The organism is Parasphingomonas zepuensis (genome assembly GCF_036663735.1).
Taxonomy (GTDB): domain Bacteria; phylum Pseudomonadota; class Alphaproteobacteria; order Sphingomonadales; family Sphingomonadaceae; genus Sphingomonas.
In genome coordinates, this window is sequence record NZ_JAXOJO010000002.1 from 1 (window position 1) to 111381 (window position 111381).

At 66.3% G+C, this 111381-nt stretch carries 114 protein-coding genes, 2 tRNA genes and 1 pseudogene (1 of these 117 only partly in view); 64 read left to right on the forward strand and 53 right to left on the reverse strand.

Annotated elements, in window-relative coordinates; genetic code table 11:
* Positions 1-138: 138 nt before the first annotated feature.
* Together U1769_RS06460 and U1769_RS06465 are read right to left on the reverse strand one after the other, a co-directional pair.
* Positions 139-2088 (reverse strand): OPT family oligopeptide transporter, encoded by a 1950-nt coding sequence (locus U1769_RS06460; RefSeq protein WP_332713743.1) that lies wholly within the window; start codon positions 2086-2088, stop codon positions 139-141.
* Positions 2089-2158: 70 nt separating this feature from the next.
* Positions 2159-2575: a hypothetical protein gene (locus U1769_RS06465; protein WP_332713747.1), complete on the reverse strand. Its 417-nt coding sequence runs from the start codon at positions 2573-2575 to the stop codon at positions 2159-2161.
* 116 nt (positions 2576-2691) lie between these two features.
* On the opposite strand from U1769_RS06465, the gene U1769_RS06470 reads away from it, so the two are divergent.
* Positions 2692-3138, forward strand: a complete 447-nt coding sequence (locus tag U1769_RS06470; RefSeq protein WP_332713750.1) for a MarR family winged helix-turn-helix transcriptional regulator — start codon at positions 2692-2694, stop codon at positions 3136-3138.
* Positions 3135-4406 (forward strand): MFS transporter, encoded by a 1272-nt coding sequence (locus U1769_RS06475; protein ID WP_332713753.1) that lies wholly within the window; start codon positions 3135-3137, stop codon positions 4404-4406. Before U1769_RS06470 ends, U1769_RS06475 begins: the two co-directional genes overlap by 4 nt.
* 49 nt (positions 4407-4455) lie before the next feature.
* Here the strand turns inward: U1769_RS06475 and U1769_RS06480 are convergent, their stop codons facing one another.
* Positions 4456-5664: a M20 metallopeptidase family protein gene (locus U1769_RS06480; protein ID WP_443030331.1), complete on the reverse strand. Its 1209-nt coding sequence runs from the start codon at positions 5662-5664 to the stop codon at positions 4456-4458.
* A gap of 64 nt (positions 5665-5728) precedes the next feature.
* Positions 5729-6745 carry a phytase gene (locus tag U1769_RS06485; protein WP_332713759.1) on the reverse strand — a complete coding sequence of 339 codons (1017 nt, stop codon included), beginning with the start codon at positions 6743-6745 and terminating at the stop codon, positions 5729-5731.
* Between the two features lie 117 nt (positions 6746-6862).
* Between U1769_RS06485 and U1769_RS06490 the strand changes: the two genes are divergently transcribed.
* Positions 6863-9106 carry a TonB-dependent receptor plug domain-containing protein gene (locus tag U1769_RS06490; RefSeq protein WP_332713762.1) on the forward strand — a complete coding sequence of 748 codons (2244 nt, stop codon included), beginning with the start codon at positions 6863-6865 and terminating at the stop codon, positions 9104-9106.
* 62 nt (positions 9107-9168) lie between these two features.
* Here U1769_RS06490 and U1769_RS06495 read toward each other — a convergent pair whose 3' ends face one another.
* From U1769_RS06495 to hflK, 4 genes are all read right to left on the reverse strand, one after another.
* A complete protein-coding gene (locus tag U1769_RS06495) occupies positions 9169-10833 on the reverse strand; it encodes a helicase HerA-like domain-containing protein (protein ID WP_332713764.1) in 1665 nt (554 codons plus the stop codon).
* 99 nt (positions 10834-10932) lie between these two features.
* The gene (locus U1769_RS06500; RefSeq protein WP_332713767.1) at positions 10933-12471 is read right to left on the reverse strand and encodes a Do family serine endopeptidase; all 1539 of its coding nucleotides are present in this window, start codon (positions 12469-12471) and stop codon (positions 10933-10935) included.
* Positions 12472-12580: 109 nt separating this feature from the next.
* Positions 12581-13444, reverse strand: coding sequence for a protease modulator HflC (hflC, locus tag U1769_RS06505; RefSeq protein ID WP_332713769.1), 864 nt, complete (start codon positions 13442-13444; stop codon positions 12581-12583).
* Entirely contained in the window at positions 13441-14568 is a 1128-nt protein-coding gene (hflK, locus tag U1769_RS06510) for a protease modulator HflK (RefSeq protein ID WP_332713772.1), read from the reverse strand. The genes hflC and hflK overlap by 4 nt, the downstream gene beginning before the upstream one ends.
* Before the next feature lie 70 nt (positions 14569-14638).
* Between hflK and U1769_RS06515 the strand changes: the two genes are divergently transcribed.
* From U1769_RS06515 to U1769_RS06535, 5 genes are all read left to right on the forward strand, one after another.
* On the forward strand, positions 14639-15601 hold the full coding sequence (locus U1769_RS06515) for an Mrp/NBP35 family ATP-binding protein (RefSeq protein ID WP_332713775.1): 963 nt from the start codon (positions 14639-14641) through the stop codon (positions 15599-15601).
* Between the two features lies 1 nt (position 15602).
* A complete protein-coding gene (locus U1769_RS06520; RefSeq protein WP_332713777.1) occupies positions 15603-16040 on the forward strand; it encodes a CoA-binding protein in 438 nt (145 codons plus the stop codon).
* Positions 16041-16096: 56 nt separating this feature from the next.
* Positions 16097-16558, forward strand: a complete 462-nt coding sequence (locus U1769_RS06525; RefSeq protein ID WP_332713780.1) for a hypothetical protein — start codon at positions 16097-16099, stop codon at positions 16556-16558.
* Complete coding sequence (locus U1769_RS06530; RefSeq protein ID WP_332713783.1) at positions 16555-16896, forward strand: hypothetical protein; 342 nt, start codon at positions 16555-16557, stop codon at positions 16894-16896. Before U1769_RS06525 ends, U1769_RS06530 begins: the two co-directional genes overlap by 4 nt.
* Positions 16897-17048: 152 nt before the next feature.
* Positions 17049-17438 carry a hypothetical protein gene (locus U1769_RS06535; RefSeq protein ID WP_332713786.1) on the forward strand — a complete coding sequence of 130 codons (390 nt, stop codon included), beginning with the start codon at positions 17049-17051 and terminating at the stop codon, positions 17436-17438.
* A 72-nt stretch (positions 17439-17510) separates the two neighbouring features.
* Here the strand turns inward: U1769_RS06535 and U1769_RS06540 are convergent, their stop codons facing one another.
* Positions 17511-18800: a homoserine dehydrogenase gene (locus tag U1769_RS06540; protein WP_332713789.1), complete on the reverse strand. Its 1290-nt coding sequence runs from the start codon at positions 18798-18800 to the stop codon at positions 17511-17513.
* A gap of 82 nt (positions 18801-18882) precedes the next feature.
* Positions 18883-19836, reverse strand: coding sequence for an isopenicillin N synthase family dioxygenase (locus tag U1769_RS06545; protein ID WP_332713791.1), 954 nt, complete (start codon positions 19834-19836; stop codon positions 18883-18885).
* 327 nt (positions 19837-20163) lie between these two features.
* Here U1769_RS06545 and U1769_RS06550 point away from each other — a divergent pair, with 327 nt between their 5' ends.
* Positions 20164-20433: a DUF8617 domain-containing protein gene (locus tag U1769_RS06550; RefSeq protein WP_332713794.1), complete on the forward strand. Its 270-nt coding sequence runs from the start codon at positions 20164-20166 to the stop codon at positions 20431-20433.
* Between the two features lie 75 nt (positions 20434-20508).
* Here U1769_RS06550 and U1769_RS06555 read toward each other — a convergent pair whose 3' ends face one another.
* Both U1769_RS06555 and U1769_RS06560 read right to left on the reverse strand, forming a co-directional pair.
* Positions 20509-20847 (reverse strand): hypothetical protein, encoded by a 339-nt coding sequence (locus U1769_RS06555; RefSeq protein WP_332713796.1) that lies wholly within the window; start codon positions 20845-20847, stop codon positions 20509-20511.
* A 62-nt stretch (positions 20848-20909) separates the two neighbouring features.
* Entirely contained in the window at positions 20910-21266 is a 357-nt protein-coding gene (locus U1769_RS06560; protein ID WP_332713798.1) for a hypothetical protein, read from the reverse strand.
* 131 nt (positions 21267-21397) lie between these two features.
* On the opposite strand from U1769_RS06560, the gene U1769_RS25675 reads away from it, so the two are divergent.
* Positions 21398-21718, forward strand: a complete 321-nt coding sequence (locus tag U1769_RS25675; RefSeq protein ID WP_503643686.1) for a DUF6881 domain-containing protein — start codon at positions 21398-21400, stop codon at positions 21716-21718.
* Positions 21719-22301: 583 nt separating this feature from the next.
* Complete coding sequence (locus U1769_RS06570) at positions 22302-22538, forward strand: hypothetical protein (protein WP_332713800.1); 237 nt, start codon at positions 22302-22304, stop codon at positions 22536-22538.
* A gap of 4 nt (positions 22539-22542) precedes the next feature.
* Here the strand turns inward: U1769_RS06570 and U1769_RS06575 are convergent, their stop codons facing one another.
* Positions 22543-23052: a hypothetical protein gene (locus tag U1769_RS06575; RefSeq protein ID WP_332713802.1), complete on the reverse strand. Its 510-nt coding sequence runs from the start codon at positions 23050-23052 to the stop codon at positions 22543-22545.
* A 117-nt stretch (positions 23053-23169) separates the two neighbouring features.
* Between U1769_RS06575 and U1769_RS06580 the strand changes: the two genes are divergently transcribed.
* From U1769_RS06580 to U1769_RS06605, 6 genes are all read left to right on the forward strand, one after another.
* Complete coding sequence (locus U1769_RS06580) at positions 23170-24396, forward strand: multidrug effflux MFS transporter (protein WP_332713804.1); 1227 nt, start codon at positions 23170-23172, stop codon at positions 24394-24396.
* Between the two features lie 87 nt (positions 24397-24483).
* On the forward strand, positions 24484-24819 hold the full coding sequence (locus U1769_RS06585; protein ID WP_443030220.1) for a DNA primase: 336 nt from the start codon (positions 24484-24486) through the stop codon (positions 24817-24819).
* 58 nt (positions 24820-24877) lie between these two features.
* Positions 24878-25474: a YdeI/OmpD-associated family protein gene (locus U1769_RS06590; RefSeq protein ID WP_332713805.1), complete on the forward strand. Its 597-nt coding sequence runs from the start codon at positions 24878-24880 to the stop codon at positions 25472-25474.
* 89 nt (positions 25475-25563) lie between these two features.
* Positions 25564-26007, forward strand: a complete 444-nt coding sequence (locus U1769_RS06595) for an ExbD/TolR family protein (RefSeq protein ID WP_332713808.1) — start codon at positions 25564-25566, stop codon at positions 26005-26007.
* A 73-nt stretch (positions 26008-26080) separates the two neighbouring features.
* The gene (locus tag U1769_RS06600) at positions 26081-27001 is read left to right on the forward strand and encodes an MliC family protein (RefSeq protein WP_332713811.1); all 921 of its coding nucleotides are present in this window, start codon (positions 26081-26083) and stop codon (positions 26999-27001) included.
* Positions 27002-27034: 33 nt separating this feature from the next.
* On the forward strand, positions 27035-27370 hold the full coding sequence (locus U1769_RS06605; protein ID WP_332713814.1) for a DMT family protein: 336 nt from the start codon (positions 27035-27037) through the stop codon (positions 27368-27370).
* Positions 27371-27378: 8 nt separating this feature from the next.
* Here the strand turns inward: U1769_RS06605 and U1769_RS06610 are convergent, their stop codons facing one another.
* Positions 27379-27642, reverse strand: coding sequence for a hypothetical protein (locus U1769_RS06610; RefSeq protein ID WP_332713816.1), 264 nt, complete (start codon positions 27640-27642; stop codon positions 27379-27381).
* On the opposite strand from U1769_RS06610, the gene U1769_RS06615 reads away from it, so the two are divergent.
* Complete coding sequence (locus U1769_RS06615; RefSeq protein WP_332713819.1) at positions 27635-28342, forward strand: Crp/Fnr family transcriptional regulator; 708 nt, start codon at positions 27635-27637, stop codon at positions 28340-28342. The genes U1769_RS06610 and U1769_RS06615 overlap by 8 nt on opposite strands.
* A gap of 7 nt (positions 28343-28349) precedes the next feature.
* Here the strand turns inward: U1769_RS06615 and U1769_RS06620 are convergent, their stop codons facing one another.
* Entirely contained in the window at positions 28350-29027 is a 678-nt protein-coding gene (locus tag U1769_RS06620; RefSeq protein WP_332713822.1) for an RBBP9/YdeN family alpha/beta hydrolase, read from the reverse strand.
* Positions 29028-29277: 250 nt separating this feature from the next.
* Between U1769_RS06620 and U1769_RS06625 the strand changes: the two genes are divergently transcribed.
* The 5 genes from U1769_RS06625 (at position 29278) to U1769_RS06645 (ending at position 33768) form a co-directional block, all read left to right on the forward strand.
* A complete protein-coding gene (locus U1769_RS06625) occupies positions 29278-30027 on the forward strand; it encodes a TlyA family RNA methyltransferase (RefSeq protein ID WP_332713826.1) in 750 nt (249 codons plus the stop codon).
* Positions 30028-30173: 146 nt separating this feature from the next.
* On the forward strand, positions 30174-30461 hold the full coding sequence (locus U1769_RS06630) for an accessory factor UbiK family protein (RefSeq protein WP_332713828.1): 288 nt from the start codon (positions 30174-30176) through the stop codon (positions 30459-30461).
* A gap of 111 nt (positions 30462-30572) precedes the next feature.
* Entirely contained in the window at positions 30573-31073 is a 501-nt protein-coding gene (locus U1769_RS06635; protein WP_332715747.1) for a type III secretion system chaperone family protein, read from the forward strand.
* Positions 31070-31870 (forward strand): pyrroline-5-carboxylate reductase, encoded by an 801-nt coding sequence (gene proC, locus U1769_RS06640; RefSeq protein ID WP_332713831.1) that lies wholly within the window; start codon positions 31070-31072, stop codon positions 31868-31870. Before U1769_RS06635 ends, proC begins: the two co-directional genes overlap by 4 nt.
* 164 nt (positions 31871-32034) lie before the next feature.
* Positions 32035-33768, forward strand: coding sequence for a di-heme-cytochrome C peroxidase (locus U1769_RS06645; protein WP_332713833.1), 1734 nt, complete (start codon positions 32035-32037; stop codon positions 33766-33768).
* A gap of 7 nt (positions 33769-33775) precedes the next feature.
* On the opposite strand, the gene U1769_RS06650 is transcribed toward U1769_RS06645, so the two are convergent.
* Positions 33776-34264: a MarR family winged helix-turn-helix transcriptional regulator gene (locus U1769_RS06650; protein ID WP_332713836.1), complete on the reverse strand. Its 489-nt coding sequence runs from the start codon at positions 34262-34264 to the stop codon at positions 33776-33778.
* Between the two features lie 72 nt (positions 34265-34336).
* Here U1769_RS06650 and U1769_RS06655 point away from each other — a divergent pair, with 72 nt between their 5' ends.
* Together U1769_RS06655 and U1769_RS06660 are read left to right on the forward strand one after the other, a co-directional pair.
* Complete coding sequence (locus U1769_RS06655; RefSeq protein WP_332713839.1) at positions 34337-35461, forward strand: branched-chain amino acid aminotransferase; 1125 nt, start codon at positions 34337-34339, stop codon at positions 35459-35461.
* Between the two features lie 91 nt (positions 35462-35552).
* Positions 35553-35627 (forward strand) — tRNA-Gln (locus tag U1769_RS06660).
* A 27-nt stretch (positions 35628-35654) separates the two neighbouring features.
* Here the strand turns inward: U1769_RS06660 and U1769_RS06665 are convergent.
* Genes U1769_RS06665 through U1769_RS06675 form a run of 3 tightly spaced genes read right to left on the reverse strand, consistent with a single transcriptional unit; the run spans position 35655 to position 39681 of the window.
* Positions 35655-37013, reverse strand: a complete 1359-nt coding sequence (locus U1769_RS06665; protein WP_332713842.1) for a PepSY-associated TM helix domain-containing protein — start codon at positions 37011-37013, stop codon at positions 35655-35657.
* The gene (locus tag U1769_RS06670; RefSeq protein ID WP_332713845.1) at positions 37010-39208 is read right to left on the reverse strand and encodes a TonB-dependent receptor; all 2199 of its coding nucleotides are present in this window, start codon (positions 39206-39208) and stop codon (positions 37010-37012) included. Before U1769_RS06670 ends, U1769_RS06665 begins: the two co-directional genes overlap by 4 nt.
* A 59-nt stretch (positions 39209-39267) precedes the next feature.
* Complete coding sequence (locus tag U1769_RS06675) at positions 39268-39681, reverse strand: hypothetical protein (RefSeq protein ID WP_332713847.1); 414 nt, start codon at positions 39679-39681, stop codon at positions 39268-39270.
* A gap of 99 nt (positions 39682-39780) precedes the next feature.
* Between U1769_RS06675 and U1769_RS06680 the strand changes: the two genes are divergently transcribed.
* The 8 genes from U1769_RS06680 to U1769_RS06715 all read left to right on the forward strand — a co-directional run bounded on the left by U1769_RS06680 (position 39781) and on the right by U1769_RS06715 (position 50283).
* Positions 39781-40401, forward strand: coding sequence for a CerR family C-terminal domain-containing protein (locus U1769_RS06680; protein ID WP_332713850.1), 621 nt, complete (start codon positions 39781-39783; stop codon positions 40399-40401).
* Positions 40398-41405, forward strand: a complete 1008-nt coding sequence (locus U1769_RS06685; protein WP_332713853.1) for an HlyD family secretion protein — start codon at positions 40398-40400, stop codon at positions 41403-41405. The genes U1769_RS06680 and U1769_RS06685 overlap by 4 nt, the downstream gene beginning before the upstream one ends.
* A 2-nt stretch (positions 41406-41407) precedes the next feature.
* Positions 41408-43138: an ATP-binding cassette domain-containing protein gene (locus U1769_RS06690; protein ID WP_332713855.1), complete on the forward strand. Its 1731-nt coding sequence runs from the start codon at positions 41408-41410 to the stop codon at positions 43136-43138.
* A complete protein-coding gene (locus U1769_RS06695; RefSeq protein WP_332713858.1) occupies positions 43135-44322 on the forward strand; it encodes an ABC transporter permease in 1188 nt (395 codons plus the stop codon). The genes U1769_RS06690 and U1769_RS06695 overlap by 4 nt, the downstream gene beginning before the upstream one ends.
* Positions 44322-45455 carry an ABC transporter permease gene (locus U1769_RS06700; protein ID WP_332713861.1) on the forward strand — a complete coding sequence of 378 codons (1134 nt, stop codon included), beginning with the start codon at positions 44322-44324 and terminating at the stop codon, positions 45453-45455. The genes U1769_RS06695 and U1769_RS06700 overlap by 1 nt, the downstream gene beginning before the upstream one ends.
* A gap of 5 nt (positions 45456-45460) precedes the next feature.
* Positions 45461-46861 carry an efflux transporter outer membrane subunit gene (locus tag U1769_RS06705; protein WP_332713864.1) on the forward strand — a complete coding sequence of 467 codons (1401 nt, stop codon included), beginning with the start codon at positions 45461-45463 and terminating at the stop codon, positions 46859-46861.
* Between the two features lie 227 nt (positions 46862-47088).
* On the forward strand, positions 47089-49545 hold the full coding sequence (locus U1769_RS06710) for a DUF4062 domain-containing protein (protein ID WP_332713867.1): 2457 nt from the start codon (positions 47089-47091) through the stop codon (positions 49543-49545).
* Positions 49546-49698: 153 nt separating this feature from the next.
* A complete protein-coding gene (locus tag U1769_RS06715; protein ID WP_332713870.1) occupies positions 49699-50283 on the forward strand; it encodes a poly-gamma-glutamate hydrolase family protein in 585 nt (194 codons plus the stop codon).
* Positions 50284-50397: 114 nt separating this feature from the next.
* Here U1769_RS06715 and U1769_RS06720 read toward each other — a convergent pair whose 3' ends face one another.
* Positions 50398-51096 carry a hypothetical protein gene (locus U1769_RS06720; protein ID WP_332713872.1) on the reverse strand — a complete coding sequence of 233 codons (699 nt, stop codon included), beginning with the start codon at positions 51094-51096 and terminating at the stop codon, positions 50398-50400.
* Positions 51097-51488: 392 nt separating this feature from the next.
* Between U1769_RS06720 and U1769_RS06725 the strand changes: the two genes are divergently transcribed.
* Positions 51489-51827, forward strand: coding sequence for a hypothetical protein (locus U1769_RS06725; RefSeq protein ID WP_332713875.1), 339 nt, complete (start codon positions 51489-51491; stop codon positions 51825-51827).
* A 120-nt stretch (positions 51828-51947) separates the two neighbouring features.
* Here U1769_RS06725 and U1769_RS06730 read toward each other — a convergent pair whose 3' ends face one another.
* Positions 51948-52670 carry a hypothetical protein gene (locus U1769_RS06730; RefSeq protein ID WP_332713878.1) on the reverse strand — a complete coding sequence of 241 codons (723 nt, stop codon included), beginning with the start codon at positions 52668-52670 and terminating at the stop codon, positions 51948-51950.
* A 420-nt stretch (positions 52671-53090) separates the two neighbouring features.
* On the opposite strand from U1769_RS06730, the gene U1769_RS06735 reads away from it, so the two are divergent.
* Complete coding sequence (locus U1769_RS06735) at positions 53091-53657, forward strand: twin-arginine translocation signal domain-containing protein (RefSeq protein WP_332713881.1); 567 nt, start codon at positions 53091-53093, stop codon at positions 53655-53657.
* A 127-nt stretch (positions 53658-53784) separates the two neighbouring features.
* Entirely contained in the window at positions 53785-54369 is a 585-nt protein-coding gene (locus U1769_RS06740; protein ID WP_332713884.1) for a hypothetical protein, read from the forward strand.
* A 127-nt stretch (positions 54370-54496) separates the two neighbouring features.
* Here U1769_RS06740 and U1769_RS06745 read toward each other — a convergent pair.
* From U1769_RS06745 to U1769_RS06755, 3 genes and pseudogenes are all read right to left on the reverse strand, one after another.
* A pseudogene (locus U1769_RS06745) lies at positions 54497-54838 on the reverse strand (YciI family protein); the annotation flags it as partial.
* A gap of 103 nt (positions 54839-54941) precedes the next feature.
* Positions 54942-55373: a DUF5990 family protein gene (locus U1769_RS06750; protein ID WP_332713889.1), complete on the reverse strand. Its 432-nt coding sequence runs from the start codon at positions 55371-55373 to the stop codon at positions 54942-54944.
* 69 nt (positions 55374-55442) lie between these two features.
* Positions 55443-56177 (reverse strand): SDR family NAD(P)-dependent oxidoreductase, encoded by a 735-nt coding sequence (locus tag U1769_RS06755; protein ID WP_332713892.1) that lies wholly within the window; start codon positions 56175-56177, stop codon positions 55443-55445.
* A gap of 85 nt (positions 56178-56262) precedes the next feature.
* On the opposite strand from U1769_RS06755, the gene U1769_RS06760 reads away from it, so the two are divergent.
* The gene (locus tag U1769_RS06760) at positions 56263-56634 is read left to right on the forward strand and encodes a winged helix-turn-helix transcriptional regulator (RefSeq protein WP_332713895.1); all 372 of its coding nucleotides are present in this window, start codon (positions 56263-56265) and stop codon (positions 56632-56634) included.
* Between the two features lie 6 nt (positions 56635-56640).
* Here U1769_RS06760 and U1769_RS06765 read toward each other — a convergent pair whose 3' ends face one another.
* Together U1769_RS06765 and U1769_RS06770 are read right to left on the reverse strand one after the other, a co-directional pair.
* The gene (locus U1769_RS06765) at positions 56641-58401 is read right to left on the reverse strand and encodes an MOSC domain-containing protein (protein WP_332713898.1); all 1761 of its coding nucleotides are present in this window, start codon (positions 58399-58401) and stop codon (positions 56641-56643) included.
* Between the two features lie 136 nt (positions 58402-58537).
* The gene (locus U1769_RS06770; RefSeq protein WP_332713901.1) at positions 58538-59179 is read right to left on the reverse strand and encodes a TetR/AcrR family transcriptional regulator; all 642 of its coding nucleotides are present in this window, start codon (positions 59177-59179) and stop codon (positions 58538-58540) included.
* A gap of 52 nt (positions 59180-59231) precedes the next feature.
* Here U1769_RS06770 and U1769_RS06775 point away from each other — a divergent pair, with 52 nt between their 5' ends.
* The gene (locus U1769_RS06775; RefSeq protein WP_332713904.1) at positions 59232-60068 is read left to right on the forward strand and encodes an oxidoreductase; all 837 of its coding nucleotides are present in this window, start codon (positions 59232-59234) and stop codon (positions 60066-60068) included.
* A gap of 315 nt (positions 60069-60383) precedes the next feature.
* Here U1769_RS06775 and U1769_RS06780 read toward each other — a convergent pair whose 3' ends face one another.
* Complete coding sequence (locus U1769_RS06780; RefSeq protein WP_332713907.1) at positions 60384-60521, reverse strand: hypothetical protein; 138 nt, start codon at positions 60519-60521, stop codon at positions 60384-60386.
* A 76-nt stretch (positions 60522-60597) separates the two neighbouring features.
* Between U1769_RS06780 and U1769_RS06785 the strand changes: the two genes are divergently transcribed.
* The gene (locus U1769_RS06785; RefSeq protein WP_332713910.1) at positions 60598-61074 is read left to right on the forward strand and encodes a hypothetical protein; all 477 of its coding nucleotides are present in this window, start codon (positions 60598-60600) and stop codon (positions 61072-61074) included.
* Positions 61075-61166: 92 nt separating this feature from the next.
* Here the strand turns inward: U1769_RS06785 and U1769_RS06790 are convergent, their stop codons facing one another.
* Entirely contained in the window at positions 61167-62126 is a 960-nt protein-coding gene (locus U1769_RS06790; RefSeq protein ID WP_332713912.1) for a proline iminopeptidase-family hydrolase, read from the reverse strand.
* Between the two features lie 106 nt (positions 62127-62232).
* Positions 62233-63009, reverse strand: coding sequence for an alpha/beta fold hydrolase (locus U1769_RS06795; protein ID WP_332713915.1), 777 nt, complete (start codon positions 63007-63009; stop codon positions 62233-62235).
* A gap of 152 nt (positions 63010-63161) precedes the next feature.
* Here U1769_RS06795 and U1769_RS06800 point away from each other — a divergent pair, with 152 nt between their 5' ends.
* Positions 63162-63428: a hypothetical protein gene (locus U1769_RS06800; protein WP_332713918.1), complete on the forward strand. Its 267-nt coding sequence runs from the start codon at positions 63162-63164 to the stop codon at positions 63426-63428.
* 18 nt (positions 63429-63446) lie between these two features.
* On the opposite strand, the gene U1769_RS06805 is transcribed toward U1769_RS06800, so the two are convergent.
* Positions 63447-65036 carry a DHA2 family efflux MFS transporter permease subunit gene (locus tag U1769_RS06805; protein WP_332713921.1) on the reverse strand — a complete coding sequence of 530 codons (1590 nt, stop codon included), beginning with the start codon at positions 65034-65036 and terminating at the stop codon, positions 63447-63449.
* Between the two features lie 43 nt (positions 65037-65079).
* On the opposite strand from U1769_RS06805, the gene U1769_RS06810 reads away from it, so the two are divergent.
* From U1769_RS06810 to U1769_RS06825, 4 genes are all read left to right on the forward strand, one after another.
* A complete protein-coding gene (locus tag U1769_RS06810; protein WP_332713924.1) occupies positions 65080-65703 on the forward strand; it encodes a TetR/AcrR family transcriptional regulator in 624 nt (207 codons plus the stop codon).
* Positions 65700-66146 carry a PaaI family thioesterase gene (locus U1769_RS06815; protein WP_332713927.1) on the forward strand — a complete coding sequence of 149 codons (447 nt, stop codon included), beginning with the start codon at positions 65700-65702 and terminating at the stop codon, positions 66144-66146. The genes U1769_RS06810 and U1769_RS06815 overlap by 4 nt, the downstream gene beginning before the upstream one ends.
* 2 nt (positions 66147-66148) lie before the next feature.
* On the forward strand, positions 66149-67255 hold the full coding sequence (locus U1769_RS06820; RefSeq protein ID WP_332713929.1) for an HlyD family secretion protein: 1107 nt from the start codon (positions 66149-66151) through the stop codon (positions 67253-67255).
* 162 nt (positions 67256-67417) lie between these two features.
* Positions 67418-68317, forward strand: a complete 900-nt coding sequence (locus U1769_RS06825) for a GSU2403 family nucleotidyltransferase fold protein (protein ID WP_332713932.1) — start codon at positions 67418-67420, stop codon at positions 68315-68317.
* Positions 68318-68320: 3 nt separating this feature from the next.
* Here the strand turns inward: U1769_RS06825 and U1769_RS06830 are convergent, their stop codons facing one another.
* On the reverse strand, positions 68321-69469 hold the full coding sequence (locus U1769_RS06830) for an isovaleryl-CoA dehydrogenase (RefSeq protein WP_332713935.1): 1149 nt from the start codon (positions 69467-69469) through the stop codon (positions 68321-68323).
* A gap of 113 nt (positions 69470-69582) precedes the next feature.
* Between U1769_RS06830 and U1769_RS06835 the strand changes: the two genes are divergently transcribed.
* Positions 69583-71019, forward strand: coding sequence for an amino acid permease (locus U1769_RS06835; protein WP_332713938.1), 1437 nt, complete (start codon positions 69583-69585; stop codon positions 71017-71019).
* Between the two features lie 36 nt (positions 71020-71055).
* Here U1769_RS06835 and U1769_RS06840 read toward each other — a convergent pair whose 3' ends face one another.
* The 4 genes from U1769_RS06840 to pal all read right to left on the reverse strand — a co-directional run bounded on the left by U1769_RS06840 (position 71056) and on the right by pal (position 75249).
* Positions 71056-71439 carry a hypothetical protein gene (locus tag U1769_RS06840; protein ID WP_332713941.1) on the reverse strand — a complete coding sequence of 128 codons (384 nt, stop codon included), beginning with the start codon at positions 71437-71439 and terminating at the stop codon, positions 71056-71058.
* Between the two features lie 10 nt (positions 71440-71449).
* A complete protein-coding gene (gene acnA, locus U1769_RS06845; protein WP_332713944.1) occupies positions 71450-74134 on the reverse strand; it encodes an aconitate hydratase AcnA in 2685 nt (894 codons plus the stop codon).
* 262 nt (positions 74135-74396) lie between these two features.
* A complete protein-coding gene (locus U1769_RS06850) occupies positions 74397-74753 on the reverse strand; it encodes an MliC family protein (protein ID WP_332713947.1) in 357 nt (118 codons plus the stop codon).
* Positions 74743-75249, reverse strand: a complete 507-nt coding sequence (gene pal / locus U1769_RS06855) for a peptidoglycan-associated lipoprotein Pal (RefSeq protein ID WP_332713950.1) — start codon at positions 75247-75249, stop codon at positions 74743-74745. Before pal ends, U1769_RS06850 begins: the two co-directional genes overlap by 11 nt.
* A gap of 298 nt (positions 75250-75547) precedes the next feature.
* On the opposite strand from pal, the gene U1769_RS06860 reads away from it, so the two are divergent.
* The 6 genes from U1769_RS06860 to U1769_RS06885 all read left to right on the forward strand — a co-directional run bounded on the left by U1769_RS06860 (position 75548) and on the right by U1769_RS06885 (position 80322).
* The gene (locus U1769_RS06860) at positions 75548-77056 is read left to right on the forward strand and encodes a sensor histidine kinase (RefSeq protein ID WP_332713953.1); all 1509 of its coding nucleotides are present in this window, start codon (positions 75548-75550) and stop codon (positions 77054-77056) included.
* A complete protein-coding gene (locus U1769_RS06865; RefSeq protein WP_332713956.1) occupies positions 77053-77733 on the forward strand; it encodes a response regulator transcription factor in 681 nt (226 codons plus the stop codon). The genes U1769_RS06860 and U1769_RS06865 overlap by 4 nt, the downstream gene beginning before the upstream one ends.
* A gap of 9 nt (positions 77734-77742) precedes the next feature.
* The gene (locus tag U1769_RS06870) at positions 77743-78441 is read left to right on the forward strand and encodes a pirin family protein (protein WP_332713959.1); all 699 of its coding nucleotides are present in this window, start codon (positions 77743-77745) and stop codon (positions 78439-78441) included.
* A gap of 237 nt (positions 78442-78678) precedes the next feature.
* Positions 78679-79392 (forward strand): sterol desaturase family protein, encoded by a 714-nt coding sequence (locus U1769_RS06875; protein ID WP_332713962.1) that lies wholly within the window; start codon positions 78679-78681, stop codon positions 79390-79392.
* A 118-nt stretch (positions 79393-79510) separates the two neighbouring features.
* A complete protein-coding gene (locus U1769_RS06880; protein WP_332713965.1) occupies positions 79511-79906 on the forward strand; it encodes a hypothetical protein in 396 nt (131 codons plus the stop codon).
* Positions 79907-79995: 89 nt separating this feature from the next.
* Entirely contained in the window at positions 79996-80322 is a 327-nt protein-coding gene (locus tag U1769_RS06885; protein WP_332713967.1) for a YnfA family protein, read from the forward strand.
* A 14-nt stretch (positions 80323-80336) separates the two neighbouring features.
* On the opposite strand, the gene U1769_RS06890 is transcribed toward U1769_RS06885, so the two are convergent.
* The 5 genes from U1769_RS06890 to U1769_RS06910 form a co-directional block, all read right to left on the reverse strand.
* A complete protein-coding gene (locus tag U1769_RS06890; RefSeq protein ID WP_332713970.1) occupies positions 80337-83498 on the reverse strand; it encodes an efflux RND transporter permease subunit in 3162 nt (1053 codons plus the stop codon).
* Between the two features lie 2 nt (positions 83499-83500).
* On the reverse strand, positions 83501-84643 hold the full coding sequence (locus U1769_RS06895; RefSeq protein WP_332713973.1) for an efflux RND transporter periplasmic adaptor subunit: 1143 nt from the start codon (positions 84641-84643) through the stop codon (positions 83501-83503).
* Positions 84640-85875 (reverse strand): TolC family protein, encoded by a 1236-nt coding sequence (locus U1769_RS06900; protein ID WP_332713976.1) that lies wholly within the window; start codon positions 85873-85875, stop codon positions 84640-84642. The genes U1769_RS06895 and U1769_RS06900 overlap by 4 nt, the downstream gene beginning before the upstream one ends.
* A gap of 69 nt (positions 85876-85944) precedes the next feature.
* Positions 85945-86277: a hypothetical protein gene (locus U1769_RS06905; protein ID WP_332713979.1), complete on the reverse strand. Its 333-nt coding sequence runs from the start codon at positions 86275-86277 to the stop codon at positions 85945-85947.
* Between the two features lie 14 nt (positions 86278-86291).
* Positions 86292-86942 carry a cation efflux transmembrane domain-containing protein gene (locus U1769_RS06910; RefSeq protein WP_443030332.1) on the reverse strand — a complete coding sequence of 217 codons (651 nt, stop codon included), beginning with the start codon at positions 86940-86942 and terminating at the stop codon, positions 86292-86294.
* Positions 86943-87011: 69 nt separating this feature from the next.
* On the opposite strand from U1769_RS06910, the gene U1769_RS06915 reads away from it, so the two are divergent.
* The gene (locus tag U1769_RS06915) at positions 87012-87410 is read left to right on the forward strand and encodes a MerR family transcriptional regulator (RefSeq protein WP_332713985.1); all 399 of its coding nucleotides are present in this window, start codon (positions 87012-87014) and stop codon (positions 87408-87410) included.
* A gap of 164 nt (positions 87411-87574) precedes the next feature.
* Here the strand turns inward: U1769_RS06915 and U1769_RS06920 are convergent, their stop codons facing one another.
* The 6 genes from U1769_RS06920 to U1769_RS06945 form a co-directional block, all read right to left on the reverse strand.
* Positions 87575-87775 carry a hypothetical protein gene (locus U1769_RS06920; protein WP_332713988.1) on the reverse strand — a complete coding sequence of 67 codons (201 nt, stop codon included), beginning with the start codon at positions 87773-87775 and terminating at the stop codon, positions 87575-87577.
* A 117-nt stretch (positions 87776-87892) separates the two neighbouring features.
* Positions 87893-88210 (reverse strand): hypothetical protein, encoded by a 318-nt coding sequence (locus U1769_RS06925; RefSeq protein WP_332713991.1) that lies wholly within the window; start codon positions 88208-88210, stop codon positions 87893-87895.
* Positions 88210-89676 (reverse strand): L,D-transpeptidase family protein, encoded by a 1467-nt coding sequence (locus tag U1769_RS06930; RefSeq protein WP_332713994.1) that lies wholly within the window; start codon positions 89674-89676, stop codon positions 88210-88212. Before U1769_RS06930 ends, U1769_RS06925 begins: the two co-directional genes overlap by 1 nt.
* A 140-nt stretch (positions 89677-89816) precedes the next feature.
* On the reverse strand, positions 89817-90578 hold the full coding sequence (locus U1769_RS06935) for an energy transducer TonB (RefSeq protein ID WP_332713997.1): 762 nt from the start codon (positions 90576-90578) through the stop codon (positions 89817-89819).
* 78 nt (positions 90579-90656) lie between these two features.
* Positions 90657-90923 carry a DUF1294 domain-containing protein gene (locus U1769_RS06940; RefSeq protein ID WP_332714000.1) on the reverse strand — a complete coding sequence of 89 codons (267 nt, stop codon included), beginning with the start codon at positions 90921-90923 and terminating at the stop codon, positions 90657-90659.
* Between the two features lie 72 nt (positions 90924-90995).
* Positions 90996-91403, reverse strand: coding sequence for a hypothetical protein (locus U1769_RS06945; protein WP_332714003.1), 408 nt, complete (start codon positions 91401-91403; stop codon positions 90996-90998).
* A 133-nt stretch (positions 91404-91536) separates the two neighbouring features.
* Here U1769_RS06945 and U1769_RS06950 point away from each other — a divergent pair, with 133 nt between their 5' ends.
* From U1769_RS06950 to U1769_RS06965, 4 genes are all read left to right on the forward strand, one after another.
* Positions 91537-92124, forward strand: coding sequence for a hypothetical protein (locus U1769_RS06950; RefSeq protein ID WP_332714006.1), 588 nt, complete (start codon positions 91537-91539; stop codon positions 92122-92124).
* Positions 92121-92609, forward strand: coding sequence for a hypothetical protein (locus U1769_RS06955; protein WP_332714009.1), 489 nt, complete (start codon positions 92121-92123; stop codon positions 92607-92609). Before U1769_RS06950 ends, U1769_RS06955 begins: the two co-directional genes overlap by 4 nt.
* Positions 92610-92729: 120 nt before the next feature.
* Entirely contained in the window at positions 92730-95327 is a 2598-nt protein-coding gene (locus tag U1769_RS06960) for a TonB-dependent receptor (protein WP_332714012.1), read from the forward strand.
* Between the two features lie 101 nt (positions 95328-95428).
* Positions 95429-95965 carry a superoxide dismutase family protein gene (locus U1769_RS06965; RefSeq protein WP_332714015.1) on the forward strand — a complete coding sequence of 179 codons (537 nt, stop codon included), beginning with the start codon at positions 95429-95431 and terminating at the stop codon, positions 95963-95965.
* A gap of 138 nt (positions 95966-96103) precedes the next feature.
* On the opposite strand, the gene U1769_RS06970 is transcribed toward U1769_RS06965, so the two are convergent.
* Together U1769_RS06970 and thpR are read right to left on the reverse strand one after the other, a co-directional pair.
* On the reverse strand, positions 96104-97663 hold the full coding sequence (locus tag U1769_RS06970) for an MFS transporter (protein ID WP_332714018.1): 1560 nt from the start codon (positions 97661-97663) through the stop codon (positions 96104-96106).
* Positions 97664-97730: 67 nt separating this feature from the next.
* Positions 97731-98273 (reverse strand): RNA 2',3'-cyclic phosphodiesterase, encoded by a 543-nt coding sequence (thpR, locus tag U1769_RS06975; RefSeq protein ID WP_332714021.1) that lies wholly within the window; start codon positions 98271-98273, stop codon positions 97731-97733.
* A gap of 169 nt (positions 98274-98442) precedes the next feature.
* On the opposite strand from thpR, the gene U1769_RS06980 reads away from it, so the two are divergent.
* From U1769_RS06980 to U1769_RS06995, 4 genes are all read left to right on the forward strand, one after another.
* Entirely contained in the window at positions 98443-99183 is a 741-nt protein-coding gene (locus U1769_RS06980; protein WP_332714024.1) for a Bax inhibitor-1/YccA family protein, read from the forward strand.
* Between the two features lie 115 nt (positions 99184-99298).
* Positions 99299-100081 carry a transglutaminase-like domain-containing protein gene (locus U1769_RS06985; RefSeq protein ID WP_332714027.1) on the forward strand — a complete coding sequence of 261 codons (783 nt, stop codon included), beginning with the start codon at positions 99299-99301 and terminating at the stop codon, positions 100079-100081.
* 86 nt (positions 100082-100167) lie between these two features.
* The gene (locus U1769_RS06990) at positions 100168-100473 is read left to right on the forward strand and encodes a hypothetical protein (RefSeq protein WP_332714029.1); all 306 of its coding nucleotides are present in this window, start codon (positions 100168-100170) and stop codon (positions 100471-100473) included.
* A gap of 284 nt (positions 100474-100757) precedes the next feature.
* The gene (locus U1769_RS06995) at positions 100758-101297 is read left to right on the forward strand and encodes a hypothetical protein (protein ID WP_443030236.1); all 540 of its coding nucleotides are present in this window, start codon (positions 100758-100760) and stop codon (positions 101295-101297) included.
* Between the two features lie 38 nt (positions 101298-101335).
* On the opposite strand, the gene U1769_RS07000 is transcribed toward U1769_RS06995, so the two are convergent.
* Together U1769_RS07000 and U1769_RS07005 are read right to left on the reverse strand one after the other, a co-directional pair.
* On the reverse strand, positions 101336-102058 hold the full coding sequence (locus U1769_RS07000) for an extensin-like domain-containing protein (protein WP_332714035.1): 723 nt from the start codon (positions 102056-102058) through the stop codon (positions 101336-101338).
* Between the two features lie 8 nt (positions 102059-102066).
* Entirely contained in the window at positions 102067-102822 is a 756-nt protein-coding gene (locus tag U1769_RS07005) for an NUDIX hydrolase (RefSeq protein ID WP_332714037.1), read from the reverse strand.
* Positions 102823-102943: 121 nt separating this feature from the next.
* Here U1769_RS07005 and U1769_RS07010 point away from each other — a divergent pair, with 121 nt between their 5' ends.
* Positions 102944-105187 (forward strand): transferrin receptor-like dimerization domain-containing protein, encoded by a 2244-nt coding sequence (locus U1769_RS07010; RefSeq protein WP_332714040.1) that lies wholly within the window; start codon positions 102944-102946, stop codon positions 105185-105187.
* A gap of 9 nt (positions 105188-105196) precedes the next feature.
* Here U1769_RS07010 and U1769_RS07015 read toward each other — a convergent pair whose 3' ends face one another.
* Together U1769_RS07015 and U1769_RS07020 are read right to left on the reverse strand one after the other, a co-directional pair.
* Positions 105197-106519, reverse strand: coding sequence for an ATP-binding protein (locus tag U1769_RS07015; protein ID WP_332714043.1), 1323 nt, complete (start codon positions 106517-106519; stop codon positions 105197-105199).
* Positions 106520-106574: 55 nt separating this feature from the next.
* A tRNA-Ala gene (locus U1769_RS07020) sits at positions 106575-106650 on the reverse strand.
* Between the two features lie 250 nt (positions 106651-106900).
* Between U1769_RS07020 and U1769_RS07025 the strand changes: the two genes are divergently transcribed.
* The 3 genes from U1769_RS07025 to U1769_RS07035 all read left to right on the forward strand — a co-directional run bounded on the left by U1769_RS07025 (position 106901) and on the right by U1769_RS07035 (position 110881).
* Positions 106901-107884, forward strand: a complete 984-nt coding sequence (locus U1769_RS07025) for a DUF2171 domain-containing protein (RefSeq protein WP_332714045.1) — start codon at positions 106901-106903, stop codon at positions 107882-107884.
* 140 nt (positions 107885-108024) lie between these two features.
* Positions 108025-109860, forward strand: a complete 1836-nt coding sequence (locus tag U1769_RS07030) for a DUF885 domain-containing protein (protein ID WP_332714047.1) — start codon at positions 108025-108027, stop codon at positions 109858-109860.
* 31 nt (positions 109861-109891) lie between these two features.
* Positions 109892-110881 carry an NADP-dependent oxidoreductase gene (locus U1769_RS07035; protein ID WP_332714049.1) on the forward strand — a complete coding sequence of 330 codons (990 nt, stop codon included), beginning with the start codon at positions 109892-109894 and terminating at the stop codon, positions 110879-110881.
* A gap of 60 nt (positions 110882-110941) precedes the next feature.
* On the opposite strand, the gene ypfJ is transcribed toward U1769_RS07035, so the two are convergent.
* On the reverse strand, positions 110942-111381 hold the 3' end of the coding sequence (ypfJ, locus tag U1769_RS07040; RefSeq protein ID WP_332714052.1) for a KPN_02809 family neutral zinc metallopeptidase. The gene runs 478 nt beyond the window's last position; only the last 440 of its 918 coding nucleotides appear in the window; its start codon lies beyond the right edge, outside the window; its stop codon occupies positions 110942-110944.

Consider the following 111381-nt stretch of genomic DNA (forward strand, 5'->3'; position numbering starts at 1 on the left):
CCTCAACCTGCTACAGCACGACCCTCGAAAGCTCTCCATCCGCGCCAAAATCAAACGCGCAGGGTGGAGCGACGACTACCTCTCAACACTCATCGCCCAAATGCGATAGCCCTGCCCTGAAGGGGAGGGGCGAACAGATCACCGCGCCATCGATTTGGTCCGGTTGTAGAGCAGCCAGATCAGCCCCGCGAACACCACCGGTGCGGCGAACAGCGCGATCGTCCCGAAGCCGGCACCCACGATCGCCAGCGGCGCATCGCTGCCCGTAGCACCGACGATCCCGGCAAAAGCCACCCCGAACAGGCTCTCGCCCACGATCAGGCCGGTTGCAGCCAGCGTTCCCATCCGCTCGGCGAATGCGGGGTTGCTGGTCCGCTTCGCCCAGCGATCGTAGAAATGGCCGATCAGCGCGCCGACCGGGATCAGCAGGGTCAGCGCCATGGGGAGGTAGATGCCCATGCCGACAGCGAGCGGCGGCAGCCGCATCTTGCCCGCCCGGCCAAGCATTTCGTCGAGGAAGATTACTGCCACACCGATCCCTGCCCCGGTGCCGATCAGCCGCCAGTCCAGATCGCCGCCGAGCACACCCTTGGCGAGCGACGAGATCAAAGCCGCCTGCGGTGCCGCGAGCGCGGTCTCCTTGGCGTTTGGCGCGCCCTGGAAGGTGAAGGCGGTGTTGAGCAGGTCGAGCACCGGCGGGATCACCAGCGATCCGAAGATCACGCCGAGCACCAGCGCAAACTGCTGCTTCCACGGTGTCGCCCCGACGAGTTGCCCGGTCTTCAGATCCTGGAGGTTGTCGTTGGATATGGTCGCGACCGAGAAGACGATCGCCGTGGTGAACAGCGCATAGGCGATCAGCGCATTGGTCTGGGCGATGTCGGTGCTGTGGCCGTAGATCGCGACGAGCAGCAAGGATGCGCCGAGCACGGCAAGGATGCCGACGCCGGAGACCGGGCTGTTCGACGCGCCGATCAGGCCGGCCATATAGCCGCACACCGCCGCGATCACGACGCCGATGATCAGGATATAGAGGATCGTCCCGGCGATCACCGCGAAGCCATGATCGTGGATCGGTCCGCCGGCCGAGAAGCTCCACAGCAGATAGGCCATGGGCGGCAAGGTCGCGAGGATCGAGGCGCCGACGATGCCGATCGGCAGGTCGCGCTCGGTCAGTTCGAGGATCGAACCGCCCTGGCGCGCGCGCGATGCGGCCAGCGCCGATCGGATACCGCCGATGATCGGCCCGAGGATCTTGAGCAGCGTCCAGATCGCCGCGACGCCGATCGTGCCCGCACCGATGAAGCGCACGTCGTTGCGGAACACGGTGCTGACGACGGTGTCGAGCTCGCCCGGCACGCCGCTGGTCAGATAGGGCATCAGCCCGCCCCAGGCGATGATCATGCCGAAGAACATCGCCGCGCCAACCGACAGGCCGACGAGATGCCCCACGCCGATCAGCGCCATCGAAAAGCTGGTCGACAGCCCGGTCGCGCTCGAGCCGATGCGGAAGTTCTTCACCGCCTCGCCGACGACGAGCTTCATCGCGGCGAGCAGGGCGAAGCCGGCGGCGGCCAACGAGCCGAGGATGATGACCCGCAGGCCCTTGGCGTTCTCGACATCGCCGTCTTCAGCGGCGCCGACCTTGAGCACTTCGGCCGCGGCGACGCCCTCGGGATAGGGCAGGTCCGATCCGGTGACGAGCGCGCGGCGCAGCGGCACCGAGAACATCACGCCGAGGATGCCGCCGACCGCGCAGACCGCGGCGGTCGTCCAGTAAGGGAAGCCGGTCCACCAGCCGACCAGGATCAGGCCGGGCAGCACGAAGATGATCGCCGCCAGCGTGCCGGCCGCGCTCGCGATCGTCTGGACGATGTTGTTCTCCAGGATGTTGGCATCCTTGAAGAAGCGCAGGATCGCCATGGAGATCACCGCGGCCGGAATCGAGGTGGCGAAGGTCAGCCCGACCTTCAGCCCCAGATAGACATTGGCGGCGGTGAACAGGACGGTGATGAGCCCGCCCAGGATGATGCCGCGGATGGTCAGCTCGGCGAGCGGACGGGCGGCCGGGGTCGTGGATGCTTGCATGGGGTTATGTGGCATAAGTGGGCAGGTGCGGGACAGTGGTTTCTGTAGAGACGGGTTTGCGGGGTCTTAGTTAGGACCGCCCGTACCGCCTCTCGAACAACCACCCGCCAAGCCACACCGCCGGAAATGCCGTCACCGCGAGCGCGATCGGATACCATCTCGGCCCGAGGTTCAGGCCCCAGCTCGCCATCACCCCCGCAATTCCACCGAAAGTCCCGATCACCGCGAGGATGATCACATGCCGCATCCGCGCGCGCGGCGCGAGCCAGGCAGTGACGAAGCCGCCCGCCACGGTGAAGAGGCAGCGATAGGCAAGGGCGAGAAGATTGTGCCACGGGCTCCACATCGCGCCGCGTGGGATGATTCCGGTGGCGTGCATGATCTCGTCAGTGCCGGTATGCGTCATGACGATGAGGATGAAGCCGGTGAGCACCGCGGCAATGCTGCGGAAATAGAGCCACAGCATATTGGCTGGTCGATCGGTCATTCGCCACTCCCCCGGGTAGTCGATCGACGATGCCACAGCTCGGGGGAGCTGGACAGTCGTCCGCCGGCGCTTTTCCGTCGTTGACCCCATCTATATGATGCATATACATCACGATTGTGACTACAGCCGCTCCGTCCGATTCTCCCTGCGCCTGCACCTCCCTGCGCAAGGCTGCCCGCGCAGTGTCGCGCATCTATGACGAGGCGCTGAGCGACACCGGCATGACCATCGCCCAATTCTCCGTGCTGCGCCACGTCGCGCGCGGCGGGGAGGTGCCGCTCAGCCGGCTGGCCGAGGCGCTGGTGATGGACCGCACCTCGCTGTACCGCGCGCTTGCGCCGCTCGAACGCCAGGGCTGGATCGCGATCGCCGGCGCGCCGCAGGGCAGGGCGCGGATCGCGTCGCTGACCGACGCCGGGCGCACCGCGATGGAAGCGGCGACCGCGCCGTGGATCGCCGCGCAGGAACGACTGATCGGCGCGCTCGGCGCTGGCGATTGGGCGAAGCTTGAAACTCTGTTGCGCGGCGTCGTCGACGTCGCCGGTGATTGCAAGGAAGCATGATGCGTCCAGTCCGCCTGTCCGGCCGGTCCTTCCCCTATATCGTCGTAGCGGTGACCTTCATCGCGTTGCTGGTGTCGGCCGGCCTGCGCTCGGCGCCCGGCGTGATGATGGTGCCGCTCGAACTGCATTTCGGCTGGGACCGCGCGACCATCTCCTTCTCGGCGGCGGTCGGCATCTTCCTCTACGGGCTGGTCGGGCCGTTCGCGGCGGCGCTGATGATGTCGTTCGGCATCAAGCGGACCATGCTCGCCGGCCTCGCCATCATGTCCGCCGCGACCTTCGCCAGCCTGTGGATGACCGAGCCGTGGCATTATGTGCTGAGCTGGGGCGTGCTGTCGGGCGTGGGCAGCGGCGCGGTGGCGTCGGTGCTCGGTGCGGCAGTGGTCAATCGCTGGTTCGCGACTCGGCAGGGGCTGGTGATGGGCATGCTCAGCGCGAGCACCGCGACCGGTGCGCTGATATTCCTGCCGGTGCTGGCCTGGTTGTCGAGCCTGGGTGACTGGCGGCCGGTGGCGATCGCCGTCAGCGTCGCCAGTGCCGCGCTGATCCCGCTCGTGCTGTTTTTCGTGCCCGAGCGACCCGGCGATGTCGGCATCCGCCGCTTCGGCGAGACCGAGGAGAGCGCGCCGCCCCCGCCGCTGAAGCAGGCCGCGACGCCGATGCTCGCCTTCGAGGCGCTGTTCCGCGCCGGGCGCACGCGGGTCTTCTGGCTGTTGTTCGGGACTTTCTTCGTCTGCGGCCTGACGACCAACGGGCTGGTCGGCACGCATATGATCGCATTCTGCGGCGATCACGGCATCGCGCCAGTTGCCGCGGCTGGCCTGTTGTCGATGATGGGCCTGTTCGATCTGGTCGGCACGACCGCATCCGGCTGGCTGACCGACCGCTACGATCCGCGCAAGCTGCTCTGCGTCTATTACGGGTTGCGCGGCCTGTCCTTGCTGGAGTTGCCCTTCATCGATTTCGGCGCGGTGAGCCTGACGATCTTTGCGATCTTCTCCGGGCTGGACTGGATCGCCACGGTGCCGCCGACGGTGAAGCTGGCCAACCTGTCCTTTGGCGAGCGCGATGCACCGATCGTGTTCGGCTGGATCATGGTCGGCCACCAGATCGGTGCGGCGACCGCGGCGTTCGGCGCCGGCGTCATCCGCGAGCAGACCGGGACCTATCTGCCGGCCTTTCTCATCGCCGGCGGGTTCGCTGTGGCGGCGTCGATCCTGATCGTCGGGACCGGGCTGGCCGGGCGGCGCAGGGCGATGCCGGCCTGATCCACTGCCGTAGATTCACCGTGGAGAATCGGGCGCCAAGTTTGATGCCTCAGTCGAGCCCATGGTCGAGGAATTGCTCGGCGACCGCGCAGTGAAGCGCCACGCCGCGCGCCATGACTGCTTCCTCGATCGTCATGCGGGTATTGTGCAGCGGCGGGTTGGTCGCCGCATCGCTGCCCTCGGGCGCCACGCCGATGAACGCCATCGCGCCGGGAATCTCGCGCAGCACATAGGAGAAATCCTCGCCGCCCATGATCGGCGCGGCCATGCTGTGCCAGGATTCCGCGCCGCCGAGCCGCTCGGCCGCGCCGCGCAGCAGCGCCAGCGCGCGGGGATCGTTCATCGTCACTGGATAGCCGTCGTCGATCACCACCTCGGCCGTGCAGCCATGGGCGAGGGCGATATGCTCGGCGATCCGCGTCAGGCCCTCGCGCGCCTTGTTCCGCGTCGCGTTGGAAAGCGTGCGCAGCGTGCCCTTCAGCTTCACCTCGTCTGGCACGATATTATAGGCCGAGCCGGCGTTGATCTGGGTGATCGACAGTACCGCGGGATCCGTCACCGGGATCTGCCGGGCGACGAGGGCGCTGAGCGCGGTCACGATCTCGCATGCCACCGGGATCGGATCGATCCCGTCATGCGGCATCGCCGCGTGGCCGCCCTTGCCGCGGATCGTGAAATTGAGCGCGTCGGTCGAGGCGAGCAGCGCGCCGGGGCGGCTCAGCACGACGCCGGCGGGCGCGTTGGGCAGGATGTGCAGCGCGAACGCCGCTTCGGGCCGGGGATCGTCGAGCAGGCCGTCCTCGATCATGAAGCGGGCGCCGTGATGGCCTTCCTCGCCGGGCTGGAACATGAAGACGACCGTACCGGACAGGCTCTCCCGCCGGGCGCAGAGCGCGCGGGCAGCGCCGACCAGCATGGCGCTGTGCGCGTCATGCCCGCAGGCGTGCATCGCGCCCGGCACCTGCGACGCGAAGGGCAAGCCGGTTTCCTCCTGCATCGGCAGCGCATCCATGTCGCCGCGCAGCAACACGGTGCGGCCATTATCGTTGCCGCCGCGCAGGATCGCGACGAAGCCGGAGGTCGAGCTGCTGTCGCGATATTCCAATGGTAGCCCGGCCAGCGCCGCCTTGATCTTCGCGGTCGTGCGCGAACAATGCAGCCCGATCTCGGGATCGGCATGGATCGCCCGGCGCAGCTCTACGATCTCCGCCAGTTCGGCCTCGCCAGCCGCGCCCCAATCCTGTCGCGAATCAAGCATGGCGTCCATCGAGCGAGTCCTTCACAGCGTTGCCGGACGGCCAGCCTAGGCCCCTCGGCGCGGCTTACAACCCCAGCGCGCGCCGGATCTCGCGCCAGCCGACCAGCTTGAAATTCTGCGCGCGCGGCGCGTTCATCCCGTCCTGCGCAACCATCAGCCCATCGGGAAAGGCCGGTCCGAAGTCGCCGGTCGCGATCTCGATGCCGTCTGTTTCCTCGGTCGCGCCGAAGGCGCCGGGCGCGATCCGGAAGCGGCCGACATAGGATTCGTCGGCAAGGCGGTACACAGCATAGGCATTGTCGCCCTGGCTCGAGACGACGAGATAGCCATTGTCGCCGTCCTGCGCGATCGCCACGCCTTCGGCATCGGCCACGATCTGCTTGCCGTCGGCGGCTGCGATCTTGACCGGGGCGACGGCGCCGTCGGCGCGCGCGTCGAAGCGCCACAGTCCGACATCCTCTTCGGCCACATAGAGCCGCGCGCTGCGGGGATCGACCACGCAGCCTTCCGATTGAGTCGCGAGCTTCATCGTGCGGACGATCCGGGCTTGCGGCGCGGCGCCGGTCAGATCGAGCGCGAGCTGGCGGATAGTCCCGTCCTTGGCGACCATGAAGGCGTAGAGTGCCTCGGGCGCGCGGTAGAGGCAGATGCCATAGGCTTCGCCCGCGCCGGCCGCCACTTTTCCAAGCGCCGTCAGCTTTGCCGATGTCGGATCCAGCGTGAACAACGCGACCTGCGCATTGAGAGGATCGTTGCGGTCGCTCGCTGCGACGACGATCCGGCCGTCGCTTTCGGCCAGGGCGACATTGTTGACCCGGCCGGCATCGTTGAAGTCGCGGACCTTGCCGTCGAGGCCATAGACGTAAAGCCCCGCCTTCTTGTCGGTGCCGACGATCAGACTGGCCCCCGGGTTGGCCGCGTTGCGCCAGATCGCCGGATCGTCAGCTGCATCGGCGTTGGCGGTCGCGACCGCTTCGGTCTCTCCCGATGCGTGGACGTTGGCTGCTGGCAGGGCGTTGGCGATGCGCTTGGAAAGCGGAATTTCGGTCGTCGCGCAACCGGATAGAAACAAAAATGTCATTGAAATGCAACCGAGATTTCGCTGCGACGACATGTTCCACTCCTAACGGCATTGCCCGAGGCGCCCGTTCGCACGCGCCGATATCCGGGTCAAATTCCGTCACCAAAGGGGGCTATCATGGGTCGCAAGGGAATGTTTCTGGGAGGCTGCGCGCTGGCCGCGATGCTCCTGCCGATCGACGGCGCCATTGCACAGGAAGTGCCTGGCGAGGAGCAGAAGCAGGAAGCGGCCGAAACCGAGGGCGATGCCGCGCGCTCGAGCGACATCATCGTCACCGGCCAGATCGCGTTCCGCAACCGCACCGAGGACGTGAATCCGGTGCTGTCCTACGATCTGGAATATTTCCAGCGCTTCGAACCGGTCTCGGTCGGCGAAATGCTCAAGCGCGTGCCGGGCGTGACGTTCACGTCGGACGTGCTCGAATATGACGCCGTCCAGTTCCGCGGCCTGCCCGCCGGCTATACCCAGGTGCTGATCAACGGCCGCCGTGCCCCCGGCGGCGAAGCCGATCGCAGCTTCTTCGTCGATCGCATCCCGGCCGAGCTGGTGGAAAAGATCGAGATCGTCCGCTCGCCCCGCGCCGACCAGCCGAGCGAGGGCGTCGCCGGCACGCTGAACATCGTGACCAAGGAAGCCGCGACGTTCAACGGCGGTTTCGCCAAGGTCGGCGCGCTGGTCAACAAGGACGGCAAGGTCCGCCCGTCGCTGGCGGCGGCCTATGCCGGCACGCTCGGCGATCGCACCTCCTACTGGGCTGCGCTCAATTATCAGGAACGCCGCAACGCCAAGAAGAAGGTGTCGCTGCGCTTCGACGATTTCACCACCGGCCCGCTCGACAAGACCAACCCGGAATTCAGCGACACCGAGCTGCAGGACGACACGCGCGACGGCAGCGATCTGTCGGGCAGCGCCGAGATCAAGACCGCGATCGGCGATGACGGCTTTGTGCGCCTTCAGGGATTTTTCGTCGATACCAACCGCAAGGAGGACGAGGTTTCGCTGACCTATGAGGATGCCGATCTCGATTTCGACGGCGCCGAGACGCAGCACGAAAAGATCAAGCAGCGCACGTACGCACTCACCTCGGACGCACGCATTCCACTCGGTTTCGCGGACCTCGGTCTTGCCGCAGGCTGGTCGGGATATCGCGAGAACACCACGACCACGACGTATGAAGGCAGTGAGGAGGATCTGAGCGATCTCGAACTCGATGAGATCGAAAGCATCCATATTAAGGACGACGAATATACCGGTACGGTAAATCTCGGTTTCGGAGCGGACACCGCGCGCTTCAAGCTGGGCGTCGACCTGTTCCACAAGCTGCGCAACGGGCTGAACGACGGTGACTTCCTCAGCGGCGAGTTCAAGGTCAAGGAGAACCGCTACGATCCTTATGCGCGGTTTACCTTCGAACCGAGCTCGACGGTGTCGATCGATGCCGGGCTGCGCTACGAGATTACGCGTCGCACGGTTTCCGGCGATGCGTTGCCGACCGTCAGCTACAATGCCGAGACGCTTAATCCGTCGCTCCATCTTCGCTACGCGCCGACCAGCGCCGACCAGTTCCGCGCCTCCATCGCGCGGACGGTACGGCGGCCGAGCTATGATTCGGTGTCGCCGATTGAGCGGGAGGAATCTCCGGGCGACGACGACACGACCCGGGGCAATCCCGGCCTTCGTAACGAGAAGGCCTGGGGCGTCGATCTCGGCTATGAGCGGCGGCTGGGCAGCAAGGGTATCATCGGCGTCAATTTCTTCTACCGCGACGTCAAGGACGTGATCGAGCTCGTCGCGCTGGGGGAGAATCCGGATAATCCCGACGGCCAGCTGTTCACGCCACGCAACATCGGCGACGGCAAGACATGGGGTGCGGAAGTCGACTTCTCCGCGCCGCTCGACGTGATCGGCATGCCGGACACGGGTTTGTTCGCCAACTACACCTATCTCGACAGTTCGATCCGCGATCCCTTCACGGGCGAGAAGCGGCGGTTCAACAACCAGCCGCACCATGTCTACAATGTCGGCTTCATCCAGACGCTGAAGGCACTCGACGCAAGCTTCGGCGCGACGGTGTCGGGCCGCAGCAAGGCGCTGGAATCGAATTTCGACGAAACGGTCGAACTGACCTACGATCCCGATCTGGAAGCATTTTTCGAAAAGCGGATCGGCAAGCATTTCGTCGTGCGCTTCTCGGTGCAGGACATATTGCGCCGTTCCAAGAAGGAAGCGTTCCTGAAATATGACGGCGATTCCTATGCCGAGATCCTCGCCAATCGCCGTGCCGGCGATGTCGATGAATTCGAGCTGGAGCGCGAGAATGCCGGGCCGCTTTACCAGGTGACCTTGCGCGCGGCGTTCTGAGGCGTGCCATTCTTCCTTCCCCGGCCTGCGCCGGGGAAGGAAGAATATCGATGCGTGGTTTCTCAGCGCCCCTTGAACAACCCGCCCAGGATCCCCCGCACCAGTCCGCCGACGATGCCGGCGCCGGCCCCGCGCGAGGAACCGAACACTGCCTTCGATACCTCAGTCGCGACCGACCGGCCGACCGCCGAGGAGGCCGAGCGGGTGGCCGAAGTGATCGCGCGGTTCCACGGCGAGTTCGCAGCGGCGCGTTCGGCCTCTTTCTGCTGCTGGGCCACGAGCCTGGCCTGGCGATCCGCCTCGCGCTGATCCGCGATGCGCTGGCGCTCCGCATCCTTGGTGGCCCGGGCATCTTCCTTGGCCTGCAGCGCCGCGACCTTGTCGGCCTCGGTCTTCGCTGCTGCCTCGGCGGCGGCGGCGCTTGCCTCGTGCGACTTGGCGGCGAGCAGTTCCTCGGCGGATTCGCGATCGATCAGCGTGTCGTATTTCGCGCCGACCGGATCGGTCTGGATCATCACGCCGCGCTCGACCGGCGTGACCGGCCCCACGCGCGAGCGCGGCGGCTTGATCAGCGTGCGCTCGACCGGCGCGGGCGCGCCATCGGGCAGGAGCAGCGAGACGAGCGCCTCGCCGACTTTCAACTCGGTGATCGCCTTTTCGACATCGACGCCCGGGTTGGCGCGAAAAGTGGTCGCCGCCGATTTCACCGCGGCCTGATCGCGCGGGGTGAAGGCGCGCAGCGCATGCTGCACGCGGTTGCCGAGCTGCCCCGCGACGGTGTCGGGGATGTCGATCGGATTCTGGGTGATGAAATAGACGCCGACGCCCTTTGAGCGGATCAGCCGCACGACCTGCTCGATCTTCTCGAGCAGCGCCTTGGGCGCGTCGGCGAACAACAGATGCGCTTCGTCGAAGAAGAAGGCGAGCACCGGCTTGTCGGGATCGCCGACCTCCGGGAGATGCTCGAACAGCTCGCTCATCAGCCACAGCAGGAACGTGGCGTAGAGCTTCGGGCTGGCCATCAGCTTGTCGGCGGCGAGGATGTTGACGATGCCACGGCCGCGATCGTCCAGCCCGATGAAATCGCTCATCGTCAGCGCCGGCTCGCCGAAGAATTTCTCGCCGCCCTGGCTGCGCAGCTGGAGCAGCGACCGCTGGATCGCGCCGATGCTCTGCTTCGAGACATTGCCGAGCGTGGTGGTGAGTTCGTCGGCCCGCTCGCCGCAGCTGACCAGCATCGCCTGGAGATCGTCGAGATCGAGCAGCAGCATGCCGTCCTTGTCGGCGACATGGAAGGCGATGGTCAGCACGCCCTCCTGGACTTCGTTCAGGTCCATCAGCCGGGCGAGCAGGAGCGGCCCCATTTCCGATATGGTGGTGCGGATCGGATGGCCCTGTTCGCCGTACAGATCCCAGAATTGCACGGGGTTGTCGGCATAGGACCAGTCGTCATAGCCGATCTCCTTCGCGCGGGCGGCGAAGATCTCGTGCATCTTGGAGGTCGGCGATCCGGCCATGGCGAGGCCGGAGAGATCGCCCTTCACGTCAGCGACGAAGCACGGGACGCCCGCGGCGGAGAAGCCGTCGATGATACCCTGGATGGTGACGGTCTTGCCGGTGCCGGTCGCGCCGGCGATCAGCCCGTGGCGGTTGGCGCGCTTGAGCTCGAGCTGCTGGCGCTGCCCGTTCGCATTGCTGCCGATGAAGATGCTGGTGCCGTCCGCCATAAGTCCTCCGGAGTTGGGAGGGGGGTATCGCGCTTTTCAGGGCGGGACGGAAGCCGGGTAAAATCCCTCCCCGCGCGGTGCGCGGGGAGGGAAAGGCAGTTACTTGATTTTCACCGCGAGGAAGCGACCGGGGTTCCGGCCCCGCTGCACCAGCAGTGCAACCTGGGGTCGGCCGGCCGCCTTGGCTTGGCTGATCACCGCCGACAGATCGGCCGTGGTGCGCGTCGGAACGCGGTTGGCGGAGAGGATCACGTCGCCGCGCTGCAGGCCCTTGGTTGCCGAATCGCTCGACGGATCGACCGCGACGATCACCAGGCCCTGCACGGTTGCATCGAGGCCGAGGCTGCGACCGATCGCCGGGGTCAGCGCCTGCACCGACAGGCCGATCGCGCTGGCGCTGGCGGCCTGGCCCGTCTGCGGGCCGCTCTCGGGCAAGCCGTCATCCTCGCCGCCGTTGATGCTGGCGAGCGCTTCCTCGGAGGGACGCGTGCCGACGAGCGCGGTGAGCGTCTGGCGCTTGCCGTCGCGGACGACCTCGATCGGCACGCGCGTGCCGGGCGGGGTGTTGGCCACGAGATAGCTGAGCGTCTGGTCCGGCGTCACGTCCTTGCCGCCGACGCGGACGACGACGTCGCCCTGCTTCAGCCCGGCCTTGTCGGCGCCCTCGCCCGGCTCGATCCGGGCGAGGATCTCGCCCTGATTGGCCGGCAGCCCCAGCGCGGCTGCCATGTCGTCGGTGAGCGGCTGGATACCGACGCCGAGATAGCCGCGCTTGACGGCGGTGCCCTTCATCAGCGTGTCGATGATCGGCTTGGCTTCCTCCGCCGGGATGGCAAAGCCGATGCCGACATTGCCGCCGGTCGGCGACAGGATCTGCGAGTTGATGCCGATCACATTGCCGCTGAGATCGAACATCGGGCCGCCGCTATTGCCCTGGTTGATCGACGCATCGGTCTGGATGAAGCGGTCATAGGCGCCGCCCTGGCCGGTCACGCGGTGCAGCGCCGATACGATGCCGGCGGTGACGGTCGAGCCCAGGCCGAACGGGTTGCCGATCGCGACGACCCAGTCGCCGACCCGCGCACGAGCCGAATCGCCGAACTTCACGAAGGGCAGGCCGGTGGCTTCGATCTTGAGCAGTGCCAGGTCGGACGCGGGATCGCGGCCGATCAGCTTGGCGGTATATTCCTTGCGGTCGGGCAGCGTGACCTTGATCGATTCGACCGTGGCGCCCTTGGCGCCGGCCGCGATCACATGGTTGTTGGTCACGACATAGCCGTCGGGCGAGATGATGAAGCCCGATCCGAGCGACTGGGCCTCGCGCGTGACCGGCTGGCCGGTGCCGCCCTGCTCGCCGCCATTGAACTGGCCGAACAGATCGCCGAAGGGCGTGCCCGAAAACGGGTTGGTCGGCTGCTGAACGGTGACCCGCTGCGTGGTGGAGATGTTGACGACCGCCGGCTGCAGCCGGGCGACCATATCGGCGAAGCTCATCGGGGCGCCGGCCTTCGGCGCGGCGGCGGCGATCGTGCCTGGTTCGTTCTGGGCAACCTGACCGGCGAGTGGCGCATCCAGCGTCATGGCGGCGGCGGCACCGCTCAGAAGCAGGGCACCAGTGATGGCGTAAGCGTAACGCACTTGGGTCATTTCCTCTCGTCTGCCGATCGCGACAACCATTCCTGTTGCGGATGGTTGCTGAACGGCGATTGAATATGGGCGCCCTGAACCTGGGGATTGAACCTCAGGATCAGCGACGGCCCTGGAATTCCTTCAGATAGGCATTGTTCGGCGAAAGAATAAGCGATGTCGATCCCGTCGGCGTCGATCCGTCCGTGCCGAACGTGCGGCGGTAGGACTGCATCGCACGGTAGAAATCATAGAAGTCCGGATCCTGGTTGAACGCGGTTGCGTAGATGTTCGACGCACGGGCCTCAGCCTCGGCGCGGATGATCTGCGCCTGCTTCAGCCCCTCGGCGCGGATGGTCAGCGCCTGCTGGTCGCGCGAGGTGGCCATCTGGTTGAGGGCGGAGTCGAGCGGCGTGCCGGTGGGCAGGTCGGCGTGCTTGATGCGGACGTCGACGATCTCGACGCCATATTGCGAGGCCAGCCGCTGCAGTCGGGCCTGGATATTGTCCATCACCTCGTCGCGCTCGGGCGTGAGCAGGGTAGCGAAGGGCTGGTTGCCCAGCTCGTTGCGGATCGAGGTGCCGAGCAGCGGGCGCAACGCGTCGGTGACGCCCTGTTCCGACCGGGCGGTCACCACCATGCGCAACGGATCGACCACGCGGAAGCGTGCATAGGCGTCAACTTCGAGCGGAAGCTGGTCGGACGACAGGACCTGCTGGTTGTCGTAATCGACGTCGAGCACGCGCTTGTCGACCCACACGATGCGGTCGATGAACGGTACGCGGGCAATCAGGCCGGCGCCGGTGCTGCCGAAGACCTCTCCGCGCCTATAGGCGTTGACCGGCTTGCCGACGGGCTGCTCGAACCGCAGGATCACTGCCTGTTTGGTCTCGGGCACGATCGCCAGGGTGCTCGCCAGCAGGATGACGGCGAGCAGGGCCAGAATGCCGATCGCGATCGGGTTGCGGAAAAAGGTGGCGTTCATCGCGGCGCTGCTCCGTTTACGGTGACGTCCGCATCGGGAAGCTTCCTGGCGCTCTGCGATAGCGGCAGATACGGCATCACGCCCGGCGCCTCGACGATCGTCTTGTCGGTCTTGGCCAGGACACCCTCCATCGTCTCGTAATACATGCGCCGACGAGTCACCTCGGGCGCAAGCTTGTATTGGCTGTATTGCTGGTCGAACTGCGCTGCCTCGCCCTCCGCTTGGGCGATGAGCTGCCGCGCATAGCCCTGCGCAGCGGTTCGCGCCGCGACCGCGTTCTGCTGCGCCGCCGTCACCTTCTTGAACGCCTCGCTGACGGCCTGAGGCGCGACTGCCTTGTTCACCGCGACGCCTTGGATGCGGATGCCGGATTTATATTCGTCGAGGATGCGCTGCATCCGCTCCTGCACCTGCGCTTCGATCCTCGGACGACCCGAGCCGATGGCCTGGTCCAGCGTCATGTTCGCGACGACTTCGCGCATCGAGCTTTCCGCGGTGGCGCGTACGGTGCCCGGCGGATCCTTGATCTGGAATACGTAGTCGTCGGGGCTGGCGATGTTCCAGCGCACCGAGAAAGACAGGTTCATGATGTTCCGGTCGCCGGTCAGCATCAGGTTCTCGGCCTCGCCGCCGCCCTCCGGGAAATTCTCGGTCCGGAAATTCTGCACGTCGACCTTGGTCACGTCGGCGAACGGCGCGGGCAGCGTGAAGCGATAGCCGGGATCGAGCGTGCCGGCATAACGGCCGAAATAGGTGACGACGCCGCGCTGCTGCGGGGCGATCGCATGGAAGCTGGTAAAGCCGATCCACGCCAGCAGGATCAGCCCGACGCCGATGAACCACAGCGAACGGGCGCTTGGCGTGCCGGGGATGCGCGGGCGGCCGCCGCCACCCGAACCGCCACCATTGCCGCGCGCACGGCGCAGGAATTCGTCGAGTGCGCTCGGGCCAGCGCTCCGCGGGCGTCCGGCCGGAGGCACCGACCAGGGATTGCGCGGGCCATCATTGTTGCCGCCCGATCCGCTTCCGGAGCCGCCTTTATCCCCTCCGCCGCCCCAGGGGCCTTTCGGATTGTCGGATTGCAGAATGATGGAACGCTGAAGCCAGCGGGGAAGGATCGTCATGAGTCCTTTATAGGAGGGCGGCCGCGGAAAAACAGTGGCAAGCGTCCTCAACCGCCCTATCTGCCCCGATATGACAGACATTGCCCTGCTCGACGCTGCCCTGGAACCCATTGCCGGAAAGCGCGCCACGGCGCGGATCGAAGGCGACCGTGCCAGTATCATCCTCGACGTGACCGGGCTGGATGAGGCGACGCGCGACGCGATGGAACGCGATGCGCGGGCCGCGGCGGCGGGCGTGCCCGGGATCGCGACGGTGCGCATCGCGCAGACCAGCCAGCGCACGCGTCGCGTGCTGATCGCGGTGGCGAGCGGCAAGGGCGGGGTAGGCAAATCGACCGTCTCCGCCAATCTCGCGATCGGCCTGCAGGGGCTCGGGCGCCGCGTCGGGCTGGTCGATGCCGACATTTACGGGCCGTCGCAGCCCAAGCTGATGGGGGTCGAAGGAACGCGGCCGACGGCGAAGGACAAGCTGCTCGAACCAGTGGCGACGCGTTTCGGCGTGCCGTTGCTGTCGATGGGCCAACTCGTCGCGGCCGATCAGGCGATCGCATGGCGCGGGCCGATGGCGGCGAACGCGCTCGGCCAGCTGATCGACGCCGACTGGGCCGCGCAGGATACGCTGGTGATCGATCTGCCGCCGGGCACCGGCGACGTACAGCTGTCGATGATCCAGAAGCACAAGCCGGCCGGCGCGGTGATCGTGTCGACTCCGCAGGACCTGGCGCTGATCGACGCGCGCCGGGCGATCGACCTGTTCGTCAAGGCCGGCGTCCCGATCATCGGCCTGATCGAGAATATGGCGGGCTATGCCTGCCCGCATTGCGGCGAGGTCTCCGATCCGTTCGGCCGCGGCGGCGCGGAGGCGGCGGCGCAGGAATTGGGCATCGCGTTTCTGGGAAGAATCCCGCTCGACATCGCGATTCGCACCGCGTCGGATGGCGGCACGCCCCCGGCGAGTGGGAACGGTGGCGAGGCGCTCGCGTTCAACGGGATTGCGCAACGCGTATTCCATTGGATCGAACAGGGAGCATAGGATGCCACTCACCGGCGATGCGGACATCAAGGCGCTGCTCGAACAGACCCGCACGATCGCGCTGGTCGGCGCGTCCGATCGGCCCGATCGGCCTTCTTATCGCGTGATGCAGACTCTGCAGTCGCATGGCTATCGCGTGATCCCGGTCAATCCGCAGATCACCGGCGAGCATGTGCACGGCGAATTCGTGTTTCGCGATCTCTCCCAGCTCGGCGATCCGATCGACATGGTCGATATCTTCCGCAATTCCGCCGCGGCCGGCGAAGCGGTCGATCAGGCGATCGCGGCAGGCGCGAAATCGGTCTGGATGCAGCTCGGCGTGGTGAACGAGGAAGCAGCCGCCCGGGCCGAAGCGGCCGGGCTGAAAGTGGTGATGAATCGCTGTCCGGCGATCGAGATTCCCCGGCTCGGCGTAGTGCCCAACGGACGCCCCGCCTAGCTTGCGCCCGGCGGGGCGGTCCGTCATGATGCCGGCTCCACCCAGGGAGCATCATCATGCTGGCCGTCCTCGCCATGATTGCGTTGCAGGCGGCCCCCGCTGCCGCCCATGAACCGTTGAAGTGGTCGATTCTCCTGCCGGTACCCAACGAACCGTGCCGCCCGGGTCGCACCGCGAACGGGGAGGGCGAGGCTGACGGCAGCAAGGATATCGTGGTCTGCGGCGAGCCGCTGCCGAGCCAGCGCATGCCCCTCCCCAACGAAGCCATTCCCGACGGACCCAGGCCTTCCAACCCCTTTCGCAGCGGCTCGCAGGCGCTTGCGATCGAAGGAACCCCGTGCGCGGCGCGGCAGGGCGGCTGCATCGTCGGATTCGGTCCGCCGATCGTACCGTTGGTGATGGGCGCAGTCGATCTCGCCAAGGACCTCGTTCGCAAGCGCCCCGACCGGTCGAACCGCATTCCCATTCCGCTCGACGATCCCGCGCCGCCATCGACCCCGGCCGCGTCGCCGCAATGACGCTCGCCCTGCTGCTTCTGCTCCAGGCCACTCCGGACGACGCGATGGCGCGGTATCGCGAGAAGACCGCCGTCGTCCCGCGCTGTGCGGCAACGGGCGAGCCGGACGAAGTGACGGTCTGCGGTCGCCGCGCCGCCGACCGGTATCGCGTCCCCCTCATCGAGCGCGACGCCGATGATCCGAAGGATGAAGGCGTACCGATGGAGCGCGAACGCATGCTGGCCCGCACATCCAATTGTCAGGAAAAATCGGTCTTCCTGGTCGGATGCGGCAAGGTCGGCGTGTCCGTAGGCACCGCCGGCGTCAGCTTCGCCGGCGAACGCCCGCTCGCGCCTTAGAGCATCGTGCGAAAAAGTGGGAACCGGTTTTTCGCAAAAACGATGCGACAACAATATCTAGAGCAGGCGAAGTGCGTATTTAACGCAGCCTGCTCTAGCGGGAAACCTATTCATCTCCGGGCGTTATGATCCCCCGGGAAGACCGATCAGGGATGATGACGATGCTGGTGATGACGATGTTGCTGATGATGGCGCCGCCGGTCGCCGATCGGGTCCGGGTCAAGCATCCGGCCCGCGTGGTGCGCACCGTCAAGCTATCCCGCAAGGCGCGCAGGGCGCGCCGTCCGATTTCGCTGTCCGTGATTAAACCGCAATCCACCCTATGTGGCGGCGAGTCCATATGCGTGACCGGCACGCCGCAGTCGCGCTACCGCTTGCCGCTGCCCCAGGTTCAGGAACCCACCGACAAGGACATGGCGCTGGCCGAGGACGGCACGCGTTGCGCGCTGATCGGCCAGACGATCTGCCAGGGCAAGGGCCACACGATCGTGCGGATCGGTGAGCCGGCGCCCGGCGTACCGGCTGAGGCAGTGCTCCGCTAAGCGGCTGTTGGAAACGCGCCTGGTGCCGCCTATGAAATTCGCTCTTCCGCGAATTTCCAACCATAAGCGCCCTCAGGCCAGGATGTGCATCCACATCGGCTGGCCTGCCAGGCTCTGCGATCCGCGCAGCTTCTCCAGCGCCTGAGCTACTGCGCGTTCAGGCCCCTCATGAGTCACGATCGCGACGAGTACGCTGCCGTCGGCCATCGCGCCGCGCTGCATCAGGCTTTCGATCGAGACGCCCGCGTCGCGCATCGCCGCGGCGATTTCGGCCAGCACGCCGACCTTGTCCGCGACGGTGAAGCGCACATAGGCGCGGCCGCGCCGCTCGCCGGTGTCGGCCGGGGTATGTACCGCGAGCGATTCGGCGGGCATCGCATAGGCCGGGCCGAACTCGCCGCGGGCAATGTCGATCAGATCGGCAACCACCGCCGAGGCAGTCGGGCCGTCGCCGGCGCCGGCACCCTGGAACAACAGCCGGCCCACGAAATTACCCTCGGCAACCACGGCGTTGGTAGCCCCGGTTACGTGCGACAGCGGATGGCTGATCGGCACCAGATGCGGATGGACGCGCTGGAATAGCCCGCCAGGGCCGTCCTCGGCGATGCCGATCAGCCGGACGCGGTAGCCGAGCGCTGCCGCCTCCGCGATGTCGGCGCCGAGCAGATGGCGGATGCCGCTGGTCGCGACATCGGCAAAGGCCGGCCGCGTTCCGAACGCCAGGCTGGCAAGGATCGAGAGCTTGTGCGCCGCATCGACGCCGTCGATGTCGAAGCTCGGATCGGCCTCGGCAAAGCCAAGCGCCTGTGCTTCGGCAAGCACCTCCGCGAAGTCCCGGCCTTCCGCTTCCATCTTGGACAGGATAAAATTGCAGGTGCCGTTGAGGATGCCATAGACCCGCGCGATCTCGTTCGCCGCGGCGCCTTCGCGCAGGCCCTTCACCACCGGAATGCCGCCGGCGACGGCAGCTTCGAACTTCAGCGCGACCTTGGCGGCCTCGGCGGCGCGCGCCAGCTCGAGCCCGTGATGGGCGAGCATCGCCTTGTTCGCGGTGACCAGGCTCTTGCCTCCGGCGAGCGTCGCGCGGGCGAGGGTGAGCGCCGGGCCGTCCGAGCCGCCGACCAGTTCGACCACGACGTCGGCGCCCTCGTGATGGGCGAGTGCCGTCGTGTCGTCGATCCATTCGAACCGGCCGATATCGACGCCGCGGTCCTTGGCGCGGTCGCGGGCGGAGACGGCAACGATCTCGATCGGGCGGCCCGCCCGGCGCGCGATCAGCGCGCCGTTGGCGTCGATCAGCCGGATCACGCCGCCGCCGACGGTGCCGAGGCCGGCGAGCGCGACGCGCAGGGGTTTGGTCATTCGTCTTTCCACCTTCGTTATCCGGAAGGATTCCGGCCTAGCGGAGGGGCCGATGCCGGGACAAGCCCGGCAGGGCGACAAATTATTTCTTGATCAGGCCGATCTCGACCAGCCGCTCGTGAAGATAGTCGTGCGCGGTGATCGGCGTGGGATAGCGGTTGGGATTGTCCGGCGTGATGCAGCTGGGCAGCGTCTCGATCAGGAAATCCGGTGCCGGATGGAGGAAGAACGGCATCGAATAGCGCGCATGGCCACGCCGCTCGGGCGGCGGATTGACCACGCGGTGCGTGGTGGAGGGCAGGACATGGTTGGTCAGGCGCTGCAGCATGTCGCCGACATTCACCACCATCGCGTCCTGCGGCGGCTTGATCGCGAGCCAGTGGCCGTCGCGATCGAGCAGCTCGAGCCCGGCTTCCTCGGCACCGAGCAGCAGGGTGATCAGGTTGATATCCTCATGCGCGCCCGCCCGGACGCCCTCGGCGTCGATCGGGATCGGCGGATAATGGAGCAGGCGCAGGATCGAATTGCCGTCCTCGACCGCGCTATCGAACCAGTTGGGCGCCAGCTTCAGATGCCGCGCGATCGCCGACAGCAGCCGGTCGCCGGCGCGGTCGAATGCTTCGAACAGTTCGAGGAAAATCGGCTTGAACGCTTCGGGCCGGGTAGGCCAGATATTCGCGGGCATGCCGGCGGAGAAGCGGTGGCCGGCCGGCAGCTCGCGGCCGATATGCCAGAATTCCTTCAGGTCGACCAGCTTGGCGTCCTTGGCGATCTCGGTCTTGAACGGCGTGTAGCCGCGCTGCCCGGCGCCCTCCGGCGTGAAATAGCGGCGTTTCTCTTCCTCGGGCAGGTCGAACAGCGCCTTGGTCTCTGCCCAGGCACGGTCGATCAGGTCCTGCGAGATGCCGTGATCGGCGATGACCGCGAAGCCGAAGCGCTCGAACGATCCGCCGAGCGCGGCGGCAAAGGCGTCGGGATCGGCGGCTTCGTCCTTCAGGGAAAGCGCGGGAACCTGGGCGGAGGGGGTGTCGAGCATGGCGAACTGTCCGTGATGGCTAATCGCGCATGATAGCGCCATCGCCCCGGCACGAACAGGGCGCGCTACAAGACGCTCCGTCTCACCCCGACGATGGCTGATGGCGTGACTGACAAATTTGGGAGATTGCGGGTGTCGCGAACCTGATGATCAAAGTCTGACACTTGGTACCCCGTCGTGACCGATCGCCAAATGACCGGGTGTGGTGGCCTCGTGCCTGGCCGTTTCCGGGCCCGCGAAACCGGTAGCTGCCGTTCGTCGCGGCTGACCGGGGCAGCAGCTTCCGACCCAATTGCTGCTGTTCGGTTCGCTCGGTAGAGTTGCAGCATGGGAACAATTCATTGCCCCGGTGGTCACACCTTCTCAGACGGGGAAATCCCGTGCCCTTACGAATATCAGCTTCTTTCCGAGGCGCACTTCGAGGCGGCCCTGGACGAAGTTGAGAAGCTTGATTGGGAAGCGGAATACGCCGGGGACAAGGCTGATTGGGCGATACGTAGTCGCAGCATAATCGCCTACCGCTGCCCCCATTGTGAGCGGTTGCTCCTTTTCGAAGATGGCATAGATAAGCCTGCGGCGAGCTATCGTCGCGAATGACCGCTAATCACCCAATGGCAGCCTGTCGCCACCACCATAACGCCCACCGAAAGCGGACGGACCGTTTCCGCCCCATTAGCTGTCGTTCGCTTCAGGTCTTCTAATCGCTTCAACCACGGCCTTGCTGACCAGAACGCGGCTCCCGATAGGCACATCACCCGTCTGGAGGTCGGGGAACGTCGGAACAATGCGCCAGCGGTTTTCCAACGGCGCTGTTGGATCGGGGATATTGAAGTGAGCCGTGTAGAGGTTGAGGCGAGACACCAGCGAGCTACCGTCAGGCCGCTGTATCGTGGCCATCTCACTCCCACCGCGCCACTCCGAAGCTATTGACGTGAAATCAGGAACGACCACGAGCCCTTGGCCGGAAATCTGGAAGCTGTCGCTTACAACGAGCAGTTCTGCCCGATCCATCTATCACTCCCGTTGCTCACACCGCTTATTCCGCTAACGACCGACTTGCGGTCGTTTGGGGCTTAGCTCGACATTGCCGACAGCAATGCTTCTGCCGAGGCGAACTCACCGATCGGCAAGTCAAAGTTGTAGCCCATGTCGGTTATGCGAATGGGCAACGGAAGCCCCGCCTGAAGCGACAGAGCAAGCTTTGCCGGTAGATAGCCAACCGGCCCGTCTATCGTGACCGTCTCCATGTCGGCGCCAACGCGAACGATGCGTTCCTCCGATCCTTGTGCGATCACATATTGTTGAACGGCTCCTATGCCCGCGCCCAGCCGGGTAATGGCGTAGCCCGATAGAGAACCGATAATCTGATCGACGGCCCCGATGTCGAATGCCTGATCTGGACGGATAAAAATGAGTAGCTTGTTTGACATCCAATCAACCTACCGCCTTCAAAGCTGGCTGTCAGCTAACCACCAGGTCGAGCCGTTCCCGGCCTGTCGATTGACACGACCCACCTGATAGCCGACCTTGCGCGCTGGACGCCGCCGGCTATTGTTCTGTGATGCCGTCCAAAGAATTGCCCACCTATTTTCGGCTGCCTTGGCCAGAACCCGATCTCCCGACTGGTGAACCCGACTGCTTTTATTATGAAATCAACCACGCTGAAGATGCCGTTAGTCGATCCGTCGAGACCTTCCCTGACGGTCGCATTGCGCGAAACAGCATCGAAATTGAGACGCGCAACGGGGGCGAGTGTCCTTCGCTAATTGATATGTCCCTACGTGACGGGTTTGATGGAACGCACCCAGAGGAAATCTCAAGGGAACGGTTCGAAGAGCTCTGGCGGCAAGGGGTAGATACGCCATTCTGGAATGTCCGCTAGCCACCAGGCCAAGCCCTTCCGCGTTGATCGCGAACTGCCTCGGGCGAACGGCAACAGGTGGTGGAGGCTGTGTGAAAACGCCATTTGAGCGGCGGCGCATTGAGCTGCGGCACTGGCATTCTTACTGCTGCATCGCGGCGATCAGACCGGTTGCTCCCATCAGGGCGATTGCGCGTTTGATGTATAGGCGAGGACGTGGAGGCTCATCTCGGTAGGGACGTTTCGCAGCGTGCGCGTCTTGAAGTGACTTCGGCCCATCCAGTCCTTGATGGTCCCGAAGACGTGTTCGAATGGAGGAATGGAGTTCCCTTTGCGCAAGGCGGAGGAATTGGTGACTTCCGTAGGAAAGAACTTAGAAGAATTCGCTTAGATTTATCGCCGCAGAGAGTACAGTCCCGGCGGCGATTGAAGGGGCGTAGCTCACGAGGCCGAGCGCTTGGCCCAGTTGGGCATTCCGAAGAACCATGTAGTCTGGAAATCAAAGGTGGTTCAAGTATGTTGGATTCGAGCTATCAGCTTCTAGTAGAGCATGCGGAGGCGAAGCCGACCAAGCGCGGCCCCCACAACAAGGCTACCGCATAAGATGACCGCGAAGTCCGTTCTCCAAATTCCAGGTGCCGACGATGAACAGGAACTGGAAATCGAACTGCTGCCCAATGGAACCTACCAGTTCACGGAATGGACCAAACAAGCAGGTGATGAATTCACCGGGCCATATACGGCGATGACCCACCTGTCCGGCCTTTACGAGACGCTGGAGGCCGCAGAGGCGGATGCTCGCCAAATGCTGCCTTGGCTCCGGGATCAAATTCCAAACTGACCCACTATCCGTTGATGGTGATCACGCCCTTCGCCTTGTCGGCGCCGTCAGCGGTCAGGTCGAGCTTGAATGGCTTCTTCTCGTCGGTCGTGCCGGTCAGGCCGGTGCCGCTCGGCACCACCGTGAAACCGGCGGCATTGAGCTTCTGCTGGAACCAGTCGCGCACTGTGCCCGGCGCGGCCGGGCTGGCGAAGGTGACGCGGACCGAACCTTCGTCGTCGGCCTTTCCGGCATCATGCGCCTCGATATTCATTCCCGAGACGGTCGAGCCCGGATAGAGATGCACGCCGTTCATCTCGAAATCGTCGGCATCGAGATGAATCTTCGGCAGGTTCAGCTTGCCCGAAAATCCGGGCACATTGATCGCCACCGCGCCGGTATTGCCGTCCATGCTCGCCACGACATTGCCGTCGGAATCGGTGCTGTTGATCGAGATCGACGTGCCGGTCTTGGAATCGTCGCAGGCGCTGAGGGTGGCGGCAAGCACGACCGCGGCGGCCAGGGTGCGAAGCATGAGGTAACTCCCGGGTGAATTATATATGTAATACACTAGGGTCGGGGACGCGACGCGTCAAGCATTTCCGCGCAAACGGGGGGTGACCTTCCGGGGCGCATCTGCGACAGGCGCCGCATGACTGTCGCCTTATCGTCCGAATCCGTCAATCGAGCGCCCATCGGCTTTCGCGAGTTCGTCGTGATGGTCGCCTCGCTGATGGCGCTCGGTGCCATCGGCGTCGATACGATGCTGCCGGCGCTGCCCGAAATCGGTGCGCGGCTCGGCGTCGGAACCGAGAATGAGCGGCAATATGTCATCGCGATCTATCTGATCGGGCTCGGCGCCGGGCAATTGCTGCACGGGCCCCTTGCCGACCGGTTCGGACGGCGACCGGTGATGATGTGGGCCCTTGCCGCCTATGGCATCGGCAACGGAGTCGCGGCCCTGTCGGGCAGCTTCGAGCTGCTGCTGATCGCGCGGCTGCTCGGCGGCGTCGCGGTGGCGGCGACGCGGGTGGTGACGATCGCGATCGTGCGCGACTGCTATTCTGGCCGGCCGATGGCGCGGGTGATGAGCCTTGCGATCATCGTCTTCATGATCGCGCCGGTGCTGGCGCCGACCCTCGGGCAGTTCATCCTGTACTTCGGTTCGTGGCGGCTGATCTTCAGTGTCATCGGCGCGCTGACGGCGATCGTGCTGATCTGGTTCGCGCTGCGCATGCCGGAAACGCTGGCGGGCGAGCGCGTGCCCTTTTCCGTCGGCCGCCTGATCGAAGGATACCGCACGACGCTCACCGATCGCTGGTCGCTCGGCTACACGCTCGCCTCGACCGCGCTTCAGGGCGCGCTGTTCGGCTACATCACATCGGTGCAGCAGATCGTGACGACGGTGTTCCACGCCGGCGAGCATCTGAATCTGGTCTTCGCCGGTACGGCGGGCATGATGGCGGTGGCCAATCTGTTCAATTCCCGCTTCGTGATGCGGCTCGGCTCGCGCTTCCTGTCGCACAGCGCGCTCGTCGTGCTGATCATTGTATCGACGATCAATGTGGGAATCTGGCTGTTCGGCGCTGAGAACCTGTTCCTCTTCATCGTCCTGCAGGCGCTGACCATGGGCTGTTTCGGCCTCGCCAACGCCAATTTCGGCGCGATGGCGATGCAGGACATGGGCGAGATCGCCGGCACGGCCTCGAGCGTGCAGGGCTTTATCGGCGTTACGCTGGGCGCGGTGATTGGAATGGCGATCGGCCAGTCCTTCGCCGGCACGACCGTTCCGCTCCACATCGGCAGCCTGGTGTGCGGCGTGGTTGCGCTCGCGATCGTCTTCATAACCGAACGCGGACGCCTCTTCCGGCCGCATTGAGTGCGCTTCGTCGCGAAGCGGCGGAACCCTTGGCGCGTGTCGCCGTTCGAAGGACGAACCTGCAGTGGCGCGGGTGGGAGACGCATGATGAGCATGGGCGGTCATAGAGTTTCTGGAGAAGGTACTGGCGACGACGGTTTCGACGAGGAAGGCTATGACGAGAGCCAGCGTGCGGAGATCCTCGAAGTAACGCGCGACGGCCCTACCGACGGCACGATCCTGACTGATCTGATCCCCGATGTCGGCGACGAGGACGACGACGATGACCTCGAAATGGACAGCGACGAGGTCGGATCCGAAAACGCCGATGCCGACGAAGATGAGGACGATCTGGCGGAGGACGATCTCCAGGACGATTTCGACGATGACGACGTCGACGACGAGGATCTGGGCGATGCCGACAGCGAGGCGCTGAAGCCCTGATCCGCGCGGATTGACCGGTCCGCGTCGCGCCGAATAGGATCGCGGGCGGAGGTGAGCCATGCCAACCGATCCCCGCATCGACGCCTATATCGAACGGCAGGCCGACTTCGCGAAGCCGATCCTGCGCCACCTGCGCGCGCGGGTGCACGCGGCCTGTCCGGAAGTGGCCGAGACCATCAAATGGAGCAGGCCCTTCTTCGATTATCGGGGGCATCCGCTTGCGGTGATGTCCGGCTTCAAGGCACATGCGAGTTTCGGTTTCTGGCGGCGCGACGCGATCGCCACCGGGCAGGAAGGCGAGGCGATGGGGCAGTTCGGCCGGTTGACGTCGATCGACGACCTGCCCGGCGATGCTGAACTCGATGATCTGATCCGCGCTGCGGCGGCGCTGGTCGATGCAGGCGAGGGTGCCGTCCAGCGCAAGGCGCGGCCGCCCAAGCCGGAGCCCGAGGTGCCGGCCGAACTGGCCCAGGCGCTGGCGACCGAGGCCGCTGCCGCTGCAAGTTTTGCCGCCTTCCCGCCAGGGTGCCGCCGCGAATATTGCGAATGGATCAGCGAGGCCAAGCGGCCGGAGACGCGGGCCAGGCGCGTTACGGAGGCCGTCGCCATGCTGCGCCAGGGCAAGCGGCGGAACTGGAAGTACGAGAATAGCTGATCCTCCGCCGTGCGACTTCCTGTAAAATCGGCGCTTGTCCGTCATCCTGTTAATGTTATGGTGTAACGTCACCACAACAGGAGGACATGATGAGCGCACGCAGCCTTACTTTCCGGCCTTCCCGGATCAGCGAACCTGAACCCTTCGCCTCGATGAACATCACGCCGCTGATCGACGTGCTGCTCGTCCTGATCGTCACGCTGATCATGACCATCCCGATCATGACCCACAAGATTCCGATCGAGCTGCCGGGGCCTCCGCTGTCCGGGAACTTCACGCCGGTGATCCACCGGATCGATCTCGATGCCGGCGGCAACCTGTTCTGGGATGGAGCGCGGATCAGCGAAGCGGCCCTCCCGGCCCGCCTCGCGGCCGTCCGCGACAATCCCAAGGCCCAGCTCCAGTTCGGCTCCGATGGCGCCACCCGCTATGAGCGGTTCGATCAGACGCTGGCGGTGATCAAGCGGGCGGGCATCACCCGGCTCGGCTTTGTCGGGAATGAGCGTTTCCGGAATTTCGACGTGAACCAATAGCGGTAAAGGGAGGAACGTGCCGCGCGACCCGGCGTTGGGACGTCCCACCCTTTAAACCGACAGGTCATGATTCATGCGCTATCTCATTGCGCTTCCCTTGCTCGTCGCCGCGGGCTGCGCGCCCGACAATAGCGCGACCACCAATTCGGTCGATATCAACGCCGCAGCAGTTCAGGCGCAGGGCAGCGTCGATGCCTATGCCAATGGCCAGGCGGAGGCGACGCCGTCGCCGGTAGAGTCCACGCCCGCCGCGGCTGCCACGCCTGAGCCGTTGACGCCGCCCGAGCCCGGCACCCCCGGCGGCTTGCCCGACGATCGCACGCCGATCTCCGAAGCGCCCTTTACGCCGGACAGCGCGCAGGGCGCCGCGAATGTCGTCCAGACCTATTATGCGCTGCTCGGCCAGGGCAAATATCGCCAGGCCTGGGCACTATGGGATAATGGCGGCAGGGCATCCGGGATGGGCGCAGACGCGTTCGCGGCAAGCTTTGCCCGCTATTCCGAGTATCACGCCAATGTCGGTGCGCCGGGCGAGATCGATGCGGGTGCGGGGCAACGCCACGTCACCGTGCCGGTGCAGGTCTATGGCAGGCTGAAACAGGGTGCGACGCCGGTCTATATGCTGGGCAGCGTGACGCTCCACCGCGTCGGCGATATCGATGGCGCCAGCCCGGCCCAGAAAAGCTGGCATATCAGCAGCGCCGACATCAAACCGCGTCCCGGCGCGGCGCCGACGCCGGTCGCCGATCGGCCGACCACGCCGGTCTCCGCGAATTATCGCTGCATCGATGGAAGTCGGATCAACGTCCGTTTCGATCAGCGCGCCGACACCGCGACTCTGCAGTCAGCGGGCAAGGTCGTGGCGGTGCTGAAGGGCCAGCGCCCGGCCTCCGGAATCTGGTATGCCGCTGGCGGCTATGAACTTCGCGGCAAGGGCCGGGACGCCACCTTCACCAAGCCCGGCCTTCCCCCGCTGGCATGCCGGTCAAACTAGGCTAGGCAGGGGATCTCATAACGGATCCCCGCCATGCCGACGATTCTCCTGCTGCTCGCCTCGAACTGCTTCATGACGATCGCGTGGTACTGGCATCTCAAGGGCGGGATGACCAAGCCGCTGGTCTGGGTCATCCTGATCAGCTGGGGGATCGCGCTGTTCGAATATTGCCTGGCGGTGCCGGCCAACCGGCTCGGCTACGCGTCCGGCTGGAGCGGCGGGCAGCTCAAGATCGCGCAGGAAGTGATCACGCTGCTCGTGTTCGGCGTGTTCATGGTGACCGTGCTGGGCGAGCCGATCGGGTGGCGCCACGCCGGCGCCTTTCTCTGCCTCATCGGTGCGGCGGCGTTCATGTTCGCCGGACGGTGACCATGGCGCTATTTCCGGTGCTTTGCCTCGATTGACTGGCGGTGCGCGATGGCCGCCGCTTCGGCGATTGCCGCGGCCGATTTCGAGGCGGCATCCGGCGTGAAGGAAACCGCCAGGCCGGCGGGTCCGTCAAGCATGACTTCGCCTTCTTCAGCCGTGACCGTGGTCGGGACGTCATGTGCTTTTCTGGGCATCTTGAAAAAGGCCTTTCCCGGATCGACAAAAACGCGAGCACAACCCGAAGGGTTCCGATAAGGTGCGGAAATGTACACACGAAATTTCCTGAAAACCCACCCGACTCCAAAGCTTAGCGACGCCGAAGCCGCGTCGCTGGAAGCGGCGGTCGGGCGCACCGCCGAGTTCAGGGCAAAACAGATCATCGTCCGCCAGCTCGTCCCGCTGACTCAGTGCACGCTGCTGTTGGAAGGCTTCGTCGAACGCTACAAGGACACGCCCGAGGGCAGGCGCCAGATCCTCGCAATCCACGTCCCCGGGGATTTCGTCGATCTGCACAGCTATCCGCTGAAACGGCTGGAGCATTCAGTCGCGGCGCTGACGGCGGTCAAGGTGGCGTTCTTTCCGCACGCGGCAGTCCGCTCGCTGACCGATCATTCATCCACATTGACTGAGCTGCTGTGGCGATCGACCCTGATCGACGCGGCAATCAACCGCGAATGGATCGTCTCGATCGGCGCGCGCTCGGCGGCGGTACGGCTCGCGCATCTGTTCTGCGAAATGTACACGCGGCTCAGGCGCATCGACATGACGGACGGCATGCAATTCGCCTTCCCGCTGACTCAGATCGATCTGGCCGACGCGACGGGGCTGACGCCGGTTCACGCCAACCGCATGCTGCGCCAGCTCCGCGAGCAGGGACTCGTCGAGTTCCGCGCCGGCGTCGCGACGATCCTCGACTGGGACGGGCTGCGCAGCTTCGCCGAGTTCGATCCCGGCTATCTGTTTCTGGAGTAAGCTGGCCTTACGCCCGCTCCCCCAGATAGTGCACCTGCGCTGCCTCCGTGGCGTTCACCGCCAGGATTGAGCGCGCGTCACCGGGCGGGCGAGGGCGGCCCCGGCGATCGCCCGATGCGTGGATCACGCGGTCGAGCAGTTCCTGGCCCTCGTTCCACCAGCCAATCCCGCTCGCGGCGTTCAGGTGGCCCTGGTCGCCCGCATCGACGAAATGGCTGCCCCAGGCGACCGCCAGGCTATGCGCCCGTTCGATATCGATCCACGGATCGTCCCGGCTGGCCACCACGATCGAGGGGAAGGGGAGGGGGCTGAGCGGGGTTGGCTCGAACGCCTTGAGATCGGGTTGCGCACCGCGGCGGTCCACATCGGCCGGCGCCACGAGCAACGCACCGGCAACCGGCCAGCCATAGGGCTGGCGCGTCAGCTCCGCCCACCAGGCAACGGCCAGGCAGCCCAGGCTGTGCGCCGCGAGGATAACCGGCGCCTGCGCCGCGCAGATCGCCTGATCGAGCTTGGTCACCCAGGCGTTGCGATGCGGCGTGGTCCACATGCCGAGCTCGACCCGCACGGTGTCGGGGCGCGCACTTTCCCACAGGGTCTGCCAGTGCGACGGACCCGAGCCGCCAAGGCCCGGGACGGTCAGGATCGTCGGCTGGGCCGGATCATGGGCCGAAAAACTTCCCATCTGACTCTCTCCTATATTGGGGAGAGACGTGGCCGCTCGAAGCTCTAGGGGGACGCCGCGCGACCACGCCTCCCGAATGGTAAAGCTATTCCTACTAATCCGATCGGCAATAGCGCTGCGATGGAATGCGCAGGCATTGCGACAGTCCGAAAATCTCCAACAACTCCGTCCTGTCTGCAGCAGGATTCACCCCTTTTCACCTGCCCTGGACGGGGCTGTACCACCGCGACTCGGCTTGGTAGGGCAGGGCATGGCAAAGCTTCGCGCCGATCAAATCCTAGTCGATCGCGGCCTTGTCGAGAGCCGCACGCGCGCGCAGGCGCTGATCATGGCCGGGCTGGTCTTCGCGGGGGATCGCAAGATCGACAAGCCCGGGCAGCAGCTCGCCGACGACGTGCTGCTCGACGTCCGCGGCCGCGATCATCCCTGGGTCTCGCGCGGCGGGATCAAGCTTGCGCACGGGCTCGATCATTTCGGGTGGGACGTCAGCGGCGCGGTCGCGATCGACGTCGGATCCTCGACCGGCGGCTTCACCGACGTGCTGCTCTCGCGCGGCGCGGCGCGGGTCTATGCGGTGGACAGCGGCACCAACCAGCTGGCGTGGAAGCTGCGGCAGGATCCGCGCGTGATCGTCCACGAACAGACCAGCGCCCGGATCCTGACGGCCGCGCATATCCCAGAAACGGTCGATCTGATCGTGTGCGACGCAAGCTTTATCGGGCTGGCCAAGGTGCTCGACGTCCCGCTCGGTTTCGCAAAGTCCGGCGCGCGCCTGTTGGCGCTGGTGAAGCCGCAATTCGAGGCCGGACGCGAGGAAGTCGGCAAGGGTGGCGTGGTGCGCGATCCGGCGATCCACGCACGGGTCTGTGCCGAGGTCGCGGCCTGGGTGGAATCGCGCGGTTGGCAGGTCGACGGTGTGGTCGAGAGTCCGATCACCGGCCCCGAAGGCAATATCGAGTTCCTGCTTGCCGCCAGGCGCGGGGACGCCGACCCGGCCTGACAGGCCTTCATTTGTTGCGTCTGGTCTTTGCCGGGCTGTTCACCTATCGGGTCGCCGAACTCAATCCTGGGCGGAAACCCTTGTGCCGTCGTCCTCGACGTCCCAAATCATCCCGTTCCAGGAACGAATATTTGCGAGACCATCCGATGCAATCCGACAACAAGATTTTCGACGATTTCGTGAAGCTCGTAAACGGTGCCGCCGGCACGATCGCCGGCATGGGCCGCGAAGCGGAATCGGGCGCCCGCGCTCGTGCGAAGGAGTGGATTGGCGGGCTCGATTTCGTCAGCCGCGACGAGTTCGAAGCGGTCAAGGCGATGGCCGCTGCCGCACGCGATGATGCCGATGCGCTGCGCGCCCGGCTCGATGCCCTCGAAAGCAACGCGGCAGCAGCCTCGCCGGCCGCCCCCCGGAAACCCAAGGCAGGAGCCTGACGATCTTTTCCACAGCTTTTTCTACAGGCTTTTCCACCCCCGCCTTGTGCGCTCCGCGGTATCGCTGCACCAGATATGGTGTCATGATGGCAGGGCGGGAGGCATGATGTGATGCTCGACGAAGCCGATTACGAACGCGACGACGCCGCACCCATCGACATGCTCGAAAGCTATTTCGCAGCGCATGGCTGGGAGCATGAGCGCCAGGACGACGAGGTCATTGCCAAGGTCAAGGGCAGCTGGACTCAATACGAGCTCCGCGCGCTGTGGCGGGACGAGGACAGCGTCATCCAGTTCCTCGCCTTTCCCGACATCCGCGTCACGGATGAACGGCGTGCCGCGATCTACGAAGCGATCGGGCTGATCAACGAGCAGTTGTGGGTCGGCCATTTCGAGCTCTGGTCATCGAGCGGCATCCTGCTCTACCGCCACGCCGCGATGATCGATGGCGATGGCGGCACCATGTCGCTCGGCGCGGCCGAATTGCTGGTGGAATCCGCGATCGACGAATGCGAACGCTTCTACCCAGTCTTCCAGTTCGTGATGTGGGGCGGCAAGACCCCCAAGGAAGCTCTTGCTGCGGCGATGACCGAGACCCAGGGCGAGGCGTGAAGCTCGACCGACTCTGGCTGATCGGCTGCGGGAACATGGGCGGCGCCATGCTGCGCCGCTGGATCGATGCGGGCGTGGTGGCGGCCGATCGGGTCGATGTCGTCAACCGTTCGGACCGCGCCTTGCCGGCAGGCGTACGGCAAGCGCGCACCGTGCCGGAGGGGCCGCTACCCGACATGGTGATGCTGGGCATGAAGCCGCAGCAACTCGACGAGATCGCCGGCCGGTACGGCGCGCAGCTCGCCGGCGTTCCGGTACTGGCGTCGATCCTTGCGGGCGTGGAGATTGCCGCCCTTGCCCGGCGTTTCCGATGCGGGACGGTCGTGCGGGCCATGCCGAACCTGCCGGTCGCGATAGGCAAGGGCGTGGTCGGGCTCCATGCGGAAGGCGGGGACGCCGATACGCGCGCGGCGATCGATACGATCATGGCGCCGCTCGGGCTGGTCGAATGGGTCGCCGACGAGAAGCTGTTCGACAGCGTGACGGCGCTGGCCGGAAGCGGGCCGGGCTTCCTCTACCGGTTCGTCGACGCACTGGCGGAGGCGGGCGCAGCGCTCGGCCTGCCGGCGGACCAGGCGCAACGGATGGCGATCGCCACGGTCGAGGGATCGGCGCTGCTCGCGGCGGGCGCCGATGTCTCGCCCGCGGTGCTGGCCGACCGGGTTGCCAGCCCGGGCGGATCGACCCGCGAGGGGCTGAATGTGCTCGATCGCGAGGACGCCCTCAAGATCCTGCTGCGTGAGACTTTGGCGGCGTCGACCCGCCGTAATGCAGAGATGGCCGCCGCGGCGCGCTGAGCTCGTTATTCTTCCGAAATGGTTTCAACTCCGATTGCTCCGATCCCGCAGACATGATGGTGTCCTGAGCGGAGGCGTTCGGCGCATGCCGGCCTCCGGGACTTGCCGACATCACGCTCGGCAAGCCGCGTATTGCGTAGGCACTTTCGTTCGGGAGATCGGTGATGCGCAAACTCATTCTGAAAAGCTGTGCCGCGGCGTCGCTGCTCGCCATCAGCCTGGCGCTGCCGGCGAGCGTCGGGGGCCAGGTGACGTATCTCGATCAGGGCTCGGCTTGGACTGACTCGACGCGCAGCGATTTCTACAGTCGCGATCAGGGATCGCAGATGATCCCGCTCGCCTGGCTGCAGGCGCTGACGACGGCGGATGGCCAGCCGTTCCTGGGCGATCAGCTCGCGCGCTACGGCTATCTGCCCAATCCCGGCGCGAATTTGCCGATCGGCTTCACCAGTGCCGGCCCGGCGGGCCAGGAAGTGGCCGGCATGACCTGCGCCGCGTGCCACACGCGCCAGATCGTGGTCGGGAGCCAGCAATATCGCGTCGATGGTGGCCCGGCACTGGTCGATTTCCAGGCATTGCTGACCGATCTGGTGGATGCGGTTGGCCGGGTCCGGGCGACCAATGCCACCTTCGCGTCCTTCGCCGCGACGGTGCTCGGGCCGAATGCGCCGGCCAAACGGGTCAGGCAGCTCCGCACCGACGTGGACCTCTGGTATCTCCGCGAAAATGCGCTGCGCAACAATGCTTACCCGACACCAGTCTGGGGTCTCGGGCGGCTGGATGCGGTGAGCATGATCTTCAACCGGCTGACCGGCCTCGATCTCGGCAAGCCGCCTAGCTACCTGATCGAGAAGAACATCATGATCGCCGATGCGCCGGTGCGGTATCCCTTTTTGTGGAACGCGCCGAAGCAGGATTACACACAGTGGCCGGGCTTTTCGGGCAACGGCAGCGATATTTACGGGCTGGCGCGCAACACGGGCGAGGTGATGGGGGTGTTCGGTACGTTCAGGCCGAAGAAGTCCTTCTTCCATCTCTTCGGCATCGATTTCATCGGCAAGGGCGCGACCAGGCAGTCCACCAATTTCGACGGACTGCTCAAGCTCGAGGATCTGGTGCAGCAGATTGGCGCGCCGAAATGGCCGTGGCCGGTCGACCCGGGGCTCGCGGCCCGCGGCAAGCTGATCTATAATGGACCGCAAGCGCAGGGCGGCTGCGTGTCTTGTCACGGCCAGACGCCTGGCCTCAAGCGCATCCCCAACCAGGCGACTTGGGCGACGCCGCTGCTCGACGTGGGCACCGACTCGCACGAATATGATATCCTTGCCCGCGAATCCGATTCCGGCGTGCTGAAGGGCGCGCATATCCCGTTCCTCATGCCGCCGATCAAGGCGCGGGCGACGTCGTTCAGCCTGCTCGGCGTCTCCGTCGGCGGATCGATCCTGCAGAGCGGTTCCTGGGTGCCGGCGATCTGGGGCAATCTCGCTGCTTCGCAGACGGGGCCCAACGCGCCCAAGCCATCGAACGACGTGAAACAGGCGATCAACGATTCGTTCAACGACGATGCGGCCGCGCCGACCGACGGACAGTACCGCTACGAATCGCGCGTCCTGTACGGCATCTGGGCGGCGGCGCCCTACCTGCACAATGGATCGGTCGCGACCCTGGCGGACCTGCTAAAGCCCGCCGATCAGCGCGCTGCCTCGTTTCTGGTCGGGCCCTATTACGACACCCAGACGATCGGCCTCGCCGCCGCTCAGCCGGGGCTGAACGGCACGCGGGTCACCACGGGCTGCGACCAGCGCAATTCAGGCAATAGCCGTTGCGGCCACGAGTTCGGAACGACGTTGCCGGAGGCCGACAAGCTCGCGTTGCTCGAATATATGAAGACGCTGTGAGGGCGCGTCAGTCCCGCAGGCTCTCGACCCGCGGGCGCTCATGCTCTGGAATCAGGCCTTCGAGCACCGCCCAGAAGCCGCTGACCGCGGATTGCCCGGCGCTGGCATAAGCGGCTGACAGCCGCTCGCGCAGTGCCTCGAACAGCTCGGTCTCGAGCGCCTTACCGGCGTCGGTCAGGCGGAGCAGGCGCTGGCGCCGGTCGCGCTCGCCGGCGCGAGTCTCGACCAGCCCGCGGTCCCCGAGCTCGGTCAGCACCCGGCCGAGGGACTGTTTGGTGATGGCAAGCAGGGCAAGCAGCTGGCTGACCGTCATGTCCGGCTGTCGCGCGATGAAGTAGAGTGCGCGGTGGTGCGCGCGGCCGAGGCCCTGGGCGGCAAGCCCGCGATCGATCGAACGCGTAAGGTGGCTGTTGCCGAAATAGAGCAATTCCATTCCGCGGCGAAGCTCGGGTTCGCGCAGGAATAGCGGCGAAGCGGACGTTGATGGTGCTGCCATGTTGACCGGATTTGGTCGCTTCCGTACTGAGCTTCAACCCCTGAATTGTATCAAATTGTAAAGAACGGACCGATGCTCGACATAACCACCGACGAGATCGACGCGGGCGCCGGCCTCGCTTTCACGCATGAGACGCATCCGGGGCCTGTCGATGCGAACGAGCGCGCGCGCCTTTTGGAGAATCCCGGCTTTGGGCGGGTCTTCACTGATCACATGGTGACGATCCGTTACAACGAGACGGATGGCTGGCACGATGCGCGCGTCCAGGCGCGGGCACCGTTCCAGATGGATGCCTCCTCGGCCGTGCTGCATTATGCGCAGGAAATCTTCGAAGGCATGAAGGCATATCGCCTCGCCGATGGCGGGACAGCGCTGTTCCGGCCCGAGGCAAATGCCGCACGCTTCCGCAGCTCGGCCGATCGCATGGCGATGGTGCCGCTGCCGGAGGAGCTGTTCCTCGAATCGATCCGCCAGATCGTGAAAATCGACCGGGACTGGATCCCGACGGCCGAAGGCGGCTCGCTCTATCTGCGCCCCTTCATGATCGCGAGCGAGGTGTTCCTCGGAGTCAAGCCGTCGTCCGAATATCTCTACGCGGTGATCGCCTCGTCGGTCGGCGCCTATTTCAAGGGCGGTGCGCCGGCGGTCAGCCTGTGGGTGTCGGAAGATTATACCCGCGCCGCGCCGGGCGGCACCGGGGCCGCCAAATGCGGCGGCAACTACGCATCCAGCCTGGTCGCCCAGGCAGAGGCGATCCGCCAGGGCTGTGATCAGGTGCTGTTCCTCGACGCGGCCGAGCGCCGCTGGATCGAGGAACTGGGCGGCATGAACATCTTCTTCGTGTTCGACGACGGCTCGCTCGCGACGCCGGCGCTGACCGGCACGATCCTGCCCGGAATCACCCGCGATTCGATCCTCACGCTCGCGCGGGACATGGGGCTGACCGTGCGCGAAGAACCCTATGCGATCGACCAGTGCCGCGCCGATGCCGAAAGCGGCCGCCTGCGCGAGGCGTTCGCCTGCGGCACCGCGGCGGTGGTTGCGCCGATCGGCCAGATGAAGATGCGCGGCGGCGATTTCACCATCGGTTCGGGTGGACCCGGCCAGACCACGTTGCGCATCCGCAACGCGCTGACCGATATCCAGCGCGGCAATGCGCCGGACCCGCATGGCTGGCTCGATCGGCTGGACATCTGACGACGTCGTCCAAGGGCGTTGCGGGAATCGAGCGCGGTCCCTAAAGGGCTGCGCTCACGGGTTTCCGCCGGGCTGTCCGACGGGATCTCACTGGGGCGTCGCCAAGTGGTAAGGCAGCGGCTTTTGATGCCGCCATTCGCAGGTTCGAACCCTGCCGCCCCAGCCAGATCCGGATATCCGGTCCCGTCGTGCACTACGACCTGATCGGCTCTCGCATACCGCTCAATCCGAGCCACCGCCGCGCGCTGACGATCCGCCGCAGGACGAGCCGTTCGAGCAGCAGCATGACGAGTAGCGAGAGACCGAACATCGGCAGGTAAAGCCCCAGACCAAGGATCGCGCCGATCAGGAGCGGCCCGAAGCGCGGGCGGGACAAGGGCACGGGCGCGCCGAGCAGGCCGATCGGTCGCCGGCGCCACCAAAGCACCCCGCCCGACACCGCGAGCAGGATCAGGAACATCGCGGTGACCGTTCCGGCAATCTGATTGGCCAGCCCGAACAGCGCGCCTTCGTGCACCGCAATGCCATAGCCGATCGTCCGGTCGATCCAGTGCCGCTGGTTGAAGTCGGTGCGGTTGAGGATCTGGCCCGTGGCACCATCGACCTTGAGTTCGGATCGCAGCGGTCGGTCCGCCGCGTCGGAAGTGACGGACCAAGGGGCGCCGGGTGTTTTGGGCGGTGCGATCAGCACGGGCGGGGCGATGCCCAGCGGGCGCAGCGTGATGATGACGCGGGCCAGGTCGCCTGAGGCTTGGGGCGCGGCCGGCATGATCATGTCGCCATGGCCGGCATGCTCACCGAGCACGGCGGCGGGGCCGGGCGCTTTGCCGCCGATCGTCCAGTCGACCGCGCCGCGGGTCGTCCCCGTGACCTGTCGGACCTGCGCCAGATAGCCGCCCCAGCCCTTGGCCCAGGGCAACCCTGTCAGGATCAGCCCGAGCGCGAATACCGAGACCCAGATCCCGGTGGTCGCATGGATGTCGCGCCAGAAGACGCGCCTACCGCTACGCAGGCGCGGATAGAGGATGCCCGCCAGGCCCCGGCGACCGCGCGGCCACCAGAGATAGAGACCGGTCAGCAGCATGACGATCGCCCAGCAGGCGGCGATCTCGATCACGTAGCTACCCAGGGTTCCTGCCAGCAACTGGCCGTGCAGACGGGACAGGACGCGGAAGGGACGGTTCTCCTCAGTGACGATGTCGAGCACCTCGAGCGAGCGCGGATCGAGATAGACGCGCGCGTCGCCGCCTGGCCGCGCGACCAGGATGCGCACGGCCGCGCCCGGCGCTTCCGGCATCACATATTTGCGCAGCGCTCCGCCCGGTACTGCCTTCAGCGCAGCTGCGACCTGGGCTTCGGGTGCTGCCGCTGGGCCGGAGACCGGCAAATGATCGAAGCGCCGGTCGAGCCAGCCCTCGATCTGCGGGCGCCACAGATAGATCGAGCCCGTGAGCGCGAGCCAAATCACGAAGGGGATGCAGATCAGGCCGGCATAGAAATGCCAGCGCCACACCGCATTGTACCAGCGCGTGCCGGGTGTGTGGACGCTCACAGCTTCACGCTCACTTCGGCGTGGACGCTACGCTGCGGGAAGGGGTGAAAGAGGAAATAGCGATCGTTGTTCACGTTATCGACGCCGATCGCGAAGGCGTAGTGATCGGTGATGCGGACATTTGCGCGCAGATCGACGACGAAATATTTGTAGAAGCCCTGATAGGTGTTGCCGACCACATCGATGTTGTCGAGCGTGCCCCAGTTGCGGCTGGCGTAGCGCGCCGCGGCGGTCAGTGCGACGGCATCGTCCGGGCGCCAGGTGATCACCGCGGTGGCCTTCCAGCGTGGTACTGAGGGCAGCAGCTTGCCCTCGGCGGCGGGAAAGACGGTGTCCTTGCGGGTGGTGGCGTCGGTATAGGTGGCGCTGCCCGACACATCGATCCGCCGCACCGGAAAGTCGGCGCGCTGCACCGCGAATTCGATCCCGCGGGCGCGGGTGCGATCGACATTCTGGACGTAGTTCACCGCTGGGAGGTCAGGCACGAGGATCGCCGATTGCGAGATCAGCGCATCCTCGATCGATTCGTTGAACAGCGAGAGCCGCATGGTGCCGCTCGAATCCTTGCGCTCGATCGCCAGTTCCTCGCTGAGGGCGCGTTCCGGCCGGAGATCGGGATTGGGGACGCTGAGCACGGTTCCAGTCGTGACGGCCTGGTACAGTTCGCCGACGGTGGGGAAGCGGTAGGCCTTGCCGAAGGATGCGCGGACGGTCCAGCCGGGCGCGGGAGTGTAGCCAAGCGACGCCTTGGGGGAGAGGCCGTGCGCCGTGCGGGTGGGCTGATTGACAGAGAGGGACGGTGACGTGGAGAAGTTGAACCCGTCATAGGCCCGCCACCATTCGTAGCGGCCGCCGATCGTGAGGGTGAGCGGCTCGGCGATCCGCACCTCGTCCTGCGCCCAGATCGCGGCGGTGCGCGTCTTGCCGCGCGAGGCCTGGTTGAGCGCGCCCTGGGCGCCGCGGATCCAGTCGGTGGTGGCATAGCGGTTGCTGTTCACCTCGAACCGGTCCCAGTGCAGGCCGGCGCTGACTGTGTGAGTCGCGGCACCACCCGATCGCCAGCTTGCCTTGGCGTCGAGCGTCTCCCAGCCGGTGCCGTCGAGCCGGGTGATGTTGCCGCGGCCGCCGGCCGGCAGAAGATCGATCGGGGTCCGCTGGATGTCCTTCGCGTAATCGTAGAGTGTGCCGATCACTTGCCAGTCGAGTTGGTCGCCCGAACCGGTCGCTGACAGCGCATGCGACCAGTGGCGCTGGTCAGTGCGGTAGACGCCGCTGGAGGAGGCGATGGTGTAGAATGGCAGGCCGGTCGTGGTGCCGGTGAGATAGCTCTGGGCAGCGGAGTCGGTGTCGTTGAGGAACAGGCCGGCGACATAGGTGAGGCGGACGTCCGGCGAGAGATCGAGGGCTGCCTTGAGCTTGATATTGTCCTGCACCTGATGCTCGAGGCCGCCGGCACCGATCACGCGGATTGGCGCGCCGACGCGGTTGACGTCGGCATAGCCGCCGGTCGCCCCGGCAGGATTGGCGGTGGCGGTGGCGTAGCTGATCGGCTGGCTGTTGCTGATCGTGTGGGTGATGCTGCCGAACAGCGCGAGCGGGCCGAAGCGATCGCCGAGCGTTGCGCCGAACTGATAGGCGGGCAGCGTGTCGTGCGTGCCGTACTGATCGAATTGCTGGACGCTGGTGGCGGCGGTGAGCGTGCCCTCGAGCCGGTCCGGCAGGCGCGTGGTGATGTTGACCACGGCGCCGATCGAGTTGCCGGCATAGGCGGCCGAGAAGGGGCCGTAGAGCACGTCGATCCGCGCGATCTCCTCCGGGCTGACCATGCCCCAGCGCGGGCTGGCCGAGGTGTTGTTGTTGCCGATCAGCGAGGAGAGCAGCGCGCCGTCAGCGTAGATCAAGCTGCGCGCGCTCGACCCGAGGCCCGAGGTGCGGGTGGCGAGCGGGGCCTGGGTGTCGCCGATATGGCGTTTGCGGACGACCAGGCTGGGCAGGTATTTCAGCGTGTCCTCGACGTTCACGGCATTGACCGTGTCGGCGATCTGCGCGGCGGTGAGGGTGGTCCGACTGGTGGGGGCGTTCTCGATCGTCTGGGTCTGGCGCTGGGCCGTGACGAGGATGTCGTCCTGGGCGAAGGCGGGTGAAGGCAACAGGACGGCAGCCACGAGGGCGCACCGCGAAAATGGGGTGTTCATGAAGGATCCGTTCGACTGACAGGGTTCGAAGACCGCGCACGGGGGCGCGGCCGGCGGTGTCAGGCGCGGAGGGGTGGGCCGGTCTTGGGCGGCGGGGGGGCGGCTAGGCCAAGCCCTGGGCGGATGAAGGCGTGGAAGGACGGGGGCGCAGCCGCGTCAGCCGGCGCGGGGGCGACGGGGTGCGACAGCGCGGCGAGATCGACCGCGGCGCTGGCGGCGGCGAAGGCGCAGGGGTGATCGGGGGCCTTGTCCTGATGCGGGGCGCCGTTGTCGGGCGCGGTATGGTGCATGTCGGCCGGCATGGGCATCGTCATGGCGCCCTGGCCGGTGCAGACGGTGATCATGGGCAGGGCGCCGTCGGCGGCGGGGGTGAGCATGAAGCCCGACGGGACCAGCATCCGCATGGCCAGCGCACAGGCCAGCAGCACGACCGTCAGGCCGCGATATCGGCTGGGGGTGAGCAGGCCGCGCATGATTCAGGGGTAGGGAAGGGCAGGTGAGAAGGCAATATTTCGGGCGATGCTTTGTTGGAGATATTGCCATGTTCGTTCGATCGAACTAATGTTCGAGTCGTGAAAAGCGAACATCTTCTGGATACCGCGATCGAGCAGTTCGGGCGGCTTGGCTTCGAGGGGGCGAGCACGCGCCGGATCGCGCAGGCGTCGGGCGCGGCGATGTCTTCGATCACCTATCATTTCGGCGGCAAGGAAGGGTTGTACCTCGCCGCGGCGGACCGCATCGCCGAGGGCATATCCGCGCTGCAGGCGCCCGCGTTCGCAGAGGCGCGGGCAGCCGCGATCGAGTCGCGCGAGCAGGCGACCGAGTGGCTGCTGCGGCTGCTCGACGGCTTCGCGCAGATGATGCTCGACCGCGAGACGGAGAAATGGGCGCGCTTCATCATCCGCGAGCAGCTCGACCCGACCGAGGCGTTCGACCGGCTGTACCGCGGCGCGATGGAGCCGATGGTCGAGACCTTCCTCACCCTGTTCAGCCGCGCGCGGCCCGACCTTCAGGGCCGGGAAGCCCGCGCGACCGCGCTGCTGCTGTTCGGCCAGGCCATCATGCTGCGCGCATGCCGATCGTCGGTCTGCCGGGTGATGGGCGTCGAGCGGATCGATGCCGACACCGCCACGCTGCTGCGCGCCCGGCTGCGCGCCAATGCTCAATCGATCCTGATGGAGACGCCCGCATGAACCGCCGCCTGATCCTGACGATCGTGCTGGTCGCCGGCCTGGTCATCGCCGCCATCGCCACGCGCGGCTTCGGCCTGTTCCCGCGCGCCGGGGACGGGGACCTGACGCTGCACGGCAATGTCGACATCCGCGAAGTCGACATGGCGTTCCGCGTCGGCGGGCGGATCAGCGGCATCGCGGTGGAGGAAGGCGCCAAGGTGAAGCCGGGCCAGCCGCTCGCGACGATCGACACCGCGACGCTGGACAGCCGGATCGGCCAGGCCGACGCCGAGCTCGCCCAGGCCCAGGCGCAGCTCGCCAAGTTGCGCAACGGCAATCGCAGCCAGGATGTCGGCCAGGCCCGCGCGCGCGTCGCCGCGGCACAGGCCGTGGTGGAGAAGGCTGACAGCGACTATCGCCGGCGCGAGCCGCTGGTCGGCCCCGGCGCGATCAGCCGCGACGTGTGGGACCAGACCATCGCCGATCGCGCCCGCGCCCGCGCGCAGCTGGCCGAAGCGCGGCAGGGCCTGTCGCTGCTCGATGCGGGCGCGCGCACGGAGGATATCGATGCGGCGCGCGCGCAGGTGCAGGCAGCGACCGAAGCGCGGCGCTCCATCGCGACCGACCTGTCCGACACGCGGCTGATCGCGGCATCGGCCGGCACGGTCGTGACGCGCGCCCGCGAGCCCGGCGCGATCGTCCAGCCGGGGGAGACGGTGCTGACCCTGTCGATCGACCGGCCGCTGCGCGTGCGCGCCTATGTCGACGAGAGCGACCTCAGCCGGATCAGCCCCGGCATGGCAGTGGAGGTGACGTCCGACGGCAACCCGCGGACCTATCGCGGGACGATCGGCTATATCTCGCCGCGATCCGAGTTCACGCCCAAGTCGGTCGAGACCGAGAGCCTGCGGACCGACCTGGTCTATCGCCTGCGCATCATCGTGACCGATCCCGACGACGCGCTGCGCCAGGGCCAGCCCGTGACGGTGCGCGTGACCGGCGCACGCCCAGCGCACCGGAACTAGCGGTGGCCGATGCCGTCGCCAGCGCCGAAGGACTGGTCAAGCGCTTCGGCGACGGACCGGCGGCGCTCGACGGAGTCAAGCTGTCGATCGTGCCGGGGCGGCTGACCGGGCTGGTCGGGCCGGATGGCGCCGGCAAGACGACGCTGATCCGAATCCTGGCCGGGCTGATGGCGCCGACCGAGGGCACGGTCGAACTGCTCGGCCGGGCGCCGGCCGATGCGCTGGACGATCTGGGCTATATGCCGCAGCGTTTCGGCCTCTACGAAGACCTGACGGTGATCGAGAATCTGACGCTCTATGCGCGGGTGCGGGCGCTGCCCGAGGACGAGCACCGCGCGACGTTCGACCGGCTGCTCGACTTCACGGACCTGCGCCGATTCCAGGACCGGCTGGCGGGCAAGCTTTCCGGCGGGATGAAGCAGAAGCTGGGTCTGGCCTGTGCGCTGGTGCGCACGCCCAAGGTGCTGTTGCTCGACGAGCCGAGCGTCGGGGTCGATCCGGTATCGCGGCGCGAATTGTGGTCGATGGTCGGCGACCTGACGGGCGAAGGCATCGGCGTGCTGTGGTCGACAGCCTATCTCGACGAAGCCGAGAAATGCGACTGGGTGTATCTGCTCAGCGAAGGCAAATTGCTGTTCGAGGGGCCGCCGGCCGAGCTGACCGGCAAGGTGCGCGACCGGCTGATCCGGGTGACCGGGTTCGAGGAGCGGCGCCGGCGGTTCCTGACTCATGCGCTCGACCGGGACGATGTGATCGACGGATCGATCCAGGGCCGATCGGTGCGGCTGCTGATCGCGCCGGACAAGCCGTTGCCCGATGCCGCCGCCTTCGACGCCGGGCCGGACACGAAAGTGACGCCGGCCGAGCCGCGGTTCGAGGACGGGTTCATCGAGATATTGGGCGGCGGCCCGCCGGGGACGAGCGCGCTGGCCGCGAGCTATCGCACGATCGAGCATAGCGACCGGCCGGCGATCGAGGCGCGCGGCCTGACCAAGCGCTTCGGGGATTTCACCGCGGCGCGCGACATCCATTTCGAGATTCCGCGCGGGCAGATCTTCGGGCTGCTTGGGCCGAACGGCGCGGGCAAATCGACCACGTTCAAGATGCTGTGCGGGCTGCTGACGCCGAGCGGCGGCACCGGCTCCGTCGCGGGCAATGACCTGCGATCGGCGCGGGCCGATGCGCGCGCCTCGCTTGGCTATATGGCGCAGAAATTCTCGCTCTACGGCGATCTCAGCATCCGGCAGAATCTCGATTTCTTCGCCGGCGCCTATGATCTGGACCGGGCGCGGGCACGCCGCGCGATCGACGCGATGATCCATATCTTCGCGCTGGGCGAGCATGTCGATGCGAATGCCGGGCTGCTGCCGCTGGGCCTCAAGCAGCGGCTCGCGCTGGCCTGTGCGGTGATGCACGAGCCGCCGGTGCTGTTCCTGGACGAGCCGACCAGCGGCGTCGATCCGGTGGCGCGGCGCGAATTCTGGACTCACATCAACGGGCTGGTCGAAAAGGGCGTGACCGTGCTCGTCACCACGCACTTCATGGACGAAGCCGAATATTGCGACCAGGTCACGCTGATCTACCGATCGGAGCAGATCGCGACCGGCACACCCGACGCGCTGAAGGCCGATGCCGGCAAGATCGCCGGCATGGCCGATCCAACGATGGAGGATGCCTTCATCGCGCTGATCGAGCAATCCGACCGCAACCGCGACACGGCGGAGGCGGCATGAGCAAGCCTGAAAACGAAGCGACGGGCGACAGCGGGAAGGGGGGGCGGCACATCCGCTTCGACCGGCGGCGGCTGGCCGCGCTGGTGCGCAAGGAAGCGGCGCAGATCGTGCGCGATCCATCGACCATCCTGATCGCCTTCGTCCTGCCGCTGATCCTGCTGTTCCTGTTCGGCTATGCCGTGTCGCTGGATACCCCGCGCACGCGGATCGCGCTGGTGCTGGAGGATAGCAGCGCGCGGGCGCTGGGGCTGGCCCAGGCCTATCAGAACTCGCCCTATTTCGATGTCAGGATGGCGCGATCCGTTTCCAGCGTGCGCGGCATGATGGTGGACGGCCGGGTGCGCGCGATCATCGTGATCCCGCAGGATTTCGGCCAGGGCGCGACACGCGGCAAGGCGCCGCCGATCCAGATCATCACGGACGGATCGCAGCCCAACACGGCGGGGTTCGCCGCGGCCTATGGCGAGGGCGTGCGGGCGAGCTGGGCGGCTGCCGAGGGCTATGGGCCGGCGGGGAACCGGGCGGGGGGCCGGACGCCGGCGATCGAGGTGAACCCGCGCTACTGGTATAATCCGGGGCTGCGCAGCCGGTTCTTCCTCGTCCCCGGATCGATCGCGATCGTGATGACGATGATCGGCACGCTGCTGACGGCTCTGGTCGTCGCGCGCGAATGGGAGCGCGGCACGATGGAAGCGATGATGGCCACGCCGATCAGCATGACCGAGTTCATCGCGAGCAAGGTGATCCCCTATTTCCTGCTCGGCCTCGTCTCGATGGCGCTGTGCAGCGTGATCGCCGTCGTGGTGTTTGGCGTGCCGTTCCGGGGATCGGTATTCGCGCTGTTCGCGATCGCCGCTTCGTTCCTGATGCCGGCGCTTGGCCTGGGGCTGTTCATTTCGGCATCGACCAAGAACCAGTTCGTGGCGAGCCAGATCGCGCTGCTCACGGCGTTCCTGCCGACCTTCCTTCTTTCCGGTTTCCTGTTCGAGATTTCGTCCATGCCCTGGCCGATCCAGCTGATCACTTATGCGGTGCCGGCGCGGTATCTGATCCCGTCGCTGCAGACGGTGTTCCTGGCGGGGGATTTGTGGGCGCTGATCCTGCCCAATATCGCGATCATGCTTGGGTTCGGGGCGTTCTTCTTCTTCCTCAGCTTCCGGGCGACGCGCAGGAGTCTCGACTGATGGGCCGGCTGCGGGCGATGATCGTCAAGGAGATATGGGCGGTACTGCGCGATCCGAAATCTCGGCTCGTGCTGGTGATTCCGCCGCTGCTCCAGCTGTTCATCTTCACCTTTTCGACCACGCTGGAGGTGCGCAACGTCAATATCGGTATCCTCGACCGCAGCGGCGGGGCGCAGAGCGCGGAGATCGTGTCGCGCATCGCCGGCAGCCCCAATTTCCGCGAGGTCCGCCGGCTGAATTCGCCGCGCGAGCTGGCCGATGCGATCGACCGGCAGCAGGTGATCGCGGCGGTGGTGATCGATGCCGATTTCGACCGCGACGTGGCGGCGCACCGGCCGGCCTCGATGGGCGTGGTGCTCGACGGGCGCCGATCGAACGCGGCGCAGATCGTATCGGGCTATCTCGGCCAGATCGCCGGGGGCGTCGGGGCCGATATTGCGACGAGCACACGGGGCAATGGCAGTGCGGGCGATGGCGCCGGGGGTGACGTGACCGGCGGGAGCGTCGTGACCAACTGGTACAATCCGTCGCTCGATTATATCTGGTTCACCTTGCCCTCGCTGGTCGCGATCATCACCTCGGTGGCGGGGCTTTCGATCACGTCGCAGACGGTGGCGCGCGAGCGCGAGCTTGGCACGTTCGACCAGCTGATGGTCTCGCCGCTGCGCGTGCACGAGATATTGATCGGCAAGATGGTGCCGCCGCTGCTGGTCGGCATCTTCAACGGGACGCTGTACCTGATCGTCGCGCCTCTCGTGTTCGGCGTGCCGTTCACCGGATCGCTGATCCTGTTCTACATCGCGCTCGTCTTCTACATGCTCGCGCTGATCGGGGTGGGCATGCTGGTGTCGGCGGCATCGGCGACGCAGCAACAGGCGTTCCTCGGTTCCTTCCTGGTGACGACGCCGCTGATCCTGCTTTCGGGCTATGCCAGCCCGATCGACAATATGCCGGGCTGGTTGCAGATCGTGACCTACGCCAATCCCGCCCGGTATTTCCTGGTGATCGTCCAGGGCCTGTTCCTGAAGGCGATGCCGGCGGCTGATGTGTTCGGCCAGCTGTGGCCGCTGACGATCATCGCCTGCCTGACCCTGAGCGCGGCCGCATGGCTGTTCCGCGCTCGCATGGAGTGACCCCGATGCCTCGCTTCCTTCCGCTGCTGCTTGCGGGCGTCTCCCTGGCCGGCTGCACCGTCGGGCCGGATTACCAGCGCCCGACGCCACCAGGCGCGACTGCGGCCGCCTGGGCGGAGCCGGGCACGCCCGGCCCGGTCGACCTGGCCTGGTGGGACCGGTTCGGCGATGCGCAGCTATCGGCGCTGGTGGCGCGGGCGATCGCCGACGGGCCGGACCTGGCCGAGGCGGAAGCGCGGCTGGCGGAGGCGCGCGCCAACCGCGATGCGGTGGCGGGCGCAAGGCTGCCCTCGCTGACCGCCACGGGCTCCGCCACGGAGACTGTGCTGAGCCGCAACGGGCAGTTGCCGGTGGGGCAGATCCCGGGATTCCAGCGCGAATTCCGCCTGTTCGACGGCGGTTTCGATGCGAGCTGGGAGATCGACCTGTGGGGCCGGCGCGTGCGCGAGGGGCAGGCAGCGGCGGCGCGGGAAGAGGCGGCGCTGTTCGCGCGGCGCGACGTGATGCTCTCCCTGATCGCCGAGGTGGCGCGCAATTATCTCGACCTGCGCACGGCGCAGGCGAGCGCGGCGACGGCGCGGGCGACGGCCGATGCCGATGCCGAGCTTGCCCGGCTGACGCGGTTGCGGCGGGATGCCGGCGAAGCATCGCAGCTGGAGGCGGAGACGGCCGAGGGCGCGGCGCGGACCAGCGCCGCCGCCGTGCCGGATGCCGAGGCGGCCGCGACGGCCGCGGCCTATCGCATCGCGACTCTGGTGGGATCGACGCCGGAGGAAGTTGGCGCGACGCTGCGCGCGCCGGCGCCGTTGCCGGCGAGCCCGGACGAGATTTTGGTGGGCGTGCGATCCGAGCTGCTCGAGCGACGGCCCGATGTGCGCCGGGCGGAGCGCGAGCTGGCGGCGGCGACGGCGGATATCGGCGTGGCGACGGCCGATCTGTTCCCGCGCTTCAGCCTGCTCGGCGGCATCGGCCAGCAGGCGCGCACGCCGGGCGACCTGTTCTCTGGCGGCAGCACGCGCCTGCAGATCGGGCCGAGCCTGTCCTGGCCGGTGTTTTCCGGCGGCACGATCCGCGCGCAGATCCGCGGTGCGGATGCACGCGGGCAGGGCGCGGCGGCGCGCTATGAAAAGGCCGTGCTGGGCGCGCTTTCGGACAGCGAGACGGCGATCAACCGGTTCGTGAATGCGCGCAACGCGGCGCTGGAGGCGGGCGCGGCTTTGGCCCGCGAACGGGCGGCGTTTGCGCTGGCGGAGCGGCGGGTGGCGAGCGGCGAGGACGACCGGCTGGCGCTGGCGCGCGGGCGGAAATCCGTGCTGGCGGCGGAACGGCGCGAGAGCGACGCGGCCGGGCGCAAGGCGCAGGCGGCGGTGGCTTTGTTCAAGGCGCTGGGGGGTGGTTGGGGGTAGGGGGATTGATCGCGCTGATGACCGCAACTAGGGCGTGAAGAGACCAGCAGGTTTCGCGCAATCGACTTGAGATAGCCGACCTTCCATGCTCGGCCCGCAAGACGACATGTTCGCCGGCAGGTCGGTGGCTTAACCACTTGCACACCACGTTGCGAACGCAAGCTACCCTGCTTATGGCTGGAACAATGTCATAGGTTTTTTTGGCGGATCTTTGGGGGCGAGCGGACTTGTCTGAGAACATTAAGATTGTTCGCATTTTTATCGGTTCTCCAAGCGGGCTCGAAGACGAGCGACGCGCAGCACGCGAAATTGTTCAGGAAGTAAATCAGGCGCACTCGGAGCACTGGGGATGCCAGTTTAAGCTGGTGGGTTGGGAGGATACGATCCCTGGTTACCAACGCCCGCAGAGCCGGATAAATGTCGATCTCGACAAATGCCAATATTTTGTCGGTATTCTTTGGAATCGTTGGGGTACCAAGCCCGATCTCGATGACAGCGGATTTACCTCCGGCTTCGAAGAAGAATTCTGCCGCGCGCGGGATCTAATCGCTGCAGGATCGATGAAAGACATTGCCCTGTATTTCAAGGCCGTCGATGTCCCAGCTGGCCTTGAGCCAGGCCCAGAGATCAAAAAGGTCAAGGACTTTCGTACCCAGTGCATCGACGAGAAGCGCATATTCTTCAGAGATTTTACAGAAACCGCCGATTTTGGTGATCTCATTCGAAGTAAGGTCACCGAAATCGGGTGGCGCGAATTCGAAATACATACGCCGCCCGAACCAGGAAATAGTGAGGCGGAGCAGTCTCCGCAGGAAAACGCAGGCGACAAAGCACCTGCGGATGCGAAATTCTTCGATCAGAAGGCCATCGATTTTATATCGGTGATGTCGAACCGCAGTCGAGAAAACGAACAGATCAACCCCCATGAAGTCGCCAGATTTCGTTTGATTGCCGCATCCTTGCAGCGTTCTGGAAATGATGAGCTCTATTTGGGGAATCACGATGCAAATCTGATATTCCGACACAGGAAGGAGATATCTTTGTCTTTCCAGGAGAGTCGCGCTCTAGTGGATTGCGGCATCGTCGGCTTCGATCATCAGAACGTACCTTTGTGGCGGTGGCTGATCGCTATGGATACGAAAAATGAGCCGTTCAAAAGGGTCGAAATTCTCGCAATTATCGGGAATACAGAAGAACGGAAAAATGCGATCAAGCTCCTACAAATTCTAGGGAAAACCGTCCCAGAACTGATGCCATATTTTACGAAGGAGGTAGTCCTAACCGGATGGCTTGATTCGGAAGCAAGTAATCAGATATTCGATCTCGCCTTCCAGTTTCTAAGTTATAATGGCACGCGCGAGGACGTTGAGATTATTGAAAAGATTGCCGCAGACGCTCCAGTGGACAAGAAGGCGAAGCTAGATGCTATCGTGGCGTCCATCAAAACGCGATCTTCTCATGAGGAGGCGCTGAAATTCATCTGCGCAAGCAGCGTTGAAAAGGTGCCCGAGACGTTTGTCGACGCGATTTTTTCCACGCCCAGTGCCCTGTCGACTGATGTCCTCGCACTATGCGTTGCCGCGAAGTCAGGCGGCGTCCGGCTTAGGGCGGTGAAGTTGCTCATCGAACGGGGCGAACTGGCTGAAGCTGCAGCCCACAATCTCTTGAGCGACAGCAATCACCAAATTCGGCTTCTGGCAGTTGAATGTCTCCAAGTCAGCGATAATCCGCTGCCCTCTGACACCGTCAGGACGGTTCTGACTATAAAAAAAGGTGGCCGAGGTCTCGGCTTACTTCAATCGGTCGAAACCGACGCGACCTATTATGATTGCTATCTTGCGAACCGACTAAAGGAGCTCGATCTCGATCAATTGAAAGAGAGAGTTTCCGAGGCTGGAGTGTTCAACGATAAGGAATTATTCACCCTTTACGGGAAATTCGGTAAGAAGCTCTCCGATGACATTCGTGTAAATTTGCGCAATCGGTTTGCCTCGATGTTTGAGGCGTCTGTAAAGAAGGTCGAGGCCATCCCGGGAATCAAGGAAGACTACCGCACGCAGATTTATGGAATCTGGGATTTTTATCAGAAGAAGCTTTGTTCTGGCGCGTTAGCTGCGCTGTGCGGATTGAAGATCAGGACCGACATTGGGCTGGTCAGAGCTACCCTCGACGCCATCGAGATCGAGTTGTCACCTGAGCTTCTGGCATATCTTGCAAAGTTTGGTGACTGGTCGGATGTGGTTCGCATCGAGCGCCTCGCGTCGCCATCGAGCGGCGGGCCCGGCCTGCTGGATTTCTCATACAACACATTCGCCAATGAAAAGGCTGTCGCGATTTTCGAAATTGGGAAAAGCCGGATTGCCGATTTACTGAATGCGGAGCTGTCCTTGCCTATAAGAAAGTCGTTAACTAAAGTTTTTCCGAGAAGTGTTTTCGTAAATCTGAGCAATGATACCATTATCGAAGAATTAGATAAGAAAGATGATGAGTATCGTATCATTTTCTCGTTGAGATGTGTAGAGAGTTTATCGAAAGAGCGGATCGAAAAGATCCTGGACCTATATATAGAACGCGATACCCATCGATATTATAACAGCATCCACTGGCTCGATCTTGGTGCATCGCTTTCAAAGAAACAGGCGAGTGCAATCGTTCGCCGCGAGATGGTCCGGCGCTCGCAATAGCCAGCTCGCCCAAATGTTTATTCGTTGCTGCGCCTAGAATCGCTCTGCCGAGGATGTCTCCGATGTCGGTCGTACCGATCGCTATCGCGAATAAGATGGATGAACGGCAGGTTCCAAGTCTGCGTGTAAAAAGGTGACCTTGGCGAGTATCAGATGACAGATCGCTACCGTACCTTTAAAGATCTCGCCGCCAATGAGCAGCTTGAGATCGACTATCGCATTCGTGTCAGAGATCGCGGATCATTGTCCGTGATAATAGCGCCGCATGGCGGATGGATCGAGCCGGGCACCTCCGAAATAGCTGAAGCGATCGCGGGAACTGACCTATCCTTCTATGCCTTCGAGGCGTTAAAAGTTGGGGCGCACGGCGATCTCCATATAACATCCCATCGATTCGACGAACCCACGGCACTCGACCTTGTCAGCAGATCCCGAGCCGCAGTTGCCATTCACGGAAGGCGAAACGACGGGAGTGAGGCAGTCTGGCTGGGCGGTCGCGCAATCGATCTGAGAGATGTGATTGGCGCCTGCCTTCGCAGCGCGGGATTTGAGGCCGAGACCAACAGGAGACTTCCGGGCTTAGAACGCACAAATGTCTGTAATCGAACTATCTCCGGGGAGGGGGTGCAGCTTGAGCTTCCGCGATCCCTGCGCCACCAACTGACGAGCCGAACTGATCTACTCAGGGATTTTCGTGAAGCTGTCCGTAACGCAATCGTAGCTTCACCTCCTACCTGAACAAACTGCTGCCTATGGCGTGGCCACGCGGGAGAGAATCGCCGATTCATGGCGCGCGTTGCCGACCGACAGTTTTTGAGAGTTAGCTGCCGTTTGCACTTAGTGATGAATGACCTAGGCGAAGAATTTCGACTGACCTGGCCGAAATTCGGTGCGATTAACCTTTGGCAGCACCTCCCAAGCGATGACCTGATACTCCTTCGGCTTCACCACTTCCGGTCGCGGAGCGGTTCGCCGTGTCGTTACGCGCTCTGCAAATCTGAAATCGCGATAAGGCTGGAACAGTTTCTTGAGCATCTCGAACCTGACAGGGACGAGCGGTACCAGCGGTGTGGTGTGGATGACGTTGTTGTCGTGACGGAGTAACGGACGGCGGTGCGGCCTGGTCTCGGCGTCCGAAAAGGCCGGATGGTCGAAGATCGCCTTGAGCTTTGCTCCCGTGCCCGCGAGCAGGAAGATGCAGCGGGCGTTTTCATGGTGAGCGATGAGTTCGAGCCTGACGAGATCCCACAGGATTTCCTTGGTCGATGGCGCCGTGCGGCCCGCCCATTTGGACTCAACCGCGAGCACGATTTTCCCGCTCTCATCGCGGACGACGAAATCAACCTCGGGCCTGCGTCCAGGCCCTTTCTTGAGTGGCGCGAGCACCGGATGGGTGAATTCCGCCTCGACTCTGTTTCCCGTCCTGGCGGCAAGGACCTGGCCGACTGCCGAGGTCAGGTATTTCTCGTTGAAAAGGCCGCTGCGGTCACAGGCTCGCTCGAATTCGAGCCATGCGGCAACGCCGCCCGTCAGCACTTTCGCGAAGTCCATCAGTTTACTAGCCCCATCCCGCTTCTCCTGAGCAATCTTGCCGAACTACGCTTCTGACGCACGTAGATGACAGCAGTTTCTCGCCCGCGGGCTTTACGAAGCCGCCTGACGGGAATGTCCTCAAAAGCCGGCGTTCGTAAAGCGCTGCGACACATTATTACCGAATGGCAGCCTTCGGGATCAGGGCTAGACGGGCAACGACTGCCATGGGGCGCATCGTCGTCAGGCCGGTTTCTGCCCCTAAGCGCCTGCTGCAGACAAGTCGCGCCGTGTGAGGCAACGGGTTCCCCAGAATGGCCGGACCGGTGATTTCGCAAAACGGAACGCCGCCGTGGTAATGTTTGCCCGACCGCTATAGGTGGGCACCCCCAGATCAGGTATTCAATCCACCCATGGCCCGCAGGCAATCAAGACAGGATCCCTATGGCGATCTGCACCGCGAGGAGGAGGCTCCGGCGGTGGTGGTGCTCTGCTGGCTGTGTGGCCGGCCGACGGGCAAGACCATCGTCTGGCATCACCCCGTGCCGAAGAGCCGGGGCGGGCGGGACGTGGTGCCGATGCACCCCATTTGCCAGCAGACGCTGACCGTGCATTTCACCAATTCGGAATTGCAGCGCCATGGGATGGACGTCGAGGGATTGCTCGCCAACCCGAACGTGCGCAAATTCGTCGACTGGGTCGCGAAGAAGGACCCCGATTTCACCGCGACCACGTCCAAGAAGCAGCGCTGACCGCGCGGCGCCGTCGGAAACGTGGTGACGGTGCGTTCGACTGGTTCCGATCTCCGTCAGGGTCGCTTTCGCCGACGAGCGCAATTGGATGAACTGTCTTCGAGATACCGAGATGCGGTGTTATTCCAGCACTCTTCCGGGGAAATACAGCCGGATTTCAATGACCGCAGCAGAGGGTGTTGGGGGGAAGCCGGGCGGCGGGATCTCCGGGCGGTGCCCGACGGCGATCACGGGAGCTGCGCCATCGTGTGTAAAGCCGGTGTGCACGAGAGGTGTCGGCAGCCCCAGCACGATGCTCTGACCAACCACGATTCCGCGACCATGATACCCTAGTGCCTTGAGGTGTTCGGCAATCTGGCTGATCGTGAAAGCGTTGGTACGATCGAGATAACGCGTAATACTGTCTCCGTCATTTATGGCGGAGAAGGTGCTCCAATGCAGGAATGACGTGATGATGACCTGCGTGTATCCGTCGTTACCGGCACCGCAATATCGCGCGAAGACCAAATCCCTGATGCCGTCTCGGTAGCCTCCGCAGCGATAGGCACGGGCAAAAATCTGACTGGGGAAGGCTTGCTCCGCCGTCGCTTCCACCTTCTGAACTTTGTCGAGGCGATCGAGCAAATCGTCGGCCGTGATGCCGCCGTCGGCGCTCGCCTTGATTGCTTCGATAATAACCGTCGCGGCCTCCGCAATCTCAAGCCTGGTTTCGTAGCGGCGATCGGTGGTTGGCGAGCCGTCTTGCGTGGCGGTCTCGCCTGTCGTCGCCGATGATCCCGGATTCTGGCTCGGTGCCCTATGTCCGGCGACGGGACTCGCCGCAGGATTATGCCCGTTGCTCATTTCCTGAGGGTTTTCTGCCCACGGCCTGGGGAATTGCGCCGCGTCGCGACCGGCGGCCTGCGCCCCAGCGCCAAGAGCCACGGACGCGTACAGGACCGCGGTGAAAGCGCAGCGGTATCGTTGCGCTCGCAGGACTTCTGTTTTCAAGGCCGTTCCCCGCAACGTCGTTTGGAAGGGGATGCTATCCGAATTTCGACGTTCGGCCACGCGGCAATGCGTCCAGTCCACCCTCAAGTGCACCGCAGACGCTGACCGCGCTGTGCCGTTGGAAGCGCGGTGACGGTGCGTTCGACACGTGCGGACATCCGCCACGGCGGCTTCCCACCGACGGTCGCAATCGAACACACTGTCTCCGCGAGGAGCGAAGCAGCGCGTTAATCAGCGGCCGCTATCCTGCCCCCGCAATGGTGGAGAGGTGGGATGGCTTTGACCCGGCGACAGATTTTGCAAGGGGCGGGCATCGCCGTGCTCGCGGCTGGGGTGCCCAGTCCCGCTGAAGCCTGTTCGAGGGAGATGAACAGCCCCTTCAGCGCCAGATTCTGGCGCCGAACGTGGCAGGAGCGATTCTCCTGGCCCCGCCAGTCGCAGGACATGCTCCACGCCCTGGTGAAGGGGATTCTGGAGAATTCGCCTGAGGCGCTCGGCCGCGTGTTCGCGCCGGACGGCTATATGTTTTCCCCGCCGACGGGGTTCCGTCAGCCCGGTCCGGGCAGGCTCCTGCGCCGCGCGGCGGCGATCCAGGAACTCGGGCGCTTCGCATCCTTCACGCGGGATCGGCACTATGCGCTACAGATCATCACCCTCCATCCCGGGCAATACATCATCATAGCCACCCTGCAGGGCAGTGGGTTTAGTCAAACGGCAGGCGCTGGCCTTTACGCGATATGCGGCGGGTATCCCGACCCGTTCAGGACAGTAAAATTCTGTGCGCAGGTGGATACGGATTTCGGTGGATCGGGGCGTATAGAGCGGATCGTCAGGCTCTGATGCGGTATGTCGGGCGGTTTGCCGGATGAGCGCCGCCCTGCATGATATCTCGTTGCGAGAATCTGGCGCCTGAGACTTATGGCGATTATGCATCGCCATCGCCGATCCGCTCGGAGTAGAGCGCGCCGTGGAGCATCTGAAGAAGATCGTCGGCCGGACCTCGTACATCGCAGTGTGCGCGTGGCTGATAGGCTTCAACCTGCTCGACATGGTGAGCACCGACCTGGTGTTGTTTCACGGTTCGCGGGGCGCGATCGAGACCAACGCGCTGGCTTCTTCGCTGCAGGGGAGCCACAGGATCGCGATCCTGCGGGTCGCAACGATCGTGGTGCTGGCGGCCGCGCTCTATTTCTCGCGCATTCCCGTGACGGCCCTGACGGCGCTCAAGCGATTATCCGCGTGGCAGTTCCTGCTGTGCAGGACCGGTCGCATCCCGCGCGCGGTGAATGTGCGGATATCGGTGTTCATGATCTGCGCGATCCTCTCGGTCACGCGGCTGCTCGCGGCCTTGTCGAACGCGTCCGGGGAGGTGTTCGGCCTTTCCGTGCCGACTGTGGTGAGCAGGCTGACCGGCCTGACCTCGCTCAACGCGATCAATGGGGTGTCGATCGTGCTTCTCACACTGGGCGCGATCGGGCCGATCAGCGCCTTTTGGGAAATCTTCCGGCGCGCCGAAGCGCCACCCCCGGTCCTGACGCCGCGGCGCGATTGAACGGGGGTGGCGCTTTGGCGAGCAGGCGCGCGCTCCGGCGCGATCAGGCCACGCCGAGCTTGCCGCGCGCGCCATCGCGCGGGGCCGCAAGGTCCTCGGGCGTCATGAATTCTGCGAAATCCTCGGCTTCGTAGAAGGGGCGGATCTCGATCTCGCTGCGGCCGGGCATGGGATTGGGGCAGCGTTTCGCCCAGGAGACGGCTTCGTCCAGGTCCTTCACCTCCCAGATCGAGAAGCCGGCGACCATCTCGCGGCTCTCGGCGAAGGGGCCGTCGATGACGGTGCGGCCGGGGCCGTCGCAGACGATGCGCTTGCCCTGGGCGCTTGGCTTGAGGCCGGCACCGGCGACCAGGACGCCGGCGGCGACCAGTTCCCCGGTGAAGCGGTCCATCGCCGCGAAGGCCTCGGGCGTGGGGGGCGTGGCGGCTTCGCTGTCTTCGGTGGCGATCATGAACACCATTACGCGCATCGTCTGTCTCCTTGCGTGAGGCGGCCGTTTTGGCGCCTCATCGGAACGACGAGCGGCAGTGTCGGCAATCGACAGCGTTGGCGCAATTTTTTTCCGGGCGGGCTCAGCGCGCGGCGATGCGGCGGCTGGTCGGGCGGATGGTGGCGCAGCTGGGGGTGCCGTCCGGCGCGGTGCCGCTGATCGTGGTTTCGATCACGCCGCCGTCCCGCGCGACACGTTCCAGCAGGTCCTCGGCGATATCGTGGATGTCGATCTTGATCCGGCGGGCCCAGGGCGAGGCGGCATCGCCGGCATATTGGCCGACCCGGATATAGACGAAGCGCCGCACCGGCCCTTCGCGGCGGACCTGATCGCCGAAGAATTTGGGGCCGGGCGCGATGCGGATGGGGAGATCGAAGACGAGCGGCTCGCCGGCGCGCGAGGCTTTGGGATCGAGGGGGCTCTCGTCCTTCGCCTGGAGACTGTGGAGCACGCCGATGACCGGCCGATCGATGACGATGCGCAACCCGATCTCGCGCTGATCCGCCCTGGCCATGCGGGTTGATAGCGCGGGGCGGCGGTAGGGAGAAGGGAGCGCGCGGGGGTACCGCGCGCTCCCGGGACTTCAGATCTGCGCGACGCCGCCGTCGACGAAGACTTCGCTGCCGGTCATGAAGCTGCTGTCGGCCGAAGCGAGGAAGGCGGCGGCGGCGGCGACCTCGGCGGGCTCGCCGAGCCGCCCGATCGGCGTGTCCGCGCCCAGCGCGTTCATGCCCTCGGCGCCGACCACGTCCATCGCGAGATCGGTGCGGGTCGGCCCGGGCGAGAGCACGTTGACGCGGATGCCGGTGCCACGCAGATCCTGCGCCCAGCTGCGCGCGAAATTGCGCACCGCGGCCTTGGTGGCGCTGTAGACGCTGAACGCGGGGGCGCCCATCACGCCCGCGCTCGAGCCGGTGAGGATGATCGAGCCGCCTTCACGCATCAGCTTCAGGCCCTTCTGCACGGTGAAGAGCAGGCCCTTCACATTGACGTCGAAGGTCTGGTCGTAATGGCCGGGCGTGATCTCGCTCAGCGGGACGAGCGCGCCGGTGCCGGCATTGGCGAGGAGGATGTCGAGCCCGCCGCGTTCGGCCTTCACCGTGGCGAACAAGCGGTCGAGATCGGCGAGATCGGCGACCGATCCGGCGACCGCGCGGGCATTCTCCCCGAGCTTTGCGGCGGCCGCATCGAGCGCGTCCTGCCGCCGGCCGAAGATATAGACGAACGCGCCCTCCGCGATGAAGCGCTCGGCCGCGGCGAAGCCGATGCCGCTGCCGCCGCCTGTTACCACCGCCGTCTTGCCTGCCAGTCTGTCCATGTCGTGCTCCTTGGTTCGAGGTTGCACGTAGCTGGCGGCGCACCCACCTGTGGACAAGTATGCACCTTTTGGTAAGTACCCAGATATGAGCGAGATTTCTCCGATTCCCGGCTTTTCCTGCGGCCTCGACGCGACGCTGCGCCTGATTTCGGGCAAGTGGAAACCGCTGATCCTCTATTTCCTTCTGCAGGGCCCGAACCGCTATGGCGCGCTGAAACGGGCGGTGCGCGGCGTAAGCGACAAGGTGCTGATCCAGCAGCTGAAGGAGCTGGAGGCGGACGCCGTGGTGAAGCGCACCGATTACCGGGAAGTGCCGCCGCGCGTGGATTATGCGCTGACGCCGCTCGGCCGCAGCCTGGCCGAGGCGCTGGTGCCGCTGTGCACCTGGGGGAGCGAGAACATGGCCGAAGTCTCGCGCATCTTCGCCGAGCGGGGTGCGTGGCGCGAGGGGAAGTAGCGCGCGTCAGATATCGATGACGATATCCTGGCGGGGGCGGGCGCAGCAGAGCAGCACATTGCCCGTGGCGGGCTGGTCGAGCGGATCGGGCTGATAGTCGACGGCGCCGGAGATCAGGCCGCTTTCGCAATTGTGGCACACCCCGGCGCGGCACGACCAGCGGACCGGCACGTCGCAGGCCTCGGCCAGTTCGAGCAGGTTCTGCTCGGCGTCGCGCCAGCGCACGGCGATGCCGCTGCGCGCGAACGAGACGAGCGGCCCGGTGCCGGCGGGGCCCTCCGGCAGATGCGGCGCCCGGGCGGTCGCGCCGACGATGCCGGGGGTGAGCGCGGGGCCGCCGCCGAACAGCTCGGAATGGACCAGGTCGCGCGGCACGCCCCAGCCGGTCAGCCCGGCGGTGAGATCCGTGATGAAGGCAGGCGGGCCGCAGAGATAGAAATCGGCGTCCCGCGGGACACCCATGGATTCGAGCGCGGCGATCGTCGGGCGGCCGGCGGCGTCATAGTCGGCGCCTTCGCGGTCCGTGGCGGCTGGTCGGGTGAACCACAGGCGGGACCGGCCCTGCGCGAGGGCGCTCACCAGCTGCCGCACCTCCGGCCCGAAGACGTGCGAGGCCTTGTCGCGGGTGGCGTGCAGCCACCAGACCGGGCGCGGCGTGGCGGTGCCGGCGAGGACGTGAAGCATGGCGAGAACCGGCGTTACGCCGATGCCGGCGCTGAGCAGCACGACCGGGCGGTCGCCTTCCCGCAGCGTGAAATCGCCGCGCGGCTGGCTCACCTCGATCACGTCGTCGGGGCGGATGGCAGTGCTCAGGAAGGCGCCGGCAGCGCCGTGCGGCTCGATCTTGACGCTGATCCGGTAGGTCCCGGGGGAAGGCGCGCCGGACAGGGAATAGCTGCGGAACAGCGGCGGGCCGTCAGCCTGGGGCTTCAGGCGCAGGACGACATATTGGCCGGGCAGCGGGCGCGTCATGGGCGTCCCGTCGGCCGGTTGCAGCTCGAGCGAGACGATGTCGCTGCCCTCGCGGGCGATGCGCGCCACGCGCACCGGGCGGAAGCCGGGCGCGACGCCGGTGGCCGCCGCAAGCCCGGCATTCCCGGTGGCCCGTTCCCCGGCGGCGGCCAGGGCCTCGAAGGACTGGCGCCAGCCGGGCGAGAGCGCAGCGATGCGCAGGGCGCTGGCGAGCTGATCCTGCGGGTGATGGGACGAGTAGAGCAGGGCGTTGATCGTGCGCACCGTCATGCGCTGAGACTCGCGGGAGATCAGCTCGATCGCATCGCCCGGCCCGACCTCGCCCTCTTCGAGCACGCGGAAATAGAAGCCCGGCCGTCCGCTTGCCGTGAGCAGCGCGGCCATCTGCGGATTGTCCGTCCGGATGCCGACCCGGTAGCAGGTGACGCGCGGCTGAGTCACTTCGAACAGGCAGGTGCCGATGCGGTAGCGATCGCCGATGCAGACCTCGTCGTCGGGCAGCCCGTCGACGGTGAAATTCTCCCCGAACTGGCCCGGGCCGAGATCGTGACGGCCGAGCCGGTCAACCCAGTACAGATAGGACCCGGTCTGGTAGACGAACACCGCGCGGTGCTCGCCGCCATGGCCGGCGAGATCGCCCTGGCCGTCGCCCGCCACGTTGAGCCGCGTCACCCGGCGGCGCCCGGCGACCGGCTCCTTCCAGATGCCGGTGTGCACGGTCTTGCCCCGCCACGGGATATCCCGCGGCATCCCGACATTCACTGAGGTCAGCAGACCGGCAGGTCGTTTCGTCATGAACGGCTCCCACGAGGATCGCGATGCCATGCGCATGTGCCGCTTGCGTCACGGCGGCGGCTATCCTGCCAATAGCCGGCGTCATCGCAACCTGAATTTCATATCGAGTGCCTCGATTCAGCTGGAGAACTGAGCGTCAGGCAAGCTCCGTCAGCAGCAGGCCGCTACGCTCCGGGGCGACAAAGCCGAGCAGCAGGGTCGCGGCGATATTGCGCGCGTGCCGGGGCAGATCCGCATCGGAGATCTCGCCCGCTACCCAGAAGGACAGGCAGCCGCGAAAACCAAAAGCGAGCTGATCGGCGAGGCGCGTGCCCGCGACCCCGGCAAGTGCCGGGGCGATGCCGTCGAGATCGCCGAGAGCGGCCGCCCATAATGCGCGCGAGCGTTCGGCGGTCCGGCCCGGTTCAGCGGTCGGGCTGCCGAGCGAGCCAATGACCGGCCGGCTGACCTCTGGTTCCTCAAGCAGCACATCGACCGCGATATCGACTGCCGCCAGCACGCGATCGGCAGCGTCGCCAGTGGGAGCCGCGCGGGCGAAGCGTTCGGCCATCGCGGTGATCCGCCGCTCCGAAAGGGCCTGCATGATCGCGGTCTTGGAGCCGAACTGGTTGAACGGTGTGGCGAAACTCAGCCCGGCTTCGGCGGCAAGATCGCGCATCGAGAATTCGGCGGTCCGGCCCGCGCGCAGCAGTCGTTCGGCCGCGTCGAGGATGCGCGTTCGGTTGTCGCCGCGAGTCGGATCGGGCGCCCGGTCCGGGACGGTCTTGCTGGATGTCATGACGGGACTTATATCATGATATAATCTTCGACACAAACTCAGGAGTTGCCGCATGGATCGTCCCCTTATCTTCCTCATCACCGGCGTCAGTTCAGGCCTTGGGCGCGCCTTCGCGGCGGGCGCGCTCGACGCCGGCCATCACGTGATCGGCACCGTGCGCAGCGCGGCCGATGCCGCTGCATTCGAGGCCAGCGCGCCTGGCCGCGCCCGGGCGCTGCTGCTCGACGTCACCGATTTCGATGCGATCCCCGGCAAGGTTGCCGAGGCCGAGCGCAGGGACGGGCCGATCGACGTGCTGGTCAACAATGCAGGGTACGGCCATGAAGGCGTCCTGGAGGAATCCTCGATCGACGATCTCCAGCGCCAGTTCGCGGCCAATGTGTTCGGCCCGGTCGCGATGATCAAGGCAGTGCTGCCCGGCATGCGCGCGCGGCGGCGCGGGCGCATCATCAACGTCACCTCGATGGGCGGCTTCATCACCATGCCGGGCATCAGCTTCTATTGCGGGAGCAAGTTTGCGCTCGAGGGCATTTCCGAGGCGCTGGGCAAGGAAGTGGCGCCGTTCGGCATCCACGTCACCGCGCTTGCGCCGGGCCAGTTCCGCACGGACTGGGCCGGCCGGTCGATGGACCGCACGCCGCGGAGCATCGCCGAATATGACGCGGTGATGGACCCGATCCGCGCCGCCCGCCAGGCGAAGAGCGGCAACCAGCCCGGCGATCCCGCCAGGGCCGCGCAGGCCCTGCTGGCGCTGGTCGCCGCGGAAAACCCGCCGACGCGGCTGTTCCTGGGCGAGGACGCGCTGGGGGTGGTCGAGCAGAAACTCGCGCAGATGAAGTCGGAGATCGATGCCTGGGTTTCGCTCTCGCGTTCGACGAGCTTCGCCTGATCCCTTCGCGCGCAACGGGGTTCCGGACTCCGGCCCAACTCATGGACAGTGGAGAATTGGCCTCGGACGCTCGCACGCGTGCGTGCGCCGGACGGGTGTGGGTTCTGATCGCCGACGGCGTTTCGCCGGCGGATTGGGCGCAATCCTGATCGGCGTCCCCGGCCATCAAGCGGCTGGGGCAGATCGCTTCCTTCACGCGGGACTGGCACCATGTGCTGCGAATCATCACGACCGATCCCGGACGTGACAACATCATCGTCACAATTTTGCTGGGGCAGCGGATTTCGTCGCACCGCACGAAGCAGTCCTTTTGGACTATGTGCCGAGAATCCGGTGCGATTTCGGACGTAAAAACTCTGCGCGATCATCGATGCCGATTTTGGCGGATCCCGGCGCGTCCAGCGGCTCATGCTGCTGTAATCCGCAATTACGATACAGATCTTTATGGTCCATTTCGGAGACTATAGCTTGATCTAATTCCGCATTTAACAAATATTTTACTAATCATAAAAATGGAGAGGATCTGAAAATGGTAGAGATATTCAGTGGCTCAGTAACGATTAAAAACACTCGAAGTGGAGGCCAGAATCCAAACGTTCTCGGTGCGGAATATGACGGAAGCGGAAACTTTAATCCGGTATTATCCGTAAATGGCGGTGGGCTGAAATATTATGTGTGGAATATAGTTCCAACGATCCCCGGATTCTTGAATGTGAGTCCTTCCTATATTCAGATGACAGGCAATGGTGGAAAAATTTACAATCTGGGCGTTGCCGTACAAGCGTCAGGATCGCTGTGTGTGATGAACGAGGTCGGCAGGACGCCGGCAGGAACTGTGTTCGATCAATGGTATTTCCCGTACCCTACCCGGCTTCTGCTGGCGTATAATCTGATCGACGAAGGCCAGCAGAAATTCTCGCTCGACGCGGGCAAATACCCCCGGCCGATTATCTACGACTTCAATTCGTCCGTGGAACAGACCTGGCAGATCGCTCAGGCTTCCTAGCGTCGTTTTTTCCGGTGCCGACTCAGCGAAGCTGAAAAGGACACCAGATGCCCGGCGGCGCACAGTGTGATGCGCCGCCGGCAAACGGCGCGTCAGGCGAACGGGGCGAGGAAATCGCGCAGGGTTGCCACATAAGCGGCGGGACGCTCGACCATCGCGAGGTGGCGGGCCTGGGACAGGACCACCAGCCGCGATCCGGCGATGCCGCGGTGGAGCGTCTCGTGGCAATCGGGCGTGAACTCGTCCAGTTCGCCCGACAGGACGAGGGTGGGCACCTTGATCCTGCCCAGCGCCGCCTCGGCATCCCAGCCGCGCAGCGTGCCGGTGACGGTGAATTCATTGGGGCCGTTCATCGCCGGATAGGTGCGCGAACTGGCGAGGTTGGCGAAGCTGCGCTGCGCATAGGCCGGGAGCGGGTCCAGATTAACCAGATGCCGGTCGTAAAAGGCCTGGACGATCGCCTGATAGGCGGGCGTGTCGGTCTGGCCCGCCGCCTCGAGCCGGCGGCGCGTAGCGTCCATTTCGTCGGGCAACGCAGCGAGCAGGCGGGCCGCGCCGGCGGTGAACTGCGCGGCGCTGGCCGAGGTCGAGGCCAGCACGAGCGCATCGACCGATGCCGCGCCCGGGCTTTGCCGCATATAATCCTGCGCCAGCCAGCCGCCCCAGGAATGGCCGTAAAGCAGGATACGATCGAGCCCGAGCGCAGCGCGCAGGGCGTCGATCTCCTTCACGAAACGCGCGGGAGTCCATAGCGACGGATCGTCGGGGCGATCGGAGCGGCCGCAACCGAGCTGATCGTAGAAGATGACCGGGCGCTGCGTGGCCAGCGCCGCGAGCGGCTCCAGATAATCATGGCCGGTGCCCGGGCCGCCGTGGAGCAGCAGCAGTGGCGTCTTCGGGCCCGAGCCATCCATGCGCCACCAGATCCGGCCACCCGGGACCTGTGCAAAGCCGGTGCGCGCGGGGGCGGCGCGGGCGATCGCGGGACCGGCCGCCAGGGCCAGTGGCAGGGCAGCCCCGCCCTGGAGAAACATGCGCCTGCTGATCGTCATCATGAACTCCGTCGCTCCGGTGTCGTTTCCGACCGGATAGCGGCGACGCGCCGACGCCGCGACGACTGTCGGGCTACAATTGCAACGCGCGGCCGCGCTGCGCGCGTCAGGCGTGGCCGGCGGCGTCGAGGATCAGCCGGGTGACCTCGGTGGGATGGGAGATCAGCGAGACATGGCTCGACTTGAGCTCGATCGTCTTCGCGCCCATCCGCTTGGCGAGGTAGCGCTGAAGCTCCGGATTGATCGTGCGGTCCTCGGTCGACACCGCATAATAGCTCGGCTTGCTGCGCCAGGCGGCGTTGGTCGTGCGGTCTGCCAGCAGCGCCCGATTGAACGGCTGCTGGACCGCGAACAGTGCGCGAGCCCTGGCGGTCGGCAGATCGCCGGCGAAATCGCGCAGGAACGCCGCTTCGCTCAGCCGGCCCTCATCGCCGTCATAGACGATGCCGGCGCTGGCCGGCGGCGCGGGAAAACGCCCGGCGAGCGCACCGAAATCCTCGCCCGCGTCGGGCGCGCGGGCGGCGACATACACTACCGCCGAGACGTTCGGGTGCACGCCCGCCTCGGTTACGATCATGCCGGAGAAGCTGTGGCCGGCGAGCACGGTAGGTCCGTCCTGCCGATCGAGCACACGCGTCGCGGCGGCGACGGCATCGGGCAGGGTGGTGAGCGGATTCTGCACGGAGACGACGTTGAGGCCGCGCGCCTGGAGCAGCGGGATGACCTCCGACCAGGAGGAACCGTCAGCGAACAGGCCGTGGACCAGCACGATGTTGCGGGCCTTTGCGGGCGGCGGAGTCTGCGCCAGGGCGCGGCCGGCGAGCATGGTCGCGGCGCCGGCGGAGAGGATGCTTTTCGCGAAGGTGCGCCGATCGATGGTCATTGCATGTGCTCCGGGCCGGGGATGTCGCCGGGGCTTATAGCGCGTGCGGCCGGATGCGCCCAGATCGGGGCCCCTTGCTTTTCCACGGGGTCGAGGCGAGGGATCATGTGGTTCGACCGGTCGTGGCCGCCAGCAAAATACGGGTCCGTGCAATGCTCGTCTTCGTCCAGCTCGACATCTCCGGTGCCGATCTCGCGCTGTTCGAGGCTTATGAGACCGCGGTGCTGGCGCGGCACGGCGCGGCCGTGGAGGAGCGGCTGCGATCGGCCGATGGGCGCAGCGAAATGAACCTGCTCCATTTTCCGGACGCCGAGGCGCTCGCCGCCTTCCGCGAGGATCCGGCCCGCGCCGCGCTTCAGGATCTGTGGCGCCGCTGCGGGGCCATATCGGCGCTGACCGAAGTGACTCGGATCGCCTGAGGCGGATCGGATCAGGGCCTAATGCGCATCGACTGGCGCCGCGCTCGCCTGTCTGGGCGGGCGGCAGAAGGGGACCATCACCAGGGCGGCGATGAACAGCCAGGCCATGATGCGGAACACGTCGTTGAAGGCGAGCGTCAGCGCGGTGCGCGCGACGACCCGGCCCATGACCGATTCCGCCATCAGCATCGCGCGGGCGGGATCGGGGGTGATCGAGCCCATCATGCGGCCGAGTTCGCCGAGCGTGTCGGTCGCGATGCGCGGTGCCGCCCCGAGCGTCTCGCTGATGCGGAGCGCGTGGAGACGGCTCATGTCCTGCAGCCAGGTGGTGACCAGCGCGATGCCGATGGCGCCGCCGAGATTGCGCATCAGGTTGAACAGGCCCGACGCGTATCGCAGCTCCGGCCCGGCAAAGCCGTTGAGCGCGAGCCCGACGCTGGGGACGATGCAGAGCATGATCGCGAAGCTGCGCACTGCCTGGGGCAGCAGCAGCGCGGCGAAGCCCCATTCGGGCGTCATATAGGAGAACAGCCATAGCCCGGCCGCGAACAGGCTGAGGCCGATGGTGATGACGATGCGCTGGTCGATACGCTGCGACAAAGCGGCGGCGATCGGCACGCCGCAGAGCTGGACGAGGCCGGCGACGAACACGGTCGTGCCGATCTCGTTCGCATTATAGCCGCGCACCCGGCCGAGGAAGAGCGGGACGAGATAGGTGCCGGCATAGAGGCCGAAGCCGATCACCAGGTTGAACACGCAGGCGAAGACGAAGGTCGGCTTGCGGAACGGGCTGAGCTTCACGATCGGGCTGTCCGAACGGAAGGAGCGTTCGAGGAACAGCAGGAAAGCGATGAAGGACAGCCAGGCCGCGGCGGCGATGCTCGTATCGCTGAACCAGCCGTTCTTCGGCCCTTCCTCGAGCACATATTCGAGGCCGGCGAGGAAGACCGCCATCGATGCGAGATGGACCCAGTCGATCCGCTTCAGCATCGCCGGATCGGCACGGTCGACCCTGATGACCGCCAACGCGAGGATGGTGACGAGCGTGCCGGGCAGGACGTTGACGTAGAAGACCCAGCGCCAGCCGGCGGCGTCCGTGATCCAGCCGCCGAGCGTGGGCCCGAGCGTGGGCGCGAGGACCGAGACCATGCCGAGGATCGCCGGGATCATCGCGCGCTGTTTCCCGGAGAACATCGCGAAGCCGGTGGCGAACACCGTCGGGATCATCGCGCCGCCGACGAACCCCTGCAGCGCGCGGAAGGCGATCATCGATTCGATGCTCCAGGCCAGACCGCACAACGCGCTCGCCAGGGTGAACAGGCCGGCGGAAAGGGCGAACAGCCAGCGGGTCGACATCGACTGGGCAAGGAAGGCGGCGAACGGGATCATCACCAGTTCCGCCATGAGATAGGCGGTCTGTACCCAGCTGATTTCGTCCGGCCCGGCGGACAGGCCGGCCTGCACTTCGTTGAGCGAGGCGGCAACGATCTGGATGTCGATCAGCGCCATGAACTGGCCGAATGCCATCACCCCGAAGATCAGGAATTTGCGCGCGTCGGGCAGCGCCATCGGATCGATCGGCGCGCCGACGGCAGGAGAGGATGACATGGATGCTTGTCCTTGGGCTTGTCCCTGGCAGCCTTTATATTATATGCGTCATATAAAGGAGATCGGCAAGGCCATGCGGTACGACAGCGATCACAAGAGCGAGACGCGGCGGCGCGTGCTGAAGGAAGCGGCGCGGGAAATCAGGGCCAAGGGGCCGGGCGGCGTGGCCGTTGCCGGGATCATGGCCCGGGCGGGCCTCACTCATGGCGGTTTCTACGCGCATTTCGAATCGAAGGAGGCGCTGATCGCCGCGGCGATCGAGACGATGTTCGAGAGCGCGGCCAACCGGTTCGATGTGACGGCGGTCGATGCCGATCCGCGCGCGGCGTTGCGCGCTTATGTCGATTTCTATCTGTCGAACCAGCATCGCGACTCGCGCGAGCATGGTTGCCCGCTGCCGGCGCTGTCGGGCGATCTCGCGCGGCTCGATCCGGCGGCGCGGGTTCGGTTCGGCGCTGGGGTGGCGCGTCTGTCGGGACGGCTCGCCGCCGCGCTGGCCAAGCTCGGTGCCCCCGATCCCGAGGCGGGCGGGGCGGCGATGCTGGCCGAGCTGGTCGGCGCGGTGACGCTGTCGCGCGCGGTCGCCGATCCGGCGCAGTCCGATGCGATCCTCGACCGTGCGCGCGCCTCGGTGATCGATCGTTTCGGGCTGGAGCAGGCGCAATGAGCGCGGCGATCGACCTGGCCGCGATGAGCGGCATCGAGCAGCTGCGCGCGATGCTCGCGACCGGCCGCCAGCCGCCGATCGGCGAGACGCTGGATTTCGCGCTGGTCGAGATCGAGGAAGGCCGCGCGGTGTTCGCGGGCAATCCGGATCGGCGCGTCTATAATCCGATCGGCAGCGTGCATGGCGGCTATGCCGCGACGCTGCTCGATTCGGCCTGCGGCATCGCGGTGCATTCGAAGCTGGCGCCGGGGCAGGGCTATACGACGCTCGAGCTGAAGATCTCCTATGTGCGCGGCATGACGATCGATACCGGCCCGGTGCGCGCCGAGGGGACGGTGATCAGCATGGGGCGCCGCGTCGCCTTTGCCGAAGCGAAGCTGACCGATGCCACGGGCCGGATCCTTGCTACCGCAACCTCGACTCTGCTGGTGATTTCGGGATGAACATGGCAGCCACCATCGACGTGCCGGTCGAAGCGAAGCGGCGCCGCTTCAGGCTCAGCCGCAACCCGCTGATCGCCGCGGCGATCGCCGTGCTGATCGCGGCGGCCGGGCTCGTCTGGCTGTTCTCGCCGCGCACGGCGGAGAGCACGGACAATGCCTATCTCAAGGCCGACAGCAGCTCGGTCGCGCCCAAGGTCGGCGGGCTGGTGTCGGCAGTGCTGGTGCGCGACAACCAGGCAGTGAAAGCCGGCGAGCCGCTTGTCCGGATCGACGCGCAGGAGTTCAACGCGAAGCTGGCGGCGGCACAGGCTGCGGTCGCCGATGCCGATGCGGGCGTCGCCACCGCGCGGGCTGCGCTGGCCGGGCTGAACGCGGATGAAGGCCTGGCGGCGGCGCAGGTGCGGGCGGCGCAGACATCGATCCAGTCGGCGGACGCGGAATATAGCCGCGCCGCGGCCGACCGGGTGCGGTTCGAAGCGCTGGTGGCGCAGGGCTTCGCCACGCGGCGCGACGTCGAGCGCGTCCGTGCCACCGCGATCGGCGCCCAGTCAGCGCGGGCGCGTGTGCTGGCGGACCGCGACGTGACGAGCGAGCAGGCCGCGGTAACGCATGCCCGCCGCCCGGTGCTGATCGCGCAACTGGCGCAGGCCGAGGCGGCAGCTCTGCGCGCGCGGGCTGCGCTCGAGCTGGCGCGGCAGGACCAGGGCCATACCATCATCCGCGCGCCGATCGACGGCGTGGTGGGCAACCGGCAGGTGCAGACCGGCGACTTCGTCCAGCCGGGCTCGCGCCTGCTGACGCTGGTGCCGTCCCGCGCGCTCTATGTCGTCGCGAACTTCAAGGAGACCCAGACCCGCGCGATGCGTCCCGGCCAGGCGGCGACGATCAAGGTCGACGCGCTCGACGGCGACCAGCTGACCGGCACGGTCGAGAGCTTCGCGCCGGGCTCGGGATCGGAATTCACCCTTCTGCCGTTCGAGCCGGGATCGGGCAATTTCACCAAGATCGTGCAGCGGGTGCCGGTGCGGATCAGGCTCGATCCGGGGCAGGCAGTAGTGGCGCGGCTGCGGCCGGGGTTGTCGGTGACGGCGAAGGTGCGGTTGCGTTAGAGTTGACCTCCCGGAATTTATCCCACATTTTGGCGAAAGTGCAATTTGTGGGATAATCCGCTGTCGATCATCGATCCCTTCTCCGACGAGCAGGCCAGGACGCTGGTCAATCTCGAGCAGCGCTATCAGGTCTGGATCGAGGCCGAGCGTGCGCTGGCGGCGTTGCCCTACGACCTTCGGCGCAAGCACGTTAATGGGCGGAGCTATCTTTACGAGATAAAGGATCGCAGCGGAAACGGCACCAGCCTGGGTGCCTGGTCCGAGGAAAATGAAGCGCGATTCCAGCGATATCGAGTTTCGAAAGTCGCGCTCAAGGAACGACGGGATGGAAGCGCCGGAGCGCTTGCGGAAACGGCTCGCCTGTATCGCGCCTTGCGTCTTCCGATGCTGGCGAGCGACGCCGGACCAATATTGCGGGAGGCGGATCGCAGAAACCTGCTCGGAAGCCACCTACTGGTCGTGGGTACCAACGCGATGGCGGCCTATGCCCTCGAAGCTGGAGGAACGATCCGCGGTGTGCCCGACGAAACCCAGGATTTCGATCTGGCATGGTCGGCGGAAGCTGCCGAAAGCACGGCGGCCGTGTGGGATATGCTGAAGGCGGTGGATTCGACTTTCACCGTCAATTCCGAACGAACCTTTCAGGCGCGCAATGCCAAGGCCTATGAGGTGGAAATTCTCGTCGCGCCGTCGCGGGCGGATACGATGCTCAGGACCGACCGGCCGAGGCCTGTACCGCTTCCGGAGCAGGAATGGCTTTTGTTGGGGAATCCGGTCGACAGGGTAGTGGTTTGCCGGGACAGTTCTCCGGCGCGCATCGTGGCGCCGGATCCGCGCTGGTTCGCCCTACAGAAATTATGGATGGCAGCTCAGGCGAAACGGACCCCGCTCAAGCGACCCAAGGATCAGAAGCAAGGCATCGCCTTGCTTGACGCGGTAGATGCGACGATGCCGCAATATCCCCTGGATGCCGCGTTCGAGGCGAGCATCCCGGACGAACTGGTCGGGCATTATCGAGAGTGGAAGAAACGCCGTCCTTCGCCCTCTCAGCCAGAGTGGTAAGGCCTAGGCCCCGATCAGTTCGCGGCCGATCAGCATCCGCCGGATCTCGTTCGTGCCCGCACCGATATCGAGCAGCTTCGCGTCGCGCAGGAAACGTTCGACTGGCCAGTCCTTCGTATATCCCGCGCCGCCGAGTGCCTGGACTGCTTCGCCCGCGACCTTGAAGGCGTTCTCGCTTGCCAGCAGGATCGCGCCGGCGGCGTCGAAGCGGGTGGTCTGGCCGCTGTCGCAGGCGCGGGCGACGGCATAGACATAGGCGCGGGCCGAGTTGAGCGCGACATACATGTCGGCGACCTTGGCCTGCATCAGCTGGAAGGCGCCGATCGGCTTGCCGAACTGTTTTCGCTCGCGGAGATAGGGGATCACCACGTCGAGGCACGCCTGCATGATGCCGAGCTGGATGCCGGCGAGCACCGTGCGCTCGTAATCCAGGCCCGACATCAGCACGCCGACGCCGCCATTGACCGGACCCATCACATTCTCTTCGGGCACCACGCAATCGTCGAAGACGAGTTCCGCCGTGGGCGATCCGCGCATGCCCATCTTGTCGATCTTCTGGCCTATCGCGAAGCCGGGCATGTCCTTTTCGATCAGGAAGGTCGTGATGCCGCGGCTGCCGTCGCCGGTCTTGGCATAGACCACCAGGGTGTCGGCATAGGCCGCGTTGGTGATCCAGAATTTCGTGCCATTGAGGACATAGCCGCCATCGACCGCGTCGGCGCGCAGTTTCATGGAGACGACGTCGGAACCGGCGCCGGCCTCCGACATGGCGAGGCTGCCGACATGTTCGCCCGAGACGAGTTTGGGCAGATATTTCGCCTTCTGCTCCGGATTGCCCCAGCGGCGGATCTGATTGACGCAGAGATTGGAATGGGCGCCGTAGCTCAGGCCGATCGAGGCAGAGGCGCGGCTGACTTCCTCGCACGCGATGACATGCTCGAGATAGCCGAGGGCCAGGCCGCCATATTCCTCCTCCACGGTGATGCCGTGCAGACCGAGCTCGCCCATTGCGGGCCACAGATCGCGCGGGAACCAGTCCTCTGCGTCGATCTTCGCGGCCAGCGGCGCGATCTTGTCGGTCGCGAAGCGCCGGGTCACGTCGCGGATCATGTCGGCATTCTCGCCAAGGGCGAAATCCAGCGTCATGTCCATTATCGTCTCTCCTGAAACCTGTTGGTGGCGCTGTAGCGTTCCGCCATCGCCCGCGCCAGCATTGCGCCGAGGCCGCCAAGGCGCCTAGTTTGCAGCAAATCCCGGGGGACGACATGCGCAGCCTGTTCAGATTGAAGACGATCGTCGCGGCAGAGGACCAGCCCGAGCATCACCGCATGGCGCGGACCCTGTCCTGGCCGCATCTGGTGGCGATGGGGGTCGGCGCGATCGTCGGCACGGGCATCCTGACGCTGATCGGCGTTGGGGCGGACCGGGCGGGCCCGGCGGTGCTGCTGAGCTTTGCCGTGGCCGGGGCGATCTGTGCGTGCGCCGCGCTCTGCTATGCCGAGATGGCGACGATGATCCCGGCCTCGGGCAGCGCCTACACCTACAGCTATGCAGTGCTGGGCGAGATCATCGCCTGGTTCGTCGGATGGTGCCTGATCCTCGAATATTCGCTGGTCGTGTCGACCGTCGCGGTCGGCTGGTCCGGCTATGCCGTCGGGTTTCTGAAGGGCCTCGGGATCATCCTGCCGGGGTGGATGACGCATGGGCCGACGCTGGTGACGGACGGGGGCGTGCATCTCAGCAATGTGGGGATCAACGTGCCGGCGATCCTGATCATCGCGGTCGTTGCCGGGCTGCTGATGCGCGGGACGAAAGAGAGTGCGCGGATCAACAGCGCCCTGGTGCTCCTGAAGATCGCGACCCTGACGCTGTTCGTCGCGGTTGCGCTGCCGCATTTCGATCCGGCCAATCTCCACCCGTTCGCGCCGAACGGTTTCGGCAGCGTCGCCGACGATCACGGCGTGAAATATGGCGTGATGGGCGCGGCGGCGATCATCTTCTTCGCCTTTTACGGCTTCGACGCGATCTCGACCGCGGCGGAGGAAGCGAAGAACCCGGAGCGCGACCTGGCGATCGGGATCGTCGGATCGATGCTGGCCTGCACGCTGATCTATATCGTCGTCGCGGCGGCGGCGGTCGGGGCGGTGCATTATACCGTCTTCTCGAAGAGTGCCGAGCCGCTGGCGCTGATCCTGCGCGAACTGGGCAGCGGGGGCGTGGCGACGGTGGTCGCGGCGGCGGCGGCGATCGCCCTGCCGACGGTGCTGCTGGCGTTCCTCTATGGGCAGAGCCGCATCTTCCTGGTGATGGCGCGGGACGGCTTCCTGCCGCCCTCGCTCGCGGCGATCTCGAAGCGGGGGACGCCGGCGCGGATCACCGCGGTGACGGCGGTGTTCGTGGCGATCCTGGCCGGGCTGCTGCCGCTCGACGTGATCGCATCGCTGGCCAATGCCGGGACGCTCGTCGCGTTCATCGCGGTAGCGGCGTGCGTGCTGGTGCTGCGGCGGCGGAGCCCCGAGGCGCGGCGGCCGTTCCGCACGCCGTTCGCCTGGCTGGTGGCGCCGGGGGCTATCCTGGGGTGCGGCTATCTGTTCATGAGCCTGCAGCATGTGACTCAGGTGTCGTTCCTGATCTGGAACGGGATCGGGCTGCTGGTGTATTTTCTCTACGCGCGGGCACGGGCGGTGGAGGGGAAGGGCTAAATCTCCCTCTCTCATCCGGAGAAGGACTTGGTTGAATCAGCCCGTGCAGACCAGCGCGAGGATTTCGTCGCCTGAGGGTTGTTCGCTCATCGGCTCGACGAAGGGCCGGGCGGGATCGGCCTGGCGGACGCCGGTCTGGACGCCCTTGTCGTAGAGCTCGGCGCGGCCGATCGTCAGCTGCTTGCTCTGGCAATCGAGCAGCACATCGGCGATCGCATAGCGCGGATCGCCGATCTTGCCGGCGCGCAGGCGGAAATAGCGAAGATTGCCGGAGCTCTTGAGGCTGTCCGTCGCGACGGCGCTGGCATAGCCATCCGCCGTCACGAAATCCTTCCATTCCTCCGCCGCCGCAGCGACGGGGAAGCCGGCGACGGGGAGGGGGGCGACCGCCAGGGCCAGGGACCAGGCGATCGCCTTCATCGGGATTCCCTCAGGCCGCCAGGTTGCGCAGCACGTACTGCAGGATGCCGCCGTGCAGGAAATATTCCAGCTCGTTGACCGTATCGATCCGGCAGCGGGTCAGGAAGGTTTCGGTGCGGCCGTCGGCCCGGGTGAGGATGACCTCGACCTCCTGGCGCGGGCGGATATCCGCCACGTGCTGGATGGTGAAGCTTTCCGAACCGTCGAGCTCGAGCGTCTGGCGCGTCACCCCGTCAGCGAACTGCAGCGGGAGCACGCCCATGCCGACCAGGTTCGAGCGGTGGATACGCTCGAAGCTCTCGGTAATGACAGCACGGACGCCGAGCAGGTTGGTGCCCTTCGCCGCCCAGTCGCGCGACGAGCCGGTGCCATATTCCTTGCCGGCGATGACGACGAGGGGCGTGCCGTCCGCCTTGAAGCGCATCGCGGCGTCGTAGATCGGCATGATCTCGCCGTCATATTTGGACATGCCGCCTTCGACGCCGGGGACCATCTCGTTCTTGATGCGGATATTGGCGAAGGTGCCGCGCATCATCACGTCATGGTTGCCGCGGCGCGCGCCGTAGCTGTTGAAGTCGGCGCGGCTGACCTGATGCTCCTGCAGATAGGTGCCGGCCGGGCTGTCCGCCTTGATCGAGCCGGCCGGGCTGATGTGATCGGTGGTGATCGAATCGCCGAGGATCGCGAGCGGGCGGGCCTCGATGATGTCCTGCACCGGTGCCGGCGTCATGGTCATGCCGTCGAAATAGGGCGGGTTGGCGACATAGGTCGAGCCGGCGCGCCAGCTGTAGGTGTCGGAGCCTTCGACCTCGATGCCGCGCCATTTCTCGTCGCCGGCATAGACGTTGCCGTAGCGCGCGCGGAACATGGTGTCGTCGATGTTGGCGGCCATCACTTCGGCGATCTCGGCATTGGACGGCCAGATGTCCTTGAGGAACACGTCCTCGCCGTCAGAACCCTTGCCGAGCGGGGTTTCGACCATGTCCTGCGTGACCGTGCCCTTGATCGCATAAGCGACGACGAGCGGCGGCGAAGCGAGGAAATTGGCGCGCACGTCCGGCGAGACGCGGCCCTCGAAGTTGCGGTTGCCCGAAAGCACCGAGGCAGCGACGATGTCGTTCTCGTTGATCGCCGAGGATATCTCGGTCGCGAGCGGGCCGGAGTTGCCGATGCAGGTGGTGCAGCCATAGCCGACCAGGTTGAAGCCGAGCGCGTTGAGATCCTCGGTCAGGCCGGCCTTGTTGAGATAGTCAGTGACGACCTGCGAGCCGGGGGCGAGCGAGGTCTTGACCCAGGGCTTGGAGGTGAGGCCCTTCGCGCGGGCCTTGCGGGCGACCAGGCCGGCCGCGACCAAGACCGACGGGTTGGAGGTGTTGGTGCAGCTGGTGATCGCGGCGATCACGACGTCGCCGTCGCCGATATCGTCCGGCCGGCCTTCGACTGCGGCGCGGACGGGCTGCTCCTTCTTGTAGACCTTGAACAGATCGCCGTTGAACACTTCGTCGACCTTGTTGAGCGAGACGCGGTCCTGCGGGCGCTTCGGGCCGGCGAGGCTGGCCTGGACGGTGCCCATGTCGAGCTCGAGCGTGTCGGTGAAGACGGGATCAGGGCTGTTCTCGTCGTGCCACAGGCCCTGCGCCTTGCAATAGGCCTCGACCAGCTCGACCGTCTCGTCCGGGCGCGCGGTGAGCTTGAGATATTCGATCGTCTTGGCATCGATCGGGAAGAAGCCGCAGGTCGCGCCATATTCCGGCGCCATGTTGGCGATGGTCGCACGGTCAGCGAGCGTCATCGAATCGAGGCCGGGGCCGTAGAACTCGACGAAGCGGCCGACCACGCCCTTGGCGCGGAGCATCTGGGTGACGGTGAGCACGAGATCGGTGGCGGTGATGCCCTCGCTCATCGCGCCGGTCAGCTTGAAGCCGACGACTTCGGGGATGAGCATCGAGACGGGCTGGCCTAGCATCGCTGCCTCGGCCTCGATTCCGCCGACGCCCCAGCCGAGCACGCCCATGCCGTTGACCATGGTGGTGTGGCTGTCCGTGCCGACCAGCGTATCGGGATAGGCGACGAGATTGCCGTCGCCATGCTCGCCCCAGCTGGCCGAGGACCAGACGCCCTCACCGATATATTCGAGGTTCACCTGGTGGCAGATGCCGGTGCCGGGGGGCACGACCTTGAAATTGTCGAGCGCCTTGGAACCCCATTTGAGGAATTCATAGCGTTCGAAATTGCGCGAATATTCGAGATCGACATTGTCGCCGAACGCCTGGGGCGTGCCGAATTCATCGACCATCACCGAGTGATCGATGACGAGATGGACGGGGACGAGCGGGTTGATCTTGGCCGCATCGCCGCCGAGCTTGGTGATGGCATCGCGCATCGCGGCGAGATCGACCACGCAGGGAACGCCGGTGAAATCCTGCATCAGCACGCGGGCCGGGCGATACTGGATCTCGCGATCGGAGCGGCGCTCCTGCTGCCAGTCGACGATCGCCTTCACGTCCTCGGTGGTGACGGTCTTGCCGTCCTCGAAGCGGAGCATGTTCTCCAGGAGAACCTTCATCGAGAAGGGCAGGCGGCTGATGTCGCCGTACTTCTCGGCGGCATTGGCCAGCGAATAATAATCGTAGGACTTCGAGCCGACCTTGAGCGTGGTGCGGGCGCCGAGCGTATCCTGGCCAATGGCGGTCATCCGGGGTGGGTTCCTTCCCTGTCTGGCCGGGCGCGGCGGGGAGGCGGAAAAGTTCCGCGCGGGCGCGCTCCGGCGATGTGCGAATGCGTAGAGTCGCGCGGGCTTTAGCAAGGGGGTCCCGGTTGGGGAAGGGCGTGGGCGAAGGGATTTTTACGCTGCGCAGCGTCCGTCGTCAGCGCCCCAATCGCGCGCGGGCCGGTGAAGGGAGCCAGAAGATTGGAGAGGGGAAATCGGTGGAGCCGAAGCGCGGCGCCGCCAAATGTCATTTCTCGAATCGGAAGTTCGTTTCGATGCAGCCCTTGTAGGGCCCATTTGCTGCGCCGATCAGCGCGGCACGGTCTTCGTCCTGGGCGAACGCGACTCGTTTGGCGCCATAGCGGACACCTACTGAAGCAGGGCGCTTCTGCAGATCGTAGCTGTACCCGTCGACGTCGATCCGAACCCGCCCTTCCGAAAAGGTGGCGGAGAAGGATTCTCCGCCATCGCAATCATATTGCCGCTCGTCGGTGGGTGCATTGCCCGCGTAGCGGGGGGCGCAGGCGACGAGGGCCCAGCAAACAAACGTCACGATCAGGATCGGCGCCGCGCGCCTGCCGGCTTTTCGACGGTCAGTCGCCATGGTTTCCAATCACGATCGACACCGCCCGGCGATTGGTCGCATAGGACCCATCGTCCGACCCGAGCGCCTCGGGGCGTTCCTTGCCGTAGGAGATCGTCCGGATGCGCGAGGGGGCGATGCCCTCGGCAGCCAACAGCGTCGCCGCGGCACGGGCGCGGCGATCGCCCAGCGCGAGATTATATTCGCGCGTGCCGCGTTCGTCGCAATGGCCTTCGATCGAGAATCCGACATCCGGATGCTGCCGCAGCCACGCCGCCTGCCGCACCAATGTCTGGCGTGCCTCGGCGCTGAGCGTGAAGGAGTCGTAGGCGAAGAGCACGCGGTCGCTCCCCGCTGCGTCGACCAGGTCAGCCTGCAATCCGGCCAGGCCGTTCGGCGCGGCCTGGGACTCGCCAGCTCCGGGCGCATAATTGTTGCCGTCGACCGGCAGTTTCTTGGTGGCGCAACCGGCCAGCATCATCGCGCCAATGGTGGCTGTCAGGATTATCTTGCTCATCATTGTCTCCCCCGGATCGGTCACGCGATCCTTAGAGCGGCGGGAGCAGGGGGCGTTACTATAGGTTTTTTATGCATGGACGGCTCGGGCGGGCCCCGCCTATCCCGGAACTGCGAGCACCGCCACCGCGCTCCCCCGCGCGGAATTCCCCCTCCTGAAGGCGGTGCTCCACTCACCACGGCGGCGGGCAGGCCATTGCTCCCGCGGACTTTGCCCAGCCGCCGTGGACCAGCCCGCATATGAGGGTAGAGTCGGTGCGGGGGCGATTGGGGCAACAGGATAGGGCAATTGCCAACCGATGATTGATCCTCCCGCCTCGCTGCTCGGGACGATGCGTAAAGTGACGCTGCATCTGAGCGGCGGACAGTTCCTGCTCACGCTCGTGCTCGTCACCCTGTCCGCCACGGGCTCTTTCGCCGCTGCCCATTATTATGGCGAGGTCGCGGCGGCGCTGGTCTTCGTGCTCGGCATCACGGTGGCCGGTGCGCTGTGCGGCCTCGCCTCGGCCCTGATCGCTGCGCTGGTCGCGTTCCTCATCTACAATTTCTACCTGACCGAGCCGGTTCTGACCTTCCGGCTCGCCACCGGCAGCGATATCGCGCCGCTCGTCATCTTCAACCTGTGCGCGCTGGTGTCCGGCGTGCTCGCGGGCCGGCTCAAGGATCATGCCGAAGCTGCCCGGTCGAGCAACCTCCAGCTCAATAGCCTGTTGGAGCTGAGCCGTGCGCTGCAATCCGCCCAGCGGCTCGAGGATGTCATCGCGACGGTGGGCAAGGCTTCCCATGAGGTCCTGGGGGCAAGGGTCGCCCTGTTCCGTGCCGATGGCGAGGATCTGATCCCCCTCGTTTCCCCGTCGAACAACGGCCAATGGCGGCGTTTCGCCGAGACCCTGTTGTCGAGCCCGGCGCCGATGCGCCAGGGCACGCTGATCGGCCGCCGTCTCGACGGCGGTACCGCGCTGCCGATCGTGATGATCGTAGAGCCGTTCCGGCCACGCGGATTCGAGCCGGCCTTTGTCGACGCGCTCGGCAACGTAGTCGCGTTGGCGCTCCAGCGCGCCGCTCTGTCCGAACAGATGACCGAGCGCCGCGCATCTGCCCGGGCGGAAGAGCTGAAGACGGCGCTGCTCGCTTCGGTAAGCCATGATTTCCGCACGCCGCTGACCGCGATCAGCGCGTCGGCATCCAGCCTGATCACCTATGGCGAAAAGCTCGATCCGGAAACCTCGTTGCGATTGCTGCAAGGCATCGTCGAGGAGGGAGAGCGGCTCAACCGGTACACCGCGAACCTGCTCGAGATGAGCCGGCTGGAAAGTGGCAGCGGGCCTGCCTCGCTGCAGGTTCTCGGTGTGTCGGAGATGGTCGCGGCGGCGATCCAGCGGGTGCGGTCGCGCGCAGGCGCGCGGACGATCGTCCTGCAGCATCCCGAATCCGATCTGCAGATCGCCGCGAACCCCGCATTGTTCGAGCTCGTGCTGATCAACATCCTCGACAACGCGATCACCTACAGCGAGGAGTTCACCCGTATCCGGATCGAGATATCCGGCCGCGACGGGCTTTGCGATATCGTCATCGCGGATGAAGGCTATGGCATTCCCGCGCAGGATGCCGAGCGCGTGTTCGACCGTTTCTACCGCGTCGCGCGCAGCGAGGCGTCGCCGCGCGGGAGTGGGCTCGGGCTGGCGATCGCCAAGGGTTTCGTCGAGGCGCTGGGCGGCACCATCGGGGCGACCGTCCCGGGGATCGAGGGGCGCGGCACCCGCATCACCATCAGCCTTCCGCTTGTCGAAGGGATTGGCACCACATGACTCATATCCTCCTCGTCGATGACGAGCCTTCGCTGATCGCCGTGCTCCAGCCGGTTCTGGGCGCCGCCGGTTATCAGGTGATCATCGCGACTGACGGCAGCAGCGCATCACGCCTCGCATTGGACGAACGCCCGGACGTGGTTCTGCTCGATCTCGGCCTGCCCGACATGGACGGCAAGGAAGTCATCCGGCGCATCCGCGCGGCCAGCGCCGTGCCGATCATCGTGATCTCGGCGCGGCACCAGGAAGTGGAGAAGATCGCCGCGCTCGACAATGGCGCCGACGACTATGTCAACAAGCCGTTCGAAATCGGCGAGTTGATGGCGCGCATCCGCGCCGCGATCCGACGCGGCAAGAGCCTGGAAAGCGAGCCGGAGACCTATTCGGGCGGCTCGCTCGACATCGATTTCCCGGCGCGGCAGGTCATGCTCGACGGCGAACCGGTCAAGCTCTCTCCCAAGGAGTTCGATCTCCTGCGCGTTCTCGCGCTCAGCGCCGGACAGGTAGTGACGCACAAGCGGCTGCTGGCCGCGGGCTGGGGATCGGAAGGCGCCGACAGCCAGTATCTGCGCGTCTATATGGGCCTGCTGCGCCAGAAGATCGAAGAAAACCCCAGCGATCCCCGCTTGCTGCTGACTGAACCGGGTGTCGGCTATCGCCTGACACCGGGTGCGTGAGATGACGGGATGATCGATGTACGAACTCGCGAGGCATTGGGACAAAGCCGGTTGCCGGGGCTGGAAGCGCTCCATCACTTCTCGTTCGGGCAATATCAGGAGTCCGCGCGGAGCCGCTGGGGCGCCCTGACCACCCTCAACCACAATATCCTCGACCCGCGCGCCGACATGCCGCCGCACGCCATCGACGGCGTCGATATCCTGACGATCGTCCGCAAGGGCGTGATCGCGCACCGCGTCAACATGGACGATGTCGACCGCACATTGGCCGGCGAGGTGCAATTGCTTTGCCCGGGGCGCGGTATCACGCATGCCCAGAGCAATCCCGGCGCCAGGCCTGCGGAATTCGTCGAAGTCCGGCTGCGGATGGAGACAGTGCCGGAGCGCATACAACGGCGCACCGTGAGATTTCCCAACCGTACCCAAACCGGACGTCTCGCGCTGCTCGCCAGCGGGTTTCGGGAGGACCGTCTCGCGATGCCGTTGCAATCGCATACGCGTGTGTTTGGCGCGCGTCTCCCGGCCCGGGGTGCGATCGATTACGCGCTGACGCGATCACGCCACGCCTATGTGATGGCGCTCACGGGTTCGGTGGAGATCGACGGCCAGACCATAGGCCCGCTCGAAGGCGCCGCGATCACGAACGAGACGATGATCCGGATCGAGTCGCGTAAATTCGCCGAAATCCTGCTGATCGACACGCGCTGAACAGGGCAGCGCTATTGATGCTTCGACAAGGCGATGAGCCGGTGCCGGGATACCGGATGCGTCAAACCTCCCTGCGCCTGATCCGGAACGATTGACCGCCGTCAAAAGCAGGCGCTGCGGCGGGTGATAGCTGCGTCGTATCCGCTCGCTTGCGAGCTTTCGGGCGAGACAATGCCGATGAACCAAGGGACACAAGCTGGCCGTGCCTTCTGGCAACGGTCGCACCACCTCAATCGCATGACCTTCGGCGAACTGGTGCGCGCCTATCTCGGCCACTACACGATACTGACCTATCTCGGCCTGACGGCGGCGTCGGTCGGCATCTGGCTGTGGCATCCCGCCGCGGCGCTGCCCACACTGGCTTCGGCCATGCTGGTGATGCTGGCCTATCCGCTGGTCTGGTACGTGCTGCATCGCTGGGTGCTGCACTGTCACTGGATGTTCAAGGTGCCGGCGCTGGCGCGTGTGTGGAAGCGAATCCACTATGATCACCACCGGGATCCCAACCACCTCGAAGTGCTGTTCGGCGCGCTCTACACGACGCTGCCGACCTTGCTGCTCGTCGCCGCGCTGCCGGGCTGGCTGATCGGCGGCGTCGGCGGCGCGGCGGCGGGGTTTGCCGCAGGGCTGCTATGGACCTGCTTCTACGAATTCTTCCACTGCATCCAGCATCTTGCCTACAAGCCCAGGGCGAAGATGCTGGTGATGATGAAGCGGCGCCATCTCGAGCATCATTTCCATGACGAGGACGGCAATTTCGGGATCACCAACTTCTTGTGGGATCGCCTGTTCGGCACGCTCTATATCCGCGCCGACCGGCCGGCCAAGAGCCCGACCGTCTTCAACCTGGGCTATACGGAGGAAATGGCGGCCCGCTATCCCTGGGTCGCAAGGCTTTCGGACGCGGAGGCGAGGGACATGCACGGCGGCGGGCGAAGAACGCGGGCCTGATGCCGCAGCGAAGCCGCCGGCGCCCGTCCGATGACACGGTGCCTGATCTGTATCATCCGGGGACGGCGATTGGCTCGCCACGGTGGAGTGCCGCTATCCCGTCCTGTACGCCGGAGGTGTGCATACTCACCTGATATTCAGCAACACGGCCTTGCTCGATGACGATGCCGGCGATGACAATCCCGGCGGCGAGAAGCTTGCGCAGCTGATTGCCGCGGGGCTGCCGGGCCATGGCTTCCAGCTCAAAAGGCTCGCCCATGAAGATTGGGGCTGGGTCGTCATGATCGACAATCCCGCCTTCTCGTTATGGGTGGGTTGCGGCCCGCACCCTGATCAACAGGACGGCCATCTCTGTTTCATCGAACCGGGCAAGCCGAGGATCTGGCGATGGCTGAAGCGGATCGACACGACCGAAACCATCTCCGCGCTTGCAGTTGCCCTTGAATCGATCGTCGGATCGGCGGCCGGCACCACTGGGATGCGGTGGTGGTCCGAAGACGAGGCGCGCCTGTAGGGGGCATGCTATGCGTTGCCTGCCAATGGGCGGCAGGAGGATGCAGTGCGGAGCAGATCGACCCGAATGAATCGCACATCGCCCGTTCGATGCCGGTGATCGTCACCTATGGTGGCGCCGCGCTGGCGGAGATTGCCGGCTGCTTCGCCTTCTGGGCGTGGCTGCGCCTTGGCAAGTCGCCCTGGTGGATCGTGCCGGGCATGGTCTCGCTGGCATTGTTCGCGTGGTTGCTCACCCGCGTCGATGCCGATGCGGCGGGGCGCGCTTATGCGGCCTATGGCGGCGTCTATATCTGCGCCTCGCTCGGCTGGCTCTGGGCTGTCGATGGCGTCCGGCCCGACCGCTGGGACGTGGCGGGCGGGATCGTCTGCCTGATCGGCGCCGGGATCATCCTGTTCAGTCCGCGCACGGCCTGACCCCACGCGAAGGATCAGGCAGCACGCCGCCGCGCCGTCGCCCAGGCCATCAGCGTCGGCAAGACCAGCAGCGTCAGGAGCGTCGCGGTGAGCAGCCCGCCGATCACCACGGTGGCCAGCGGCTTCTGCACCTCGGCGCCGGCACCCGACGCGATGGCCATTGGCACGAAGCCGAGGATCGCGACCAGCGCGGTGGTGACGACCGCGCGCAGGCGGCTGGCCGCGCCCTCGATTGCCGCCGTGATGGCATCAGCGCCATCAGCGAGGCGCTGCCGGATGCTCTGCATCAGGACCAGGCCGTTGAGCGTCGCGACGCCGGAGACGGCGATGAAGCCGACCGCGGCCGAGATCGAGAACGGCATGCCCCGCAGCAGCAGCGCCAGCGCGCCGCCGACCAGTGCCAGCGGAACGCCGGCGAACACCAGGCCCGCTTCGGCGACCGAGCCGAGCGCGAGGAACAGCAGCACGCCGATCACCAACACCACCAGCGGCACGATCAGCAGCAGCCGGGCGCTGGCGCGTTCGAGATTTTCGAACTGGCCGCCCCATTCGAGCCAGCTGCCCGGCGGGACAGGGACTCCGGCGGCGACCTTTGCGCGGGCCTCACGCACGAAGCCGCCGAGATCGCGCCCGCGGACATTGGCCTGGATGACGATCCGGCGCTTGCCGTTCTCGCGGCTGATCTGGTTGGGCCCGTCGGCCGTGTCGAACCGGGCGACGGCGGACAGCGGCACGGTGGGCGCGCCCGCCGTCTCCTCCTCGGGCAGGACCGGCAGCTGCGCCATGACCGCCGGATCGTCGCGCAGCGCATCCGACAGCCGCACGACGACCGCGAACTTGCGATCGCCCTCAAGCACATGGCCTGCGTCGCGCCCGCCAAGGCCGATGGCGAGCGCGTCGGCCGCGTCGCTGGCATGGATGCCAAGCGAGGCGGCGGCGGTGCGATCGACCGAGGCGGTGATCGTCGGCTGGCCCGAAATCTCCTCGACCCGCACGTCGGCCGCGCCGTCGATCCCGCGCAGCGTGGCGGCGATCCGGTTGGCTGCACGGCCGAGCACGGCGAAATCGTCGCCATAGATCTTGACCGCGACGTCCGACCGGACGCCGGCGATCAGCTCGTTGAAACGCATCTCGATCGGTTGCGTGAATTCATAGCCGTTGCCGAGCAGCTTGCCGAGCTGGCCTTCCATGCGGGCGACCAACTTCGCCTTGTCGAGCCTGGGATCGGGCCATTCGGCGCGTGGCTTCAGCATGACGAAAGTGTCCGAGATGCTGGGCGGCATCGGATCGGACGCGACCTCGGCCGTGCCGGTACGGGCGAAGACCAGCGCCACCTCGGGATTGCGCTTGATCGCGCGTTCCACCTGGAACTGCATCGCCTGGCTTTGCTCGAGCGAGGTGGAAGGCACGCGATATGCCTGGATCAGCAGGTCGCCTTCATCGAGCGTCGGTACGAACTCGCGGCCGAGGCTGAGGAACGCGACCAGCCCGATCAGCAGCGCCGCCACGCCGCCGAGCGCGACGGCGCCCGGATGCGCGACTGCCTTGCGCAGCAACGGCGTATAGCGCGCCTGGAGTGCGGCGACGGCCCTGGTCTCGCGGTGGACCGCCGGCTCGCGGACGAACAGCGCGACCATCGCCGGCACGAAGGTGAGCGAGAGGATGAACGCGCCGGCAAGCGCCAGCATGACGGTGGCCGCCATCGGGCCGAACATCTTGCCCTCGACGCCCTCGAACGCCAGCAGCGGTGCATAGACGAGCAGGATGATCGCTTGGCCGAACGCGGCCGGACGCGCCATTTCCCTGGCGGCCTCGGCGGCGAGCGACAGGCGCTCGGCCATGGTCAGGCTGCGGCCGAGCGCGGCGCGCGATGCGCCCAGCCGGGCCAGGCTGTGTTCGATGATCACGACCGCGCCATCGACGATCAGCCCGAAATCGAGCGCGCCGAGGCTCATCAAATTGGCGCTGATGCCGAACCGGTTCATCGCCGCGGCCGCGAACAGGAAGGACAGCGGGATGACTAGGGCGGTGATCAGCGCGGCGCGGATATTGCCGAGCGCGACGAACAGCACGACGACCACCAGCAGGGCGCCGAGCGCGAGGTTATGCTCGACCGTGGCGATCGTCGCATCGACCAGCTTGGTGCGATCGAGCGCTGGGCGGACGATCACGCCGGGCGGGAGGCTCGGCCCGATTTCGAGCAGCCGTGCGCCGACGCGTTTCGCGACCGCGCGGCTGTTCTCGCCCTGCAGCATCAGCGCGGTGCCGACGACGACTTCGCGCCCGTTCGCGCTTGCCGAGCCGAGCCGCGGGGCACGGCCGATCTCGACCGTCGCGACGTCCGATACGCGGATCACCTGGCCGCCGCGGTTGAGGATAGGGGTCTGGGCGAGCTCCTCGACCGTGCGGATGCGTGCATCGGCGCGCACCACATAGGCCTCGCCCGCGCGGCTGACATAGCCCGCGCCGGCGATGCGATTGGCATGTTCGAGCGCCTCGACCAGCTGGACCAGCCCGACGCGATAGGCGGCGAGCTTCGCCGGATCGGGATGGACGGCATATTCCTTGACGTAGCCGCCCAGCACATCGACCCCGGCGACGCCCGGCACGGTGCGCAGCTGCGGCGCGATGATCCAGTCCTGCACGGTGCGCAGATAGGTCGCCCGGGCGAGATCGCCGGTGAGGCGTTCGCCCTCCGGCGTGACATAGACGGCACCCGGCTTCGCCGCCGGGCCGCTGAACTCGACCGTCCAGATATAGACTTCGCCGAGACCAGTGACGACCGGGCCGAGCGACGGCGTGACGCCGTCCGGCAGATCGGCGCGGACGGCCTGGAGCCGTTCGTTCACGAGGTTGCGGGCGGTGTAGATATCGGTGCTGTCCTGGAACACCGCGGTGATCTGCGAGAAGCCGTGGCGCGAGAGCGAGCGGGTGCCGATCAGGCCGGGCAGGCCGGTGAGCGCGGTTTCGACCGGGAAGGTGACCTGGCGCTCGACCTCTTCCGGGCCGAGCGCGGCGGCAACCGTCGTCACCTGAACCTGCCGGTTGGTGATGTCCGGCACCGCATCGATCGGCAGGCGGGTCAGTTCGCGCAGGCCGAATCCGGCCAGCACCAGGGCGATGAGCACGACAAGCCAGCGCCGGCGCACGGAAAGATCGATCAGTCGGTCAAGCATGGTCAGTCCTCATGCCCGCCTTCGCCCTTGGCGAGTTCGGCCTTGAGCAGGAAAGCGCCGGGGCCGGCGATGCGTTCGCTGCCGGTGAGGCCTTGCCGGATTTCGGTGCGGCCCGATCCGGACGGTCCGGTGACGACAGGGCGGACGCGGAAGCCGCCGGCTTCGGCGACGAAGACGCTCGGCACGCCGTCGATCGTCTGCACCGCTTCGCTCGGCACGGTGATGGCTGTCCCGCTGCCGGCGGCAAGCCGTGCCGACAGAATGGTGCCGACTGGTGGCGCGGCGCCCATCGCGCGGGCGCGGACGATGCCGGGCGCGCCGCCGGTCCCCGGGGCGACCGCGGTGACGACCGCATCGATCGCACCGCCGCCGGGCAGCTGCGCCCTGATCGTGGCGCCGGGATGGACAAGGCCGAGGCTCGCCGGCGGCATGTCGAACAGCAGTTCGACCAGCATGGGGTTGGCGAGCGTCCCCACCTCCCCACCGGTCGCGATCACGCTGCCCGGGGCTACCGTGATCCGGTTGACGATGCCGGCGATCGGGCTGCGGACGACGAGCAGTCCGTTCGATCCGGGGGAGCCCTGCGCGGCCGTCTGGGCGCGGGCGGCGCGCAGCTCGGCCTCGGCCTTCAGGGATGTCGCGCGGGCGGCTTCCCAATCCTGCCGGGCGGATACGCCGGCGTCGAACAGGCGGCGTTCGCGCGTGGCGCCGGCGCGGGCGGCATCGACGCCCGCGGCGGCGGCATCGAGCGCGGCCCTTGTGGCGGCGCCGTCGGCGCTGCGCAGGGTGGCGATCGCTGCGCCGACGCCGACGCGCGTGCCCGCGGCGACGTGGACGGAAACGACGGTTCCGCCGATGGGGGCGCCGACATTCGCTTCGGCATTGGGCGCGAAGACGACGCGACCGGCGAGCAGCAGATCGGCACCGCCGCCGCGTTCGGGCTGGACGATATCGACGCCTGCCGCCGGGGCATCGGCTGGCTGGAGCGGGACGAAGCCGGGCGGTGCATGCGCTTCCGCCCCTTCTTCATGGTTAGCTTGCGCTACCTCGGCAGGGCCGGTGAAGCGCGCGACGCCGAAGCCGATGGCGCCGGCAGCGACGAGGCCGGCAGCGCCGAGGGCGAGGAATTTGCGATCGATCGTCATGAGATCGCGCCTGCCAGGCTGACGCCACCGAGCCGGGCGAGTTCCGCCGCAGCCTCGATCCGCGCCAGGCGCACCTCGATCGTTCGGGACCTTGCGTCGATCAGCGCGCGGCGCGCGGCGAGCAGCTCGATCAGCGGCAGCTTGCCGCCGTCGTAGCCGATCCGGGCGAGCCGATAGGCTTCGGCGGCGGCGGCTTCACCCTCGCCGGCGGCCGAGACACGGGCCTCGGCCGCGCGGACCCGGCTGCTTGCCGATCGGCGCTCAGCCCCGGCCGAGGCAGTCGCGTCGGCGAGCCGTGCTTCGGCGCCGCGCGCGCCGGCGGCGGCGCTGTCGACGGAGCCGCGATTGCGATCGAACAGCGGAAGCGGGACCGATACGCCGGCGATCAGTGCGGTGGCGCCGGCGCCTTCGAGCCGGCGGGCGCCGAGGCTGACGGTGAGATCGGGGATGGCGCGGCGGCGCTCGCTGCCGATGCGCCACTGCGCTGCATCACGCTCGGCGCGGGCCACACTGACGGCGGGGGTATCGTCGCGGCTGCCGGCCAGCGTGGGCAGGGGCGCGTCGAGCAGGCCGCCGGCGACTGCGGTGAAGCCGGTCGGGGCGCCAGTAAGGGCACCGAGGCGGGCGAGCGCGGCATCATTCTCCGCCTCAGCGCCAGCGAGATCGCCCCGCGCGGTCGCTACGGCGGCGTCGGCCTGGACGCCGCGCACCCGTGCCTCGCGGCCATGCTCGACGAGCAGATGGGCGGCGCGCGCGTCCTGTGCGGCCAGATCGAGCGCTTCGCGCGCTATGGTGAGTCGCGCGGCCATTGCCTCGGCCGTGGCATAGGCGACCGCGAGATCGCGGGCGAAATCGGCGCGGACCTGCCGCGCACGGGCGCCGGCGGTGCGCAGTTCGGCATCGGCCGTGGCGGCGCGGGCGGCGCGCTTGCCGCCAAGCTCGAACGGCTGCTGCACCGTCAGCGTCGTTTCGGCCTGGTCGAACCGGCCATAGGGGCGGCTGCCGGCGAAATTCTCCACTTCGGCGCCGAGCGTCGGATTGGGCCGGGCACGCGCCTGGCGCGCGAGGCCGCGCGCGACGTCGATCTCGGCATCGCCGGCTGTCAGCCGGGGGGCGGAATCGGCGGCGCGGCGCAGCAGCTCCGGGAAGGCGGGCGCGACCTGAGCCGCGGCGGGGGCGCCGAAGGACGAGGCGGCAGCCACGGCGACGGCCGCGGCAAGGATGGCATGCATGGGACTGGACTCCTGACGGACAGCGCAAGCCCGGCCGGCATCGCTGCCGGCGGACGTCGGGCGTGATCGTCAGGCCTGGGGTGGGCGCAGGGCCGGGTCAGTCCCGGTCGAGTGAAGCGCCGCAACCGGCACTGCGCAGCGAATTGCCGGTGCAGTGGTACGGGTGCGGGCCTGCATCAGCTGGACGACGCTGAGATCGTGGCCATGGCAGACGCCGTGATGGTGCGGCGTGGCCCGATCAGAATCGGCCGGAACCTCGTCCGCATCGCCCGCGCTGTGTTCGCCATGCGCAGCGGCGACCGAGTCGATGGGCAGCATCGATTCCGTCGCATGCGCGCCGGTTCCGGCCCACAAGGTCAGGACCAGCATCAGGCAGGCAAGGAGGGGGAGCAGGCGACGCATCGTTCGGCTCCCTATCACCCGGCGCTTGGCCGGGGAAGGATCGTTGCGCCGAAGGGCAGGCCGAGCTCCGCGGAGGCCTGGCGGATGATCTGCGCGCCGCCCCACAGGCCGAGCCCGGCCATGATCGCGGCGACGATCAGATCGGGCCAGGCCGTGCCGGTGCCGAACACGCCGAGCGCGGCGAGCAGCACCGCTAGATTGCCGATCGCATCGTTGCGCGAGCAGATCCACACCGAGCGCATGTTCGCGTCGCCCGTGCGGTAGCGATAAAGGAGCGCCGCGACCGCGACATTGGCGAGCAAGGCGATGAAGCCGACCGCACCCATCACCTCGGCCTGAGGTGCCGATCCGTGCAGCGCGCGCCACCCGGTCGCACCGAGCACGACGAGGCCGAACAGGAAGATCGTGCCGCCCTTCAGCAACGCCGCCCGGGCACGCCAGGCGAGCGCCATGCCGGCGACGCCGAGGCTGATCGCGTAATTGGCGGAATCGCCGAGGAAATCGAGCGCGTCGGCCTGCAGCGCCTGCGATCCACCGGCGACGCCGGCGATAAGCTCGCCGACGAACATCGCCGCGTTCACCGCGAGCGCGATCCACAGCACGCGCCGCCAGCGCGGATCGCTGGTCCCCTGTGGCTTGTCGCCCGCGCAGCTGGTGCAGACCATCATCGTCCTCTCGACTTTTCCCGAGTCGGACCGGCATATGCACCCTGTAGCAACTGCAGGGTCAAGCGCATGGCGGCATTCACCATCGGCCAATTGGGCAAGGCGACCGACACCAAGGTGGAAACCGTGCGCTATTACGAGCGCATCGGCCTGCTGGCGCCGCCGGGCCGGACCCAGGGCAATTACCGGGCCTATGGCGGCGATGCGCTGTCGCGGCTGAGCTTCATCCGTCGGGCGCGCGACCTCGGCTTCTCGCTCGACCAGGTCCGCGAGCTGCTCGATCTGGCGGAACAGGGACAGCGCGATTGCGGATCCGTCGACGTGCTGGCGGTAGCGCACCTCGCCGAGATCGATCGCAAGCTGGCGGACCTGAGCGCATTGCGGCGGGAACTGGGGGCGCTGGTCGAATCGTGCGAGGGCGGCACGATTTCCGACTGCCGCATCCTGGAGGCGCTGGCGCCGCGCTAGAACAGGGCGCCGTCGGCTGGATCACTTCTCCCGCTCGCCCTGAGCTTGTCGAAGGGCCGTTCTTTCTTCCGCGGAAGAGAAGAGCAGGGCTTCGACAGCCCCGGATCAAGTCCGGGGCCGAACGGAGTGTGGGGATCGACGCAGCTCGAAATGCGATGGCGGGCTCAGGCCGGTAGGGTGACCCACACATCGACCGGCACGACGACCTTGCCGGGGGCAGGCTTGCCGACATCGACGCGCTGGGCGGTGACGCGCTCGCCCGTGGTGAGGACGAAGCCGGCGCCGGGGCGGGGCATGCGGCCAAAGGTCATTTTCTGGATCGGCGCGCCGGTGGCAGCGTTCATGATGGTGGCGATGATGCTCATCGCGGGGCGATAGACGGGGTTCGGCCCGGCTGTCGATGGGCCGAATCTCCCGTGCTTTCGCCTCGTCGTGTCAATGGGTCCGGCCCGCTTCCGGAACCTGGTGTCAGCGGGCCGAGGTTATTGCGGGACCGTCTCGTTGGCCTCGGCCTCGTCGCGGCGGACGCGGGCGGTCATGCCGGTCGCGTCGGCATCGTCGAGCGTCTGGGCGTCGGGATCGGGCGGGGTCTCGCGCGGCTCGACGTCCACCGTGGCGGCGTTGGTGGTTTCCGCTGGCGGCGGCGCCTCGACCGGCACCACGACCTCCGCCGGTGCTTCCTCGTTCACGGCATTCTCCACCGGCGCCGGCTGATCCGGTGTCGATGAGTCGCACCCTGCCAGGGCGGCGAGCGCCACCAATCCGGCGGCGATCCCTGCAGTCTTGCCCCGTAATGTCATTATCGTGTCAGCTCCTCGAGTTCAGGCAGGACCAGCCGTCCCGATCGTGCCTCGATCTTGGCGGCCAGGGTACGATCCCAGCCATAAGGGTCGGCGCGAAAGTTCATCTGGCCGCTCGTGCTGGCGAACGCCGTCCAGTACAGCAGATACACCTCGACCGGCTTGGTCAAGCTCACCCGCAGCGTCTTACCCTTCTCCACCTGCGCGGCGATCGCCTCGGGCGGCCAGGCCGGATCGCCCTTCAGCAGCAGGGCCGCGAGCTCGGCAGGCTTTTCCAGGCGGATGCAGCCATGGCTGGCGAGCCGGCTGAAACTGGCGAACTTCGCGCGCGAGGGCGTGTCGTGGAGATAGACCGAATAGCGATTGTCGAAATCGAACTTGAACCGTCCGAGCGCGCTCTGGTCGCCGGCGGCCTGTTGCAGGCGCTTGCCGTCGAGCACCTTGAAGCCGTTACGCTTGAAATAGCCGGGGCTCTTGCGCTCCTTCGGCCATAATTCCTTGGTCGCGATCGAGGTCGGCACGTTCCATGGCGGATTGATGACGATGCTGTGGATGGTCGAGGACAGCATCGGCGTCTCGTCGCCGGGGCGGCCGGTGACGGCGCGCATCGACATGACGGGCGTATCGCCGTCGAACACGGTCAGCACCGCGGCGGCGATGTTGACCTGGATGCGATCGCGCGGCAGCTCCTGCGGCAGCCAGCGCCAGCGTTCGAGATTGGCCATGATCTGGCGGACGCGCTCGTCGGCGGGCACGTTGAGCGCGGCGAGCGTCTGGCCGGCGACCACGCCGGCCGGGTTGAGCCCGTAACGGCGCTGCGCACGCTGCACATCCTCGAGCAGCGCGGCATCGAAGGTATCGCCGGTGGCGACGACATCCTTGTCCTCGGCAGCGAGGCGCTGGCGCAGCGCGAGGACGCGGGGGCCCTTGGCGCCGAGTGTCAGGTCGGGCCCGGCCTCCAGCGTCTGCCAGCCGCCGGCCGCGGCGATGGCGCGGTAGGTGGCGAGGCCCTTCACCAGTCCGTCATAGCCCGCATAGGGCGGCGGCAGCGCGGCGATCCACGCCGCCAGCCGGTCGCGCCGGACTGCGTCGGCAAAGCCGGGCAGGGGATCGTAAGGCGGCGGCCTGAGGCCCCAATCGTCCTGGAAATCGGCGGTATCGAGCCGCCCGGCATGGACCGCACGGGCATGATCGAGCGCGGCGCGGATCAGCGCTTCTCCATCGAGCCGGGTGGACGGGGCCGGCGGCACGGCGCGCAGGCCCTGCGCCATCGCATCGCCGGCGAGCATCGCGCGCAGCCGATCGGCCTGGGCGGGGCTCAGCACCGGCAGCGGCACGGCCGACAACGCCTGAGGTGCCGGAACCGTTCGGGCGACCGGGGGCGGCGCGACCGACTGGCCGGCCTGGGCCGGCGCGGCCAGCAGCGCGGGCAGCACCGTTACCGCGGTGAACCAGCGCGCGAGCATGCTGCGCCTTCCGTCTTGAGCACCGAATTCGCGAGTCATCATCATCCTGTCGTTAGCGGCGGCCAGGGCCGTTTCGCACGCCGGGTATCGCCCTAGTATGAACAGGCAGGGGATTTCCAGTGCAACCACGACCTTACGGGTCATTTGGGCGGCGCCGGCGTCGCCGCGGGATCGGGCGTATCGTCGATAAGCCAGCTATGATTCTCGACGATGATCGAGGCGACTGCCTGGCCGCGTTCGTCGCGCGACGGCCGGAAGCGGAAACGCTCGCGGATCAGGCGGCAGGTGGTCTGGTCGAGCTCGGCATTGCCGCTCGATGAGGTCACGGCGCATTCGGTCACCCGCCCGCTCTCGGCGACCAGGTAGCGCACGCCGACCGTGCCCTGGATCAGCGCTTCCTTTGCGGCACGCGGATAGTCCGAATCCTTCAGCCGGCCGCGGAGCCAGCGCGGCGGGATGCCGCCGCCATCCCCGTCGCCATCGCCGGCCCCGCCGCTGCCGGTACCATTGCCCACGCCGCCGGACCCCGTGCCCGGGCCAGGCACGGTCGAGGCGCCGGTCGAGGGATCATTGCCGATGCCGGGTTTCAGGGCTGCGACCACCGGCGGCGGGATCGTTACCTGTACGATCGGGACGGGCACGACGATCTCGGTCGCCTTCGAGCGCAGATTGGGCGGTGAGGCCGCGCCTTCCCTTTTGGTGCTGCGGACCGGATGGGGCTTGATCCTCTCGATCGGCGGCCGCGGTGGCGGCAGAACGCCGAACAGCGCGAGCGGGCGCTCGACCAGGCTGGGCAGCGGCACCGCCAGCCCGACGACCAGCGCATAGACCAGCAGCGCCAGCAACGCGGCGGCGCCAAGCGCGGCGCCGGTCCGTTCGGGAGGACTTGCGCGAACAGTCATGAGTGCGGGCCGGTTGCCATAAGCGAACAACGACCCTGCGGCCCAAAAGGATGAACCGGCGCTGGCTGTGGCTGGACTTCAGGAAATCGACAGGCCGATGATCGCCCCTGCCTGGACGACCGCGATCAGCATCAGCCAGGTGAAGAATGGCTGTTTGCGCGTCTTGTGACGGAACAGCTGCCGCGCCAGGAACGCGCCGGGCGTGCCACCGATCAGGGCCAGCCCGAGCAGATCGGCCTCGGGAATGCGGCGCAGGCCAGCGATCGCGCGGCTTTTGTCCTGCCAGAAGCGCAGGATCGTCCAGGCGTTGATGGCGAGCAGGGCGAGGGCGACCGGGAGGATCATGCGGCGATCATTACGCGAAAACCTTACCGATCATGGCCGCGCCGCCTGGCGGCGCGGCCATGTCGCCCGGGCTTATTGAACCGGCGGGGTCGCGGCTGGCGCTGGTACGGCCGCCGGATCCGTGAACTTGATCGCGATGCCGGTCGCGTTGGTCTTGCCCCAGCTCATCGCCGACACGTGCGAGTCGCCATAGGTGGCTTTGATCACCGCGTCCGCGCCGAGCTTCTCGGCCCGCTCCCACAGTTCGCGGTAGATTTTTTCCTGCGAAGCTTCCTTGCTGAACACGGTGGCTTTGCGGACCCCTGCCTGGACCTCGCCGATCACCGTATAGGGCCGATCGGTGATATCATAGGCGAACACCGGCACGCCGACGTCCTCGTTGACCACGACATAGGTCTTGGCCGGCTTGTCCTTGGCGATGGCTGGCGCAGCGCCAGTCGCGAGCAGGACCGCGAGCGAAAGTGAAATGCTGCCTCTCATGATGCACCCCCAGTATAGATCGTTGCGCCGAGTATTCCGGCTGGCGCATTGTGGCGGATGAAGGGAGCAACTGCAATAACTTGCAGCAATTCTTCGGCGCGAGCATGATAGCCGCAAGGGGAGGATTCTAGTCATGATTCTGTCTTGTTTCGCAGCTGCAGCATTGGTCGCCGTTCCGGCACAGGCAAGTGTCCAGCCGCTGCCGGCGACTCAGGAGTCGCCGGCAGCGACCGCGACGCTGGCGCAGGACACGCCGGTCGAGCTGATGGCGCCGACCGAGGTGAGCACCGCGCGGGCGACAGCCGGCACCATCTTCAAGCTGCGCGTCAATCGCGCGATCGAGGTCGACGGGCGCGTCATCATCCCGATCGGTACCACCGCATTTGGCCGGGTGGTTGAGGCCACCGATTCAGGCGGCCTCGGCAAATCGGGCCGGATGACCGCGCGGTTGATGCATATCCAGCTCGGCGAGGCAGAGATTCCCCTGGAGGGCGAACTGAGCGCCAAGGGCACCGGCGCCGGATCTGCCGGGGTCGCGATTCTGCTCACCGGCTGGGCCGGCTTCTTCCACCGCGGCAACAATGCGAAGATCAAGGCGGGCGAGATCCTGACCGGTTTCGTCGCGCAGGATGTGACGCTCGACCTGTCGACACCCGTCGCCCGGCGCATCGACGCGGCCAGCGCGGTCCTCACGCCCGCGGCCACCGCGACGGCGCCGTGAGAGCCGCGACAGCCATCGCGGCGTGGCTGGCGGTCCTCCTGGCCTCCGCGTCGGCCAATGCGCGCGACGTAACGCTGCATGCCGGCACTGCGGTGCCGCTGGCGACGAATGAAGCGCTGTCGAGCAAGACTCATGTGAAGGGCGCGATCGTCGCGCTGGTGACGACCGAGGATGTGCAGGCGGACGGCGTGGTGGCGATTCCGCGCGGCACCGCGGCGACTGGCCAGGTGATCGACGCGCGGGCAACGGGCGGGCTGGGGACCGCGGGGCGGCTCGTCGTCAGGCCATTGTATCTGCGCCTCGGTCAGCGGACGGTGCGGCTGGCAGGCGCTGCTTCGGAAAAGGCCAGCGTCTCGGTCGGCGGGGTGGCGGGCATGGTATTCCTTACCCCGATCTTTTCCGGCCGGAGCGCGGCGATCCCGCCGGGTACCGCGATGCCCGCGATCGTCGAGAAGACAGTGGTGCTGGTAACACCCGAACCCTGACGCGCCGTAGCGCTCAGCCGGCCGCCCGCCACCCAATTCTTTTGCAATGCACCATAATCGTCATCGTCCTGCAACCGAGCGGTCCTAGGCGCGCCACAAGACGCAAAAAAGGGACCTGCCATGACGATCCGTTCAACCATCCTCGCGCTCAGCTGCCTGCCGGCGCTGGCGATCGCCTCCGCGGCGCACGCCCAGACCGCCCCCGAAGCGGTGACGGTGGAGCAGGCGGCGCCCGAGGCGGCGGACGGGGACATCGTCGTCACCGCCCAGCTCCGGCGCCAGAATGCGATCGACGTGCCGATCGCGCTGACGGCCTATTCCGGGCGCTTCCTCGACGATCTGGGCATCACCGATTTCGAGAAGCTGTCGCGCTATGTGCCGGGCTTCGTCGTGCAGAACCAGTCGCCCAACAATCCGGGCTTCGTGATCCGCGGCATCACGTCGGACAGCGGCAGCGCGTTCAACGAGCCGCGCGTCTCGGTCTTCCAGGACGGCGTGTCGATCTCCAAGTCGCGCGGCTCCTATGTCGAGCTGTTCGATCTGGAGCGGGTCGAGGTGGCGAAGGGGCCGCAATCGACGCTCTATGGTCGCGGCGCGCTGATCGGCGCCGTCAACATCGTCCAGGCCAAGGCCGATCCGAGTGCGCAATATGGCTATTTCCGCGCCAGCTACGGCAATTTCAATGCGTATCAGGTGGATATCACCGCGAATGCGCCGATCACCGATACGCTGGCGATCCGCATCGCCGGCCGGACGAAGAAGCGCGACGGCTATGTCGACAATCTGCTGGCGCAGGGCGACGACCATGACTTCAATTCAGTCGACACCCAGGCGATCCGCGGATCGCTGCGCTGGGCGCCGGGCAAGCTGACCTTCGACCTGATCGGCAATTATCAGGAAGACCATGCGAACGGTACGCCGTTCAAGTCGATCGCCTATAATCCGACGAATCCGGTGACGGGTGCCGTGATCGGCGATCGCGGGCGCAATTCGGGCGCGGCGCTGGCGCCGCAGCCGGGCTTCGAGAACAGCGCGCCGCTTGGGCTCAACCGCACCGTCTGGGGCGGGACGGGCATCGCCAATTACGCGATCGACGAGCATTGGTCGCTCAATGCGATGGGTTCCTATCGTCGCTTCGACGCGCTCGAGGTGTTCGATGCCGACGGTATTTCGCTGCCCGCGCTGACCGCGGCGGAAGACGCGCGCGGCAACCAGACGATGGGCACGCTGCGCCTGTCCTACACGTCCGACCGGCTGACCGCGTTCGTCGGCGGTACCTATTTCCATGAGGATGGCTCGCAGCGCACACCGGCATCGTTCGACGAGCGCGTGGCGCTGGCGCGCGTGGCGAACGCGCTCAATGGCGGCGGGCTGATACCAGGCCGGCCAGCGAGCGATCCCGCTCCAATGAGCGTACTCAGCAATCCTGCCTTCGCCCAAGCGCTGATCCTTGGCATTGCTCGGGCTCGGGGCATCGCGCTGGATAATGATCCGGACCCAGTGAAGGCGGCCGCGAACTCGGCAGCCAAGGCGCTGGCGATTGCCAACAACCTCAAGGCCAATCACCTCGAAAGCTCGACCAACTACGCGCGCACGAACGCAGTTGATCTGTTCGCCGACGCGACCTTCCATGTCACCGACAGGTTCGAGATCGGGGCAGGCGTCCGCTACACGCACGACGACAAGTCGAGCGGCTTCACTGCCTCCGTGCTTAACGGCCGATCGACTCTGGGCGGTTTCATCGGGGCGCTCGGCCTGCCAGCCGCGCAGCGTGCCGCGCTGCTCAACGCGCTGGCGTTGCCCGGCGCGGTGCTGAACACGCTGCCAGCGAGCGTGGTGCCCTTCTTCGGCATCGGGCTTCAGCCGACGGCGGCGAATGGCACGCGGGTCGACCAGGACCTGAAGGATTCCGGTTTCACCTGGCGCGCGACTGCCCGGTACGAGCCGAGTGCCGATGCCAGCCTCTACGCCACCTATGCGCGCGGCCGTCGCCCCGAGGTGCTGAGCGTTTCGGCCCCAAGCGCTCCCTATGGGGCACCGAGCTTCAAGGCGCTGCCGTCCGAAACGGTCGACAGCTATGAAGTGGGTTTGAAGACGGCTTTGCTCGGCCGCAGGCTGTTCGCCGATGGATCGGTATTCCTCTACGATTACAGTAATTTCCAGACGACCGAGCAGATCGGCACCGCGTTCGTAACGACCAATGCCGGCAAGGCGCGGACTTATGGCTTCGAGGGTCAGCTGCGCTACGTCCCGTCCGATGCGCTGATGGTGTTTGCGACCTATGCCTATAATCACGGCCGCTTCACCGAAGGTGCGCGCGACGGCAATCATTTCCGCCTGTCGCCGGACAATGCCGCCTCGGCCGGTTTCACGCTGAAGCAGCCGGTCGGCCCGGTCAAGATCGATTTCACGCCGAGCGTGACCTATCAATCGAGCATCTTCTTCGACGACGATAACGACCGGCCGGCATTGCAGACCCAGAACCTGATCCCCGATCTGGTGCAGGACGAGTCGCAGAAGGGCTACGCGCTGGTCGATGCGCGGCTCGGCGTGGAATCGGCCAATGGCGTGTGGCGGCTGGAAGGCTTCGTGACGAACCTGTTCGACCGCAAATACATCAAGGATGCGGGCAATACCGGCGACGGGCTTGGCCTGCCGACCTTTATCGGTGGCGAGCCGCGCTTCTACGGCGTGTCGCTGACGGTGCGCAGCCGCTAGGGACACCGGCATGCTTTTCCGGCCGAGCGCGCTGGGGCGATTGCGCGGAACCGCGCTCCGCCCTAGCGGTTGGGGGCTGAAATGCTGACGGGAGAATGACAATGCGGATCGTGACGATCGGAACGGCGGCCTTGATCGCGCTGGGGCTTTCCGCCTGCGACAAGTCGGGCACCGCGGTTGGTTCTCCCGTCGCCGATGGCGCGCGTGCCATGGCGAGCCTGAGCACGCCCGTGGGCATCGAGGCGGGCCGCGCTACGGCCAGCGAAGTGGTCGGCGGCCTGCGCTTCACCGTCGATGTGAAGGACCTGCCACCCGGCACGCATGGCGTGCATGTTCACATGACGGGCGCCTGCACCCCGCCGGATTTCGCCAGCGCGGGCGGTCACTGGAATCCTACGGGCATGAAACACGGTGCGATGAACCCTGCCGGTCCGCATGAGGGCGACCTGCCGAACCTGATCGTCGGCACGGATGGACGTGGCACGATCGGCATCACCATCCCCGGCGCGACGATGGCCGGGCTGCTAGATGCCGATGGGTCCGCGCTGGTGGTGCATGCCGCGGCGGACGATCTGATGACCGATCCGTCCGGCAACAGCGGCGCGCGGATCGCGTGCGGCGTGTTCACGGCGGGGTGATCCCCCTCCTCCTCTTTTGGGAGAGGGTGGCCCGAAGGGCCGGATGAGGGGGGAGTTCGGAACACTGGCAAGTGTCTCCGTCACCCTCCCACTGCCTTCGGCAGCGGGCCCCTCCCTCTGCCACCAGGGGAGAGGGGTTTAGATCGCTTCACCGGCCTCTCGGGCCCAGCTTTCGCGGTTGGCCTCCGCCTTCGGCACCAGTCGATAGGCTGCGATCGCAGCGGCCAGCGTGATCGGCACCGTGACCAGCAGCGAGAGCACGCCCACCGACAGACTCCCCGACAGCGTCGAGACCCGGCCGGCCAGATAGGGGCCCATCGCCAGCCCGAGCAGGGTTGTGCCAATGAAGAAAGTGCCGGTCGCCGTGCCGCGCATTCGGGGCAACACCAGATCCTGCATGGTCGCCGCCGAAGCGCCCAGCGCGCTCGCGGCGAGGATCTGCGCCACCGGGAGCATTGCGTAATAGAGCGTCAGATCGTGGGTCGTGAAGGCGATCCACACCGCCGGCACCGGGGCGATCGCCCCGAAGATGATGACCATCACCCGGCCATTGGCGAACCGGCGCCGCAGCCGATCGGCAACGATGCCGCCGATCGTCACGCCGATAAAGCCGCCGGCTGCGCCGCCCCCGCCGATCAGCAGGCCGGCGGTCGCGGGGGAAGCGCCGAGATCGCGTAGCGCGTGCGGCGCCGCCCAGAAGCTCACCGCATAAGCGATGAAGGCGTTGAGGCCATAGGCGACGACGATGCAGAGAAAGGCCGGGTTGCCGACGATCAGGCGGAAGGTCGGCGGATCACGCCGCTTGAGTGCCGAAGCCCAGGAAAAGACCGCATAGACGCCGATCCCGATCGCGACCCATTGCGGCCAGGGCTCGCCGATGGAGACGAGGCCGAGCACGCACGCCACGACCACCGCCAGCCCGATCAGGTTGACGAGCAGGGCACGGACGCCGCCGCGCGCCGCGCCGATCAGGGTCAGCGGCGGCAGGATGGTTACCAGCTCCTGGAGGAATTCGCGGAACGGGGCAGGGTGGGGAGCCGGCTCGGCCAAGCCTTCGGAGGCGCCGCGCTTCGGCTCGCGCAGGGTCGCGATCCACAGGGCGACGAGCAGGCCGGGCAGGCCGACGACGAGGAATGCCGCCTGCCAGCCGTGCAGGCCGAGCGGCCCGCCCTCCGGCCAGGCCCGGTTCCAGCGCTGCACGATCAGCCCGCCAATGCCGAGCGACAGGCCGCCGCCGACGTACAGGCCGGACGAGTAGATGGCGAGCGCGGTGGCGCGCAGCCGTTTCGGGAAATAATCCGAGATCAGCGAATAGGCCGACGGGCTGGCCGTCGCCTCGCCCACGCCGACGCCGATCCGGGCCACCGTCAGCATCGCACCGTTCCGCGCGAAGCCGGAAAAAGCCGTCATGCCGGACCAGAGCGCGAGGCCGAGCGTCATCAGCTTCACCCGGTGCCAATTGTCGGCGAGGCGACCGAGCGGGATGCCGAACAACGAATAGAAGACGCCGAACGCCGTGCCATAGAGGAAGCCGAGATCCTCATCGGCCAGGCCGAGGTCGCGCTTGATGTCCTCGGCCAGGATCGAGATGATCTGGCGGTCGACGAAATTCAGGATGTAGACGAGGAACAGGATGGCGAGCACGTACCAGGCATAGGCTGGCGTGCGCGCCGGCGCGCCGATGGGCGTGGTGGCCATTGATCCTCCCGTTTATGTTCTGCCCGGGAAGCTAGCAGAGCGGCGGCGATACGGAAGCGCTATTCCGTTAATCCAGCCGCCAGCGTTCGACGACCTCATAGCGCGCGCGTTCGCCGCCGAGACGGCTTTCGAACAAAGTCATGTGCTCGATCGTGAAGGGCGGACTGCTCAGGCCGGCATGTTCCGCCTGCCAGCGCGGAATCTCCGGACCAAAGCCCACGCCGCGGCTGATCCGGGCAAGGGTGATGTGCGGCAGATAGGCGCGGCCCTCCGGCGGCAGGCCGAGGCGGACCAGCGCGTGATCGACCTTGCGGTGGAGTGCGGCGAGTGCGTCGTGCGGCGCGACGCCCGCCCAGAGCGCATCGACCCGGCCTTTCTTGTCGAACGCGCCGACGCCCGACAGCGCCACCGCGATCGGCGCGGCGTGAATCTGGCCGAGCGCCAGGACGATGTCCTCGGCCATGCGGCGATCGACCTCGCCGATGTAGCGGACGGTCAAGTGAAGCTGATCGTCGTCCTGCCAGCGGGCCTGGGGCAAGCCGTCCATCGTCGCGGTAAGAGCGGCGCGAACCGTAGGGGGCGGGCGCAGGGCGACGAACAGGCGGTGCATGGCGCTGATTCTACCGCGTTTCCGGCCATTGTCACATGCCGGCCAGGTAATTGTAATAAAGTGTTGCTGGCCCCTGCCGGGGGCCTTTCGGATTATCTTGAAAACCCCCCGGATAAGGGCGATATTCCGGCTATCCGGTATGATGCCGGGTCAAAGGAGCTTTTTCGAAATGGCTAATTGGTCCGACCCCCAATCTGGCGCGACTTCGTTCGCGACGGCGGGCGCACGCACCGAGGCGTTTGACGCGGGTCTTCGCCGCTACATGCTGTCGGTCTACAACTACATGTTCTCCGGCATCCTGCTGACGGGTATCGTCGCGATGGCCTTCTCATGGGGTGGTGCCACCTCCCCGGCCGCGCAGATCATGCTCGGCGGCGGCCTGCTGAAATACGTCATCATGTTCGCGCCGCTCGCCTTCGTGTTCGGCATGAGCTTCGGCGGCGCACGCATGTCCTCCGGCGCGCTCCAGGCGATGTTCTGGGGCTTTGCGGTTGCGATGGGCCTGTCGCTGTCGACGATCTTCCTGGTCTATACCCAGACCTCGATCGCCCAGGCGTTCTTCGCGACGGCGGCCGCGTTCGCCGGTCTCAGCCTCTATGGCTACACCACGAAGAAGGATCTGTCGGCGTTCGGCACCTTCCTGATCATGGGCCTGGTCGGCCTGATCGTGGCGAGCCTGCTGAACCTGTTCTTCCAGTCGGGCGTGATGGATCTGGTGATCAGCATCGTCGGCGTGCTGCTGTTCGCCGGCCTCACCGCCTATGACACGCAGCGCACCAAGAGCATGTATGCGCAGGTTGCCGGCACCGGTGCCGAGCAGCATGTCGTGATCATGTCGGCGGTGAACCTCTACCTCGACTTCATCAACATGTTCCTGTTCATCCTGCGCCTGTTCGGCAACCGCAACTAAGGGCGGAACCGGAACGCAGTTGAAGCGCTGAAATGCGAGGCCCGGCGGGGAAACCTGCCGGGCCTTTTTTATGTGATACGCCCTGTCCGCCGGGAGCGGGAATTGAAGGACTGCCATGCGCCTCGCGATCGACGTGATGCTCGACTATTCGATCGAAGGGCAGGCCGATGTGCTGCTGCTGGTCGAAGCTGCCGCGATGGCCGACCAGCGCCTCGAGCGGCAGGAACTCAGCGTCTGGTGCCCCGAGCCGCTGCGCGCCGTGGCAGGCGAGGAAGGGGTGGGCCAGCGGACCTGGGCGCGGGGCGAAGGCGCCCTGCGCGTGGAATATCGCGCGACCGTCGCGATCGACCGGCGCGCAATCGATCTGACCGCGCTGGCAGCGACGCCGGCGCGGATGCTGCCGGCCGAAACCGTCGCCTATCTGCTGCCGAGCCGCTATTGCGAATCCGACCGGTTCGAGGGGTTCATCGAACAGGAGTTCGCCGGGCTGGAGGGCGGCGTGCTCGCCGCGGCCCTGAGCGGCTGGGTGCAGGAGCATCTCACTTATGCGGCGGGATCGAGCAGCGGGGTGACCACTGCTCTGATGACCTTCGCCGATCGCCGCGGGGTCTGCCGCGACTATGCGCATCTGCTCGTGGCGCTTGCGCGGGCCGGGGGCATCCCGGCGCGGTGCGTGTCGGCCTATGCCCCGGGCGTCGATCCGCCCGATTTCCACGCCGTCGCCGAATTATGGCTGGCCGGCGCCTGGCATCTGGTCGATCCCACCGGGATGGCGTCTTGCGGCGATCTTGCCCGAGTGGCTGTCGGGCGTGACGCGACCGATATCGCCTTCATGACGGTATTCGGCCGCGCGACGATGAACGCGCAGACGGTGTCCGTCCGCCGACTCGACGACTGAACAGTTTCAGCGCGCCTGGCCATATTGGCAGGAACGCTTCCTACGAGTCGCTCGTTCTCTCTACGTAACAGCCCAGGAGAGTGGCGATGACCGAGGACCAGACGAAAATCGATCAGCAGGCGCCAAGCCAGGACGTGGCGGCAGGCCACCCGGAAGAGAACAAGGCGATCCACCATCCGCGCCAGGAAGCTGGCCAGGACACCTCGATCGCCGAGCGGCTCGAGCGCAATCCGGAGAGCAAGGAGGCGCGACTCGATGCCGCGCTGGACGAATCGATGGACGCATCGGATCCGCCCGCTTCGACTCAGCCAGTGCATAATCACGCGCCGCCGGCGTCTTCCGGCTATGATGCCGAGGAGGAAGCCCGGCTGAAGGAAGAAAAGGCGGACTAAAGCGCCCCGGCGCGGCACGATCATCCGTGATCGCGCAATATCGGACCCCTTCCCGCCACCCGCGGGGAGGGGTCTTGCTTGATATGTTGCGCAATAATCGCACATCTCCCGGCTTTTTGACGTCCACCCCGCCGTTCGTCGCAACCTTTGTTGCATCGCAGCACAAACTATGATTCCATGCTTAACGCCGGACGACGGCGCGTTAAGGGCGGTGTTACCCATCCAGGCGCATCATCGGCACCGGTTCCACGATTTGCGGGTGGGGTGACGATATGGGTGCCAAGATGAAACCGGCAAACGGCGTGATGACGCTGGCCGAGATGAAGGAATTCGCAGGGTTCAGTTCGTCCACGCAGCGCTATATCCGGCGCTCGCTCGACATCGGGCTCGACCGCGACGACGCGATGAGTCGCTGGTCGCGCGACGTGGTGGAAGCGGCCAGCATCCGCGCCCAAGCCCGCCTCTATGCCCGCCTGCCCGAAATCCGGGCGATGATCCCCGACGACAGCGGCCTCGATTCCGTCGAGCCGTTCCTGGCGCCGCTGATGACGGTGACGGCATTCGATCTGGGGCAGGGGCGGCTCACCACTTTTTCCGCTTACCGCTTCCTCTATGAGCGGCTGATCGGCGCCGAAGTGCGGCCGTGGCTGCCGGCGGCTTTCTGTTCGGCGGCGGCGCTGCCGCATCTCCACCCCGATCTGCGGCGCAAATTGCTGCAGTCGATCAGCGAGGCAGCCGCGACCGCATCGGGCTGGTCGAACCGCCAGCCGGCCTTCTTCCCGAAATGGGTGGAGAAGGTGGAGACGGCGACCCTGCCGAACTGAGATCCATTCCAGCCCCCTCCTTCGGGGGAGGGGACTATTTACCGACACGCGCGCCAGCCGAACTCACCCCGCTCGGCCTGGTCCAGGTGCAGATGGTCGTGATGTGCCGCGTTATAATCCGGCGACAGGGTCGTCGCGAACAGCTTGCAGGCGCCGTTGCGGACCTGGTGAAGGAAGGTCGCTTCCGGCCCGTCGCCCTTCCAGTTCGCGGCCACGGTGATTCGCTGGCCATCGGCGAGGCGGAAGCCGGCAATGTCGATCGCGTCGGCGGTGGCGTGTTCGCTCCAATTGTTGCCGCCGCCGATGCGCCGGCAATTATAGGTGCCGAAATGCTCGATCGCGACGACCGGGCTGCCGAGCAGGCGCCGCGCCGCCGGCTGGACGACATTCCATTCCCATACCGACAGCCCGGCCGCGACCGGGCAGGACATGCCCGGATCGGCGGGCGCATAGGCCGTGCGGCGCGCCCCGCCCGGTGCGAAGCGGACTGCGTCGGCGTAGCTGCAGGTGCCGTAGCGGCGCGGCGGCAGCACCGTGTACCGCACGCCGGCCTGGTCGAGCAGCGCCCGGCAGTGCGGGAAGTCGCTCGTCAGGCCAGCCAGTTTCCGCCCGGTCATCATCCCGATCGGCTGGCTCAGGTCGAGCGGCGTCCAGGGCAGATCCTGCGGCCGGCCGCGCAGCGCCGCGAACAGCAGCAGCGCCAGCGCCAGCAGGATCGCGGCGATCGTCGCGCCGCCGATCAGCCGTCGCAATGTGCGCATCGGCCCCCTCAACCCCTCATGGCGCTGGAGACGGGTTCGACGGTGACGGGATAGCCGAGATCGTCGGGGATGCGCAGGTGCGGTACGCCGTCGATATCGTCGGTCCAGGGCGTGACCGGGCGGATCGGATAGCGCGCGGCATCGGCGGCGGCTTCAGCGAAGCTGGCGAAGCCGGCCAGCCGCTCGAGGTTGCGCCTGGTGGGAAAGATGATGCGCACGCGGCCGGCATCGGCATCGTCGAGCACCTGTTGCGCGGTGGCCCAGAAGACGCGGACATTCTCGGTATCGTCGACCACCGGCGCGGGCGCGCCGTGCGGCAGGCGCGCGAGATAGAAGCGTGTGTCGAAGATGCGCGGATGCGCATGCGCCGGGAGCCAGCGGGCGAAGGGAACGAGCGGCGCCGGATCGAGCGAGAGACCTGCGTCGTGCAGCGCCGCGCCAAGCGAGACGCCGGCGTGCAGCGCTGCGCGCAGGGCGGTCAGTCGCTCGCCGTCCGGCGCCGGATTCAGCCCGATCGCCAGCCCGACTTCCTCGATCGTCTCGCGGATCGCGGCGACGCGCGCCGCCATGTCGTCCGGATCGCCGGGCAGGGTGAGGGCAAGGGCGCGGTCGCCGGGATCGACTCGACCGCCCGGAAAGACCAGCGCGCCGCCGGCAAACACCATCGCCTTGGCGCGCTCGACGAACAGCAGTTCCGGCGCCCGGGGGCCTTCGCGAAACAGGACGAGCGTGGCGGCGGGGATGGCGTTCGGCGCGTCGGACATGGGCCCGGTGTAGGAGCGCGCCCGGCACTTGTCATTCCCGCGGGCTATTCTGGTGGCCGGGTTGCGTGGCGGCGCGCAACTGCGCATGCTGCGGCTTCAACGGGTTGCGGGGGATTCTTTAATGGCGAAGCTCGGATTTTGGCTGGCGGGTGCGTGCGCCCTGGCACTCGCGCAGGCGGGGCTCGCCGCGCCGGGCGATCAGAAGGCGACCGAGGCCGCCTTCGATGCCGGCGTCAGCGCGACGGACCAGCTTGGCTGGCTGAAGACCATGTCCTCGGCGCCCAACCATGTCGGATCGCCGCACGACAAGGCCAATGCCGAGTTCATCCTGGCCCGGTTCAAGGAATGGGGCTGGGACGCGAAGATCGAGACGTTCCAGGTGCTCTATCCGACGCCGATCTCGACTGCGGTCGAGCTGGTCGCGCCCGAGAAGATCGTGCTCGGCGGGCAGGAGCCGGCGGTACCGGGCGACGACACCTCGGCCAACCTCGCCGGGGCATTGCCGCCCTATGTCGCTTTTCAGGGCGACGGGGACGTCACCGGCGACCTGGTCTATGTGAATTACGGCTTGCCCGACGATTACAAGGCGCTGGAGCGGCGCGGCATAGACGTGAGGGGCAAGATCGTCATCGCGCGCTACGGCGCCGGCTGGCGTGGCCTGAAGCCGAAGCTGGCGCAGGAGCATGGCGCGATCGCCTGCATCATCTATTCCGATCCCCAGCAGGATGGGTATGGCGATGGCGACATCTATCCCAAGGGCGGGGCGCGGCCCGATGCCGGCGTGCAGCGCGGATCGGTCGCGGACATGACGCTCTATCCGGGCGACCCGCAGACCCCCGGCATGGGCTCGACCGGGAACGTAAAGCGGATCGCCCGGGCGGATGCGCCGACCATCCTCAAGATCCCGGCATTGCCGATGTCCTATGGCGATGCGAGCAAATTGCTGTCCCGCCTCGGCGGGCCGCGCGTTCCCGGCGGCTGGCAGGGCGGATTGCCAATCGCCTATCATACCGGCGGCGATGGCGCGGTGAAGGTGCGCGTCGCGGTCCAATCCGACTGGTCGCTGAAGCCGGTCTATAATGTGATCGCGACGCTGAAGGGATCGCAATATCCCGATCAATGGGTGATCCGCGGCAACCATCACGACGCCTGGGTGTTCGGCGCGTCCGATCCGCTGTCGGGCAATGTCGCCATGCTGTCCGAAGCGAAGGCGCTGGGCGGGCTGTGGAAGCAGGGCTGGCGGCCGAAACGCACGATCGTCTATGCCAGCTGGGACGCCGAGGAGCCGATGCTGCTGGGATCGACCGAATGGGCCGAGCAGCATGCCGCCGAGCTCAAGGCGAAGGGCGTCATCTACATCAATACCGACGGCAATGGGCGGGGCTTCCTCGGCGCCGGCGGCAGCCATGATTTCCAGCATCTGGTGAACGCCGTCGCCGCGGATGTGACCGATCCGCAGACCGGCGCGAGCGTCGCGGAACGGGCCCGGGCTGCCCTGCGCGTGCAGGCGTTCGACAAGACAGGGCAGGTGAGCGAGGCGAATCTCGCCGCGGCGGAAAAGGGCGGGGACCTGCCGATCAGCGCGCTGGGATCGGGCTCCGACTATTCGGCCTATCTGCAGCATCTCGGCCTGCCGTCGCTCAATATCGGCTTTGGCGGCGAGGACGAGAGCGGCGGGGTCTATCACTCGATCTATGACAGCTATCACCATTTCACGACCTTCGACGATCCTGGCCTGCTGTACGGCGCGGCTTTGTCGAAGACGGTCGGGCGGCTGGTGCTGCGCGTGGCCGATGCCGACACCCCACCGCAGCGTTTCGAGGATTTCGCCGATACGGTCGCGACCTATCTCGGCGAGGTGAAGAAGCTTGCCGAGGATCGCCGTACGGAGGACCGCAAGCGCGACAAGCTGATCGCGGACGGCGCATTCCGGCTCGCCAGCGATCCGCTGAAGCCGGTCGCGGGCGCGCGGGCCGAAGCGCAGACGCCGCATATCGAGCTGGCGGCGCTGGAGGATGCGGTCGACCGGCTGAAGGCAGCCGCCGCGGCCTATGACAGTGCCTATGCCGACAAGGGCGCTGCCTTGACGCCCGCGCGGCGCGCCACGCTCAACGGACAGCTCCGCGATATCGACCAGTTGCTGCTCGACGATCGCGGCCTGCCGGGCCGGCCCTGGTACAAGCACATGATCTACGCGCCGGGCCGCTTCACCGGCTATGGCGCGAAGACGCTGCCGGGCGTGCGCGAGGCGATCGAGGAACGCCGGTTCGGCGACGCCAATGTCTATGCCGGGCGTACGGCAAAGGTGCTGGAGAATTATGCGGCACGCCTCGACGCGGCGCGGGCGACGATCGAGGGCAGATAGTCCTCGGCCTCAGGCCGGATCGGCCAGCTGCAAGCGCAGGACGAAGGCAGCGCCGCTCGTCCAGCGGCGATCGAGATCAATCGTGCCGCTCATCAGGTGCGCCATGCGCCGGGCCGAGGCGAGGCCAAGGCCGAACCCGCCGCGCTCGGCCCCGCGATGCTGCGCGCCCTGCGCATAATCGTCGAAGATGGTGGCGACATCCGCCGCCGGGATGCCGTTGCCGTCGTCGATGATCCAGAGCTCGGCCCGGCCGCGCGCGCGGCGCGCCCCGACCAGGATGCGTTCGCCCTGGGCATGCCGGACCGCGTTGGTCACCAGATTGCCGATGGTTCGCGTCAGCATCGCACGATCGCCGAGCACGCCGAGGCTGGTGGAGACCATCCTGATCCGCATGCCGGCGGCGCGTGCGGCCGCGCCATGTTCGAGCGCGATCGCTGACAGCAGATCGTCCAGCGCGACCGGCTCGATCCGGACCGGCGCCGCGCCCGCCTCGAGCCGCAGATGGTCGAGCATCGTTTCCAGCAGGCGCTGAGTCGAGGCGAAGGCGCCGCGTGCGCCGGCGATCGCCCGCTCGCGCTGGCCGGCATCGGTGCTGTCGAGGATCTGGTCGAAATACAGGCTGGCGGCCTGCAGCGGCTGTTGCAGGTCGTGCGAGGCCGAGGCGATGAACCGCGTCTTGGCATCCCGTTCCTTGCGGACGATCTGCAGCGCCGCCTCCCGCGTCTCGGCGGCGCGCCAGATCAGGCGGCGGATCATGACCAGCGCGATGCCCTCCATGATGAGGAAGCCGGCGAGCGGGATGGCATATTGGATGTCATAGACGAGCGTGAAGGCCGCCATCGACGCCACGACCGCCAGCGCGCCGAGGATCGACAGGCGATCGGCGTTCAGGATGATCACCATGGCGATGAACCACATGCACAGGATGATCATCAGCAGGCGGAGGATGTCGTTGGCGGGCGGCATCAGGATCCACACGCTGGCGACGATGCCGGCGCAAAAGGCGATCGAGGTGATCTGCCCCAGCCGCACCCAGAACAGCCGCGGTCGTGCGGCGCGCCAGCGCGGGACCATCGACGCGGCGAGGGTCGCCACCTGGAAGACCACGCAGGCACCCATATAAGCGAGCCATCCGTCGAGCAGGACCGGATCGACGATCGGCGCGAACTCGGCGCGGACGAACAGGACGACGGTCGAGATCACGACGATGCCGACGAGCAGCGGCATCGCGCGCGCCCATGACTTGCGGGCGCCGCGGTGGCTCGGCCCGACACCGGATAGCGATGGCTGACGATCGCGGCGCCACGTCGCCGGCGCGATCATCCGGGTCATCGGCGGGCCGGCGGCGTTGGAAAGGCGGGTGCGATCGGGACCGGCACGGCAGGTCTGGTGGAGCTGAGGGGAATCGAACCCCTGACCTCTGCAGTGCGATTGCAGCGCTCTCCCATCTGAGCTACAGCCCCGCTCCACCCCGGCCAGATGGAATTTCCCAGCCGGAAGCGCGCGTTTAGCGAGCCTTTTCGGGCGATGCAACCGGATCGCCGGCCCCTCCCGAACTTTCGATGCGGCGAACCGCGCGGCCGGTGCGGCGAGATATCGCTACGGCCCCATAACTATCGGAACAAACACGGCTTTCGATCCTTTTTTGTACGGTCGAGCGGACGCGGCAAGCGCCGTCCGCCGCCACCGCAGAATGGAAGGAAGGACGCCGTCATGGAGAATGGACGCTATCTCCGGAACACTGAGACCCAGGCCGATTATTCGGACAGCGGGGAACGCGGCTTCACGCGCGATTTCGGTTCGGGCCAGGATTACAGCTATTCGAGCGCGCGCGAATATCAGGCAGTCGGGGCGCTCGATCGTGGGCGCGGACGGGACGATGGCCGTCGCGACTATGGCCCCCGCGAATATGGGAATGCCGGCTATGCCCAGCGCGAGCAGCGACAGGCCGGGCCGCAGCGCCGCGATTCCCGCGATGACGGGTTCCAGGGCGATTATCGCGGCAGCTACGGAGCGGACGGGCATCGCTTTGCCGAGTCCGACCGCGACCGTGGGGAGTCCCACGGCCGGCGCCGCGATCACGGTCGACCGGCGGTCCATGATCATGAAGATCGCGACTTCTTCAGCCGCGCGGGCGACGAAGTCCGCTCCTGGTTCGGTGACGAGGAAGCCGAGCGCCGCCGCGAGATGGATTCTCGCCTTGACGGACGCGAGGGCGGCGGGCGCTGGGACAGCCCCTATGCGCGCGATGACGATTATCACAGCTGGCGCCGCTCGCAGATCGAGGCGCTCGACCGCGATTATGACGAATATCGCCGCGAGAACCGTTCCAAATTCGAAGCCGAGTTCGGCAGCTGGCGCACCGAGCGCCAGACTCAGCGCGGCTCACTGTCGAAGGTCGCCGAACATATGGACGTGGTCGGTTCCGACGGCGAGCATGTCGGCACGGTCGACAAGGTGCGCGGCGACCGCATCCTACTGACCAAGAGCGATGCCGATGCAGGCGGGCGGCATCATTCGATCCCATCGCGCTGGATTCAGTCGGTCGACGACAAGGTGACGATCCGCAAGACCGCCGAGGACGCGAAGGCGCATTGGCGTGACGAGGAACGCGGCGCGTTTTTCGGAGAAGACCGCGACGAGGAGGCGGGCAAGGGCCCGCGCAACCTCAACCGAAGCTTCTCCGGCACCTATTGAGGCGCGCTTAGCCGTCCGCAGCGTTGCGGGCCGTGACATGACGGGCCCTCTCCCGGCGACACGGGAGAGGGCCTTGTCGTATGCGTGGGAGGCGATGCATTGCTTTCCGCCGCGTCCCCGGCGACTATCGGGTGCACCACATGAGGACCTCCATGCACACGACCAGGCGCGAACTGATGATTGGCGCAGGCGCGCTTGGCGTGGCCGCCGCGTTGCCTGGCTGGGCCGCCATGACCGGGGATGCGGGCGCGTCGGCGCTGCTCGATGCAATCTCCGAGGAGCTGCTGGCCGATTATCCCGAAAATGCGCTCTATCTGGGCATCGAGAAGGGCAAGCGGCCTGCGCTGCGCAGCCGCTTCGCCGATCGAAGCAAGGCCGGCGATCGGGATCGGGCTGCCCGGGCGGGCAAGCGTCTCGCGCAGCTTCAGGCAGTCGATCGCACGGCCCTGTCGCCCACTGTGGCGCTCGACGTCGATACCGCCCAAGCCGCCTACGCCCTTGCGGTGGAAGGCTGGCGGACGATGCCGGTCGGCGACGTCGCAGTGCTCAACGCGAACTATAATTTCCGCAATACGCCCTATGTCGTGACTCAGCTCGGCGGCGCGTACGCAGATCTGCCGGACCTGCTCGAAAACAAGCATGACGTGGCCGATGCGGTCGACGCCGACGCCTATCTATCCCGCATCGAGCATATGGCCGCCGCCGTCGACGGTGAGACCGCGCGTATCCTCGATGACGGCGCCCGAGGCGCGATCATGCCGGGCTTCCTCAACGATATCACCGCGGGCATCATCCGGGACATGGCGGCGCAGCCAGTCGCTGACTGGTCGATCGTCAGGAGCTTCGCGGACAAATGCGCCAAAGCGGGGTTGCCGACCGCACCCGCAGCCCGGGCTTCGGCTCTGGCCGCGGAAAAGGTGCTGCCGGCGCTGCAGCGTCAGATCGCGGCGTTCGCCCAGCTTCGCCCCAAGGCGGGCGAGACGCCGGGCCTGTGGGCGCAACCCGGTGGCGACGCCTGGTACGCATGGCTCGTCAAGGCGGGCACCACCACCGATCGCACGCCGGAACAGCTACATCAGCTCGGGCTCGAACAGAACCGGGCGCTGAATGCGCAGATCGACGTCCTGCTGAAGGCGCAGGGGCTTACCAAAGGCAGCGTCGGCGAGCGGCTGACCGCGCTGAGCAAGCGCCCGGACCTGCTCTTCGCCGATACCGATGCCGGCCGCGCCGAGCTGCTCGCCTATCTGGCCGGCCGCATCGCCGATATCCGCACGCGGCTGCCGCGCGCGTTCAACACGCTGGTGAAGGGCGATCTCGTCATCCGACGCGTGCCGCCTGCGATCCAGGACGGGGCGCCCAATGGCTATGCCGGCCCCGGATCGATGGATGGATCGCAGCCCGGCATCTATTACATCAACCTCAAGAGCACGGCGACCTGGCCGCGCTACGCCTTGCCGACGCTGTGCCATCCTGAGGGCATCCCCGGCCATATCTGGCAGGGCGAATACAGCTATCGGCTGCCGCTGATCCGGTCGCTGCTCGCGTTCAACGCCTATTCGGAAGGCTGGGCGCTCTATGCCGAACAGCTCGCCGACGAGCTTGGCAGCTATGACGACGATCCGCTCGGCCGGATCGGTTATCTGCAATCGATGAATTTCCGCGCGTGCCGGCTGGTGGTGGACACGGGCATTCACGCCAAGCGCTGGACCTTTGCCCAGGCGCTCGCCTGGTTCCAGGAGGCGACGGGCATGCCCGCCGGCCAGCTCACTTCGGAATTGCAGCGTTATTGCGCGATGCCCGGCCAGGCCTGCGGCTACAAGATGGGCCACAACGAGATCAATCGCCTGCGGGATCGCGCCAGGGCCAAGCTGGGTGCGCGGTTCGATCTCAAGGCGTATGACGATATCGTCGTGAAGACCGGCAACGTGCCGCTCACCCTGCTCGGGCAGGTGGTCGAGCGCTACGCCAACAGCTAAACCGACTGAACGAGAACAAAGGAGAGAAGAGATGGCGCACGCCTGGAGCCTCAAGTCCCGCCCGAACGGCATGCCCATGACGGGCGATTTCGAATTCATCGAGCTGCCGCACACCCCGCTGGCCGAGGGCGAAGTGCGCATCGCCAATCATTGGCTGTCGGTCGACCCCTATATGCGCGGCCGCATGAACGACGTGAAAAGCTATGCCCCGCCGTTCCAGCTCGGCGAAGCGATGCAGGGCGGCGCGGTCGGCGAGGTGATCGAGAGCCGCGCCGACGGCATCGCCGTGGGGGATATCGTCCAACACATGCTGGGCTGGCGGGACGAGGCCGTGGTGCCGGCCGCTTTCGTCCAGAAAGTCCCGCCGCTCGACGCGCCGCCACAGGCCTTTCTCGGGCAGCTCGGCATGCCCGGCATGACGGCCTATTACGGTCTGCTCAAGATCGCCGAGGCCAAGCCCGGAGAGACGGTGTTCGTCTCCGCCGCCGCTGGCGCGGTCGGATCGACCGTGGTGCAGATCGCCAAGGCCAAAGGCATGACGGTGATCGGATCGGCCGGCGGCAGTGAGAAATGCGGCTGGTGCCAGTCACTCGGCGCCGATGCGATGATCGATTACAAGGAAGACGGGTCGCTGGTGAAGAAGCTGCTGGCGGCAGCACCGCAGGGGATCGACGTCTATTTCGACAATGTCGGCGGGGAGCATCTGGATGCGGCACTGGCGGCGGCGAACCTGCACGCGCGCTTCGCCATTTGCGGGATGATCGACGTCTATAACAGCAGCCACCCGACCGAGCTGCGCTATTTGCCCCGGCTGATCGGCATGCGCATCCGCGTGCAGGGCTTCCTGGTCAGCGACTTCATGGCCAACGCGGCGGAATTCTACCGCGAGATGGGCGGCTGGCTCAAGGAGGGCAAGCTGCAGAGCCAGGAGACGGTGTTCGACGGTCTCGAAGCGATGCCGGAGGCGTTCCTGGGCCTCTTCTCGGGCGGCAATACCGGCAAGATGCTGGTCAGGCTCTGACCTGATCCCCCTTGTCGTCCCCGCATTCGAGCGGGGACGACAAGTCGGGGCTACGCCGGCTCAGATCGCGCCGGCGAACGTATCGCATTGTGCCGGATCGCCGGTCTCAAGCCCCTTCTTGAGCCAGGCCATGCGCTGCGCCGAGCTGCCATGCGTGAAGCTGTCGGGCACGACGCGCCCTTGCGCTTCTTTCTGCAAGGTGTCGTCGCCGATCGCCTGGGCGGCGGTCATGCCTTCCTCGAGGTCGCCCGGTTCCATCCGGTCGCGATTCTGCGCGGCCCAGACGCCGGCATAGCAATCCGCCTGCAGTTCCAGCCGGACGGACAGGGCATTGCCCTCGGTGCGGCTGGCGCGGGCCATCTGCTGCTGAACCTGGTCCGAAGTGCCGAGCAGATTCTGGATATGATGGCCGAATTCATGGGCGATCACATAATCCTGCGCGAAATCGCCCTTCGCGCCGAATCGGGTGCCGAGTTCGTCGAAGAAGCTGGTGTCGAGAT

Excerpts from the sequence above, each read along its gene's own strand:
- U1769_RS06460 (WP_332713743.1), bottom strand. The coding sequence starts at position 2,088 with ATGCAAGCATCCACGACCCCGGCCGCCCGTCCGCTCGCCGAGCTGACC.
- U1769_RS06465 (WP_332713747.1), bottom strand. The coding sequence starts at position 2,575 with ATGACCGATCGACCAGCCAATATGCTGTGGCTCTATTTCCGCAGCATT.
- U1769_RS06475 (WP_332713753.1), top strand. The coding sequence starts at position 3,135 with ATGATGCGTCCAGTCCGCCTGTCCGGCCGGTCCTTCCCCTATATCGTC.
- U1769_RS06480 (WP_443030331.1), bottom strand. The coding sequence starts at position 5,664 with ATGCTTGATTCGCGACAGGATTGGGGCGCGGCTGGCGAGGCCGAACTG.
- U1769_RS06485 (WP_332713759.1), bottom strand. The coding sequence starts at position 6,745 with ATGACATTTTTGTTTCTATCCGGTTGCGCGACGACCGAAATTCCGCTT.
- U1769_RS06490 (WP_332713762.1), top strand. The coding sequence starts at position 6,863 with ATGGGTCGCAAGGGAATGTTTCTGGGAGGCTGCGCGCTGGCCGCGATG.
- U1769_RS06495 (WP_332713764.1), bottom strand. The coding sequence starts at position 10,833 with ATGGCGGACGGCACCAGCATCTTCATCGGCAGCAATGCGAACGGGCAG.
- hflC (WP_332713769.1), bottom strand. The coding sequence starts at position 13,444 with ATGAACGCCACCTTTTTCCGCAACCCGATCGCGATCGGCATTCTGGCC.
- hflK (WP_332713772.1), bottom strand. The coding sequence starts at position 14,568 with ATGACGATCCTTCCCCGCTGGCTTCAGCGTTCCATCATTCTGCAATCC.
- U1769_RS06515 (WP_332713775.1), top strand. The coding sequence starts at position 14,639 with ATGACAGACATTGCCCTGCTCGACGCTGCCCTGGAACCCATTGCCGGA.
- U1769_RS06520 (WP_332713777.1), top strand. The coding sequence starts at position 15,603 with ATGCCACTCACCGGCGATGCGGACATCAAGGCGCTGCTCGAACAGACC.
- U1769_RS06525 (WP_332713780.1), top strand. The coding sequence starts at position 16,097 with ATGCTGGCCGTCCTCGCCATGATTGCGTTGCAGGCGGCCCCCGCTGCC.
- U1769_RS06530 (WP_332713783.1), top strand. The coding sequence starts at position 16,555 with ATGACGCTCGCCCTGCTGCTTCTGCTCCAGGCCACTCCGGACGACGCG.
- U1769_RS06535 (WP_332713786.1), top strand. The coding sequence starts at position 17,049 with ATGATGACGATGCTGGTGATGACGATGTTGCTGATGATGGCGCCGCCG.
- U1769_RS06540 (WP_332713789.1), bottom strand. The coding sequence starts at position 18,800 with ATGACCAAACCCCTGCGCGTCGCGCTCGCCGGCCTCGGCACCGTCGGC.
- U1769_RS06545 (WP_332713791.1), bottom strand. The coding sequence starts at position 19,836 with ATGCTCGACACCCCCTCCGCCCAGGTTCCCGCGCTTTCCCTGAAGGAC.
- U1769_RS06550 (WP_332713794.1), top strand. The coding sequence starts at position 20,164 with ATGGGAACAATTCATTGCCCCGGTGGTCACACCTTCTCAGACGGGGAA.
- U1769_RS06555 (WP_332713796.1), bottom strand. The coding sequence starts at position 20,847 with ATGGATCGGGCAGAACTGCTCGTTGTAAGCGACAGCTTCCAGATTTCC.
- U1769_RS06560 (WP_332713798.1), bottom strand. The coding sequence starts at position 21,266 with ATGTCAAACAAGCTACTCATTTTTATCCGTCCAGATCAGGCATTCGAC.
- U1769_RS25675 (WP_503643686.1), top strand. The coding sequence starts at position 21,398 with ATGCCGTCCAAAGAATTGCCCACCTATTTTCGGCTGCCTTGGCCAGAA.
- U1769_RS06570 (WP_332713800.1), top strand. The coding sequence starts at position 22,302 with ATGACCGCGAAGTCCGTTCTCCAAATTCCAGGTGCCGACGATGAACAG.
- U1769_RS06575 (WP_332713802.1), bottom strand. The coding sequence starts at position 23,052 with ATGCTTCGCACCCTGGCCGCCGCGGTCGTGCTTGCCGCCACCCTCAGC.
- U1769_RS06580 (WP_332713804.1), top strand. The coding sequence starts at position 23,170 with ATGACTGTCGCCTTATCGTCCGAATCCGTCAATCGAGCGCCCATCGGC.
- U1769_RS06585 (WP_443030220.1), top strand. The coding sequence starts at position 24,484 with ATGAGCATGGGCGGTCATAGAGTTTCTGGAGAAGGTACTGGCGACGAC.
- U1769_RS06590 (WP_332713805.1), top strand. The coding sequence starts at position 24,878 with ATGCCAACCGATCCCCGCATCGACGCCTATATCGAACGGCAGGCCGAC.
- U1769_RS06595 (WP_332713808.1), top strand. The coding sequence starts at position 25,564 with ATGAGCGCACGCAGCCTTACTTTCCGGCCTTCCCGGATCAGCGAACCT.
- U1769_RS06600 (WP_332713811.1), top strand. The coding sequence starts at position 26,081 with ATGCGCTATCTCATTGCGCTTCCCTTGCTCGTCGCCGCGGGCTGCGCG.
- U1769_RS06605 (WP_332713814.1), top strand. The coding sequence starts at position 27,035 with ATGCCGACGATTCTCCTGCTGCTCGCCTCGAACTGCTTCATGACGATC.
- U1769_RS06615 (WP_332713819.1), top strand. The coding sequence starts at position 27,635 with ATGTACACACGAAATTTCCTGAAAACCCACCCGACTCCAAAGCTTAGC.
- U1769_RS06620 (WP_332713822.1), bottom strand. The coding sequence starts at position 29,027 with ATGGGAAGTTTTTCGGCCCATGATCCGGCCCAGCCGACGATCCTGACC.
- U1769_RS06625 (WP_332713826.1), top strand. The coding sequence starts at position 29,278 with ATGGCAAAGCTTCGCGCCGATCAAATCCTAGTCGATCGCGGCCTTGTC.
- U1769_RS06630 (WP_332713828.1), top strand. The coding sequence starts at position 30,174 with ATGCAATCCGACAACAAGATTTTCGACGATTTCGTGAAGCTCGTAAAC.
- U1769_RS06635 (WP_332715747.1), top strand. The coding sequence starts at position 30,573 with ATGCTCGACGAAGCCGATTACGAACGCGACGACGCCGCACCCATCGAC.
- U1769_RS06645 (WP_332713833.1), top strand. The coding sequence starts at position 32,035 with ATGCGCAAACTCATTCTGAAAAGCTGTGCCGCGGCGTCGCTGCTCGCC.
- U1769_RS06650 (WP_332713836.1), bottom strand. The coding sequence starts at position 34,264 with ATGGCAGCACCATCAACGTCCGCTTCGCCGCTATTCCTGCGCGAACCC.
- U1769_RS06655 (WP_332713839.1), top strand. The coding sequence starts at position 34,337 with ATGCTCGACATAACCACCGACGAGATCGACGCGGGCGCCGGCCTCGCT.
- U1769_RS06670 (WP_332713845.1), bottom strand. The coding sequence starts at position 39,208 with ATGAACACCCCATTTTCGCGGTGCGCCCTCGTGGCTGCCGTCCTGTTG.
- U1769_RS06675 (WP_332713847.1), bottom strand. The coding sequence starts at position 39,681 with ATGCGCGGCCTGCTCACCCCCAGCCGATATCGCGGCCTGACGGTCGTG.
- U1769_RS06685 (WP_332713853.1), top strand. The coding sequence starts at position 40,398 with ATGAACCGCCGCCTGATCCTGACGATCGTGCTGGTCGCCGGCCTGGTC.
- U1769_RS06695 (WP_332713858.1), top strand. The coding sequence starts at position 43,135 with ATGAGCAAGCCTGAAAACGAAGCGACGGGCGACAGCGGGAAGGGGGGG.
- U1769_RS06700 (WP_332713861.1), top strand. The coding sequence starts at position 44,322 with ATGGGCCGGCTGCGGGCGATGATCGTCAAGGAGATATGGGCGGTACTG.
- U1769_RS06705 (WP_332713864.1), top strand. The coding sequence starts at position 45,461 with ATGCCTCGCTTCCTTCCGCTGCTGCTTGCGGGCGTCTCCCTGGCCGGC.
- U1769_RS06715 (WP_332713870.1), top strand. The coding sequence starts at position 49,699 with ATGACAGATCGCTACCGTACCTTTAAAGATCTCGCCGCCAATGAGCAG.
- U1769_RS06720 (WP_332713872.1), bottom strand. The coding sequence starts at position 51,096 with ATGGACTTCGCGAAAGTGCTGACGGGCGGCGTTGCCGCATGGCTCGAA.
- U1769_RS06725 (WP_332713875.1), top strand. The coding sequence starts at position 51,489 with ATGGCCCGCAGGCAATCAAGACAGGATCCCTATGGCGATCTGCACCGC.
- U1769_RS06730 (WP_332713878.1), bottom strand. The coding sequence starts at position 52,670 with ATGAGCAACGGGCATAATCCTGCGGCGAGTCCCGTCGCCGGACATAGG.
- U1769_RS06735 (WP_332713881.1), top strand. The coding sequence starts at position 53,091 with ATGGCTTTGACCCGGCGACAGATTTTGCAAGGGGCGGGCATCGCCGTG.
- U1769_RS06750 (WP_332713889.1), bottom strand. The coding sequence starts at position 55,373 with ATGGCCAGGGCGGATCAGCGCGAGATCGGGTTGCGCATCGTCATCGAT.
- U1769_RS06755 (WP_332713892.1), bottom strand. The coding sequence starts at position 56,177 with ATGGACAGACTGGCAGGCAAGACGGCGGTGGTAACAGGCGGCGGCAGC.
- U1769_RS06760 (WP_332713895.1), top strand. The coding sequence starts at position 56,263 with ATGAGCGAGATTTCTCCGATTCCCGGCTTTTCCTGCGGCCTCGACGCG.
- U1769_RS06765 (WP_332713898.1), bottom strand. The coding sequence starts at position 58,401 with ATGACGAAACGACCTGCCGGTCTGCTGACCTCAGTGAATGTCGGGATG.
- U1769_RS06770 (WP_332713901.1), bottom strand. The coding sequence starts at position 59,179 with ATGACATCCAGCAAGACCGTCCCGGACCGGGCGCCCGATCCGACTCGC.
- U1769_RS06775 (WP_332713904.1), top strand. The coding sequence starts at position 59,232 with ATGGATCGTCCCCTTATCTTCCTCATCACCGGCGTCAGTTCAGGCCTT.
- U1769_RS06780 (WP_332713907.1), bottom strand. The coding sequence starts at position 60,521 with ATGGACCATAAAGATCTGTATCGTAATTGCGGATTACAGCAGCATGAG.
- U1769_RS06785 (WP_332713910.1), top strand. The coding sequence starts at position 60,598 with ATGGTAGAGATATTCAGTGGCTCAGTAACGATTAAAAACACTCGAAGT.
- U1769_RS06790 (WP_332713912.1), bottom strand. The coding sequence starts at position 62,126 with ATGACGATCAGCAGGCGCATGTTTCTCCAGGGCGGGGCTGCCCTGCCA.
- U1769_RS06795 (WP_332713915.1), bottom strand. The coding sequence starts at position 63,009 with ATGACCATCGATCGGCGCACCTTCGCGAAAAGCATCCTCTCCGCCGGC.
- U1769_RS06800 (WP_332713918.1), top strand. The coding sequence starts at position 63,162 with ATGCTCGTCTTCGTCCAGCTCGACATCTCCGGTGCCGATCTCGCGCTG.
- U1769_RS06805 (WP_332713921.1), bottom strand. The coding sequence starts at position 65,036 with ATGTCATCCTCTCCTGCCGTCGGCGCGCCGATCGATCCGATGGCGCTG.
- U1769_RS06810 (WP_332713924.1), top strand. The coding sequence starts at position 65,080 with ATGCGTCATATAAAGGAGATCGGCAAGGCCATGCGGTACGACAGCGAT.
- U1769_RS06815 (WP_332713927.1), top strand. The coding sequence starts at position 65,700 with ATGAGCGCGGCGATCGACCTGGCCGCGATGAGCGGCATCGAGCAGCTG.
- U1769_RS06820 (WP_332713929.1), top strand. The coding sequence starts at position 66,149 with ATGGCAGCCACCATCGACGTGCCGGTCGAAGCGAAGCGGCGCCGCTTC.
- U1769_RS06830 (WP_332713935.1), bottom strand. The coding sequence starts at position 69,469 with ATGGACATGACGCTGGATTTCGCCCTTGGCGAGAATGCCGACATGATC.
- U1769_RS06835 (WP_332713938.1), top strand. The coding sequence starts at position 69,583 with ATGCGCAGCCTGTTCAGATTGAAGACGATCGTCGCGGCAGAGGACCAG.
- U1769_RS06840 (WP_332713941.1), bottom strand. The coding sequence starts at position 71,439 with ATGAAGGCGATCGCCTGGTCCCTGGCCCTGGCGGTCGCCCCCCTCCCC.
- acnA (WP_332713944.1), bottom strand. The coding sequence starts at position 74,134 with ATGACCGCCATTGGCCAGGATACGCTCGGCGCCCGCACCACGCTCAAG.
- U1769_RS06850 (WP_332713947.1), bottom strand. The coding sequence starts at position 74,753 with ATGGCGACTGACCGTCGAAAAGCCGGCAGGCGCGCGGCGCCGATCCTG.
- pal (WP_332713950.1), bottom strand. The coding sequence starts at position 75,249 with ATGAGCAAGATAATCCTGACAGCCACCATTGGCGCGATGATGCTGGCC.
- U1769_RS06860 (WP_332713953.1), top strand. The coding sequence starts at position 75,548 with ATGATTGATCCTCCCGCCTCGCTGCTCGGGACGATGCGTAAAGTGACG.
- U1769_RS06865 (WP_332713956.1), top strand. The coding sequence starts at position 77,053 with ATGACTCATATCCTCCTCGTCGATGACGAGCCTTCGCTGATCGCCGTG.
- U1769_RS06870 (WP_332713959.1), top strand. The coding sequence starts at position 77,743 with ATGATCGATGTACGAACTCGCGAGGCATTGGGACAAAGCCGGTTGCCG.
- U1769_RS06875 (WP_332713962.1), top strand. The coding sequence starts at position 78,679 with ATGACCTTCGGCGAACTGGTGCGCGCCTATCTCGGCCACTACACGATA.
- U1769_RS06885 (WP_332713967.1), top strand. The coding sequence starts at position 79,996 with ATGCCGGTGATCGTCACCTATGGTGGCGCCGCGCTGGCGGAGATTGCC.
- U1769_RS06890 (WP_332713970.1), bottom strand. The coding sequence starts at position 83,498 with ATGCTTGACCGACTGATCGATCTTTCCGTGCGCCGGCGCTGGCTTGTC.
- U1769_RS06895 (WP_332713973.1), bottom strand. The coding sequence starts at position 84,643 with ATGACGATCGATCGCAAATTCCTCGCCCTCGGCGCTGCCGGCCTCGTC.
- U1769_RS06900 (WP_332713976.1), bottom strand. The coding sequence starts at position 85,875 with ATGCATGCCATCCTTGCCGCGGCCGTCGCCGTGGCTGCCGCCTCGTCC.
- U1769_RS06905 (WP_332713979.1), bottom strand. The coding sequence starts at position 86,277 with ATGCGTCGCCTGCTCCCCCTCCTTGCCTGCCTGATGCTGGTCCTGACC.
- U1769_RS06910 (WP_443030332.1), bottom strand. The coding sequence starts at position 86,942 with ATGGTCTGCACCAGCTGCGCGGGCGACAAGCCACAGGGGACCAGCGAT.
- U1769_RS06915 (WP_332713985.1), top strand. The coding sequence starts at position 87,012 with ATGGCGGCATTCACCATCGGCCAATTGGGCAAGGCGACCGACACCAAG.
- U1769_RS06920 (WP_332713988.1), bottom strand. The coding sequence starts at position 87,775 with ATGAGCATCATCGCCACCATCATGAACGCTGCCACCGGCGCGCCGATC.
- U1769_RS06925 (WP_332713991.1), bottom strand. The coding sequence starts at position 88,210 with ATGACATTACGGGGCAAGACTGCAGGGATCGCCGCCGGATTGGTGGCG.
- U1769_RS06930 (WP_332713994.1), bottom strand. The coding sequence starts at position 89,676 with ATGCTCGCGCGCTGGTTCACCGCGGTAACGGTGCTGCCCGCGCTGCTG.
- U1769_RS06935 (WP_332713997.1), bottom strand. The coding sequence starts at position 90,578 with ATGACTGTTCGCGCAAGTCCTCCCGAACGGACCGGCGCCGCGCTTGGC.
- U1769_RS06940 (WP_332714000.1), bottom strand. The coding sequence starts at position 90,923 with ATGATCCTCCCGGTCGCCCTCGCCCTGCTCGCCATCAACGCCTGGACG.
- U1769_RS06945 (WP_332714003.1), bottom strand. The coding sequence starts at position 91,403 with ATGAGAGGCAGCATTTCACTTTCGCTCGCGGTCCTGCTCGCGACTGGC.
- U1769_RS06950 (WP_332714006.1), top strand. The coding sequence starts at position 91,537 with ATGATTCTGTCTTGTTTCGCAGCTGCAGCATTGGTCGCCGTTCCGGCA.
- U1769_RS06960 (WP_332714012.1), top strand. The coding sequence starts at position 92,730 with ATGACGATCCGTTCAACCATCCTCGCGCTCAGCTGCCTGCCGGCGCTG.
- U1769_RS06965 (WP_332714015.1), top strand. The coding sequence starts at position 95,429 with ATGCGGATCGTGACGATCGGAACGGCGGCCTTGATCGCGCTGGGGCTT.
- U1769_RS06970 (WP_332714018.1), bottom strand. The coding sequence starts at position 97,663 with ATGGCCACCACGCCCATCGGCGCGCCGGCGCGCACGCCAGCCTATGCC.
- thpR (WP_332714021.1), bottom strand. The coding sequence starts at position 98,273 with ATGCACCGCCTGTTCGTCGCCCTGCGCCCGCCCCCTACGGTTCGCGCC.
- U1769_RS06980 (WP_332714024.1), top strand. The coding sequence starts at position 98,443 with ATGGCTAATTGGTCCGACCCCCAATCTGGCGCGACTTCGTTCGCGACG.
- U1769_RS06985 (WP_332714027.1), top strand. The coding sequence starts at position 99,299 with ATGCGCCTCGCGATCGACGTGATGCTCGACTATTCGATCGAAGGGCAG.
- U1769_RS06990 (WP_332714029.1), top strand. The coding sequence starts at position 100,168 with ATGACCGAGGACCAGACGAAAATCGATCAGCAGGCGCCAAGCCAGGAC.
- U1769_RS06995 (WP_443030236.1), top strand. The coding sequence starts at position 100,758 with ATGAAACCGGCAAACGGCGTGATGACGCTGGCCGAGATGAAGGAATTC.
- U1769_RS07000 (WP_332714035.1), bottom strand. The coding sequence starts at position 102,058 with ATGCGCACATTGCGACGGCTGATCGGCGGCGCGACGATCGCCGCGATC.
- U1769_RS07005 (WP_332714037.1), bottom strand. The coding sequence starts at position 102,822 with ATGTCCGACGCGCCGAACGCCATCCCCGCCGCCACGCTCGTCCTGTTT.
- U1769_RS07010 (WP_332714040.1), top strand. The coding sequence starts at position 102,944 with ATGGCGAAGCTCGGATTTTGGCTGGCGGGTGCGTGCGCCCTGGCACTC.
- U1769_RS07015 (WP_332714043.1), bottom strand. The coding sequence starts at position 106,519 with ATGACCCGGATGATCGCGCCGGCGACGTGGCGCCGCGATCGTCAGCCA.
- U1769_RS07025 (WP_332714045.1), top strand. The coding sequence starts at position 106,901 with ATGGAGAATGGACGCTATCTCCGGAACACTGAGACCCAGGCCGATTAT.
- U1769_RS07030 (WP_332714047.1), top strand. The coding sequence starts at position 108,025 with ATGAGGACCTCCATGCACACGACCAGGCGCGAACTGATGATTGGCGCA.
- U1769_RS07035 (WP_332714049.1), top strand. The coding sequence starts at position 109,892 with ATGGCGCACGCCTGGAGCCTCAAGTCCCGCCCGAACGGCATGCCCATG.